Consider the following 115,343-nt stretch of genomic DNA (forward strand, 5'->3'; position numbering starts at 1 on the left):
CTGGTGTTCCCGTCGACCTCCGAGGTCTACGGCATGTGCAGCGATGACGAGTTCGACCCGGAAGCCTCGCCGCTGGTCTATGGCCCGATCAACAAGCCGCGCTGGATCTATGCCTGCTCCAAGCAGCTGATGGACCGCGTCATCCACGCCTACGGCATGGAGCAAGGGCTGAACTACACGCTGTTCCGCCCCTTCAACTGGATCGGCGCGGGCCTGGACTCGATCTTCGAATCGAAGGAAGGTTCGTCACGCGTGGTGACGCAGTTCCTCGGCCATATCGTGCGCGGCGAGCCGATCAAGCTGGTCGATGGCGGCGCGCAGAAGCGCGCCTTCGCCGATATCTCGGACGGCATCAGCGCGCTGATGCGCGTCATCGAGAACCCCGGCGGCATCGCCAGCGGCAAGATCTTCAATATCGGCAACCCGGCCAATATCCATTCGGTGCGCGAACTGGCCGAGATGATGCTGAAGATGGCGGGGGACTATCCCGAGTACGCCGACGAAGCGCGCAAGACCCGGATCGTCGAGACCTCGTCGGGCGACTTCTACGGCAAGGGCTACCAGGACGTGCAGCACCGCGTGCCGAAGATCGACAACACCATCGAAGAGCTGGGCTGGAAGCCCGAGGTCACGATGGAGCAGTCGCTGCGCCGCATCTTCGAGGCCTATCGCGGCAAGGTGGTCGAAGCCCGCACGCTGGTCGACTCGGCCAACTGAGCGCGCACCGCAGATGGCACGCATTGCCCTGAAGGTCGACGTCGACACGCTGCGCGGCACGCGCGAAGGCGTGCCGAAGCTACTGTCGATGCTGGACGCCGCACAGGCGCAGGCCACGTTCCTGTTCAGCCTCGGGCCAGACCATACCGGCTGGGCGCTGCGGCGCGTATTCCGGCCCGGCTTCCTGAAGAAGGTGTCGCGCACCTCGGTGGTATCCAACTACGGCTTGCGCACGCTGATGTACGGCGTACTGCTGCCGGGGCCGGACATCGGGCGCAAGGCCGCGGCGGAAATGCGCGCGGCCCGCGCCGCAGGCCACGAGTGCGGCATCCACACCTGGGACCACGTCTACTGGCAGGACAACGTGCGCGAGCGCGATGCCGCCTGGACCCGCCGCCAGATGCAGCAGGCGTTTGCGCGCTACACCGAGATCTTCGGCGAAGCGCCGCCGACGCATGGTGCGGCAGGCTGGCAGATGAACGAAGATGCGTTCCGCCAGATCGACGACTGGGGCATGGCCTATGCATCGGACGGGCGCGGCACGGCGCCTTATATCCCCACCATCGACGGCGTGCCATGCCGGCACGTGCAGATGCCGACCACGCTGCCGACGCTGGACGAACTGATCGGCACCGACGGGCTGACCGAAGACAACGTCCATACTGCGCTGCTGCAGCTGACCGCAGGCCCGGGCGACCATGTCTTTACGCTGCATACCGAGCTGGAAGGCGGCAAGCTGGCGCCGGTGTTCGAGCGGCTGCTGGCGGGGTGGCGAGCGCAGGGGCACGAACTGGTGTCGATGGCGGCGTGGTATCGCGGGCTGGATCGAAGCGGGTTGCCGGAGCTGCCGGTGACCTGGGGGGAGATTCCGGGGCGGAGTGGGGAATTGATCGTGCAGCCCGGAGTGGTATCACGCTGAGCCCCAGCCAACACCGTTTGAACCAGGCACCCCTCTCCCGCAAGCGGGAGAGGGGTGCAAACCCGTGGCGACATCTAGTCCCGGCGGCTGGCTGCCCCCACCCGCAGCCCATTGAACACCACCAGCAGGCTCGCCCCCATATCGGCGAACACCGCCATCCACATCGTTCCCATCCCCATCACCGTCAGCGCCAGGAATACCGCCTTGATGCCCAGCGCCAGCGTGATGTTCTGCGCCAGGATGCGCGAGGTGCGGCGCGACAGGCGGACGAACTCCGGGATCTTGCGCAGGTCGTCGTCCATCAGCGCCACGTCGGCTGTCTCGATGGCGGTGTCGGTGCCGGCCGCGCCCATGGCGAAGCCGATATCGGCGCGCGCCAGCGCCGGTGCGTCGTTGATGCCATCACCAACCATGCCGATGCGGCCGCCGCGCGCGTGCGCGGCGTCGGTGAGTGCGGCGATGCCGTCGGCCTTGTCCTGCGGCAACTGGTTGCCGCGCGCCTCGTCGATGCCGACCTCGGCCGCGATGGCCTGCGCGGTATGCGGATTGTCGCCCGACAGCATCAGCGTCTTCACGCCCAGCGCATGCAATTCGGCAAGCGCCTGCCGGCTGGTCTGGCGCACCGTGTCGGCCACCGCAAAGAGCGCCAGCGCGGTGGCGGCGCCGTTGTCTTCGACGCGCGCCAGCAGCACCACGGTCTTGCCTTCGCGCTCGATCGCTTCCAGGCGCGCCTCCAGCGCCGGCGAGCATGCGCCCAGGTCATGCACAAGCCGGTGGTTGCCCAGTTGGTATTCAACGCCCTGCACCTTGCCGCGCGTGCCGCGTCCGGCGAGCGCCTCGAAATCGTCCACCGGCAGCGTGGCGATGCCCTCGCCCGCCGCCGCGGCGGCCACCGCGCGCGACACGGGGTGGTCCGAGCGCGCCGCCAGGCTGGCGGCAATGGCGCGCGCCTGCGGCGGCGCGTCGGCCAGCAGCGCATGGCCGGTCTGCACCGGCTTGCCGTGCGTGATCGTGCCGGTCTTGTCCAGCGCCACCCAGGCCAGGTGCCGGCCCTGCTCCAGGTAGACCCCGCCCTTGACCAGGATGCCCCGGCGCGCGGCCGCGGCCAGGCCGCTGACGATGGTCACCGGCGTGGAGATCACCAGCGCGCACGGGCACGCGATCACCAGCAGCACCAGCGCCTTGTAGATCCAGTCGGCCCAGCCGCCGCCGGCCAGCAGCGGCGGCACCACCGCCACCGCCACGGCAATCGCGAACACGGTCGGGGTATAGATGCGCGAGAACTGGTCGACGAAGCGCTGCGTCGGCGCGCGGCTGCCCTGCGCGGCTTCCACCGCGTGGATGATGCGCGCCAGCGTGGAGTCGCTGGCCGGCGCGGTCACGGTGTATTCCAGCTCGCCCGACTGGTTGATCGAGCCGGCGAAGAGCGGATCGCCCTCGGCCTTGTCGACCGGCACGCTTTCGCCGGTGATGGGCGCCTGGTTTAGCGCCGACTGGCCGCGCACGACCGTGCCGTCCAGCGCCACGCGCTCGCCGGGGCGCAGCCGCACCAGCGCGCCGACGGCGACGCTGGCCGCAGACACGGCTTCCCAGCTGCCGTCGTCGCGGCGCACCGTCGCCTGCTCCGGCGCCATCGCCATCAGCCCGCGGATCGCATTGCGCGCGCGGTCCAGCGAGGCGGCCTCAATGCGCTCGGCCAGCGCGAACAGCACCATCACCATCGCCGCTTCAGGCCACTGGCGCAGCAGCAGCGCGCCGGTAACCGCGATGCTCATCAATGCATTGATATTGAGATTGCCGTTGCGCAGCGCGATCCAGCCCTTGCGGTAAGTGGTCAGGCCGCCCAGCGCCACCGCCGCCAGCGCCAGCGCGGCCGGCAGCCACGGCAGGCCGAGCGCCAGCCATTCGGCCGCTTCCGCGCCGACCGCGGCCACGCCGGCCAGCGCCAGCGGCCACCAGGGCTTGTGCGCGGTGGATGATTCGGGCAGCACCTGCTGCGCGGCTTCGGCATCCAGCGGCACCGCCTGCATGCCGAGGCTGCGGATAGCAGCGACCACCGGCTCCGGCGACGGCAGCGTATGGTGGACCGTCAGCACCCGCTGGATCAGGTTGAACTCCAGCGCCGCCACGCCGGCCATACTGCCCAGCTTGTTGCGGATCAGCGTTTCCTCGGTGGGGCAGTCCATCGCGTCGATGCGATAGGCGGCCATGCGGGCGCCGGCCGGCACCTCGACAGGCGCGGCTGCCACGGCCGGCGTCAGGACAATCGTCGACGAGCAGCCACCTCCGCAGCAGGCGGGCGCCGCGGCGGCCGGGGCGGCCTGCGAAGGTCCGTGATCGTGGGCGTGGGCGTGGGCGTGGGCGTGATTGTCGCCATGATCGTGATCATGGGAGTGATCGCGCCCGTGATCATGGGCGTGATCGTGGCCATGCTCATGGCAGTGTTTGGAGTGATCGTGCCCCGGGCCTGCATGATCCCGGGGCAGTGCGTCTTCAGGTGACGTGCGAGCCATCTCTTGTTGTTCGCGTGGTTTGACCTGATGACATTGAAGACCCTGTAGCGGCTACAGAGTCAAGCGGGCCAGAGGCCGCAAGAGGCCCCTCAGTGCTCGCAATTGACCATCCACGACATGCCGAAGCGGTCAACCAGCATGCCGAAGCCTTCGGCCCAGAACGTCTTCTGGTACGGCACCACCACCTGCCCGCCGTCGGCGAGCCCGTTGAAGATGCGCTCGCCCTCTTCCTTGCTGACCGCGCCGACCGACAGGCTGAAGCCGCTGAAGGCCGGGCGCTCGCCCGGGCGGCCATCGGACGCCATCAGCTGGGTCTCGCCGAACTGGATATTGGCGTGCATCACCTTGTCCTTCCAGTCTTCCGGGATCTGCATGCCCTGGTCCGGCGGCGCCTCCTTGTAGCGCATCGCAAATGTCACCTGCGCCCCCAGCACCTTGCCGTAGAACGCCACGGCTTCGTCGAAGCGGCCGCCAAAATCCAGATAGGGTTGCACCTGCATTGTCACTCTCCTTGTGGGTTGTGATCCTGGTTGCGTAGGGATGCGCCGGCCGGAGTTGCCGTTGCCGGCACGCGCGCCATTATGCGCGCGCGCCGGGCACATGCAAGTGCAGCGGGCGTTTCACGCCACCGGGGCAGGCGCCTGCGCCGTCGCGGCCGCGCCCTCGGCGGGGAATTGCAGCGAGAACACCGTTTCCCCATCCAGGCTGCGCACGGTCACGCTGCCGCCATGCAGCCGCATGATGGTGTCGACAATCGCCAGGCCGAGGCCGGTCGACGTGGCGGAATTGCGGCGCGACGGATCCGCGCGGTAGAAGCGTCCGAAGATATGCGGCAGCGTTTCCGGCGGGATCGCCGGTCCCGCATTGCTGACGCGGATGCTGGTAGTGGCGCCGCCCGGCGCAGGCACGCGCGTGGCATCCAGCCGCACCGTGGTGCCCGCGGGCGCGTGGCGCAGCGCGTTGTCGAGCAGGTTGGTGACCGCACGCCGCAGCAGCGTCTGGTCGGCCTGCACCAGCGCGTGTCCGCCAACCGCCAGCGTGACATCGCGGTCGGCCGCGACCGCCTCGAAATACTCGGCCATCTTGTCGAGCTCTTCACGCGCGTCCAGCGTGCGCACGCCCAGCGCCACCTGCGCATGGTCGGCGCGCGCGAGGAACAGCATGTTCTCGATCATGCGCGCCAGCCGCTCGTACTCTTCCAGGTTCGATTCGAGCAGCGCCTCGTATTCCGCCGCGCCGCGGCTCTGCGCCAGCGTCACCTGGGTCTGGCCGATCAGGTTGCTGATCGGCGTGCGGAAATCGTGCGCCAGGTCGGCCGAGAACTCGGACAGCCGCGAGAAGCTGTCCTGCAGCCGCGCCAGCATGTCGTTGAGCGCGGCCGCCAGCTCGCGCAGCTCGGCGGGCGCACTGCCCACATCGAGCCGCGTGGCGAGCCGGCTGGTAGTCACCGCGGCAGCATCGGTTGCCATGCGCCGCAGCGGGCGCAGCCCGCGCCGCGCCAGCACGAAACCGAGCCCGGCCGCCACGGCCGCGCCGCACAGCGTCGCCCACAGCAGGCGGTAGCGGTATTCGCGGATCAGCGCCACGCGGTAGCCGGCATCGCGCAGCACCACGATCTCGACCGCCTTGTCGGAATCGCCGAGCTGGCCGAGCGCCGCAATGCCGCGCGAGGGCACGCCGTTGCGCGGACGCCAGGTCTGCAGCATGTCCTTTTCAGGCTGTGTGCCGGCCGGCAGCACGCGCAGCGGCGGCACGGTCTCGTTGCGCGGATTGAGGGTGACCAGCGGCTCGCCCTGGCGCGTGCGCACCACCAGGATCAGCCCTTCATGACCCATGGCGATATCGGCGAACCGGTGCGTATCGGCGCGGATTTCCGCCTCGCTGCGCACTTCGCGCAGCAGGTGGCGCACCAGCAGCACTTCGCCGACCAGCTCGCTCTCATCGCGGCCCTCCAGCTGCGCTGACAGCGCGCTGGACAGGTAGGCGGCCACGCTGACCAGGATCGCGGCCGTGGCCAGCCCGTACGCCAGCGCCAGCCGCGTGGTAAGGGACGACGGCAGCCGCATCATGCCGCGGCGGGGCCGCAGCCATCGCTGTCTTCGCCATCGTCCAGGACGTAGCCCATGCCGCGCCGGGTATGGATCAGCTTGCGCGGGAACGGGTCGTCGACCTTGGCGCGCAGGCGCCGGATCGACACGTCGACCACATTGGTGTTGCTGTCGAAGTTGACGTCCCACACCTGGGACGCGATCAGCGAGCGCGACAGGACCTCGCCGCGGCGGCGCGCCAGCAGGTACAGCAGCGCAAACTCCTTGGAGGTCAGGTCGATCTTCTGGCCGGCGCGCACCACGCGACGCCGGATGGCGTCGATCTGCAGGTCGGCCACTTCGATGAATTCGCTTTCGCGCATCGGTCCGCGGCGCAGGATGGTGCGGATGCGCAGCACCAGCTCCGCGAACGCGAACGGCTTGACCATGTAGTCGTCGGCGCCCAGCTCCAGGCCCTTGAGGCGGTCGGACAGCTCGTCGCGCGCGGTCAGGAACAGCACCGGCGTGTCGCGCTCGCGGCGCAGTTCGCGCAGCACCTGCCAGCCGTCCAGGTTCGGCAGCATCACGTCCAGCACGATCAGGTCGTAGGGGTGCTCGCGCGCGTGGGCCAGGCCGTCGACGCCGTCGCGCGCCAGGTCCACCACGAAGCCGGATTCGGTGAGGCCCTTGAGCAGGTAGTCGCCCGCCTTGGGTTCGTCCTCGACAATCAGGATACGCATGTGTCAGTCACTTTCCGGCGGCGCCAGTGCCGCCAATGCGTAACGCTAGCCGAGGACAGCCGGAAATGGGCAAAGATTTCAGAAATGTCATCGCAAAGACGGCTTTTTGCGGGTAAATGCCAGTAAAATGCGCGCTGACCGCCGGCTTCGCCGATGGTTCCCCGCGCGCCGCGCGCTTTCCTGTCCGCTTAGCCTTCGCCCGCCTGATGAAACGCCTGCCGCGCCTGTCGAATTCCCTGCTGCTGTCGCTTGCCCTGATCGCGCTGCCCGTGTCCGCCGCCGACGCGGCCGTGACGACCGTGTGCAGCGCGGTGCAGGCCGCGGGACTATCGCTGCCGGAACGGCATGCCGCGGCCAAGATGGTAGCCGAAGCCGCACTGGGCGGCGGTAGCGAAGGCAGCTGCCGCGGCGCCGCCGTGCAGGTCATGGCGGAACCCGGCGGACAAGGCGTGCCGCTGCAACTGCAGGACGATGGATCGCCGCAGCCGTCGGACGACGACACCGCTACGCTGCCGGCGCAGCCCGCCGCCGCCGCGGGCGAACTGCCGGAACTGCCGCCCGAGGTGATGGCCCACTGGGCGCATGTGGCGCCGATGGCGACACCGGCGGTATTCAACGGCCTGCTGCCTTTCGCCACGCGCTGCTGAAGCGCCACGCCGCGCCTGGCGGCTTTTCCGACTGTTTCAGACTGTTTTCAGACGGTTTCCGGCTGCTACCCGTCGACCGCCACACAGCCACTGGCGCTGCGCATGCGGCTTATCCGACGCGGAAGAACTCGATCGATTGCCCCGCATTGACTGCGCGCTGCAGCCAGTCGGGGTATTCGCCCTCGCCGTCCCAGCTTTGCCCCAGGGCATTGCGGTAGAGCGGACGCGGTGCGCCGTTGGCTTTGGCGGCTTTGGCGCTGACAACATCGGCGCCAGCCTCGGGCGCGGCTGCCTTGCGTGAAGATTCCACAGCGGGCGCCGGGACCTTGTCAAAGCATCCCGCGGCGACCAGGTCGTCAAGCGTCAGCGCATGACGATCCATTTGCTCGTGGATCCAGGCCACCGCAGCGAGTTTGGCTGAATCAGACTCGGACATGACTATCGTGAGAGGCCCGCTGCATTCCCGCGGGCAATGAAGACCGGCGATGGAACCGCAGGCCGGTCGGATAGCCATGATTCTACAGCCTTTGCCTGCGCTGCCGGCGTTTGCGCGTGACCGCGCAGCGCATTTCCTTGCATTTGCCATGTGCTTGCCCTGCGCTTGCCCTGCGCTTGCCCTGGGCTTTCCCTGCGTTGCCATGCACTGGCCGCGCTGGCCGCGTTGGCCAATGCTGCATGACGGCAATGTCATGCGGGCGTCATGCTGGCGTGGAGGGCGAGTGCCTAGACTTCTCTCTACCGCCGCCCGTCCCGGGCTGCACTCTTACGGAGAAGCATCCATGCAAGCACTCAGGCAAATCCTTGTCGCCACCGCGCTGACTGCGGCCGTGGCCGGCACCGCGCAAGCCGCACCGCGCAGCGTCGATCCGTTCAGCGATGGCGCGCGCAGCGTCACTGGTACGCGCAGCCCGTTCACCGACGGCGCACATACGGCCACCGGCACCCGCAGCAGCTTTACCGATGGCGCACACACCGCCACCGGCACGCGCAGCACGTTCACCGACGGCGCGCACAACCCGAACGGCCCGCGCGACAGCTTTAGCGACGGCGCCTGACCTCCCCAGCCCATGCGCCCGCCACGCAGCCGCCATGCCGCGCACGCGGGACCGCATCAGCGCACCGCGCCGTAGATCCGGCGCGCATCCGCGGCGCCGGCGATGGGCCGGCCCAGCGTGAGCCCGCCTTGCACGGCCTGCGCCACCAGCGCGGCGTTGCCGGGCGCGCGGCTGCCGTCGCGCAGCAGCAGGTTGTTCTCGAACCCTACCCGCACATGGCCGCCGAACGCGGCGGCCGCGGTCACGCAGGCATTCTCTTCGCGGCCAAAGGCGCAGATCGCCCACGGCAGCGTATCGTCGCTTTCCGCGGCCACCTGCAGGAACGGCAGCAGGTCGTGTGGCGACGAGACCTGCCCCGCCGAATAGCGTCCCAGCACATAAAGCAGCGACCACGCGCCAGCCGGCACCAGCCCGCGCGCGCGCAGCCCATGCCAGCGGCGCACGTCGGCCGCGTCGTACAGGATCACCTGCGTCATCACGCGTTCGCGCGCCAGCCAGGCGAAGAACGCGGCCAGCTCGTCTTCCGGGATCTCCGGCACCGCCACTTCGCGCAGCCCCACAGACACGGCTTCTGGCCGCAGCTCGCGCACCATCGCCATCTGCGCGGGGGCCTTGTACACGCCGGCGGCTTCGCTGGTCACCTGCACCAGCAACGAGTCGCCGACCGCCTGCCTTACCGCGGCCAGCGCGTCGCGGTAAGCCTGCACGTCGAGCGAATGGCGGCCCTGCGCGTCGCGCACGTGCATATGCATCATGGCGGCGCCGGCATCGACGCAGGCACGCGCTTCCTGGGCCAGCGCCGCGGCGGTCAGCGGCACCGCGGGATGGTCGGCAGACTGCTTGTACGCGCCGTTGGGCGCCACCGTGACGATCAGCGGCGAATCGGCCAGCGCTGCGCGGGGGGCCGCGGATTGTGCCGAGGCGGACGGATTGGCTTGGGTCATGGCTGGATCCCGGGCAATTCAGGGGCGATCAGGTCGAGGCCGGCACGCAGCAGGCGGTCGTAGCGCGCGCGCTCGGCGTCAATGGCTTCGGGGCTCCAGACATAGAAGCCCTCGCCGCGCTTCATGCCGTGGCGGCCGTCGGCGGCGCGCTCGGCCAGGCAACGGGCGGGATGGTCGTCATTGCAGAAGCTCGGGTACATGGTGGCGCCGGCGGCGGCATGCACGTCGATGCCGGCATGGTCGCGCTGCAGCACCGGGCCCGCCGCCAGGAAACGGAAGCCGAAGCCGAAGCGCACCGCCGCATCCACGTCCTCGGGCGAGGCAATGCCGCGGTCGATCAGGCTGAAGGCCTCGCGCGACAGCGCGTGCTGCAGCCGGTTGGCGAGGAAGCCCGGCAAGTCCTTGCGCACCTTCACCGGCACCATCGCGCAGCGGCGCATGAACGCGATCAGGGCGTCGGCGCCGCGCTCGTCGCTGTCCTCGCCCATCACCACTTCGACCAGCGGCACCAGGTGCGCCGGCATGAAGAAATGCAGGCCCAGCATGCGCGCGCGCGTCTCCAGCCCGGCTCCGATCGCGCTGATCGGGAAGCTCGAGCTGTTGCTGGCGAGCACCGTGTCGGGCCGCGCGCGCCGGACCAGGTCGGCGAACAGCTGCTGCTTGAGTTCGAGCCGCTCGGGGATGCACTCGATCACCAGGTCGACCGTGGCCCAGTCGACTTCATCAAGCGAGGCTGCCACGGACAGGCAGGCGTCGCCCTCGGCGCGGCCGATGGCGGCCAGGTTGTCGCGCACCCGCCCGGGCAGCGCGGCACCGCGCGTGGCGTCGGGCTCGATCACGGTGGTGCGGCACAGGGCGCGGGTCAGCACCACGGCGACGTCGGCGCCCATGGTGCCGCCGCCCACCACCACCGCATGGGCGGCGCGAGGGGGGCCCAGCGGGCTGGTGGTGACCGATTCGGTCAGGTTCGGCATAGGTTCTCCGGGGAAATCCTGCGGGATTGGTGGGCTGCCCCGGCGGCCACCAGGGCGCGCCGGACAACGGATTCCCGGCAGTGTAGAGAACTCGCTTTGATTGATGAAGTCGATTCTGTGGATAAAATGATCCACAAATCAGATCAATCGCACGATCAGGCCTGTCGTGCCTCTCATGTTTTCCGCGGCGCACACCGCGCCCGCCACTGCCCGACCATGAAACTCAACCTGTCGATGCGGGACATCGAAACCACACTGGTACTCGGCCGCACACTCAACTACCGCCAGGCCGCCAGCCAGTTGCACCTGTCGCAGTCCGCCCTGTCCACGCAGATCCTGCGCATCGAGGAATCGCTCGGCGTGCGGCTGTTCGACCGCACCACCCGCAGCGTGCGCCTGACCGCCGCGGGCCAGGTCTTCATGCAGCAGGCCGCGCTGCTGCAGGCCGCCTTCCGCGGCGCCATCGACGCCGTCACCGGGATTGCCAGCGCCGAGCGTGGCCAGGTGGCCGTGGCGGCGCTGCCGTCGCTGGCGGCCCGCATGCTGCCGCGCGTGCTGATGGCCTACCACCGGGCGCGCCCGGAAGTGGCGCTGAAGGTGATCGACACGCTGTCCGGCCCGGCCTTCGACCTGGTGCGCGCGGGCGAGGTGGACTTTGCGCTGACCGCGGCCGATCCGCAGCAGGCCGACCTGCACTACGAGCCGCTGCTGTCAGACCGCTTCGTGCTGCTGATCCCGTCGGCGCACCCGCTGGCGCGCAGCAGCGGCCCGTTGCGCTGGGCCGATACCGCCGCCGCGCCCCATGTATCGATGACGCACCCCAGCAGCGTGCGCCAGTACGCCGAATGGGCCTTCCTGCAGAACAAGATCCGTTTCCAGCCGGTGTTCGAGGCCGAGCACCTTGCCACCATCGCCGCCATGGTCGAGTGCGGCTTCGGCGTGGCGGCGCTGCCCGAGATCGCGGCCGGCACCGTGCGCCAGCCGGGCATCGTCGAGCGGCTGCTGACCGCGCCCGTGACCGAGCGCTCGATCGGGCTGGTGACTTCGCGCAACCGCACGCTGTCCCCCGCTGCCGCCGAACTTGCCGCGGCGGTGCGCGCGCAGCTGGCGCATCCCGACGCCGCCGGCGCCGGAACGGCGCTGAACTGACGCGATAATGCGCGATACCTCGCCGATGTTCGCCTGTTTGCGCCGCGCAAGGACAAGCTGACGCTGGAAACGACGCGCGAGGGAAGTGGTTATTTTCAAGCAGCGTTCAACCAGATCGCCCCGGTGATACAGCGGGCGTGGCTCGCCAGCCTGTTGCGTCGCTGAGCGGCGTGCAGCAGCGCCAGGACAGGCCCGGCGCGCAGCCGGGCCTGCCAGCTTCAGGAAGGGTCTTTGGTACGCGTGCGCGAGACGGCCATCATGATGCCGATGCCGAGCACGATCAGGCAGGCAATGCCGATATAGACGGTCGCGAGGCCGGCCGTTGACATCGCCCAGGCGATGCCGCCGACCAGGACCAGCAAGCCAATGATGTATAGCGCGAATGACATGAACCGGCTCCTTGCGGTGGTGACGCTGCTTCCAATGTAGGTAGCACCACGCGCGCAAGGGATAGGACGATGGCGGACGGCGGCGTAGGCGGGTTCTGACTTCGCTGTGATGCCGCTGTCACGCGGCAGTCGCGGCGACGCTCGACCGGATCCGTCAGGCAGCGCCCCGGGCCTGCTCCGCGGCGAGATAGGCATCGCGCGACGGCAGCAGGTGGCGCCGGCACAGGTCGACCAGTGCCTCGCGCTCGCCCTGCTGCAATGCCTCGATCATGGCCCAGTGCTCCTGCCGCGCGCGCTCGCGGTAGGCCGCGGCCGCCAGCGTGCCGAAGCGGATCGGGTGGGTACGGCGCGCATAGTCGCCGATGGCCTGCTGCAGCACGGCGTTGCCGGTCAGCGCGAACAGCTCGCGGTGGAAGGCCTGGTTGATGCGGAACACCGCGCGCGCATTGCCGGTGGCCACGGCCGCGTCGTGCTGCTTCTGCACGGCGACCAGCGGCGCCAGCCGCGCTGGCGGCACCGGCAGGTCGATCTGCGCGGCCGCATGGCATTCCAGCACTTCGCGCAGCGCGTACAGTTCCAGCACCTCGCGCGCGGAGAACGCTCGCACCACCGCGCCGACATTGCGCTTGCGCTCGACCACGCCGATCGCCTCCAGGCCCGCCAGCACCTGCCGCACCACATGCCGCTTGAGGCCGAAGCGCGCCATCAGGTCGTCCTCGGTCAGCCGCTCACGCGGGTGCAGCCGGCCGAAGACGATGTCCTCCTCCAGCGTATCGACCGCCTGCTGCATGGTTTCGGCCCGCAGGGTGATGTCGTGCATGGCTCAGCGCTGATGCGGCACGGTATCCACCGTCTGCGTCGCACGCAGGAAGTCGAAGTCGACACCCTGGTCGGCCTGCGTCACGGTTTCCAGAAACAGCTTGCGGTAGCCGCGCCCGGCGCGCGGCCGCTCCACCGGCTGCGCCGCGGCGCGGCGGGCCAGTTCTGCGTCATCGACCAGCAGCGTCACTTCGCGCTCGCGCACCGACAGGCGGATGCGGTCGCCGCTCTGCACCAGCGCCAGCGGCCCGCCGATCGCCGCTTCGGGCGTCACGTGCAGCACGATGGTGCCAGCTGCGGTGCCGCTCATGCGGCCGTCCGAGATGCGCACCATGTCCTTGACCCCGGCACGCGCCAGCTTGCGCGGGATCGGCATGTAGCCGGCTTCCGGCATGCCGGGCGCGCCGGTGGGCCCGATGCGCTTGAGCACGAGAATATCGTCGGCCCTGACGTCGAGCGCTTCGTCGTCGATGCGCAGCGCCATGTCTTCGGCGTTCTCGAATACCACGGCGCGGCCCTCGTGCTCCATCAGCACCGGATCGGCGGCGGACTGCTTGATGATGGCGCCGCCCGGCGCGAGGTTGCCGCGCAGCACGGCCAGGCCGCCGGCCGGATAGATCGGCGCGGCGGCGCTGCGGATCACGTCCTGCGCGAACGGCGGCGGCGCGGCGTCAAGCTCTTCGCCGAGCGTGCGCCCGGACACGGTCAGCGTGTCCAGGTGCAGCAGCGGACGCAGCTCGCGCAGCAGCGTCGCCATGCCGCCAGCCTTGTGGAAGTCCTCCATGTAATGCTGCCCCGAGGGCTTGAGGTCGACCAGCACCGGTGTCTCGCGGCTCATGCGGTCCAGGCCCGCCAGGTCGATATCGATGCCGAGGCGGCCGGCGATCGCGGTCAGGTGCACGATGCCGTTGGTCGAGCCGCCGATCGCCAGCAGCACGCGCAGCGCGTTCTCGAAAGCCTTGCCGGTCAGGATGCGGTCCGGCGTCAGGCGCGCCTTGGCCATTGCCACGGCCGTGGTGCCGGTGCGCTCGGCCACGCGGATGCGATCGGCCGTCACCGCCGGCGCCGACGCACCGCCGGCCACCATCATCCCGAGCGCCTCGGTTACGCACGCCATGGTGCTGGCGGTGCCCATCACCGAGCAGGTGCCGACGCTGGCCACCAGCTGATTGTTGACGTCGGCGATCTCGGCGGCATCGATCTCTTCCGCACGATAGCGGCCCCAGTAACGGCGGCAGTCCGTGCAGGCGCCCACGCGCTCGCCGCGATGGGCGCCGGTGAGCATCGAGCCGGTCACCAGCTGGATCGCCGGCACCCCGGCCGAGGCCGCGCCCATCAGCTGCGCCGGCACGGTCTTGTCGCAGCCGCCGATCAGGACCACGGCATCCATGGGCTGCGCGCGGATCATCTCCTCGGTGTCCATCGACATCAGGTTGCGCAGGTACATGCTGGTCGGCGCGGAAAAGCTCTCATGCACCGAGATGGTCGGGAAGTCGACAGGCAGGCCACCGGCGAGCATCACGCCGCGCCGCACCGCCTCGATCAGCTGCGGCGCGTTGCCGTGGCAAGGGTTGTAGCTGCTGCCGGTGTTGACGATGCCGATCACCGGCCGCGAAAGCGCGTCGTCGGTATAGCCCGCGCCCTTGATGAAGGCCTTGCGCAGGAACAGCGAGAAGCCCGTGTCGCCGTAGTTGGTCAGGCCCTTGGCCAGGCCTTGCGGTTGGGCGTCGTCGGGCTTGCCGGGGTCGTTGGCGGACATGAGGGCTATCTCCAATGAAATTATTGATAATCGATGGCCAGAAGCTTAGCGGCCAATGCAGGCGTGGCGCAAGTCCGGCATCGCAATGCATTTATTAATTTCATTTTGAGATCAGTCGATAGAAAAATACGGATTCATCAATCAAACGGTGCGACCTACACTTGGCCCCGATAACGAGCCGGGCGTCATCCGCCGGCGGCCAGCCGCCGCCCGCCGATCCATTCCCATTCCAACGATTTCCCCGGCACAGGAGACCCACATGCCTGGCATTTCGCCCACGGCCGTCCGCGCCGCCACTGCGTCGCGCCGCACCCCTCGCCGCTCCATCCTGGTCGCTTCTCTCGCATTTGCCGGCATGCTTCTCGCCCCGGTATCGGGCATGGCCGCGGACGCCTACCCCGCCAAGCCCGTCCGGCTCGTCGTGCCCTACCCGCCCGGCGGCGCCACCGACGTGATCGGCCGCACGCTGGCCCAGCGCCTGTCCACCACGCTCGGCCAGCAGGTCGTGGTCGACAACCGCGCCGGCGCCGCGGGCAACATCGGCGCCGAGCTGGTCGCCAAGTCGCCCGCCGATGGCTATACCCTGCTGATGGGCGCGCTTACCAGCCACGCCATCAATGCCGCGCTGTACAAGAGCCGCGTGCCTTACGACCTGGAAAAGAGCTTTGCGCCGGTTTCGATCGTCGGCACCGTGCCGCTGGTGTTCGTGGTCAATCCTTCGGTCAGCGCCAGCAGCCTGCCGCAACTGGTCTCGCTGGCGAAATCCAAGCCCGGCGCCATCACTTTCGCCTCGGCAGGCAACGGTTCTCCGCAACACCTGGCCGGCGAGATGTTCAAGCGCATGGCCGGTGTGGAGATGCTGCACGTACCGTACAAAGGCAGCGGCCCGGCCATGACCGACCTGATCGGCGGGCAGGTGCTGAGCATGGTCGAGACCGTTCCCGCAGCCCAGGCCTACGTCAAGACCGGCAAGATCCGCGCCCTGGCGGTTGCCTCGCCCGAGCGCGTCAACGCGCTGCCCGACGTTCCCACCGCCACCGAGGCCGGGCTCAAGGACTTCGAAGTCAGCTCGATGTTCGGCATCGTTGCACCGGCCGGCACGCCGGGGCCGGTGATCGACCGGCTCAGCAGCGACCTGAAGAAGATCCTGGCTGAGCCGGAGGTCCAGGCCACGCTGCTCAAGCAAGGGGCGATTGCCACGTGGACGACGCCGGCGCAGGCGGGCGCCCGGATCAAGGCGGAGGTCGGCAAGTGGAATACCGTGATCCGGGATGCGGGGGTGAAGCCGGAGTAGGCGTTTCGGCCGTTTGGGCCATTGAGCGGCAAACGCATCGAATTGCCATGCTTGATGCTTGATGATGACGGCTGCGTCACCTGTTGCGCAGCCGTTTCCCCGTCGCTGTATCTGTCGCTGCCTCGAACCCGCCCGTATACTTTGTGGGGGCCTCCAGCCTGCGCCCTCACCGATTCCACAACAAATCAAGCAACGGAGCAGCAGCATGCGTGTCGCATTTCTCGGCCTGGGCGTCATGGGTTTCCACATGGCCGGCCACCTCGCCGCCAAGGGGCACGAGGTCACCGTCTACAACCGCACCGCCGCCAAGGCGCAGGCCTGGGTCGGGCAGTTCGGCGGCAAGTCTGCAGCAACCCCGGCACTGGCGGTGCGCGACGCACAGGTGGTGTGTTCCTGCGTCGGCAACGACGACGACCTGCGCGCGGTGCTGACCGGCCCTGACGGCGCCTTCTTCGGCGCGCCGAGCGGCTGCATTTTCGTCGACCACACCACGGCCAGCGCCAATGTCGCGCGCGAGCTCTACGCCGCGGCCGGCGAGCGCGGCCTGCATTTTGTCGACGGCCCGGTCTCGGGCGGCGAGGTCGGCGCGGAAAAAGGCATCCTGACCATCATGTGCGGCGGCGATGCCGACGTCTACGCGCGCGCCGAGCCGGTCATCGCCGCCTATGCCCGCGCCGTCACCCGCATCGGCGAGGCCGGCGCCGGGCAACTGGCCAAGATGGTCAACCAGATCAGCATTGCCGGCCTGATCCAGGGCCTGTCCGAGGCCATTGCCTTCGGCGAGCGCGCCGGGCTGGACATGCCGCTGGTGCTGGATGTCATCAGCAAGGGCGCCGCCGGCTCCTGGCAGCTGGAAAACCGCGGCCCCACCATGATCGACAACAAGTTCGATTTCGGCTTCGCGGTGGACTGGATGCGCAAGGACCTGGGCCTGTGCCTGGACGAATCGCGCCGCAACGGCGCCGCGCTGCCGGTGACGGCACTGGTTGACCAGTTCTATGCCGACCTGCAGCAGATGGGATGCGGCCGCGCCGACACCTCGTCGCTGATCAAGCGCCTGCGCGTGCACGTGAAGAAGGCGTGATGTGGCGGCTGCGGCGCATGCCGTCGTCCGATTCCTACAACGATTTCGGCGCATGCCGGAAAGGCTGCCGGCCGGCACGGGCCTAAGCTGGACGCATGGGCCCATCCCCCGGGACCGGCCCGGCAACGATGCAGGAGACCATCATGTGGAAACTCGCAGGCGCGCTCCTGATAGGCGCGAGCATGGCGCTGGCTGGCTGTACCGCGGCGGGCGCAGTCGCCGGCGGTGTGGCCGGCCATGAACTGACCGACGGCAGCACGGCCGGTACCATCGGCGGTGCCGTGGTCGGCGGCGTGATCGGGCACGAGCTGGGCAAGTAGCTGGGCAAGTAACAGCTGACAGCTTCGCGCTTCGGCACGGGCAGCTTCGGAAAGGCAGGAAGGCCGCATTGCGCGGCCTTCTTTGCTTTGCCGGACGGCCCGTGCTCAGCTCGGGTGCCGGGGCGCAGCCTTTCCGGCAAGCCGCAAGCGCCGCCACAGCAGCGCCGGCAGCCGCACCACGCATCCGGCCAGCAGCCGCAGGTGCATCCCGGTCAGCAGCAGGTTGTCACGCAGGTAGCGGAAGTGCGAGACGCCGCCTTCGCCCCGTGCAAAGTAGCGGACCGGCGCGGCCACATTGATGGGGCGGACACCACGCCAGCACAGGCGGACCGCTGCCTCGGGATCGAAATCGAAGCGCCGCATCCAGCGCGTTTCGCGCATCACCGCGCGCAGGGGCGCGATCGGGTAGACGCGGAAGCCGTAGAGAGAATCGCCGATCCCGGCCCATAGCGTCTCGACATCGGCCCAGAAATTGGACATGCGCCGCCAGTAGACCCGTTCGCGGGGCGCGCTGGCGTCAAATACCGGCCGGCCCAGCACCATCGCGTCCGGCTCGCGCTGCGAGATCGCCATGAACTCGCCGATCAGGTGGGCAGGGTGCTGGCCGTCCGCATCCATGACCAGCACATGGGTGAAACCCTCCGCCGCGGCGGCTTCGATGCCATGCAGCACGGCCGCGCCCTTGCCCTGGTTGCTGGGCAGCGTCAGCACGCGCAGCGCCGGGGCGGCACCCTCGGCCTCGGCTTGCAGCCAGCGATCGCTGCCGTCGGTGCTGCCGTCGACCACTACCCATACCGGCGTCCAGGCTGCGCGCGCGGCCTGCAGCGTGCCGTGCAGGCGCATGCCGGTGTTGTAGCTGGGGATCAGCACCAGGTGGGACCGCTGCGCCGCGTCGGCGCCCGCCGCCGGCACCAGGCGTGGCGTGGCATGCTCGGGCATGTCGCGCTCCGGATCCCGGGTGGCAGGCTCAGCTGGCGCGCTGCGCCGCGACGTAGGCAGCGAGGCTGCCGAGCGACGCGAAGATGGTCTTGTTGTCGGGATTGTCCGAACGCAGTTCGACCCCGTACTTGCGCGACACCAGCAGGGCGATCTCCAGGATGTCGATGGAGTCCAGCCCGAAGCCTTCGCCGTAAAGCGGCGTGTCGGCGGTGACGTCTTCCAGTCGCAGCTCTGCGATGTCGAGTTCGTCGATGATCAGGCGGGCGAGTTCGGTTTCGAGTTCGGTCATGTTGCAACAGAGGGGCCGCCGCGGCACGCAGCCGGTCCGGATCGTCCCGGCGCGCCGTGGGGGCCAGCCGATGCTACCAAAGGCCCCGATGGCGGGCTACCCGAGAGAAGTTTGGTAACAACATCAACAGGGCTTTGGGGAATCCTGGCACCGCGTAGGAGGTCTTTTAAGGTATAAAGCGTTCGCTTCGGTAGCCTGGCACACTCGTGCGGCTTTTGAGTTTTGCCAATCTTGGGCCACCGATTGAAGTGCCGTTTGCCATACATGATAACGACTAACGATGTCCTCGAGCCAATCTTCCTTCCCCCACGGCCGGTCCGCGCCGGACCAGCCGATCGCCAGGGCCGCTACGCCGCAGGCAACCCCTTTGGTGGCCGGCCGGGGATGGATGTTCGGGGTCGCCGGGTTCGTCGCCTATGAATGCGCGCTGCATTATGCCGCCCATCGGGCAGGAGCCGAAGTCGCCGCATTGTTTCTTGGCGCCCTTCCGTTCGTTGCGATCGGTTTCCTGACGGCATTGCGCACAGCCGGCCGCAAACCAGCGCTGTTCGCACTGTTTGCGGCATGCGCAGCGCTCTGGCTCTGGCGTACGCCGCTGTCGCACCATTTCGGCTGGACTTATCTGATGCAGCATGCCGGCGTCAACGTTGCCCTCGGCCTGATGTTCGGCCTGACGCTGCGTGCCGGCCGCACGCCGCTGTGCGCGCAGATCGCCGCCGCGCTGCACGGCGAACTGACGCCGTCGCACGCCCGCTATGCCAGGCGCGTAACGCAGGCCTGGACCCTGTTCTTCGCGGCCATGGCGGGCGTCTCGACGCTGCTGTTCGTGCTGGCACCGGTGGCGACATGGTCGAACTTCGCCAACCTTGGCACGCCCGTGCTGATCGCCGCGATGTTCGCTGCCGAAGCGGCATGCCGCCGCATCGCCTTCCCCGGCATGCGCCACGGCGGCCTGCTCGATGCGGTGCACGGCTATCGCGCCGTGATGGCGGCGAGGGCGGCCCGGGCGGCCCGGGCCGCCAAGGCGACCGGGGCCGTGGCACCGGCGCGCGCCGGGATGCCGCGCTGAGGCGCGCCGCGGTTCTGCCATGACTGAGATTCCGCTCATCGCGCGCACCTCCCCTGGCGCCATCCTGGCCTGGGTACAGGGCCGGCCCGTCACCGTGCGCGAGTTCCTGGCCGACGTGAAGCTGCTGGCCGCCGCGATGCCGGCGGGGGGGCACGTCTTCAACGCCTGCGCCGACCGCTACCACTTCACCGTAGGCCTGTGTGCCGCGCTGCTGCGCCGCAAGGCCACGCTGCTGCCGTCGTCGCAAACCCCCGAGACGGTGCGCCAGCTCAGTGCATTCGCCCCGGACGTGTTTTGCCTGCGGGACCAGCCGGCTCCGGCAATGGCAATGCCGGTGTTCGACTATCACCAGGGCGTCGTCGCCGCCGCGGATGCGAACGCATGCTCCGATGTGCCTTCGATTCCCGCCGACCGCGTCCTGGCCTACGTCTTCACCTCCGGCTCGACCGGCACCCCGGTGCCGCACCGCAAGACCTGGGGGGCGATGGCCCGCGGCGCGCGTGCCGCGGCGCAACGGCTGGGCCTGTGCGACGGGCGCGCATGGACCCTGGTCGGCACGGTGCCGCCGCAGCATATGTTCGGTCTGGAGGCCACCGTCATGCTGGCGCTGCAGGGCGGCGCCGCGCTGGCGTCGGCGCCGGCGTTCTACCCGGCCGACGTCCGCGACGCACTGGCCACGGTGCCAGCACCGCGCGCGCTGGTCAGCTCGCCGGTACACCTGCGCACGCTGGTGCAGGCGGACATGGCCATGCCGGCCGCCGACCTGCTGTTGTGCGCCACGGCACCGCTCGGCCGCGAGCTCGCCGCCGCGGCGGAAGCCCTGTTCCACGGCCCGCTGCGTGAAATCTACGGCAGCACCGAGACCGGCCAGCTTGCCACCCGCCGCACCGCGCAGGAAGACCTCTGGACGCTGGTGCCCGGCGTCCGGCTGCAGCCGCGTACGGCGGACGGCGAAGCTGACTCCATGACCTGGGCCGAGGGCGGGCATATCGAGCAGCCGGTGGCGCTCGGCGATGCCATCGAACCGCTGGATGCCGGACACTTCCTGCTGCACGGCCGCAAGGGCGACCTGCTCAATATCGCCGGCAAGCGCACCTCGCTGGCCTACCTTGACCACCAGCTCAATGCCATCGACGGCGTGCAGGACGGCGCCTTCTTCATGCCCGGCGACAGCCACGAAGGCGATGCACAGGGTCACGTGGTACGGCTGGTGGCAGTCGTCGTCGCGCCGGGCGTGACCTCGGCGGCGATCCTGCAGGCGCTGCGCGAACGCATCGACCCCGCCTTCCTGCCGCGCCCGCTGCTGTTCGCCGAACGCCTGCCGCGCAATGCCGCCGGCAAGCTGCCGCGCGACGCGCTGGCGGCGCTGGTGGCGCAGTTGTCTGGCTCCCGCGACGGCGCCCCCGCGCTGCCCGCCTTTGTCATCGACGCCGGCCACCCCGCCATGGCCGGCCATTTCCCCGGCAATCCGATCGTGCCCGGCGTGGTGCTGCTCGACCACGCCCTGCTGGCGCTCGGATCCGCGCTGGGGCGGCCGCTGGTGCCCGCGCAGGCCGGGACGATCAAGTTCCTGAGCCCGGTGCGCCCAGGCGAGCGGGTGGAGATCGAGCACGCCGCCGAGCCGGCGACGGATGGCAGCGAACGCTTGCGCATCACGCTGCGCAGCGGGGGACGCGAAGTGGCCAGCGGCACGCTGCAGCTGCGCGCCTCTGCAGCGGAGGGCGCGCCATGCTGACCTGGCTGTGGAAACGGCAGGCGCCGGTGCAGGCCACGGACTGGTCCCGGCGCAAGGAGCGCAGCAACATCCCGCTGCTGCGCGTCATGACGTGGATCTCGCTGGCGCTGGGACGTCCGGCCGGGCGCGTGGTGCTGCGCCTGATCGCGGCCTATTTCACGCTGTTCTCGCCGGCGGCGCGCCATGCCTCGCGCGCCTACTTGGACCGCGCGCTGGGCCGCGAGGCGAACTGGATCGACGGCTACCGGCATGTATTCACCTTTGCCTCGACCATCCACGACCGCATCTACCTGCTCAACGGCCGCTTCGACCTGTTCGACATCCGCCTCCATGGCGAAGGCCTGCTCGAAGCCGCCATGGCGCGCGGCCGCGGTGCGATCCTGCTGGGCGCGCACCTTGGCAGCTTCGAGGTCGTGCGCGCGCTCGGCCGGCAGCATCCGGACATGGAGGTCGCCATCACCATGTACGAGGAAAACGCGCACAAGCTCAACGACGTGCTGCAGTCGATCAACCCCGCCATGCGCCAGGACGTGATCGCGCTGGGCCGCTTCGACACCATGCTGCGCGTGCGCGACTACCTCGACCGAGGCTACATGATCGGCATGCTGGCCGACCGCACCTTGTCGCAGCGCGCCACCGATCCGGTGCAGCAATGCGACTTCCTCGGCGCGCCCACCGGCTTCCCGACCGGGCCACTGCGCATGGCCGCCATGCTGCGCCGGCCGGTGTTCTTCATCACCGGGCTGTATCGCGGCGGCAACCGCTACGATGTCCATTTCGTGCCGCTGGCGGATTTCTCGCAAACCGCGCGCGGCCAGCGCGAAGCCGCGGTGCAGTCGGCACTCGACGGTTATGTGCGCCTGCTGGAGAAATTCAGCCGCAAGGCGCCATACAACTGGTTTAATTTCTATGACTTCTGGCACGCCGGCCCGCCGCTGTCGGAGCAGCCGCCGCCGGGCAACGAGCCATGAGCCCATTGAGCGTCTTGAGCGTTTTGAAAGCCTTCGATCCTGACCCGATCTTTTCCGCCAGGCGCGCCGGGCCCGCCCAGCTCATTCTCCGCGCGCTGCTGCCGTGGCTGCTGGCAGGCGCCGCGTTCGGCATCGCGATAGCGGGCAACGCCGCCGCCCAGTCCGTGCCTGCCACGCGCCAGGCCGCGCCCGCCTTCGGCGTCGACCAACTGATGTCCACGCTGGCGCAGCGCAAATCTGGCCGGGTCCGCTTCACCGAGACCAAGTACCTGGCGATGCTGGCCAGGCCGGTGCAGTCTTCCGGCGAACTGGTCTTTACCGCGCCCGACCACCTGGAGAAGCGCACCGTATCGCCCAAGGCCGAGAGCATGGTGCTCGACGGCGACATGATGACGGTGGAGCGCGACGGCAAGCGCTTCACCATGCCGCTGCAGAACTACCCCGAGCTGGCGGCCTTTATCGAGAGCATCCGCGGCACGCTTGCCGGCAACCGCCATACGCTCGAGCGCTACTACAAGCTCGGCCTCGAAGGCCGCGCCAGCCGCTGGACGCTGACGCTGACGCCGGCGGACTCGCGCATGGCGGCGGTGGTCAGCCAGGTGCGCATCGATGGCCGCCAGGATGCGCTGGACCGCGTCGAGATCCGCCAGGCCGACGGCGACCGCTCCGTCATGACGATCCGCCCCGCCGGCCACCCATGAGCGCAGCCCCCCGTACGCCGCCCCCCTCGCCCCCCTTGCCCCCCTCGCCCCCCTCGCCCCCGCGGCGCTTTACCCTGCCCGGCGCGCGCCTGGCGCTTGCGCTGTGGCTGGTCGCGCTGCTGGCGTGTGCGGCGGTGATCAGCCGCACCAGCTTCACCGCCGACCTGTCCGCCTTCCTGCCGCGGCTGCCCAGTGCCGAACAGCAGTTGCTGGTCAGCCAGCTGCGCGACGGGCTGGTATCGCGGCTGATCCTGGTCGGCATCGAAGGCGGCGACGCCGATGGCCGCGCCGCGGTCTCGCGCGCGATGGCGGCGCAGTTGCGGCGCGATCCGCGCTTCACCGCGATCCAGAACGGCGAGCCGCTGAACCAGGACGCCGACCGGAAGTACGTCTACGGACACCGCTACCTGCTCAGCCCCACCGTCACGCCGGAGCGCTTCAGCGAGCACGGACTGGCGCGCGCCGTGAACGACTCGTTCGAGCTGCTGGCCTCGTCGGCCGGCCTCTTCACCAAGGCACTGCTGCCACGCGACCCCACCGGCGAAGTCGCGGCGATGCTGACGCAGCTCGACGCCGGCCAGCGCCCCCCGCTGCATGCCGGCGCCTGGGCCTCGCGCGACGGCAAGCGCGCGGTGCTGCTGGCGCAGAGCGCGGCCGCGGGTTCGGATACCGACGCGCAGGCGCAGGCCATCGGCGCAATCCGCGATGCCTTTGCCAGTGCCGCGGCGAACGGCCCCTACCAGCTCGCCATGACCGGGCCCGGCGTCTTCTCCGTCAAGTCGCGCGACACCATCCGGCACGACGTCGAGCGCTTGTCGACCATCGGCGTGGCCATCATCGTCACGCTGCTGCTGGTGGTCTACCGCTCGGTGCCGCTGCTGGTGCTGGGACTGGTGCCGGTAATTAGCGGCGCGCTGGCCGGCATCGCGGCGGTGAGCCTGGGTTTCGGCGGCACCGTGCACGGGCTGACGCTGGGTTTCGGCACCACGCTGATTGGCGAGGCGGTCGACTATTCGATCTACCTGTTCGTGCAGTCGGCGCAATACACGCGCAACGGACAGCGCGACAACCGCGCCTGGCTGGGTGGGTTCTGGCCCACGGTGCGGCTGGGCGTGCTGACCTCGGTCTGCGGTTTTGCCTCGCTGCTGCTGTCGGGCTTTCCCGGGCTCGCGCAACTCGGCTTGTACTCGATCGCCGGGCTCGCAACGGCGGCGCTGGTGACGCGCTTCGTGCTGCCGCAACTGGTGCCTGCCACGCTGCACCTGCGCGACGTAACGCCGCTGGGACGCCGCCTGGCGTGGCTGGCCGACCGCGCGCGCCGGCTGCGCTGGCTGGTGCTGTTGCTGGTGGTCGCCGCAAGCGCCGTGCTGGCGACGCATCGCGGCACGCTGTGGGGCCGCGAGCTGGCCGCGCTGAGCCCGGTGCCCGCGAGCGAGCAGGACCTCGACGCCTCGCTGCGCGCGGACCTTGGCGCGCCCGACGTGCGCTTCCTGGTAGTGCTGTCCGGCCCCGATCAGGAGAGCGTGCTGCAGGGCGCCGAGCGCGTGGCCCACGAACTCGACCCGCTGGTGGCGCAGAACTTCATCGGTGGCTATGAAAGCCCCGCGCGCTACCTGCCCAGCGACGCCACCCAGCGCGCGCGCCAGGCCAGCCTGCCGCCGCCCGCCGAGCTGGCGCAGCGGCTGCGCGCGGCCGTCGCCAGCCAGCCGGTGCGGGCCGACCTGTTCGCACCGTTCCTGGCCGAAGCCGAGCAGGCTCGCACCGGCCCGCTGCTGCGGCGCGAAGACCTGCGCGGGACCTCGATGGCACTGGCGGTCGATGCGCTGCTGACGCAGCGCGACGGGCGCTGGAGCGCGACGCTGCCGCTGCGGGCTCCTGCCACAGCGAACGCCGCGCATGCCGGCGACGGCGTCGACAGCGCCGCGGTGCGCGCCGCGGTCGCCCGCGCCGATGTGCCCGATACGCTTTTCGTCGACCTCAAGGGCGAGTCCGACCGCCTCTATGCCGGCTACCTGCGCGAAGCGCTGCTGTTGTCGCTGGCTGGCCTGCTGGCCATCGTGGCGCTCCTGGCGATCACGCTGCGCTCGCCGCGCCGCGTGGCGGCCACGGTACTGCCGCTGGCCGCCGCCGCGGTGGTCGTGCTGGGCGGACTGGCCGCCCTGGGACAGCCGCTGACGCTGCTGCACCTGGTGGGCCTGTTGCTGCTGGTGGCAGTAGGCTCGAACTACGCGTTATTCTTCAATGGCGCGGCAGCGGGCCAGCCCGGCGCGGCCAATTCCCCGCACACGCTGGTCTCCCTGCTGCTCGCCAACCTGACAACGGTGGCCGCCTTCGGGCTGCTGGCGCTGTCGAGCCTGCCATTGCTGCGGGCGTTCGGCCTGACGGTCGGCCCCGGCGCCATCCTGGCGCTGTGGTTCTCTGCGATCCTGGCGCGGCCCGCGGCCGCCCCGAATGCCGGGAATGCCGCGACCGGACCGGACCGGAGTACGACATGAACCGCTTTTCCGCATCCGGCGGCGCCTGGCACGACACACCGCCAAGCCGCCGGTGGCGCCCCAGCCCGCTGCTGTACGGCGCGGCCGCGGTCCACGTGGCCGGCATCGGCGCCATGTTCACGCATCCCGGCAGCATGGTCCCGGCACTGGCAGGCATTGCCGCCACCCATGCGGCCATGTGCGCCGGCGGCTTGTGGCCGCGCAGCACGTGGCTGGGGCCCAACCTGCTGCGGCTGCCGCCGTCCGCGCTGGATTGCGTAGCGCTGACCTTCGACGATGGCCCCAATCCGGCGCTGACGCCGCGCGTGCTCGACCTGCTCGACCAGCACGGCGCGCGCGCCACCTTCTTCTGCGTCGGCGAGCGCGCCGCGGCGCATCCGGCGCTGGTGCGCGAGATCGTGCGCCGCGGCCATGCGGTGGAAAACCACAGCATGCATCACCGGCTGCATTTCTCCCTTTTCGGACCGGGCCGGATGCTGCGCGACATCAGCGCGGCGCAGCAGGTGCTGAGCGACATCACCGGGCAGGCGCCGCGCTTCTTCCGCGCGCCGGCCGGGCTGCGCAACCCGTTCCTGGAACCGGTGCTGTGCCGCCTAGGGCTCCACCTGGCGGCGTGGACGCGGCGCGGCTTCGATACCCGCTCCGGCGACATCGCGGCGCGCGTGGCGCAGCGCCTGACCGGCAAGCTCGCGGGCCGCGACATCCTGCTGCTGCATGACGGCAATCCCGGCGTCGATCCGGCCGGCAATCCGCACTGCACGACGGTGCTGCCGGACCTGCTTGCCGCCATCAACCGGGCCGGGCTGCGATGCGTGACGTTGCGCGCGGCGGTGGAATCAGGGCATGCCGACAGCCGTACAGGACAGTCGCCGACAAACTGACCGGCCCCGGCTTGTTACAATTGGCCCATCCCCAGGAATCGCGCAAAGCCTTGTCTCCGCTACTGTTTTCCCACTTCACGGCCACCAGCTGCATCGGTACCGGCGCAGACGCCACCTTGTCGGCACTGCGCGAGCGGCATGGCGGCCTGGCGCCCTGCCGGTTTGGCGACGTGCGCCTGGACACCTATGTCGGTGAAGTGCCGGGACTGGATGCGGTGACGTTGCCAGCGCACCTGTCGCGCTTCGACTGCCGCAACAACAGGCTGGCATGGCTTGGACTGGAAGCGGACAACTTCGCCGAGCGCGTACGCGAAGCCGCGGCGCGCCATGGGGCGGACCGCATCGGTGTCTTTCTCGGCACCAGCACCGCCGGCGTGCTGCAGACGGAACTTGGCTATCGCCATCGCGATCCCGATACCGGTGCGCTGCCGGCGGGCTTCCACTATGGCGGCACGCACAACCCCTATTCCCTGCCCGGCTTCGTGCGCGAGTACCTCGGCCTTGGCGGCCCGGCCGTAGCGATATCGTCGGCGTGCTCGTCCGGCGCCAAGGTCTTCAGCTCGGCCCGGCGCATGATCGAAGCAGGATGGATCGACGCAGCCATCGTGGGCGGCGTTGATTCGCTGTGCCACACCACGCTGTATGGCTTCAATTCGCTGGAGCTGCTGTCGACGCAGCCATGCCGCCCGTACGATGTGGCGCGCGACGGCATCTCGATCGGCGAAGGCGCGGCGTTCGGGCTGCTCGAACGCGTGCCGGACGCGCCGGATGCCGATGCCATCCTGCTGGCCGGCATCGGCGAGTCGAGCGACGCGCACCATATGTCGACCCCGCACCCGGAAGGACTCGGGGCCCGCCTGGCCATGGAACAGGCGCTGGCCAGCGCCGGCATCGCCGCGGCGCAGGTAGGCTACGTCAACCTGCACGGCACCGCCACGCGCAGCAACGACGCCGCGGAGGCGCTGGCCATGGCCGCGGTGCTGCCGGGTACGCCGTGCAGCTCGACCAAGGGCGCCACCGGCCACGCGCTCGGCGCGGCCGGCGCACTGGAGGCCGTGATCTGCGCGCTGGCATTGCGCCATGGCCTGCTGCCGGCCGGCATCAACACCACGCAGCCGGACCCGGCGCTGGGCGTGAACTACCTGCTCGTTAACCGTGACGTTAAGCGCGGCGCGCCGCTGCGCTATGCCATGAGCAATGCGTTCGGCTTCGGCGGCTCCAACTGCAGCCTGCTGTTCGCGCGCGCGGACGCGGCGTCCCACTGAGCCAGCGCCATGCCGCAACCCGCTTTGCAACCCGCTTTGCAACCCGTCTATATCGAAAGCATCGGCCTGCTCGGCCCCGGCATGAACGGCTGGGACGCGGCCCGCGAGATGCTCGCGGGCCGCGCGCCCTACACGCACGCGCCGACCGAACTGCCGCCACCCGCTGGCCTGCCGCCCGCTGAGCGCCGGCGCAGCGGCCCGACCGTGCGCCTGGCGCTGGGCGTGGGCCAGCAGGCCGTCGCCGCAAGCCGCCGCGATGCCGCGCAGCTGCCGACGATCTTTACCTCGTCGAGCGCCGACGGCCAGAACTTCCACGCGATCTGCGAAGCGCTGGCCGAGCCGGACCCGCTGATGTCGCCGACGCGCTTCCACAACTCCGTCCACAACGCCACCGCCGGCTACTGGGCGATCGCGGCTGGCGCGATGCGCACCTCCAACGTGCTGTGCGCGATGGACGGCAGCTTCGGCGCCGGCCTGCTCGAATGCGCGCTGCAGGTGGCGGGCGATGCCGAGCCCTGCCTGCTGATTGCCTACGACACCGGCTACCCCGAGCCGCTGCACAGCCATCGGCCCATCCCCGACCCGTTCGGCGTGGCGCTGCTGATGACGCCGCAGCCGACACCGCTGGCGCTGGCGCAGCTCGAGGTCTCGCTGACGCAGGCCGGCGCCGACACGATGCCGGATGCCGCGCTGGAGGCGCTGCGCAAGTCGGCACCGGCCGCGCGCGCGCTGCCGCTGCTGGCCGCCATCGCGCGCGGAGACACCGGCGCGGTGGTGCTCGATTACCTTGACCGGCTGCAGATCCGGGCCAATGTGGCCAGCCTCGGCACCGCCACCAAGGCCTGACACCGTGAAGCTGCCCGCACCCGTGCGCGACCACGACTGGATCGCGGCGCGCATTCCGCACCAGGGCACGATGTGCCTGCTCGACGGCGTGCTGGACTGGGACGAGGACGTGGTGCGCTGCGTGTCCGGCACGCATGCGCGGGCGGACAACCCGCTGCGCGCGCAGGGGCGGCTGGCGGCGGTCTGCGGCATCGAATACGCGGCACAGGCGATGGCCGTGCACGGCGCGCTGCTGGCCGCGCAGGACGACAGCCCTTCGCCCCCGCGCTCCGGCTACCTGGCGTCGGTACGCAAGCTCGAACTGCTGGTGGAAAGGCTGGACGATATCGACGCGCCGCTGCTGATTGAAGCGCGGCGCGTCAGCGGCGAAGGCGCCAGCGTCCTGTACGCCTTCACCGTCAGCGCTGAGGGCCGGACGCTGCTGTCAGGCCGGGCAGCGGTGATCCTCGATGCCGCCCGGCATGGCACGCACGCTGGCTGAAAAGCCGGCTGAAGCGCCGGCCGACGCACCTTAGCGCGCGGGCAGGATCTTGCCCGCGACCGTGCCGAAGCCGACGCGGTAGCCCTCGCCCTGGCAGTAGCCGGTCATGATCACGCTGTCGCCATCCTGCAGGAAGCCGCGCTGGCTGCCGTCGGCAAGCGTCACCGGCTCGGCGCCGTTGCGGGTCAGCTCCAGCATGCTGCCGTAGGAGTCCGGCGTGGTGCCCGAGATCGTGCCCGAGCCCATCAGGTCGCCCACGCGCACGTTGCAGCCCGACACCGTGTGGTGCGCCAGCTGCTGTGCCATGGTCCAGTACATCGCCTTGAAGTTGGTGCGGCAGATCGTGCTCGGCGCGGGCGCGCCTTCCGGCTGCAGCGACACTTCCAGCGCGATGTCATAGGCGTTCTTGTCCTGCTGCTGCAGGTACGGCAGCGGCTGCGGCGACTGCTCGGGATTGTCGCGGCGGAACGGTTCCAGCGCGTCCATCGTCACCACCCACGGCGAGATCGAAGTGCCGAAGCCCTTGCTGTTGAACGGCCCCAGCGGCACGTATTCCCACTGCTGGATATCGCGCGCGCTCCAGTCGTTGAGCAGCACCATGCCGAACATATGGGCCGGCGCGTCGGCGGTGCTGACGGGCTCGCCCAGCGCGGATTCCTTGCCGACGATAAAGCCCATCTCCAGTTCGAAATCCAGCTTGCGGCAAGCGCTGAACACCGGGCGCGCTTCATTCGGCAGCTTGATCTGGCCGTTCGGGCGATGCAGCGGCGTGCCGCTCACCACCACCGAGCTGGCGCGGCCGTTATAGCCGATGGGGATTTCCAGCCAGTTCGGCAGCAGCGCGTTGTCCGGATCGCGGAACATGCGGCCGACATTGGTGGCGTGTTCCTTCGACGAATAGAAGTCGGTGTAGCCCGGGATGTCGACCGGCAGGTGCAGCGCCGCGGCGGACATCGGCACCAGCGCCTTGTCGCGCAACGCTGCGTTGTCGCGCAGCGCTGCATCCTCGCCGGACAGCAGCGCGGTCAGGCGCTTGCGGGTCTCGCCCCAGGTGGACTTGCCAAGGGCGATGAAGCGGTTCAACGTCGCCGCGGCGAACGTGCCCTTGGCAGCGGCGGGCAGCAGGCCGGCGTCATCGAGCGCGGCCAGGTCAAGGATCTGGTCGCCGATGGCAACGCCGACGCGCGGCGACTGGCCTTTGACGGAGAACACGCCGTAAGGCAGGTTCTGCAGCGGGAAATGGGTCTGGCCGTCGTTGGCGCTGTCGATCCAGCTGGTTTGGGGGGCGGTCATTGGTTCACTCCAGAATTTGTCGGGTTCAGCGGACGTTCGGGTTGAAATGCTTCTTCAGGCCTTGCCAGCAGGTGTAGTACTCCTGCTGCAGCGAGGCCGACTGCGCTGCGTAAGGCGTCGGGCGGATCACGCCCGGGGTCTCGAACATGAAAGCCATGGTGTTCTCGATGTGGTGCGGCGTCGAGGTATCGGCGGCGCTGGCCTTCTCGAAGGTCTCGGCGTCGGGACCGTGCCCGCTCATGCAGTTATGCAGGCTGGCCCCGCCCGGTGCGAAGCCCTCGGCCTTGGCGTCGTAGACGCCGGTGATCAGGCCCATGAATTCGCTGGCGATATTGCGGTGGAACCAGGGCGGGCGGAACGAGTCCTGCATCGCCAGCCAGCGCGGCCCGAAGATGACAAAGTCGATGGTGTCCACGCCCGGGGTATCCGACGGCGACTGCAGCACCAGGAAGATCGACGGGTCCGGGTGGTCGAAGCTGATCGAGCCGATGGTGTTGAAGCGGCGCAGGTCGTACTTGTACGGCGCGTAGTTGCCGTGCCAGGCCACCACGTCCAGCGGCGAATGGCCGATCCCGGCGCGCCACAGGTTGCCCTGGAACTTGGCCACCAGCTCGAAATCGCCTTCGCGGTCTTCATAGCTGGCCACCGGCGACAGGAAGTCGCGCGGGTTGGCCAGGCCGTTGGAGCCGATCACCCCCAGGTCGGGCAGCTTGAACAGCGCGCCGTAGTTCTCGCAGATATAGCCACGCGCCTCGCCATCCGGCAGCTCGACGCGGAAACGCACGCCGCGCGGGATCACAACGATTTCCTGCGGTTCCACTTCCAGGCGGCCCAGCTCGGTCACCATCAGCAGGCGCCCTTGCTGCGGCACGATCAGCATCTCGCCGTCGGCATTGTAGAAGAAGCGGTCGTGCATCGACTGGTTGGCCAGGTACAGGTGGATGCCGCAGCCGCTCATCGCTTCCGGGCCGCCATTGCCGGCCATGGTGACGATGCCGTCGATGAAATCGGTCGGCACCGACGGCATTGCCGGCGGGCTCCAGCGCATCTGGTTGGGCGACGGCGGCACCTGGTCGAAGCGGCTCAGGAAGCGCGACTGCTCGACCTGCGTGAACGGCTGGTGCATCGACGCCGGGCGGATGCGGTACAGCCACGAGCGGCGGTTATACGCGCGCGGCGCGGTGAAGGCGCTGCCGGACAGCTGCTCGGCATAGAGGCCGTAAGGCGCGCGCTGCGGCGAATTCTGGCCCACGGGCAACGCACCGGGCAGCGCCTCGGTGGCGAATTCGTTGGCGAAGCCGGACATGTAGCCGTGCTCGGCGAGCTGGGTGTGCGTGAGGTTCATGGTGTCGTCAGCGTTGCGGTGTCGGTCGGGGGGTTCAGGGTTCTCTAGTGAATCTGGCCGTTGGCTGGCAGGCACAGCGCGCGCAACAGCGCGGCCAGCACGGCTTCGGCATCAAAGTCTCGCCAGCGGGCACAGACGTGCTGGTCGGGACGGATCAGGTAGCAGGTGCCCGGACGGCCGTCGTAGCGGCCTGCAGCAAGGCCTTCGGCATCGCTCACATGGCGCGGGCCTTCAGGCGGTGCAGCTGGCGGTGCGGCGGGCGCGCCCGGCGGCACCACGAACAGCAGGCGCACCGGCACCGCGGCGGTTGCCAGCCGGCGGCGCGCTTCGGCCGGAATAGCGCCGCCGTCGCCAAAGACAAGCAGCGTGAAGTCGTTGCCCAGTTCGCCGAGCAGCCAGCCCGGCCGCGCGTCGCCGTGGCGCTGCAGCGGCGCATCCACGCACGGCGCACCCGGCACCATCGCGCCCGCGAACACATCGCGGTCCGGCGTATTGAGCGGCGAATCACGCAGCACCGTGGGCAGCGACAGCCGGCCGCTGTTGACCAGGTGGCGCGCGAACGCATGGCGGCGCGCCAGGCGCAGCACGGCATCGCGGAAGGTGCGGCTCACGGCGCTCTTGGGCGTGATGAAATCGGTGGAACGCGTCGAGTGGCGGATGTTCTCGTCGGCGGCGGCCTCGCGCTCGCTGGCATAACTATCGAGCAAGGCATCGCCAGCGCGTCCGGCCAGCACCAGTGCCAGCTTCCACGCCAGGTTCTCCGCATCCTGCACGCCGCTGTTGGCGCCGCGCGCGCCGAACGGCGAGACGCGGTGCGCGGCATCACCGGCGAACAGCACGCGGCCGTGGCGGAAGGCATCCATGCGCTGGCAGCAGAAGGTATAGACGCTGACCCACTCCAGCGTGAAGGCCACGTCATCGCCCAGCATGGCGCGGATGCGCGGGATCACGCGCCCGGGTTGCTTCTCGGTTTCGGGATCGGCATCCCAGCCCAGCTGGAAATCAAGGCGCCAGACATCGTCGGGCTGCCGGTGCAGCAGTGCGGAGCGGCCCGGGTTGAACGGCGGGTCGAACCAGAACCAGCGCTCGGCCGGAAATGGCGCGGCCATCTTCACATCGGCGATCAGGAAACGGTCGTGGAACACGCGGCCCTTGCTTTCCAGGCCAAGGCCCTGGCGCACCCCGCTGTGGGCGCCATCGGCGGCCACCACGTAGCGCGCGTGCAGCACGTAGTCCCCTTCAGGCGTCGAGACCGTCAGCGCGACTTTGTCCTGGCCTGGCGCAACGCCGGTGACGCGATGCCGCCAGCGCAGTTCGATGCCGGGCAACCCGGCGGCGTGTTCGATGAGGAAGCTTTCCAGGTAGTACTGCTGCAGGTTGATGAAGGCCGGCCGGCGATGGCCCGCCTCTGGCAGCAGGTCAAAGCGGTACACCTGCTCGTCGCCGAAGAACACCTTGCCGACATGCCAGCTGACGCCCTTGGCCGCGATCCGTTCGCCGCAGCCGAGACGGTCCAGGATATCCAGCGTGCGCTTGGCGAAGCAGATGGCGCGCGAGCCGGCGGCGAGGGTGTCGTCCTCATCCAGCACGACCACGGGTATGCCGCGTTGCGCCAGGTCGATCGCTGCGGTCAGTCCGACCGGCCCCGCGCCCACCACCGCCACCGGGTGGACCGCATGCGCAGCCGCCAGCAGCGAGCGTTGCTCGGCGCCGGGCTGGTACGCGAAGGGGCGTTGCGGGTTGATGGTGTCCAAGGCGTCTCCATGCGGCGCTACGCTGGCGCCCCGGGGAACCCTTTGCTGGGCCCTGCCGGTCTGGGTGAGTTCGCTACGGAATTACGTATTCCGTAATTGATTTACCATATCGTAATCCTGGTAAACGGGCGTGTCAAACCGAGCCGGCGTATGCGCAAGGCAGCGCACCCACTGGAGTTGTAGGCCGGAACCGGAAAAAGGGGAAAAGTGTGAACTTCAGCGCGCGTCAGGCATGGGACGCGGCGGTTTCAAGAAGTCGGGCAGAAGACGCAGGCAGTCACCGGCGCAGGGACCGCGGCGGCGTGATGGAGGCACCGGGCGGCGCAGACAGCGCCCGGGTCGATGACAACCGGCGCGGTGCGAAGGCCGCGCCGCGCCGGTTATTGGTGGTCTGGAACGCCGTCCGCCTGCACCGGCCCGTGGAGACGCGGCCGGCCAGGCAGCGGCCGGATCAGACCGGCTTGTGGCCCTCGCCGGTACCGGAGCCGAAGCCGCCGCCCTGCGCCGGTGCCGTGGCCGGTGCCTGCGCACCAGCCGCGGCCGGCTGGCCGGCCATCGAGGCTGCCGTCACGCCGCCGTTGCGGCTTGCGATAAAGGCGTTGACGTCTGCTGCGAGATGCTGCGGGGCCAGCACCACTTCCAGGCCCAGCGCCTCGCAGGCAGCGAGGAATGTCGACATGCGGGGATCGGCTTGCCCCGATTCTGCCCGCAGGTAGGCCTCCCGCGAGATGCCCGCTTTGCGGGCGACGTCCTCTTGCTTGAGCTTGCGCGCGCGGCGCAGCGCCCGCAGTTGCCGGAACGGTTCGCTAGCGCCTCTTGGCACGGCTGTACTGTTCATGTCGGTCTCCAGTCACCAGTGAAAAAAAGTGCGCGGACGTGCATTCGAGTATAGAGCACGCAAAGCGTTCCGTATGTAACCGCCGAAACACTTTGTGCAGATTTCTTCCAAGTCCGCAATTCGCCTCTTGCCCCGGCCGGCAAACGGAAGGCAAAAGGCCGCATCCTGCACAACATCGCCGCATCGCAAAGAGACTAACGACCCTTGGCGGTTCGCGTTGACGCACACGCCCTGCGTATGACGTTATGGCCTTCGCTGCACAACTTCGCAAGTCGGGGCAACTACCATGCATCCGGTTTCGTTGACAAACCGACCGGTCGTGCTATTCTTCATCGCATGCAAAAGGGACAACTCACCCGCCACGCCATCATCCAGCAGGCGTTCGATACCGCGACCAAGGTCGGCTTCGAGCAGCTGTCGCTGGCCACGCTCGCCGCGGACACCAATATGTCCAAGAGCGGCCTGTATGCGCACTTCAAGTCCAAGGAGGCGTTGCAGCAGGCGGTGCTGGATCTCGCCATCGAACGCTTCGGCGAAATCGTGGTGCGGCCGGCAATGCGTCAGCCACGCGGCATGCCGCGGCTGGAGGCGCTGTTCGAGGGCTACCTGGAGTGGCTGGGCGGGACGGTGACGCAGGGCCGGTGCCTCTTCATGGCGCTGGGGCAGGAATACCGCGACCGGCCGGGCACGATCCGGGACCTGGTGGTGCAGTCGCTGAAGGACTGGCACAGCACCGTGGCGCGCGTGGTTGGCGATGCGATCGACGAAGGCCAGTTCGGCACGGGCGTGGAGCCGCGGCAGTTTGCCTTCGAACTGTCCGGCATCGGCATGGCGTTCCAGCAGTCGTTCAAGCTGCTGGGCCGGGCCGATGCCGAGGCCATGGCGCGGCGCGCGTTTGGCGCGCTCGTGGCACGCGCCGCCGAGGGCGCGACGCAGGGCTGACAGAAGAACCAGCAAACGAGATTGGCGCGGGCGCTATCCCGCCGGCGGGCAGCAACCTTCCGGCGGCTTTTTTTTGCTCTAAAAAAGCACGACTGGTCGGTCTTAAAAATGCGCGCGGAAAGCGGCCGGCTGGCGCCGGTTCCGATGATGCCGCGCCAATCCAGCAATCGATTGGAGGTGCAGGTCGTGACGCAAGCAGTCTCTTCCACTTCCCCGGCGAACTCCGCCGGCCCGGCGCCGGTCGCCAAGGCACCGGGTAACCAACCCGCCGCCCTGCCGTCCTGGCAACGGCTGCGCTGGCAGGCGGGCAGCCTGGTATCGCCATCCGCGACCGCGCGTGCGCTCGAGCGCCTGTGGTTCACGCCGCCGCGCGCCGCCCCGACGTCGGCGGCCCGCCGCTTCCTGGACACCGCCCGCAGCGACTGGGCGCTGGTAACCGGCCACGGGCCCAGCCGCCGGGTGCGTGTCTACCGCTGGGGCGATTCCGGCCCGGTGGTATTGCTCGCCCACGGTTGGGGCGGCCATGCCGGCCAATGGCATGCGGTGGCCGGCAGCCTGGTGGCGGCCGGCATGCGCGTGGTGGCCTTCGATGCGCTATCGCATGGCGCTTCCGATGCAGGCACGCGCGGCGCGGCACAGACCTCGGTGCTGGAAATGTCGCGCTCGCTGCTGGCCGCCGCCTGGCATGCCGGCCCGGTCCACGCCGTGGTGGCGCACTCGCTCGGCGGCGCGGCCACCGCGCTGGCGCTGCGCGAGGGCCTGCCGGCGCGCGCCGCGGTGCTGGTCGGCTCGCCGGCCGATATGCACGCCGCGTGCGCGGCACTGGCCTGGCAACTCGGCATCGCGCCGGCGGTGCTGGCACGCATGCAGCGGCAGAGCGAGCGCTGGCTCGGCATGCCGTGGTCGGCGTTCAACGTACCGGAGATAGGGCGCACGCGTCCGGTGCCGCCCACGCTGGTGATCCACGACCGCGGCGACAAGGAGGTGCGATGGGAGGACGGCGCCGCGATCGCCGGCGCCTGGCCCGGCGCGGAGCTGGTCACCACCGACGGGCTGGGCCATCGCCGCATCCTGCAGGACTCCGCCGTGATCGGCCGGATCGCCGGCTTTGTCCGGCCGAAGGCCGCGGACACGGTGACGGCCACGGCGGCCACCCTGGCCGTGAACTGAACCCCGGAGGCCATCATGTTCCCGGTAAGCAACGATATGACCGCCACCCTGCCCGCACGCAGTTCGCTGCGGCTGGTGGCCGATACGGGCGAGCACGTCGCGGTGCGCTGTACCGAGGGCGAGTTGTGGCTGATCCGTGATGGGGATCCGAAAGACACGTCCCTCGCCGCCAGCGAATCGTTCACGGTGCCAGAGGCTGGCACCGTGGAGCTCTATGCCGTCACCCGGGCCAGCGTGCGTGTCACGCGCTGCAGGACGGGCGCGGCAGGGGCGCGCGGCTGGCGGCACTGGCTTGCACGTTTCCTCCCGAGGCAACGTGCCGGCTACGCGGGTACCCACCGCTGAGTCCCCACACCGCTCGTCTGCAGGCGCCTGCGCGCTCGCGCGTTGGGGGAGGGTTGTGATTTCAGGCGGTTAATTGCATTATCGCGGACGAGCGGAGTACCGCCCGTCTCCTGCTCCGGCTCAGATCCGCAGCGCCGCCAGCATCCGGAGCGCGATCGGCCGCAGCCAGCCGCGCCGCCATGTCAGCGTGAAGGCGACCGCCATCGCGCCGGCCATCATCGTCAGCGCCCACAACAGCACGCCAAAGCCGGCGCCGTTGCCCGGCAGTGCGGCCGCGGCGCCCAGGGCCACCAGCGCCCAGGCCACGCCGCGCAGGCGCCGGCGCGACCGGTCCGGCAAATCGCCGCCCTGCCCCGATAGCTCGTTCCAGTGCCGCTCGCTGGCGCAGGCAAACAGCACAAAGGCGCCATACGCGCACAGCGCCAGCGCGATCAGCAACAGGTGGTCAAGCGCGTTCGGCATGATCTGCCTCCTCCAGGTCTCGAGCAGCCGCCACGCGGGCCGCTTCCACTTGCCTGACGCGGCGCGCCGTCGTCAGGGCCAGCGCGCCGGTCAGCAGCAGCGCGATATCGACACCCGCCACGGCAAACTGCCCGCGCGCCAGCGCCAGCGGCAACCAGTCGCCGGTGGTGAGGCCGTTGCACACCGGCGCTGCCACCGCCAGCGCTGCGATCGCCAGGCATTGCTGCCGCCACGGCACCAGCGTGCGGCTGCCTGGCCGCATCGCCACGCGCGCGTGGATGGCCGTGGCCAGCCAGACGAGAAAGAACAGCCCGGCCTCGATGAACTCGCGCGACGGCAGCGTCATCGGCAGCAGGCGATTGGCCACCATCATCGCCAGCGTCGCGATCACCAGCCCGGTCGTCATGGCCGCGGTAACGGCGGCGGCCAGGCGCACGCCGCGCTCGCCATGGCGCGCATGGCGCTTGTCGAGCCAGTACAGCTGCCCCGTGCCGATCAGCACGCAACCGGCCAGGCCGCCAAGGAAATACAGCCAGCGCAGCGGCCAGTGGTCGAAGGCGATGAAGTGCATGCCGGTCAGGAAACGCTGCGTGGTCGCCGCGGGCTGCAACGGCGCGTGGTGCAGCAGCGCCCCGGTGGCGCCGTCGAAGTAGGCGGCGTCGTCCGCCAGGCTGATGCGGTCGCCCACCGAGCGGCTGACCTTGACCACCGCGTTGGTGTCGCCCGGGTTCCAGACGCGGATCGCGGCAGGCGCCGCCCCGCCCCAGCGCGCGCGCGCCGCCTCGACCATCGGCCCGAGCGGCGCCATCGGCGCGGCCACGCCCGCAGCCTGCCGCGAATAGCCCGACAAGGCCTGGTCGTAGAAGACATTGGGCTGCTGGTACAGCGCGTTGATGCCGGCCGGGATCAGGATCATGTAGACGATGCAGATGCCGGAGAAGGAAATCACCGCATGGAACGGCAGCGCCAGCACGCCGGTCAGGTTATGCAGGTCGAGCAGGCTGCGCTGCAACTGCTTGCGCGGCCGGAAGGTGAAGAAATCGCGGAAGATGCGCACGTGCACGATCACGCCGGAGACGATCGCCGCCAGCATCGCCATCGCAGCCAGCCCCACCAGCCAGTAGCCGATGTTCCACACGCGCAGGTGCAGGTTGTAGTGCAGCGGGTAGAAGAAGGACGATGCCCCGAGCGTGCCGACTTCCGGCAGCAGAGCGCCGGTGCGCGGATCGGCCAGCCGGATCTGTCCGCCGGCCGCGGCATAGCGCACGCGGGCGATCATCACCGGCGTGCGCGCCTCGGGCAGCGTCACGGCCCATTCGCGCAGCGGCTTGCCGGCGGCCAGCGCCTCCACCGCACGCGGCACCACGGTGTCGATATCGATGCCGGGCGGCGCGGCCTCGATGCGCGTCGCCGGCATCATCCAGCGGTCGATCTCGCGGTCGAACACCGCGACCGACCCCATGAAAAAGGCCACCATCAGCACGCCGCCGAGCAGCACGCCGATCCAGGTATGCGCCCAGGTCATGGCCTGGCGCAGCCCGCCTTCCTGTGCCGCAGTCTTGTTCGCCGCGGCACGGTTATTGTTCTTGCGCACGGTCTTGCTCACGCCAGCCGCTCCCCGAGCCATTGCGCCACGCCGGCGCCGATGGCGGCGCCGGCCAACAGCACCAGCCATACGCGCCACAGCCGCCGCGTCACCAGCGCCCACAGTGACATCAGGGGAAACAGCAGGAAGGCCAGCATCGAAAACCAGAGCACCGCTTCGCTGCGCGGCAAACCGAGGCGCCAGCCGAGCACGGCACCGCCGGCAGTGATGCCCCAGGTGAAAGCGTAGCTGCCGGCCAGCGCGGCCAACGCGCGCACCGTCGTCGCCAGCGCCGGACCGATGGCGCCGCGAGACGGCAAGGATGAGGGACTATCGTTCATTGGAATATCCTGCAGAACGCGGCCGGCGTGGCGGTGCGATTCGCGGCACCGCCATGCCGGCATCGCGCTTACATCTTCATGCGTACGGTGAACATCGCCGCGCGCGGCTGGCCATAGATGTTGCCTTCGCGCGGGTTGTTGATCCGCGCATAGTAGCTGCGGTCGAACAGGTTGGTCAGGTTCAGGTCGGCCGAGACATGCTTGTTGAAGTCATAACCGATCGCCGCATCGAAGGTCGCATAGCCGCCGCGGCGCAGCGTGACCGCGCCGATCGGCGCCGGGAACAGCGCGGTGTTCTGCACGTGGCTGACCGCGGTCATGCCGCCGCCGATGCGCCAGCGCTTGAAGTCGCCGGGCAGGCGGTACTGCGTCCACAGCTTGAACAAATGCTTGGGCGCGATCGCCGAGAACGCCGTGTTGAGCTGGCCGGTGCGGTCCTGCAGGTCGGTGGTGACGTTGAAGGTATAGCCGGCGTAAACGGTCCAGTTCGGCGTGATGCGGCCGCTGGCCTCCAGCTCGAAGCCCTCGCTCTTGGTCTCGCCCTGCGACACGTAGAACGGGTTGCTCGGGTTGGTGGTGTTGACGTAATCGACCGTGGCGCGGCCGGTCTCGCGCACCTGGAACAGCGCCACCGAGGTGTTCAGCGCGCCTTCGAAGAACTCGCCCTTCACGCCCACTTCATACTGCTTGCCCTTGATCGGATCGACCAGGTTGCCGCTGGCAGTGAAATACTCGTCCTGCGGCTGGAAGATCTCGGCGTAGCTCGCGTAGGCCGACCAGTGCTCGGTGAAGTCGTAGATCAGCCCGGCGAACGGGGTGAACTTGGCATTGATGTTGTCTTGCCTGGTCACGCTGGCGGTCGGCGTGTACTGGCGCGCATTGATGTCCCACCAGCTCAGGCGGCCGCCCAGCACCAGCGTCACCGGGTCCAGCAGCGAAAAGCGTGCGTCGCCGTAGACGCCATACTGCCGGGTCGCGGTGGTGGTGCCCGAGCCGTTGGGGGTAAAGACCGGCTTGGCGAAGTCGCTACGCGGGTTGAAGATGTTCACGACCTGCGTGAACGGCGTCGACGAGTACCGCGGATCGCGCCGCTCAGAATCGGAGAAATTGAAGCCGACCAGCGCCTTGTGCCGGCGCCCGAACAGCGAGAACGGGCCGTTGGCATAGACATCGAAGCTGGTCTGCTCCTGCGTGTAAGTCTGCTTGGCAGCGAACAGCGTGGTGGTATTCACGCCCGGGATGACCGGCGAGTAGGCGTACGCCTGTTCGCGGTGCATCTGGTTGTTCAGGTAGCGCAGCGCGCCCTTGACCTGCCAGCCGCTGTCGAACTTGTGCTCCAGCTCGGCAAAGGCCGAGGTGGTATAGAAGTGGTCGCTGTTCCAGTCGGCACCGAGGTAGGTCGAGCGCGGCACGTCGAGCAGGCTCGCCTGGCGCGTGACCGGGTTGTAGTAGGCCGGCAGCGTCCACGGCTGGCGGCCCTCCGAATCCTGGTAGCTCGCGCCCACCGTCACCATGGTGCTGGGCGTGATGTCGTACTCGACCACGCCATAGAGAGCGCCGGTGCGCATATTGGCCTTGTCGATGAACGAGTCCTTGTCCTGGAAGGCGCCGGTCAGGCGCGCGCGCAGCGTGCCGTCGGCATTCAGCGCGCCGCCCGCGTCGATCTCGGCGCGGTAGTTGTTCCACGACCCGACCGACAGCGCGCCCTGCACCTGCGTCTCGCGCGTGGGCTTCTTGCGCACCAGGTTGATCGCGCCGCCGGTCTTGCCGGCGCCGGACAGCAGCCCGGACGGGCCCTTCAGCACCTCGACGCGGTCGATCATCGACAGATCGGGCTGCACGGTGTTGCGCCAGTCATACTTGGTCGGCACGCCGTCCAGCAGGAAGGTGTCGATCTCCAGGCCGCGCGAATAGTAGATGGTGCGTTCCTGGTCGCGCTTTTCCACGAACACGCCGGTGGCCTGCGCCAGCGCGTCTTCCAGCGTCACCAGGTTCTGTTCCCTGATGCGCTCGCTGTTGACCACGGTCACCGATTGCGGGACTTCGCGCGCGGTCAGCGGCACTTTGCTGCCGGCCGTCGTCGGCGGGTTGACCGGATTCTCGCGCACGCCGTTGACCGTCACCGCCGGCAGCGCATGCTCCGACGGCTTGGCAGCACTGCCGGTAGCGGCAGCGGCCGTTGCCGGCGTCGTTCCCGTGGTGGCTTCCTGTCCAAAGGCCGATGCGCTGAAGACCAGGCCGACCGCGGCCGGGATCCAGCGCATGGCGGTGCGGCACGACGTTGCGGCCCCGTTCCGTGCTGCCCGCGCGCGTGCGTTCGCGCGTCTGTTGCTGTGTTTCATGCCCTTCTTGCTCCCCTGCTCTGTTGTTGAAAATGTTGGCCACAGGAACCGGCTCGCGGCCATGCGGTCGCCAGCCGGTCCTCGCATTGGTTTTCTTGTGTTCAGTGCGTGCCGGCGTGCGCCATCCGAGACGGACGGCTGCGCGCAGGCTCCGGCGCAGCGGCGCGCACGTTAGCCAGGCCCTGGCTTTCGCCGTTGCCCAGCACCGCCGCCGCGATCTCCTGCGCACGCACCGCCAGCACTGACAGCAAAGTGTCCGACAAGCCGTGCGTCGCTTCGCAGCAGCCCTGCAGGAACACGCCCGCCTGGCAGCCCGGCGCCATCTGCAGCCGGTAGTCGCGGTCGGCCTGGAAGCCCTTGGCATCGTCCAGGTAAGCCGCCAGCGGCGCCAGCAGCGACTGGTGCAGCTCGCGCCGGTAGCCGGTGGCGAGGATCACCGCGTCATAGCGCTGCAGCTGGTGCGCGCCGTCGTCGCGGCGCGCGATGTCGAGCCGCACGCCGTCGGCGTCGGCCTCGGCATGGCGCGCTTCGTAGCCCGCCAGCAGGCGATGGCGCACCTTGCCGGTGACCTTCTGCTGGTACAGCACTTCATAGATGGCTTCGATCAGGTCGGTATCGACCACCGCGTAGTTGGTGTTGCCGAATTCGCTCAGCAGCTGCTCGCGCTCGTTGGGCGCGCGCGAGAACAGGTAGTCGATATAGCGCGGGTTGAAGATCTCGTTGACGAACGGGCTGTCGTCGGCCGGCTTGAGCGCCGGCGCCCGGCTAACCAGGTCGACCTCGATATTGCCTTCGCGGCCGTGCAGGTCGAGGAAGATCTCGGCGGCGCTCTGCCCCGAGCCGATCACCGCGACGCGGCGCACCGGGCCCGACTGCCCGAGCCGCTCCAGCGACTCCAGGTAGTTCGACGAATGGAACACGCGCGCATGTCCGCGCAGCGGCACGAAGGTGTCGGGAATGCTGGGCGCGCCGCCCACGCTGACCACCACGTTGCGCGCGCGGCGCACCGTCAGCGCGCCATCGGCCGCGCGCGAGGTCACGCGCAGGCACGCCAGGGCGCCATTGCCGCCATTGCCTCTATTCGCGCCGGCGGTCTCGGGCTCGACGGCGACCACTTCCTCGCCGTAGTGGCAGGTGTCGGCAAAGTCCGCCGCCACCCACGACAGGTAGTCGTTGAATTCGTAGCGGCTCGGGTAGAAGGTGCGGGTATTGATGAAATCCAGCAGCCGCTCGCGCTCGTGCAGGTAGTTGATGAAGGTATAGCGGCTGGCCGGGTTGCGCATCGTGACCAGGTCCTTCAGGAACGAGATCTGCATGCGGCTGTTGTCGAGCAGCATGTTGCCGTGCCAGACGAAGCCGGGCTTCTTCTCGATAAAGCCGAAGCGGAACGGCGCCTGCCGCGGCAGCATCTCGCGCAGCGCCACGGCCAGCGCGAGGTTGGACGGACCGAAGCCGATGCCGAGCAGGTCGAGCACGGGCGGTACGCCGGTATCCACGGCACCCGGGCGGGCACCGTTCGCGGCGACGGTCGAAGCTGAGTAAAGCATTGGGGTCTCCTTTCGCGGCGGGTTCAGGCGGCAAGCGCGGCAAGTTCTGCGGGGGCTTCCGCCGGCGCGTCTTCCTTCGGCACCCACAGGCGCTCGCCGAAGAAGCGTTCGCGCAGCAGCATCACCAGCATGGCGCGCTTGTGCGGGAAGTCGAAGGCCTTGACCTTGGCGAACCCGGAACGGTCGAGGTTGCGGATCTGCTGCACGTGGTCGATGCGGGGTTCGCCGACGATGCGCTGCGTGCGCGGATCGTCGAGGAAGATGTAGTGCATCAGTGACGGCAGCCAGGCGGTGATATACGCCTTGCCGCGGATCTCGCCATCGCCGATCAGCACATGCCAGCCGCGGTCGAAGTCGTCGGCGTCGTAGTACGGGCCGATGCGGTTTTCCCTGGCCCAGTACACCTCGAAATAGGCGAAGGGCTTGCCGTCCAGGCAGCCGATCAGCGGAATGGTGTGCGGGTCATCCAGCTGCGCCCACAGGTAGCCGCGATGCTTGGCGAGATCGCCTTCTTCCTGCCAGAACACCGCCACGCGCGGGTCGTTCATCCAGCCGTGGAAGCACTGCAGATCGGCATCGGGATCCGCCACGCGCATCGAGAACACCTGGTCCAGCCAGGGGATATGGCGCGCGTAGACCTGGCCCGTCGGCTTGGGCGCGCGCAGCGGATGGCGCTTGCCAGCGCTCATGGCGTACTGCAGCGGGAAATCGCGGCCCGAGGTGCCGGTGTGCCACAGCGCCGGCAGCTGCCACATCTGCTCGACGCGCGAGACCAGCTGGCCGCTGGCATCGCGTACGGCGCTGCCTTCGCGCAGCATGGCGGCGGCGAGGGCCTCGGGTACGTCCAGTGCAATCGCTTCGGCGGCGGGCGTGCGCGCCAGCGCCGCTTCGCAGGCGGCGAACGTGGCGGCGCGTGCCAGCGGGAGGTCCTGCGTGGAGCCGGCAAGCGCGAGGCGGGGCTGCACGTCCGGCGTGAACTGCCACGCCTGCAGCGGCGCGTCGTCCAGGCTGAGCTGCAGCGTGGCGCCTTCCCAGCGGCTTTGCAAGGTGGCGGAGCATGCGTATGACCAGGGCTGGCCGGCGACGGCATGGGTCATCGAAGACGCGGTGCTTTGCATTTGAGCTGACTCCCTCTGAATGTTGGCGCGCGTCATGCGGCGGCCTGTTGTTCGTTGTGTTCGTTGTTGCCGGCGCCGGAGCCGGCGTTGGCGCTGTCGGCGCTGTCGGTGCGGATGACGCCGCTGTCGCAGCGGATCACGCGGTCGGCCACGTGGAAATAGCGGTCGTCGTGGCTGACCGCGACGATGGTCTTGCCGCTGCGCTTGAGTTCCGGCAGCAGCGATTCATAGAAGTAGGCGCGGAATACCGGGTCCTGGTCGGCGGCCCATTCGTCAAGCAGCAGCACCGGCCGTGCCTCGACATAGGCCGCCAGCAGCGCCAGCCGCTTGCGCTGGCCCTGCGACAGCTGCGTGGTCGACAGCAGGTCGTCGCGGATCGAGACCTTGTGGTCCATGTGCAGCCGCTTGAGGAAAGCACTGGCAACCGCGGCGTCGAACTTGCCGTCCGGGCCAACGAGCCGCGCAAACAGATGCGCGTTGGAGAACACGGTGGCGAAATGGCTGCGGTACCAGGGCAGTTGCGCCGCGCCTACCGTGGTGCCGCCCAGCGACACACTGCCGTCCGTGGGCTGGTACAGGCCCGCCAGCAGCTTCATCAGCGTCGATTTGCCGCTGCCGTTGCCGCCGACGATGAACACGGTCTCGCCGGCGGCCAGCGTCAGCGACACCGGGCCAAGCCGGAAGCCACGCTCGTCGCCCTGCCCCGGGTAGTCGTAGCGCACGTCCCGCAGCGCAAGCAGCGGCGTCCCAGGCGCCGGCGCCATGGCGGTGGCGTTGTCGCTGGCATGCAGCGCAAAGTCCTCGGTGTACGGCGCCAGCCGCAGCGTGTCGATCTTGCGCAGCGCGACGTTGCCGGTCATCAGGATCGGCAGCGTGCCGACCAGGTCGTTCAGCGGCATGCGCAGGAACATCAGCACCAGCACGAAGGCGGTGATGCGCTCGCGGGCAATGCCCAGCGCATCGCCGGCGATAAAGATCGCGCAGGCGAGCCCCAGGATCAGCGCCGCGGTGAACGACAGGCTCAGCACCCAGTAGCGGTCGGCACGAACTTCATGCGCGCGCGCAAACTCGGCGGCGGGCTCGAAGTCGCGCTGGTAGAAACTCTGCTTGCGCCAGGCGTTCAGCGCCAGCTCGTAGCGGCCATCGATGGCGCCCTGGTAGCCGGCGTAGAGGCGGTCGTCGGTGTCGCGCACGGCCTTCATCAGGCCGCGCATGCGCAGCACCCAGCGCTGCGCCAGCAGCACGCCGCCGCCCAGCACCACGGCGCCGAGCACGAACAGCTGCCACGACAGCCAGCCCAGGTACAACAGGCCGCCCACCACCAGCACGCCGTTGTAGAACACGAACGGCACGCGGTTGAAGGCCATGCCGATCGAGGCGATGTCCTTGGTCAGCGTGGCATAGACGGTCGGGCCGCCGATCGCTTCCAGGCGCTCGACGTCGGTATCGAGCACGCGCTTGAGCATGCGCATGCGCATGTCGTAGACCACGCGGTGGCCCAGCGCGGTCAGCAGCGCCTGCGAGCCGAAGCCGCAGCCGAACAAGACGGCCAGCAGGCCCAGCAGGATGCCGATGCGGCCAGCTTCAAGCGCAGCCGGCGCGGCAATCATGCGGTTGATCTCGGCGATCAGCGCGATGCCCGCGAGCGCGCTGCAGGTACCCGCGGCCAGCGCCAGCAACAGCAGGCCGCCAAAGCGGCGGCGCAATGACAGGAACAGGTTCACAGGGTCTCCAGCAGGTCGTTCATGAAGGCCAGGTCGGCGTCGGCATCGCGCCGCCCGGTCCGGTCGATCGCCGCGGCCATGTCGCGCAGCAGCGGCGCCGCGAACAGCGCCGGCAGCGCCAGTTCGCATGCCATCTGCTCACGGATGCGGGTCTGCAGCCGCACCAGCAGCAGCGAATGGCCGCCCAGCAGGAAGAAGTCGTCGTCGGCGCCGGCCTCGGCCACGCCCAGCACCGCGCACCACAGCGCGGCGAGCGCGTGCTCGGTCGGCGTCGACGGCGCTGCCGCGGCGCGCGGCGCGGCCGGTTCCGGCAGCGCCTGGCGGTCGACCTTGCCGTTGGCGTTAAGCGGCAGCGCGTCGAGGCGCGTCAGGCTGGACGGCACCATGTAGCCGGGCAGCTGCTCGCGCAGGCGTGCCAGGATGGCGTCGTCGGACGCTTCGGCATCGGCCGCGTAGTAGGCACAAAGCCGCGCCATGCCGTCCGGGCCGGGGCGTGCCACGCACACGGCGTGCCGCACGCCTCGGCAGGCGGCCAGCACCGCCTCGACCTCGCCCGGCTCGACGCGGAAGCCGCGCACCTTGACCTGGTGGTCGCGCCGGCCGAGGAACTCGACGATGCCGTCTGCACGCTTGCGTGCCAGGTCGCCGGTCCGGTAGAGCCGGTCACCCGCCATGGCGCCGGGCGTGCCTTGGGGGAACGGGTTGGGCACGAAGGCCGCGGCGGTGCGCGACGGGTCGGCGGCATAGCCGCGCGCCAGGCCGGCACCACCGACATAGAGCTCGCCGCCCACGCCCGCGGGCACCGGCTCCATGCGCGCGTCCAGCACGTACAGCTGGTTGTTGGCGATGGGATGTCCGACCGGCGCCAGCGCCCACGCGGGCATGCCTTTGCCCTCGCCCGCCAGCGCATGCGCGGCGGACCAGACCGTGGTCTCGGTCGGGCCATAGACGTTGCAGACTTCGGCGCCACGCGCCAGCAGCGCCGTCGCCAGCTCGCGCCCCAGCGCTTCGCCGCCGCACAGCACGCGCAGGCCCTGCCATGCCGGCGTGGCCTGCGTGACCAGCATCTGCCAGGTGGCCGGGGTGGCCTGCATCACGGTGATGCCGTGGGTAGACATCAGCGCCGCCAGCCGCGCCGGATCGCGCGCATCGTCGCGCGTGGCGATCACCACGCGCGCGCCGCCGGCCAGCGGCAGGAACAGTTCCAGCCCGGCGATATCGAAGCCCAGCGTGGTCACCGCCAGCAGGCGGTCGTTGCCGTCCATCGATACCACCGGCGTCATCGCGCGCAGGAAGTTGGCGAAGGCCGCGCGCGAGATCTGCACGCCCTTGGGCGTGCCGGTCGAGCCGGAGGTGTAGAGCGTGTAGGCGAGCTGCGCCGGATGGCAGTCCACCGCGGGGACGGTCGCGGGCGCGGCATGCCACGGCGGCAACGGCGACGCCTGGCCGTCGACCAGCACCACGCCGCCGCTGTCGCCCAGCGCGGCACGCGTGATTGACGCCGCGAGGATCAGGCGCGGCCTGGCGTGGCGCAGGATGTGGGCGTTGCGCGCGGGCGGGTGGTGCGCGTCGATCGGCAGGTAGGCGGCGCCTGCCTTGAGGATGCCCAGCAGCACCGCCACCAATTCCGGCGTGCGTGGCAGGCAGACGCCTACCAGCGTGTCGGTAGCCACCTGCTGCCCGGCCAGCCAGTGCGCGATGCGGCTGGCACTGGCTTCCAATTCCGCGTACGTCAGGCTGGCACTGCCGTCGGTGATGGCAATGGCGTCCGGCGTAGCCGCGGCGGCGCATGCGATGCGGGCCACCACGTCGTCTTCGGCGTCGAGGGCCAGGCCGGTGTCGTTGGCACTGGCCAGCGTCGTGGCGCGCTCGCTTGCGTCCATCAGCGGCAGCGCGTCGAGCGGCACGTCGGGCGATGCCAGCATCGCGCCGAGCAGTTGCTCATAGTGCCGGGCCATGCGTTGCGCAGTCGCTTCGGCAAACAGCGCGGCATCGTATTCGAGCGTGGCCGCCACGCGCTCCGCGCTGGCCTGCAGGTCGAGCGTGACGTCGAACTTGGCGCTGTCGTCGGGCACCTGCAGTGCGCTCGCCTGCAGGCCGGGCAGCGCAAACGACGCGGCTTCGCCCATCTGCAGGTTGAACATCGCCTGGAATACCGGCGTGCGGCTGGGGTCGCGCGCCGGCGCGAGCTTGTCGACCAGCAGTTCGAACGGCAGGTCGGCATGGTCGAGCGCGGCGCGGGCGTCGTCGCGCACCTGCTGGCACAGCGCGCGGCCGGTCAGGCCCGGCGCCAGCCGTGCGCGATAGACCTGGGTGTTGATGAAGCAGCCAACCAGGTCGTCGAGTTCTTCATGGGTGCGCGCGGCGTTGGGCACGCCGACCGCGAAATCGGACTGGCCGCTGTAGCGCGCCAGCAGCGCCTGCCAGGCCGCCAGCAGCACGGCGAACGGCGTGGTGCGGCCGCCGCCGGCGTCGCTGCAGTAGTCGCGCAGCGCGGCCACGACGCCGTCGGACAACGTCCAGCGGATGCGCCCGCCCTGGCCCGCCGGGCGCGCCGGACGCGGCGCGTCGAGCGGCAGTTCCAGCGCGGGAATTCCGGTGCCAAGGCGCTGCGCGAAACGCGCCAGCGCGCTGTCGAGGGCAGGTCCCGCCAGCCGTTCGCGCTGCCATGCGGCGTAGTCGGCGTACTGCACCGGCAGCGGTGTCCAGTCCGGGTTGGTGCCATCCAGCGCGGCGCCATAAGCGCGTGCCAGGTCGCGCGCCAGGATCGGGTTGGACCAGCCATCGGAAACTATGTGGTGCATGGCCAGCACCAGCACGTGGGCACCGTCGTCCAGCCGGGCCACGGTGACCTGGAATGGCGCGGCGGCGTGCAGGTCAAACACGCGCGCGGCTTCGCGGCGAAGCAGCGCATCGACCTCGCCGGCCGGCAGGTCGACCCATAGCACGGGAGGCGCTGCCTCGCCGACCAGCTGGCAGGGCTCGTCGTCGCCGGCCGAGAAACGGGTACGCAGCACTGCGTGGCGCGACGTCACCAGCGCCAGCGCCCGCTCCAGCGCCGGTGCCGACAGCGGCCCCTGCAGGCGCCACGCGCGCACCAGGTTGTAGGCGGTGCTGTCCGGCGCGTAACGCTGCAGGAACCACAGCCGCTGCTGGGCGAAGGAGAGCGGCGCCGGGCCGTGCGCGGCGCGCGCGCGGATCGTCAAATCGGGCTGCGTCATCGGGTCTTCTCCGGAGCGGCGATGCGGGCGTTGCTGGCCTGCCTGCCTCGGCCCACGCGGGCCCGCCTTGGACCAGGCATGGCCGCAAGCGCTTCGCCGCCGCGCAGATGCCTCCGCCGGCTTTGAGGAAAGCGCCCGGGTTCGGGATTGTCTTTACATATGCAATTGCGAATATACCTGATAATCATTCTCATCTTCAACTATAAAGATGGCGTTGAATACACAAAAACAACGCCGTTCAGGGTTGTCTCTCTTGTCTGCTCTGCTACCGCTACCGTTGTTGCTTGGACTGTTTCCAGGCCCTCTGCGCCAATACGCCGAAGCCGTGGTGGCCGGTCCTTCCGCGCCCGCGGACATCGCCGTCGCCATGCTCGGCCCGACGCCGGCAAACCCCTTGTCCTGGGCGCTGCAGGCCAGCGCCGCGCACCACGGCAGCGACGATGCGCGCGTGACCGGTTCGGTCTGGGCGCGGCATGGTTTCTCGTCGCTGCTGCCCGGCGTGGTGGCCGCCGCCGCGCTGGCGCACCACGTGCTGCCGCTGCGCGACGCCGCGATCCGGCCCGATGGGCACGGCCGCGCAGTGACGCTGTTGTTGCCGCATGGCGGCGAGGCACTGCACGGCGCCCCGCCGCAGCAGCGCTACGGCGCGCTGCTGGATGACCTGCTGGTGCCGCTGGTGCAGGCGCTGGCTTCGGCCAGCGGCGCGTCGCCGCGGCTGCTGTGGGCCAATGCCGGTGCCGTTGTCGCCGAGGTGTTCCGCCATGCGCCCGCCCTGCTCCGGCCGGGCCTGCCTGCCACCGGGGCCACGCTGGCGCAGGATGCCGCGTGGCTGATGGACACCCGCACCCGCCCCGACGGCCGCGACAACCCGCTGCATGCGCCGATGCGCGCGCACCGCGTGACCCGCGACGGCACCACCACCACGCTGTGGCTGCGCCGGCTGTGCTGCCTGCGCTACCGGGTGCACGGCTTCCCGTTGTGCGGCGACTGCCCGCGCCAGTTGCTGCGCTGAGGCCATCGCCCCCTGCCACGCCACCTGCACCACCTGCACCACCTGCACCACCTGCGCCACCTGCGCCACCTACGCCGCCAGCGCACTGGCGCGGCCCTCGCTGCCGCCGGCGATGCGTGCCGGCAGCTCGGCCAGCGTGGCATCGGCCAGTGCCGGCAGGGCCAGCAACAGCGCCATGCATTGCCCTGCGAGGTCCTGCGCGGCGGGGTGGCCGAGCGCAGCCGTGTCGTATTCCACGCGCAGCGTCAGCGTTTCGCGCGGGATCACGATGGCGGTCACGGGGTAGCTCATCTGGCCCCGGTTGTCGACGTCGCTGAAGCGCAGCGCGCCGCGCTCGGTTTCGCGCAGCGTGCTGTCGACCGGGTAGTTCTCGTAGATCAGCATGGTGTCGAACGGCGCCTGCGCCGTGTCGTCACTGCCTGCGGCCCAGGATTGCAGCCACGCCGGCGGCGCGTGCTCGGTCTCGCGCAAGGCCAGGTTGTCGGCCTGCAGCGCCGGCAGCCAGTCGGCGACGCGCAGCGTGTCGGGCAAGTCCTGCACCAGCGGCAGCGTGCTGGCCAGCAGGCCCATGATGGCTTCGATGCCGGACAGTTCCGCCGAGCGTCCCGAACCCACCACTGCCATGCCGACAGTGCGGGCGCCGGTTGCCTGGCGCAGCGCCAGCAGCCAGGCGGCCTGCACCAGCGTGTTGACGGTGACGAGCTGGCGGCTGGCGAAGGCGGCCAGCGTGCGCAGCGCGTCGGCCGGCACCACGTGCTCGACGGCACCCATGCACTGGCCCCGCTGGCCGCGCTGCGCGGGCGCGATATCGCGGGTGATCCGCACCGGCTGCCGTTGCAGCGGCGCCAGCCGCGTTTCCCAGTGCTCCTCCGCGCCGGGCTGCGCCTGCTGCCACGCCACGTAGCGGCGCAGCGACGAAGCCGCCTGCGCAGGCTGTTCACCGTCGTAGCCGCGCAGCACTTCACCAAGCAGCCGCGACATGCTCCAGCCATCCAGCAGCAGGTGGTGCCAGGTCCAGAGGAAGCGCCACGCGTCGTCGGCAATGCGCACCAGCGTCAGCCGCATCAGCGGTGCGCGCCCAGGGTCGAAGGGTCGGCGGAATTCCGCCTCGCACAGCCCCTGCCATTCCGTATCCTCGGCGGCGGACCGGGGCCGGCTGCCGCGCGCGCGCCAGTCGTGGCGGGTGACCGGAAGTTGCGCCTGGACGGGCACCACCAGCAGAGGCTCGGCTCCGTCGGGCGCTTGCAGCCAGGCCACGCGCGCGCGCAGAACCGGATGGCGCTGCATCGCCGCCTGCCATGCCGCGACCATGCGCTCGACATCGAGCCCATCCATGGTCGCCTGCACCTGCACCATGTATGCCGGGGAGCCCGGATGGCGGGCGCCATGGCACACCATACCGCGCTGCATCGGCGTCGGCCGCCAGATGTCCTCGATCTCCTCCGCGGGCAGCGCCAGCGCGTCCAGCTGCGCTTGCGACAAGCCGCTGGCCGGCACATCCGACGGCGTCAGCCGCGTGGCGGTTTGCGCCACGCAATGCGACACCACCTCGCGCAAGGCCTGGGCGATGCGCGCCAGCAGCGCGTCGATGGTGGCCTCGCGGAACTGGCCGCCGCGATACGTGCAGCGGAATTGCAGGCAGCCATGCTGGACCCGGCCATCGAAGGCCAGCGGTGCCGGCAACGGGATTTCGGCGGACACGCCGCTGCCGGTGTCCTCCGCCACCGCCTGCCAGTCGCCCGCCCCGGCACGCAAGCTGCCGTCGAACTGGCCCAGGTAGTTGAACAGCACCTGTGGCGCGGCTACGGCGGACCCGAGCACGCCGTAGCCCAGTCCTTGCCGCGGCACCGCGCGCAGGGCTTCCTTGACGCCCGCGATAGTGTCGCCAAGGTCATCGACGCTGGCCAGGCGCACCGGCCAGATGCTGGTGAACCACCCGACCGTGCGGCTGAGATCGAGCGCGGTGCCCGCCGCTTCGGCTTCGCGCCCGTGGCCCTCGACATGGATGCGGATCTCGTCGCGGCCGGTGAAGGCGCACAGCGCGCGCGCGAAACCCGCCAGCAACAGGTCGTTGACGCCAGTGCGGTAGGCAGCGTGGGCGCGCCGCAGCAAGGCGCCGGTGGTGGCCGCGTCGAGCGCGAAGCTGGCCGTGCGGGCGCCATCGGTGCGAGGCTGCGACGCCTCGGGTGCATCGGCCGGCAGGGCGAGATCGCCCTCTGCCACCGTGTGCCAGTAAGCGCCTTCGCCGGCAAACACCGCGCGCGCCGGGCCGGCCAGCGTGCGGCTCCATGCGGCATAGCTGGCGGCGACCGCAGCCAGCGCCGGCACCTGCCCGGCCAGCCGCGCCGCGTATGCCGCCTGCAGGTCTTCCAGCACGATGCGCCACGACACGCCGTCCACCACAAGGTGATGGCAGACCAGCAACAATCGCTCGCTGCCGTCGGCAATGCGCAGTTGCAATGCGCGCAGCAGCGGGCCGTGCTCGATATCCAGCTTTCCCTGCTCGGCGTCGCAGGCAGCGGTGATCGCCGCCGCGTCGGGCGCGTCGGCCGTCGTCAGCACGAACGCATCGGCAGCCTCCGCAACGGCCTGCTGGCGCCAGCCATCTTCGCCATCGCTGAAGCGCAAGCGCAGCGCCGCGTGATGGCCGGCCACGTCTGCCAGCGCGGCGCGCAACGCCGCCGTATCGATGGCCGACTGCGACTGCAGCAGTACCGACTGGTTGAAGCGGTTGCGCGCGGCCGCGGCCAGCGGCTGGGCGAGGAACGCGCGCTGCACCGGCGTCAGCGGCGCCGCGCCGTGTTCCGCGGCGTCATTGGCGGCCTCCCCCTCCGCCACATCCACGCGCTGCGCCACCCGCGCCAGCGCCGCCACGGTCTGGTGCTCGAACACCTGGCGCGGGGTCAGCCGCCAGCCCTGCAGCCGGGCGCGCGCGACGATCTGGAGGCTCAGGATCGAGTCGCCGCCGAGCGCGAAGAAGTTGTCGTGCAAGCCAACCTGCGCGATGCCGAGCACGTCCGCCCAGACCGCCGCCAGCATCCGCTCGGGCGCCGACACCGGCGCTGCGTAGGCGGCCTCGGCCTGCCACTGCGGCTCGGGCAGCGCGCGCCGGTCGAGCTTGCCGTTGGGGGTGACCGGCAGGCTGTCGAGGCGCAGCACCGCGGCCGGCACCATGTAGTCGGGCAAGGCCGCGGCAAGCGCGCTGCGCAGCGCTTCGGCCTGCACCGTGGCCGGCGCGGCCACGTAGCCGACCAGCCGGGTGCCGGCCGGCGTCTCGTGCGGCAGCACCACCGCCTGGCGCACGTCGGGCTGGGCCAGCAGGTGTGCCTCGATCTCGCCCAGCTCGATGCGGAAGCCGCGGATCTTGACCTGGTGGTCCTGCCGGCCGAGATACTCGATGCAGCCATCGGGGCGCCAGCGCACCAGGTCGCCGGTGCGGTACAGGCGCGCCCCGGGCGTGCCGAAGGGATCCGGAATGAAGCGGTCGGCGGTCATGCCGGCGCGGCCGAGGTAGCCGCGCGCCAGCCCTTCGCCGCCGAGGTAGAGCTCGCCGGGCACGCCAACGGGCACCGGCTCGAGCCGGCTGTCCAGCACGTGCGCGCTGCGCGTGCCGACCGGCCGGCCAATCGGTGCATAGGCCCCGGTCACCTGCGCGGCGGCTTCGTCCGCCGCGGCCTTCCACACCAGCGGCGTCACCACGGTCTCGGTCGGGCCATAGCCGTTGATGATGTGCTGCGGCCGCAGCGCCTGCGTCAGCCGCTCCACGCCGGCGCGCGGCATGGCCTCGCCGCCGAAGGAATAGAGCCACAGCGGCGGCGGGTTGCCCTGCGACTCGGCCCATGCGGCCAGCTGGTGCAGGTAGCGCGGCGGAAACCCCGCATGCGTGACCGCGTGGCGACCCAGCGCCGCGTAGGTCTGCTCGACGCTCCACAGTGTGTCGTCGCGCAGCACGATGCTGGCCCCGCTGGCGAGGGGCACCATCCAGCGCTCATGCGCGCCATCGAAGCTGAACGACAGGAAATGGAGCTCGCGGCTGGCCGCCGTAATGTCGTAGCACGCCGCGGTGGCGACCACATGCATTGCCAGTGGACCGTGAGCCACGGCCACGCCCTTGGGCTGGCCGGTCGAGCCGGAGGTGTAGATCACGTAGGCCAGCTGCCCGGGATGGATGGGAACGCCGGGGTCATGAGCAGGCCAGTTGGCGTCGTTGCCATCATCCGCCACCAGGACCGGCAGGCCGGGCATCACCGGGAAGGCGTCGCGCAGCGCGCGCTCGGTCAGCAGCAGTTGCGGCGCAGCATCTTCCTGCATGTCGAGCAGGCGCCGTGCCGGATAGGCGGGATCGAACGGCACGAAGCAGGCGCCGGCCTTGAGCACCGCCATCAGCGCCACCAGCATGCGCGGCGAACGGTTCAGCGCCACGCCGACGCGGCACTCGGCGCCGATGCCTTGCGCGACCAGCCGGTGCGCCAGCCGGTTGGCCTGGCGTTCAAGCTCGCCATGGGTCAGGATGTCGTCGCCATACAGCACCGCCGGTGCAGCCGGCGCGCGGCGCGCGTGCGCGGCCACCTGCGCATGTACGGCCACGAACGGCGTTGCCGGACAGTCGGGCTGGCTCCATCGTGCCAGTGCGGCGCGCTCGGCGTCGGCGAGCAGCACCGCGGTGCCGGGCGTGGTCGCCGGATCGGCCGCGAAGGCCTGCAGCAAGCGCACATAATGCCCCGCCATGCGCGCCACGGTAGCGGCATCGAACAGGTCGGCCGCGTAGGCAATGCGGCCGCACAGGCTGCCATCGGCCAGTTCGGCCGTGGCCAGGCTCAGCTCGAAGCGCGCGGTGGTGACCGGCAGCTCCAGCGACGTGGCGCGCAGCCCCGCCAGTTGCGGCAGTGCCGCGGCGCTGGCGGTGCGATGGTCGAAGGTGACGTTGAACAGCGCCGGCTGGCCAAGGCTGCGGTCGGGCTGCAGCGCCTCGACCAGCAGGTCGAACGGCAGCGACTGGTGCTCCTGGTCCGCGGCGGCCTGCGTGGCGAGCCGCGCCAGCAGGTCGGCGAACGGCTGCTCCGGATCGATCTCTGCCCGCATCACCTGCATGTTGACGAAGCAGCCGATCAGCGCCTCGGTCTCGCTGCGCTGGCGGTTGGCCACCGGCACGCCGATGCGCAGGTCGGACTGGCCGGTATGGCGGCCCAGCAGCACCGCCCAGGCGGCCAGCAGCGCCATGTTCAGCGTTGCATGGCGCGTGGCGGCAAGCGCGCGCAACGCTTCCGCCAAACCGGCGGGGATGGCGAACACATGCTCCGCGCCCTCGCCGCTGCGCGCGGCGCGGCGCGGGCGGTCGGCTGGCAGGTCGAGCGCGGCGCCCGCGTCGTCTCCCAGCCGCGCGCGCCAGTAGCCGAGCTGGCGCTGGGCCTCGCCGGCTTCCATCCAGTGGCGCTGCCAGACGGCATAGTCGGCGTACTGGACCGGCAACGGCGCAAGCTGCGCCCGCGTGCCGCTGGATTCAGCCGCGTAGCAGGCGGCCAGTTCGGCAACAAGGCGGACTATCGATGCACCGTCTGCGACGATGTGGTGCAGCACTACCACGAGCACGTGCGACTGCGCGCTCTCGCGGATCAGCGCGACGCGCCACAGCGGCCCGGCGGCGAGATCGAACGGTTCATGGACCGCGCGCGCGATGGCCGCGTCGACGCCGTCCGAGTCGGCGTCCATGACGGCAAAGGCCGGCGGCAGGTCGTCATGCATGTGCTGGCAGGCGACGCCGGCAGCATCGGTCGGATAGGTGGTGCGCAGCACTTCATGGCGCGCGCCGATCTGCGCGAACGCGCGGCGCAGCGCCGCGGTGTCGAGCGAACCCTCGAGCCGGTACACGCCCGGCATGTGATAGGCGGTGCTGGCAGGCTCCAGCTGCTGCAGGAACCACAGGCGCTGCTGCGCATACGACAGCGGCAGCGCGCCAGCGCGCGGCGCTGGCACGATGGGCAACGTGGCAAACGCCACGCCTTTGCCGTGCAGCGCGGCCAGGAAGGCGGCGCGTTGCGCCGGCTCCAGCCGGGCAAAACGCGCGGCGACTTGTGCGTGCGCGGTACTGAATGCGTCTGACATGGGGGCGGGATCGGTCAATGGATTTCAGGGAGCGCTTATGCCACCATCGCGGCCTGCGAATGCGGTACGGCAGCGGCCAGTGCCGTGTGCGCCAGCGTGTCGAGGTCATTGTCCGCAGCTTCCTGCCTGACGGCAGCAGCCAGCGCATGCGCGGTCGGATGGTCGAACACCACGCCAGGCGCGATCTCCACCCGCAGCCGGCGGCGCAGCCGCGCAACCAGCTTGATCACCAGCAGCGAATGGCCGCCGAGGGCGAAGAAGTCGGCATGCGGGTCGACATCGCTCTGTTCCAGCAGCTCGGCCATCAACGCGCACACCAGGGCTTCCACTGCGTCGGCCGCGGGCACCGCGGCCACGGCTGGCGCCTTGTCGGCGGGAGCCAGTTCGCGCAGCGCGACGCGGTCCGTCTTGCCGTTGGGCAGGCGCGGCAGCACCGCCAGTGGAACGAAGCGCGCCGGCACCATCGCGTCGGGCAGCATCGCGGCCAGCGTGTGGCGCAGCGCGGCGGCGTCGATGGCACTGCCGGCTGCAGGCACGAGGAAGGCACACAGCACAGCCTCGCCGCCGGGTCCCGCCACCGCGCACACCGCTGCCTGCGCGACCGCTGGCTGGGCCAGCAGCGCGGCTTCGACTTCCGCGGGCTCGACGCGGATGCCGCGGACCTTGACCTGCTGGTCGGCGCGGCCCAGCAGCTGCAAACCGGCGGGCGTGGCGCGCGCGAGATCGCCGGTGCGGTACAAGCGCTCGCCGGCGGCGAAGGGATCGTCGACGAACGCCGCCGCATCGAGGTCCGCCCGGCCGAGGTAGCCGCGCGCGAGTTGCGGGCCGCCGACGTAAAGCTGCCCGGCCACGCCGGCCGGCACCGGCCGCAGCGCGTCGTCCAGCAGGCGCACGCGGGTCGCACCCAGCGCGCGGCTCAGCGGCGCCGTGCCGGCGGGCCACGCCGGCATGTCCGCGCCTAGCGCGTGCACCATCACGCCGATGGTGGTTTCGGTGGGGCCATAGTGGTTGAAGATGCGGCACGCGGGCGCATGGCGGCGCAACGTATCGACCAGGCTGGCCGGCAATGGCTCGCCGCCCAGGATGACGGTGGCCGGTACCGCGGGCGCTTCCGTTTCCAGCAGCGCCGCCAGGTGCGACGGCACGATCTTGATGGCATCGACCGCGCGGCCGCGCAGGTAGCGCGCGAAGGCCGCGGGGTGGGCCATGTCGTCATCGCCGGCCACGACCAGGCAGCCGCCCTGCCACAGGGCGGCAAACAGCGTGGTGTTGCCGAGGTCGGCGGCCACCGATGAGGTCAGCCCGAAGCGTTGGCACGACGACAGCGACAGTGCGTCGCAAACCGCCGCGGTGTAGTGGCTGACCTGCGCGTGGCCGATCACCACGCCCTTGGGTTCGCCGGTGGAGCCGGAGGTGAACAGGACGTAGGCGGCGGCGTCGGGCGCGACGGTTGCCGCATCCTCCGCTGCTGACGCGACGGAAGCGAGCAAGGCATCGGCAGCGACCACGGTGCCGTCGCCAGGCGATGCCTGCTGCGCGATCGTCAGCACCGGCGCGGCCTGCGCCAGCACGCTGCGGCGCCGCGCCTGCGGCCAGGCCGGGTCGAGCGGCACGTAGGCACCCCCTGCGGCCCATACCGCGAGCAGGCAGGCCACCAGCGCGCCGCTGCGCGGCAATGCCAGGGCCACGCGCGTGCCGGGGCCGACTCCAAGCCCGCGCAGCCGTTGCGCCGCCGCATGCACCGTGCGCTGCAGGCCGGCATAGTCGAGTACGAGATCGGCGGCATCCAGCGCAGGCGCCGCCGGCGTATTGCGTGCATGCGTTGCGATGCGGTTCAACAGCGAGTCGTCCGCCGCGACCGGTTTGTCGCCGGCCCAGCATTGCGGCACGCGCAAGGTATCGTCCGCCGGCCACCACAGCGACGACAGCGGCGCATCCAGTGCGGCCGGCAGCGCGCCGATCAGCGCAGCGAGATGAGACAGCAGCCACGGCCCCACGCGCGGATGCAGCGTGCCGGCCGACGCGTGCAGCGCCAGCGCGGCCATGCCCCGCCCGTCGTCCAGTGCCTCGCACACCAGGTCGAAACCGGGCCACGCGGGGCTCGCCAGCGCAATCCCGCCGGCGGGCAACGGCGATACCGAAAACCCGATGCGCGGGCCGGCATCGCCAGGCAGCCACGCTTCCTGCCACGCGGCGTGGCCGTCCAGCGCCGGCAGCCACGCCTGCCAGTGGTGGCGCAGGCTGGCTTCGTCATCCCATTGCACGCCAAGCGGCAGCGCCTTGACGAATACGCCGGCGGCGCCGGCCATCACGTCGTAGTCGCGGCGGCAGTCGTGCAGCCACGTGGCGCTGAATGCCGGCTGCGCGCACAGGCGCGCCAGCAGGGTCCACCACGCGGCCTGCAGCACGCGCTCGGGCGTGGTGCCGAGCTGGCGCGCGGTGACGTCCAGCGCCTGGCGATGCGCGGCATGCAGCGTGTGGCGCCAGCTGTCGGCGGTGGTGGCGGAAGCTGCAGCGAGCGCGTCGGGCAGGCGCAGCGGCGCGGGCAGGCTGGCCGCATGGGCCTGCCAGTAGCCGCGGCCGGCGTTGCCGGTGCCGTCCTCGCCCAGGCGCGCGCCTTCCTGCCAGTCGGCATATCGGGCGTATTGCAGCGGCGGCTCGGCGTCGTCCGCGGCCGGGGCCGGGGTGTCCAGCGCGGCGCGTACAGCTTCGGCGAAGCGCAGCGCGCTGTTGCGGTCTGCCGCCAGCGGGCTGGCCAGCAGCCACAGTGTGGCACCGCCGCTGGCCAGCGGGCACAGGCAGGCGCGCAGCACATCGCCCTGCGCCGGATCGAGCGCAGGCAGCGCCGGCGCATCGCCGTCCGCGACGATGGTTGTGGCCGCGACGTTGCCGTTTTGCGTCACACATGCCACCAGCTGGCTGCCATCATCGATGTAAGCCATGCGCAGCACGTCGTGGCGTTCGCGCAGCACGGCCAGCGCGGCGTCTACGGCGGCAGGCTCGGGCTGGCAACGCAACAGGATGCGCACCACCTGCGCGTGCGGCGCCGGCGCGCTGCGCCATTGCTGCCAGGCGGCCTGTTGTTCGGGGGTCGGGCTCCAGGTGTCGTGCATCTCAGGCATCGGCGTTCTCCTGCGGAAGGACGGGAGCGAGCCGGGCGTCCAGCTGCTTGCGGTCGAACATGTCGCCCATCGCCACCACGATCTTGCGCGGGCCTTCATACGGATCGCGCGCATGCGCGGCCAGCATGTTGTCGAGCATCACCACGTCGCCGCGCTCCCAGTCGAAGCGCACGGCGCAGGCCTCATACAGCTCGCCGATCAGCGCCATGGCCTCGTCGGGAATCGGCGTGCCGTCGCCGAACATCACGTGGCGCGGCATGCGTTCCAGGCCGGCCATCTCGAGCAGGTCTTCGCGCACGTCGGCCTCCAGGCACGAGACGTGGTGCAGCTGCACCTGGTTGAAGAAGCTGCGCTCGCCGGTCACCGGGTGGCTGACGATGGCCGGGCATACGGTGCGGGTCTGCAGCACGTCGCCGTCCAGCCAGCGGCAGTCGATGCCGGCGGCGCGGCAGCGCGCCTCGACTTCGGCGCGGTCGTCGGTCTTGTAGAAATCGCGCCAGTCCACATCCAGCCGCGGCGTGAAGGTGCGCACGTACATCAGCTGCTTGCGGGCGAATTCCTCGGCCAGCGCGGGCGGCAGGCGGCGCAGCAGCTCGCGGCAGTCGACGATCGGCGTGGCGCCGCCCACGGCCGAGGGCAGCTCGCAGAAGAACCACTGCTTGCGCGGCCAGCGCTCCAGGTGCGCGCTTTCGTTGTGGTACAGGATCATCTGGCGCTCGGGGTAAGGCGTTGAGCGGTAGGTGTTGCGCCCGCCCTCCTTCTTGGGCAGGTCGCCGTAGCTGCCGTACAGGCCGGGATGCATGGCCTCGGCAAAGGCTTCAAAGGCCTGCGGGTTGGGCAGGTCGAAGCCGCGGAAGACGATGCCGGCGTGCCGGTGCAGCGTCGCGGCGACCAGCTCGCGCGAGCGCGCGGCCCAAGCCACCGGGTCCAGGCCTGGCACCGCCGGCTCGATCACGATGGGGAAGACTTCGCCGGCGCGCAGCGGGCGCAGCCGCACCTGCCTGGCCGGGTCGGCTGCGGCAGCCTGCGGCGCCACGGCGGCCGCGGGAGCAGCGGCGGCCGTGCGTGGCCTCGCCAGCGACTTGAGCTGGTCGAGCTTGGCCGCCATGCGTTGGCTGGTTTCCATGGTTCGGGACTCCTCGGGTTTCGGTTGGGGCGGGCGCGTGGCGCCCGTGACGGGTGCGGCGGCGCGGTCGGCGGGCTGGTCCGGCGCACGCAGCAGCGCTGCCAGCGTGGCCTGCCATTCGGCGGCGAAGCGCGCCACGGTGGCGGATTCGAACAGCGCGCTGGCAAAGACCCAGTCGCCGCGCAGCGGCGCCGCTTCCTGTCCACTCTCGGGTTCCAGGAACAGCGCCATGTCGAACTTGGACGTACGTTCGACCGGCGGCAGCATCTCGGCCTCCACGCCGGGCATGCCGAACTGCCCTGCCGGGGTGTTCTGCAGCACGAACAGCGCCTGCACCAGGGGGTTTCGGCTACGGTCGCGCGGCACGCCGGCCGCCTCGACGATGCGGTCGAACGGCAGGCCGTCATGCTCGAAGGCGGCCAGCACGTCGCGCCGGCACGCTGCCAGCACGTCGCGGAAGCTGGCGCCGGCGATGCGGCGCGAGCGCAGCGGCAGCACGTTGACAAAGAAGCCGATCAGCGGCTCCAGCGCGGCTTCGTGCCGTCCGGCGACGTCGGTGCCGAGCACCAGGTCGTCCATGCCGGTCGCGCGGTGCAGCCAGCACTGGAAGCTGGCCAACAGCACGATGAATGGCGTGACCTGCTCGGCCCGCGCCAGCGCATGCACCTGTCCCATGCGTTCGCCGTCGATCCGCAGCGCCACGGCGTCGCCTTCCATGCGCGCCACCGGCGGGCGCGCACGGTCGGCCGGCAACGCCAGCGCCGCCGGTGCGCCGGCAAGCGCGCCGCGCCAGTAGTTTGCGAGCCGCTCCAGCGTGGCGCCGCGCAGCCAGTCCCGCTGCCACGCGGCATAGTCGGCGTATTGCAGCGCCAGCGGCGGCAGCGGCGCGACCTGCTGCGGCGCCAGCGCGTGCCGGTAGCCGTGGGTGATCTCGTTGACCAGCAGGCCGACCGACCAGCCATCCGACACCAGGTGGTGCATGGCGACCAGCAGCACGTGCTCATGCGGCGCGCAGCGCAGCAGCGTGGTGCGCCACAGCGGCGCGTGACCGAGGTCGAACGGGCGCGATGCGTGTTCCTGCATGGCTTCGCGCAGCGCCGCCTTTCGCGCTTCGGGCGCTTCGGGCGCTTCGGGCGCTTCGGGCGCCAGCGCCTGCAAATCGATCACGGGCAGGCCGATGCCGGCGGCGGCATCGATGCGTGCGTAGGGCTCGCCATCGTCGTCGGGATAGGCGGTGCGCAGGATCTCGTGGCGTGCCGCCACGGCTGCCAGCGCCTGGCGCAGCGCGGCGAGTTCCAGCGGCCCGCGCAGGCGCAGCGCGCCGGCCATGTTGTAGGCCGCTCCGGCATTGCCCTGCAGGCGTTCGACCAGCCACAGCCGCTGTTGCGCCAGCGATACCGGCATGCGCGCGGCGCGCGGTACCGGAACCAGCGCCGGCATCGCCGCCGCAGGCGTGGCGCAATCCAGCCGTGCGGCGAAGTCCCGCAGCACTGGCGCCTCAAAGACATCGCGCAGCGTGGCCTGCGCATCGCCCGCGGCGCGCAGCCGTGCCACCACCCGCGTGGCGACCAGCGAATGGCCGCCCAGACGGAAGAAATGGCTGTCGCGGCCGATGCGCACGCCCGGCAGCAGCGCTTCCCAGATGCCGGCGACAGCCTGCTCGGTGGGCGTGGCGGGCGGTGCGCCCTCCTGCGCCACGACCTGCGGCGCGGGCAGCGCCTTGCGGTCGATCTTGCCGTTGGCATTGAGCGGCCACGACGGCATGCACACCCATGCAGACGGCACCATGTACGCAGGCAGCCGCGCCGCGACGCTGGCAGACAGCTTGGCTTGCAGTGCGTCATCCGCGGGCTGCGCGTGGCCGGCTGGCGGCTGCCAGTACGCGGTCAGCCATTCGGTGCCGGCGGCGCGGTGCACCGTCACCAGCGCCTGGCGCACCGCCGGATGCGCGGCGAGCACGGCTTCGATCTCGCCCAGCTCGATGCGGTAGCCGCGCAGCTTGACCTGGAAGTCCTTGCGGCCGATGTATTCGAGTACGCCATCTTCGCGCCAGCGGCCGAGGTCGCCGGTCAGGTAGCGGCGGCTGCCGGGCGCGCCGGTCGGGTCGGGCACGAAGGCCGCCGCGGTGCGGCGCGGGTCGGCGAGGTAGCCGCGGCCGACGCCGGCACCGGCCACCGCGATCTCGCCCACCACGCCGGGCGCGGCGAGATTGCCGTCGGCATCGAGCACCTGCAGCACGGCATTGGCGGTCGGGCGGCCGATCGGCACGGTGTCTGCGGCTTGCGCCGCCTGCGCCAGCATGTCGGCGCGCAAGGGGTGGAACGCCACGTCGTCCGAGCATTCCGCCGGCCCGTAGGCGTTCATCAGCGGCACGCGCGGATAGCGCGCCAGCCAGGCATGCGCGGTGGCGGGCGGCAGCGACTCGCCGGTCGGCAGCACCCAGCGCAGGGCCGCCAGCGGCGCGGCGCGCCCTTCCGTCTCCTGGCAATCGAGCATGGCCTGCAGCAGCGACGGCACCGGCTCGAACAGCGTCACGCCGCGCTGCGCCAGCAGCGCGGCGAGTGCGGCGGGATCGCGCACCACGTCGTCGCCGATGATCTCCACGCGCGCGCCGAACACCGGCGCGGCCAGCGCCTGCCAGACGGAGATATCGAAGCACGGCGGCGCGGTCTGTGCGATCACGTCGCCCTCGCCCAGTCCCAGCGGCGCGACCTTGGCCAGCATGTTGTTGAGCATGCCGGTGCGCGTGACCATCGCGCCCTTCGGCACGCCGGTCGAGCCGGAGGTGAACAGCACGTAGGCGAGCTGGGCGGGATGCGTGGGCTCGTCCGCTGCGCGCGCCATCCCGGCTTCCAATGCAGCCAGCGTCGTGACACCGGCAACGCCGGCAGCATCCAGCGCGGCCACGCCGGAGGCATCCGTCAGTAGCTGCGCTGGCCTGGCCTGCGCCAGCACCTGCCGCCAGCGTGCCGTGGGATGGCTGACGTCGAGCGGCACCCACGCCGCGCCGGCGCGCAGGATGCCGGCCAGCGCGACCAGCCAGTCCAGCCCGCGCGGCAGCAGCACGGCGACGAGATCGTCCGGCCGCACGCCCGCAGCGCGCAAGCCGCCGGCGACGCGGCCGGCGCGTTGCCACCAGTCGCCATAGGTCAGCGCTGCGGCGCCGCAGCGCGCCAGCACCCGCTGCGGATGCGCGGCCACCTGACGCGCGACGCGCTGCACGTAGTCGTCCCGCAGCGCTGCGGGCGCCACGCTGGTGTCGTCGCTCGCGCTCCATGCCTGCAGCCTGGCACGCGTGGCGCCATCGAGCATGTCGACGGCGCCCACGTGCGCGGTGCGGGCGGCCAGCGACGCCAGCACGGCGGCGTAGGCGTCCATCCATTGCGCCAGCCGGTGCGCCTGCACGCGCGCGGCATCGCAGCTGAAGCGGATGGTGAAGCGGCTGTCGGGCATGACCTCCAGCGTCAGGCCGTAGTGGGTCTGCTCGATGTTGTCATGCTGGCGCAGGCGCAGCCCGGCCACCTCGCGCGCACGGTCGCCCAGGTCGGGCAGGTTCTGGAACACCATCAGCGTATCGAACAGTGCGCCGCCGATGCCTGACTGGGCCTGGATCTCGGCGAGCGGTGCGTGCTCGAACTCGCGCATCGCCACGGCGGCGTGCTGGGTCGCCTGCAGGTAGTCCGCCACCGCCAGCGCGCCTTGCGGTCGCAGCCGCAACGGCAGCGTATTGATGAACACCCCCAGCATGCGCTCGGCGCCTTCGAGCCCCGCGGGGCGGCCGGCCGAGGTCACGCCGAAGACGATGTCGTCGCTGCCGGCGTGGCGCGACAGCACGATGCCCCACGCGGCCTGCATCACGGTGTTGAGCGTGACGCGGTGCGCGGCGGCCAGCGCGCGCAGGCTGGCGTCGAGGCCGGCTGGCAGGACCAGGTCGCGGCACAGCGGCTCGGCTTGCCCATGCGCGCTGGCGGATGCAATGCCCGGCAGCACGGTCGGGCCGGCCAAACCGGCGAATGCCTCGCGCCAGAAGGCCTGCCGCGCGGATGCGGGCTGCGCCGCGAGCCAGGCGATGTAGTCGCGGTACGGCCGGCGCGGCGCCGGGGCGTGCGCCGGATCGGCATAGCGCGCCAGCGCCTCGTCAAGCAGTTGCACCGAGCCCCAGCCGTCGACGATCAGGTGGTGCCGGCTCCAGACCAGCCACCAGCCCGCGTCGCCGTTGCGCAGCAGTGCCAGCCGCATCAGCGGCAGTTCGGCGGGGTCGAAGCCCCGCGCGCGGTCGGCCCGGCACCAGTCCGCCAGTTGCGCGGCCTGCGCGTCGGCGTCGGCGCCGCACCAGTCTTCCACTGTCACCGGCAACGTGGCGCGCGCATGCACGCATTGCAGCGCGCGGTCACCGCCCGCTTCGCCTGCCGCGGCAAAGGTAGTGCGAAGGATCGGGTGGTCGTCCAGCAGCGCCTGCCAGGCGGCGGCCATGCGTCCGGTGTCGAGCGGCCCGTCGACCTGCAGCACCAGCTGGTTGACATAGGCACCGTTGCCGCCGTCGCGCAGGTGGTGGAACAGCAGGCCTTCCTGCAGCGGCGACAGCGGATAGGCATCTTCAATATTGGCCGCTTCGCCACGCAGCCGCTCCAGCGCCTGCGCATCGCAGCCGCTCAGCGCAAAGGGCTGCGGCGCCGCGGGCGTGGCAGCCGCGCTGGCTGGCCTTGCGCGCTCGGCAAGATGGGCCGCCAGGCGTGCCAGCGTCGGGTGCGCGAACAGGTCCTTCGGCGCGAGCATCAGTTGCTGCGCGCGCGCCCTGGCGACGATCTGCAGCGCCAGGATGGAATCGCCGCCGAGCGCGAAGAAGTCGGCATCGCGGTCGATCTGCCCGCGTTGCAGGATTTCGCGCCACAGTCCTGCCAGCACCTGTTCTATGGCAGCCGCCTGCGTGTCGGCCGGCGCCGCGTCCGCACGCAGCACGGCAGCCAGCGCCGCCGGCGTGGGATGCGCGAACAGCAGTTTGGGCGTCAGCGGCAGGCCCGCCTTGCGCGCCTGCGCGACCAGCTGCAGTCCAAGGATGGAGTCGCCGCCGAGCGCGAAGAAATTGTCGTCGGCACCCGCCGCTTCGCGTCCGAGCACGCCGGCCCACAGGCGCGCCAGCGTGGCCCCGGTCTCGTCGCGTGGTGCCGACCGCGACGGTGCCGCGGTTTCACCCGGCACGGCAGGCAACGCCTTGCGGTCGACCTTGCCGTTGCGCAGCCGCGCGAAGGCCTCGCACGGCACGAACACCGCGGGCAGCATCGGCGCCGGCATCGCGGTGGCCATGGTGGTGCGCAGCGTATCGAGGTCCAGGCCGGCGTCGGACACCAGGTAGGCGACCAGCCGCAGCCCTTCACCTGCCGGCGACGGCTGCGCCAGCACCACGGCATCGCGCACGCCCGGCGCCTGGCGCAGCCAGGCTTCGACTTCGCCGGGCTCGACGCGGAAGCCGCGGATCTTGACCTGCGCGTCGGCACGGCCGAGGAAGACGATGGCGCCGGCTTCGTCCATGCGCACGCGGTCGCCGGTGCGGTACAGGCGGCCGCCCGGCTGGAACGGGTCCGGCACGAAGCGCTCGGCGGTCAGCGCGGGGCGGCGCAGGTAGCCGCTGGCGACGCCGGCGCCGCCGATATAGAGCTCGCCCACCGCGCCGCGCGGCACGCGGTTCAGGTGGCGGTCGAGCACATAGGCGCTGACGCCGGCCAGCGGCTGGCCAACGGGAATTGCCGCCGTCGCTGCGGTGGCGAGCACTGCATGCGTCAGGCATCCGACCGTGGTTTCTGTCGGGCCATAGTGGTTGACCACGCGGCATGCCGGGCGCAGCGCCTGCACGCGCGCCACCAGCGCCGCATCGAGCGCCTCGCCGCCGAACACCAGACACCGGCGCGGCACCAGCCGCGCCGGATCGGCGACGGCCAGCAGCGCGCGCAAGTGCGACGGGACAATCTTCAGGCAATCGACTGGCCGCGCTGCCAGGGCTGCGGCGAGCGCTTCGGGATCCTCGCCCAGCGCGTCGTCCAGCACGCGCAGCGTGTGGCCGCCGAGCAGCGCGCCGAACCACGCGGTGTGGCCGAGGTCGGCGGTGACCGAGGACAGCGACGCCAGCGACGACCCTGCCGGCAGCGCCAGCGCGTGCAGCACACCAGCGGCGTAATGCGCGAGGTTGCCTTGCGTGACCACCACGGCCTTGGGCGTGCCGGTCGAGCCGGAGGTGTAGATCAGGTAGGCGGGCTGTGCCGGAGCGGCGGCAGGCCATGCGGCAGCGCTGGCTGCGTCATCGTTCGCGAGCGAGGCGACATGCCAGGCGGCGCCCGGCATGGCTTGCGCCAGCCACTGCGGCCGCGCGCCCTCGCCCACCACGGCGGTGAGGCCCGCATCGGCGGCCAGTTGCGCCAGCCGCGCCGCGGGCATGCCGGCATCGAGGCACAGGAAGGCGGCGCCGGCCTTCCATGCGCCGAGCATGGCCGCAGCCATGCGTGCGCCGCGCGGCAGCAGCAGACCGACCACCTCGCCGGGTTGGACACCACCGCCGCGCAGGCTTGCGGCGAGCGCGCCCGCGGCGCGATCGAGCGCGGCGTAGTTGCATTGCGCATCGGCGGCATCGACGGCGAGCCGCTCCGGATGCGCGCGCGCGCCTGCCTCGAAGGCCGCCAGTGCGGTGGCGTGCCGCTCGATGCTGCCTGCACGCATGTCGGAGAGCTGCGCCGACTCATACAGCGGGAGGTCTCCGACACGCGCGTCGGCGTTGTCGAGCACCGCATCCACCGCTGCGCGCAGCGTAGCGATCAGGCGCTGGACGGCGTTCGCGTCGAACCGGTCGGCGTCATAGCGCCATTGCCCGCGCAGGCGATCCCCTTCATCCTGCCAGCGCAGGTTCATGTCGTTGGCCGCGCCGCGCTGCGTGGCGAGGTACTCGCGCACGAGGTAGCGGCCCAGCACGTTGCGCGGCCCCACCGGCACGAAGGTGGTCATATGCCGGAACAGCGGCCCCTCCCCGCCCATGCGCGCCAGCGGATACTGCTGGTGGCGCAGCGCGCCGCGCATCTGCCGGGCGCAGTCGCGCACCACCGCGGCAAAGGGCGGATTGGCGGAGAAGTTGGCGCGCAACGGCACCGTGTTCAGCGTAAAGCCGATCAGGCCGGCGGACTGCGCGCCGGAGCGGCCTGCGGTCGGCGTGCCGACCAGGAAATCGTCCTCGCCACTGGCACGGTGTACGACGGTCTTGAACAGCGCCAGCATGACCACGAAGACGCTCGCCTCCAGCCGCGTTGCCAGGTCGCGCAGGCCCGCCGTCTGCTGCGGCGTGAGGTGGAATTCAAGTTCGGCGCCGCGGTGGCGCGGTTCCGCGTTCAGCGTGCCGGGCAACGCCGGCGCCGCGGGCGCGTCTTCCAGCACGCCCTCCCAGTGCGCGCGCAGCGAGGCACCGCGCTGTCCCGCCAGCAGCTGGCGCTGGCGCACCAGCCAGTCGCGGTAGCGCCCTGCCTGCGAGGCCATCGGCGACTGGTTGGCGCACAGCGCTTCGTAGGTGGCGAAGATCTGGTCGCAGACCAGTTCGAAACCGAGGTAGTCACCGGCGATATGGTGCATGCCCGCACACATCCACAAGCGGTCGTTGCCATCGGCCTGGCGTGATAAGAGGAAGCGGAAGCGGCAAACCTGCCCGGCGTCAGGATCGAACGGCTCGTCAGCCTCGCGCTCGAACCAGGCGTGCAGGCGGGCTTCATCGAGGCCATCGGCGCGCGTCAGCGACACCTCCGCGGCAAAGCCCGCGGGGCGCGCCATCACGATCTCGCCGTCTTCCTCGATAAAGCCGCTGTGCAGCGCCTCATGGCAGTCCACCACGTGGCGCACCGCCTGTTCGAGCAGTTCGAAGCGCAGGGCAGCCGGGATCTCGATGGCGAACACCATGTTGTAGGCGGCACTGTCCGGATTGCGTCGATGGAACGCCAGCAGCGCGAGCTGCCCGGGGCCCGCGGGATAGCGTTCGAAGTAGCCGGGATGCGCGGCCAGCCAGGCATCGGCCTCGGCGGCGCGGGTGGCCAGCAGTTCGGCCGCGGCCTGTCGCGCATCGGTGCCGGCCGCGCTGTCGCCGGCCACGCGCCAGCGCCCGTCCTGCAGGCTTAGGCGCACGCCTTCGGCGCGCAAGGTTCGCATCAGGGCGCCAGTTTCGGCCGGCAAGGGAGCTTCGGAAGACGACATGGCGAAAACGTTGGAAATGGCAGGATCCGCCGGGCAGGCGCAACCTGCCAGGCAAGGAGTGATCAGACGGGAAAGCGCGCCTCAGCCCAGTCCGGGCGGCGCGGGTTCGGCCATGGCGACGATCACGCGGCGCGCGCCGGTGAAGGTGCCGCGCCCGTGGGCGGCAAGCATGTTGTCGAGCATCAGCACGTCGCCCTGCTGCCAGGGGAAGCGCACCGTGCATTGGTCCAGGGTGGCGCGGATCGACGCTAGGGCATCGTCTTCCAGCGGCGCGCCGTCGCCGTAGACGACATTGCGCGGCAGTTCGTCGACGCTGCCGACCACGGCCAGCAAGGCCTCGCGCACATGCGGCGCCAGGTTCGACACATGGAACAGGTGGGCCTGGTTGAACCACACCATCTCGCCCGTCACCGGATGGCGCGCGACCGCCTGGCACAGCTGGCGCGTGCGCAGCTCGCCGTCGGGCTTCCATTCGAACTCGATCTGCTGCGCGCGGCAGAAGCGCTCCACCTGCGCGCGGTCTTCGGTGTTGAAGGCGCGCTGCCAGCTCAGGTCGAGGCCGTTGCCGTAGTTGCGCACGTACATCAGCCGGCGCTGCGCAAAGCGCTCGCGGATAGCGGGGTCGAGGCGCTGGTAGACCAGGCGGCTGTCGGCGATCGGCGTCTCGCCGCCGGTTTCGCTCGGCTGCACGCAGTGGAACCAGATCTTCATCGGCCACTGCAGCGTGTACGACTGCTCGTTATGCAGCGGGATCACCTGGTGCGCCGGGTATTCGGTCGAGGTGTAGACGCCCTCCTTGACCTGCGAGCGCGGCGTGGAGCCGAACTCGTAGCTCAGCAGCGGATGGCCGAAGGCGCTGGCGAAGGCGCGGAACGCGGCGTCGTCATCGAAACGGAAGTTGCGGAACAGCACGCCGCCGACGCGAGGCAGCTGCTCGGCGGCAATCGCCGCCATGGCACTGAACTGGCTGCGCCAGTCGGAGTCCCCATCCGGGGTGACCACCAGCGGCAGCGCGCCGTGCGCAAACAGCGGAGCGGTGCGCAGCGCGCCTGCCGTGGCGAGGCTCGTTGAAGTGGCTGAGGTTGCGGCGGTAGCCACGCCGGCCGCGGCGCGATGGTCCGGCTGGAGGTCGGCGATGGTACTGGTCGTGTCCATATCCCTGTTGCCTCTACGGGTGCGTTCGCGAAGCCAGTGGCGGCCTGAGAGTCAATGAGGCCAACGGGGGCAGCCGCGCGAACAATGTCTGCACATGGAAAGTGTGAAGCGAGTGTAGCGGAATTATTTACGAATGGAAATACAAATCATTATCATTTACGATGCTGTTCTACGAGTTGGCTCGACCATTCGCGACGCCATCGCGGCGGACTGATGCCTGCACCGCGATAGCGTTTCCACACCACCTGAAGGAGCTATGCCATGAGCTGGGACCATCCCGACACGCGTTTCCATGTCGTCCGCAATGAAGAGGGCCAGTACTCCATCTGGCCCGACTACAAACCCGTACCGGCCGGATGGGAAAGCACCGGCTTCCAGGGCAGCCACGATGCGTGCCTGGCCCATATCGACACGGTCTGGACCGACATGCGCCCGCTCAGCCTGCAGCGCGCGCTGGCCGGCGCATGAGCGCGCCGCAGCCGGTGCGCGAGCGCTGGTTTGCCGTGATGCCAGGGCGCGCAGGCACTGCGGCTAATGCCGAGGCCGCGCGCGTGCGCCTGTACTGCCTGCCCTATGCCGGCGCCGGCCATACCGCGTATCACGGCTGGCGCGACGCGTTGCCGGCGCAGGTAGAGCTGGCGCCGGTATGCCTGCCCGGACGCGGCATGCGCACGGCCGAGGCGCATGCGGCTTCGATCGAAGAACTGGCCACGGCCCTGGCAGCGGCGATCGCGCGCGCGGCGCGCACCGAGGCGCCGCGCTTTGCGCTGTTCGGGCACAGTATGGGCGCCCTGCTCGCCTTCGAAACCGCACGCGTGCTCGAGGCCGTGCACGGCCTTTGCCCCACGGCGCTGGTGGTGTCCGGGCGCGGCGCGCCGGCGCTGCCGTCGGCGCGGCCGCCGTTCAGCACGCTGCCTGACGGGGCCTTCGCCGACGTCATCGCGGCGATGGGCGGCATGCCGGCGGAGATTCGCGAAACCCCGGAAGCGCTGGCGTTTTTCCTGCCGGTGCTGCGGGCCGACATCGCGCTGTGCGAGCGCTGGCGCTATGCCCGCGGCCCGCGGCTGGGCTGCCCGATCACCGTCCTGGGCGGCCAGGACGATGTTCACGCGCCGCCGGCGCTGCTGGCGGCCTGGCGCGACGAGACCCTGCACGATTGCCGCCAGCAAGTCTTCGCGGGCGGGCACTTCTTCCTGCACGACGCGGCGCCCGCGGTGCTGGACGCCATTGCGCAGGCCGTGCTTGGCACCGCGGCGCTCAGCGGAGAAGCCGGCCATGCGCTTGCCTGACCTCGCCGCCCCAGCGCACGGCGACATCCACGTGTGGCACGTAGCGGCCGACGCGCCGGTGGAGCCCGCCGTGCTGTCGGCCGTGCTGTCGACCGACGAGCACGCCCGCGCCGCAGCCTTTCGCCAGGCCGCCGACCGCAACCGCTTTAGCGCGGCGCGCGCGGCATTGCGCACGCTGCTGGGCGGCTGCCTGGGCCTGCCTCCCGCTGCCGTCCCGCTGGCCGCCAACGCCTTCGGCAAGCCCGTGCTGGCCACGGCCCCGGTGGGCGCGCCCCTGCACTTCAACGTCAGCCACAGCGGCGCGCGCGCGGTGATCGCGCTGTCGCGCGTGCCGGTCGGCATCGACATCGAAGCCTGGCCTGCCGGCATGGCCTGGACGGACTGGCGCGACAGCGCCGCCGTCGCCTGCGCGCCCGATGAAATGCACTGGCTCGCCGGGCTGGCGCAGCGGCAGCCCGAGCACGCCATGCTGGGCTTCCTGCGGCTATGGACCGCCAAGGAAGCGTGCAGCAAGGCGGTCGGCACCGGCCTGTCGGCGTCGCCGCAAGCGGTGCGCGTGGCGCTGCCCGGCAGCGCCGAATGCGTGCCGCCGCTGGCGCGCGCCGGCACCGGTGTCTGGTATCTGCACGATGCCGGCGGCGGTCCGCGCTATGTGGCATGCGTGGCCACGCCGCTGGCGGCCGCGCGCGTCGTGCACCGGCAATACCCGCTGCGCTCCGCCGGCGCCAACCCTTGATCCAGTCCTTGCAGTCAACGCCCCCGTACAACGCCCTCCGCTAGGAACGACACCATGACGCCTCCCTCGCTCGCCACGCTCGCCCACGGCCAACCCGCGCCGTTCTCGGCCGGCGCCTTTGCCCGGCAAGCACCGATCCGGCTCGACGACAATGCCTACCTGCAGCGCCAGTGCGCCCGCGAATCCAACGCCCGCTCCTATCCGCGCCGCATCCCGCTGGCGCTGGAACAGGGCTACGGCGTGTACCTGCGCGATACCAGCGGCCAGCTCTTCATCGACTGCCTGGCCGGCGCCGGCACGCTCGCGCTGGGCCACAACCACCCGGCGGTAGTGCGCGCGCTGCGCGACACGCTCGACAGCGGCCTGCCGCTGCATACGCTGGACCTGGCCACGCCGGTCAAGGACCGCTTTATCGACGACCTGTTCGGCCTGCTGCCGGCCGAGTTCGCCGCGCGCGCGCGCATCCAGTTCTGCGGCCCGACCGGTGCCGACGGCATCGAAGCCGCGCTCAAGCTGGCCAAGACCGCGACCGGCCGGCACACCGTGCTGAGCTTCGCCGGCGGCTACCATGGCATGACCCACGGCACGCTGGCGCTGATGGGCAACCTGGGGCCCAAGGCGCCGCTGGGCGCGCTCGGCGCGAGCGTGCAGTTCCTGCCGTACCCGTATGACTATCGCTGCCCGTTCGGCCTGCGCGGCGAGGCCGGCATCGATGCCGGGCTGCGCTATATCGGGCAGATGCTGTCCGATCCCGAGTCCGGCGTGCTGCCGCCGGCGGCGGTTGTGGTGGAAGCGGTGCAAGGCGAAGGCGGCGTGATTCCCGCGCCGGCACGCTGGCTGCGTGAGCTGCGCCGCATCACGCGCGAGCATGGCATCGCGCTGGTGCTGGACGAAGTGCAGACCGGGCTGGGCCGCACCGGCCGCACCTTCGCGTTCGAGCATGCCGGCATCGTGCCCGACGTGCTGGTGCTGTCCAAGGCGATCGGCGGCGGGCTGCCGATGTCGGTGGTGATCTACGACGGCGCGCTCGACGCGTGGCAGCCTGGCGCGCATGCCGGGACCTTCCGCGGCAACCAGCTGGCGATGGCGGCGGGCTCGGCCACGATCCGCACCATTGCCGCACAGGGGCTGGTGGCGCATGCCGAGGGCATGGGCCAGCGGCTGGCGACCCGGTTGCGCCAGCTGCAGTCGGACTTCGCCGCAATCGGCGAGGTGCGTGGGCGTGGGCTGATGCTTGGGGTAGAACTGGTGGATGAACGTGCCGAGCCTGACGTGGTCGGCGCCTACCCTGCCGATGGCGACTTCGCGCGTGCCGTGCAGCGCGAATGCCTGCAGCGCGGCCTGATCGTCGAGCTTGGCGGGCGCCATGGGGCGACGGTGCGGTTCCTGCCGCCGCTGGTGATTGACGAGGACGAGGTGGATCTGGTGGGTGAGTTGTTTGGCGAGGCGCTTGGGGCGGCAACGCGGGTGCTACGGTAAGCGTGCTTGACACGCGCCGGCCCTCTCCCCCTGCCCCTCTCCCGCAAGTGGGAGAGGGGAGCAAACCGGCGGCTATAGCACCCCTTTTACAGCGCTTCCCGCAACAGATCGCGCAGCCTGAACTTCTGGATCTTTCCCGCCGGCGTCGCCGGCAAGGCGTCGCGCACGACGAGCCTTTCCGGGATGTATTGCAGCGCCATCTTCTGCCCCTTGAGCCAGTCCACCATCGCCGCGTGGTCGAAGTCATGCCCGGCGCGCGGCACCACGAAGGCGCAGGCACGCTCGCCCAGCCGTTCGTCGGGATACGCGACGATCGCCACTTGCGCCACCGCGGGATGGCGATACAGCAGGGTCTCGACCTCCAGCACGGGAATGTTCTCGCCGCCGCGGATGATCACGTCCTTGCTGCGGCCGGCGATGCGCAAATATCCCTCGGCATCGAGCCGGGCGAGGTCGCCGGTGTCGAACCAGCCGTCGGCATCGGTGGCGTTCAGTTGCGGGCGCTTCAGGTAGCCGCCGAAGTTGGAGCAGGCGCGCACCAGGAGCCGGCCGGTCTCGCCGGTCGGCACGTCCGCGTCGGTGCCGTCGACCACGCGGATCGCTACACCGGGCAACGGGCGGCCATCGGTTGTCGACGCGCGTTCGTCGCTGTCTTCCGGCAGCGTCGTGGTGACCGCGCCGTTCTCGGTCATGCCCCATGCCGATACTATCCTTGCGCCCAGCGCCTGCCGTGCCTGCTCGACCAGCGCGCCCGGAATCGGCGCGCCCGCGCACAGGAAGATGCGCAGGCTTGCCACCGGAACGCCGGACTCCGCCACCACGCGCGCAAGGTCGGTCAGGAACGGCGTGGAACCCATGGTGAAGGTCACGCCCTCATCGCGGATCAGCGCGGCGGCGCGCGCGGGATCCCAGATATCCTGCAGCACCGCATGCGCACCCAGTACCACCGGCATCATCAGGCCATACATGAAGCCGGTCTGGTGCGCCATCGGCGACGCCATCAGCACCACGTCGTCGCCGCCCAGGTGGAGCCGGGCGGCATAGGCGATGATGTTGGAGAAGAGCGTGTTCGCGGTATGCATCACGCCCTTGGGCTCGCCGGTGGTGCCGGACGTGTAGATCAGCTGCGTGACGTCATCCGGACCAGGGCGGCTGCGCTGCAGAATGGCGGCGGCATCGGGTGCCTCTTCCCACGTCGGTCCGCTGAGCAGCGCCTCGAAACTGTCCTCGCCCTCGCCATCCGCCACGGCGATATGCCGCAGCGCGGGCAGCGCATCGCGCAAACCCCGCAGCATCTGGGCATGGCCGAAGCCGCGGAACACCTTCGGCACCACCACCACCTTGCTTTGGGCGTGCGCCAGCATGAACGACAGCTCGCGCTCGCGGAAGATCGGCATGACCGGGTTGAGCACCGCGCCCAGGCGCGCGCAGGCCAGGTACAGCACGCTCAGGTGCCAGCCGTTGGGCAGCTGGCATGAGACCACGTCGCCCGCGACGATGCCAAGGCGGGAGAGACCCACCGCCACGCGGTCGGTCATGCGCGCCAGCTCCTGCCAGGTGAAGCGCGTCACGTGTTGACGGTCGATGCTGAGCGCGGTCAGCGCGGGCGCATCGGGCCGGTCACGCACGCATGCGGCAAGGTAGTCGTTGATGGTACGGTCCTGCCAGTGCCCGGCGGCAATGCTGGCGGCACGGCGCGGCGGGATCAGTACTGCGTCGAAATCCATGGCGGTCTCCTCGTTGTTGTGTGCTGCCAGCCGTTGCGCCGGCCAGCGCGTCAGGCCGGTACCGCTTCGCGCCCCGCGCGCGTGCGCGCGATGATGGTCTTCATGATCTGCGCGGTGCCGTCGCCGATCTGGAAGCCGAGCACGTCGCGCAGGCGCTGCTCCATCACGCCGCGGTCGTAGCCACCGTGGCCGAACGACAGCAGGCACTGGTGCACCACGTCATATGCCAGCTTGGGCGCCCACCACTTGCACATCGCGGCTTCGGCGGTATGCGGCAGGCCGCGGTCCTTCAGCCACAGCGTCTGCAGGCACAGCAGGCGCGCGCCCTGCGCCTGGGTCTCGAAGTCCGCCAGCGGGTGCGACACGCCCTGGAATGCCGACAGCGGCTTGCCGAAGGCCTGGCGCTCGGCCACGTAGCCCCAGGTCTCGTCCAGCGCCACCTGCGCCACGACCAGCACCTGCAGGCCGATCAGCGCGCGCGAGAAATCGAAGCCTTGCATCACCTGCACGAAGCCCTCGCCTTCCTTGCCGAGCAGGTGGCTCGCCGGCACGCGCACGTTCTCGAAGAAGATCGAGCCGCGGCCGATGGCGCGCTGGCCATGGCAGTCGAAGCGGTTGCGCGTGACGCCCGGCAGGTCCATCGGCACCAGCAGCGCCGACACGCCGCGCGCGCCCGCCTCGACCGGGCCGCTGCGCGCGAACACCACCGCGGCATCGGCCTGGTCGGCGGCGGAGATCGAAGTCTTCTCGCCGTTGAGCACGTAATAGTCGCCATCGCGCTCCATGCGCAGGCGCAGGCTGGCCGCGTCAGAGCCGCCGCGCGGCTCGGTCAGCGCGATCGCCAGCAGCGCTTCGCCGCGCGTCAGGCGCTGCAGCCACGGGCCGGCGATCTCCGGCCGTGCATGGTGCGCCAGGATCTGCCCGTTCAGCGACGCCAGCAGGTTGAGATACGACAGGCTCAGGTCGGCGCGCGCCACCGCTTCGTGGATCACGCCGGCCGCGAGCGAGCCCATGCCCTGCCCGCCATACTGTTCCGGCAGCTCGGGCGCGATAAAGCCCATCTCGCCCATCTCGCGCATCAGCGCGCGGTCGAGCACGCGGGTACGGTCGCGCTCCAGGTAGCCGGGCGCGACGCGCGCATCGGCAAAGCGGCGGGCATGTTCGGCCAGCGCCGACAGGTCTTCGTCAAGGTAGGGATTCATGGTCGTCTCCGCGCGGTCCGGTCGGCTTACTTCGCGTACTTGCGAAAGTCCGGCTTGCGCTTTTCCTGGAAGGCGCGCACGCCTTCGCGCGATTCCTCGGTGTCGTAGTAGAGCTTGAGCGCATACATGCCCATGCCGGCGATGCCGCCCTGGTGCGCCGTGTCCATGTTGAACGAGCGCTTGGCGATGGCGACCGCGGTCGGGCTCTTCTCCATGATCTCGTCGCACCACTTCTGCACTTCGGCGTCGAGCTGATCGTGCGGCACCACGGCGTTGACCAGCCCCATCGCCAGCGCCTCGGCGGCGGGATAGCGGCGGCACAGGTACCAGATCTCGCGCGCCTTCTTCTCGCCGACCACGCGCGCGAGGAAGGCCGTGCCATAGCCCGGGTCGACCGAGCCGACACGCGGCCCAACCTGCCCGAACACGGCCTTGTCCGAAGCGATGGTGAAATCGCAGATCGTGCACAGCACGTTGCCGCCGCCGATGGCATAGCCCTGCACGCGCGCGATCACCGGCTTGGGCACGTCGCGGATGGCGTTGTGCAGTTCTTCCATCGGCAGGCCGATGGTGCCGCGGCCGTCGTACTGCCCTTCGTGCGCGGACTGGTCGCCCCCGGTGCAGAAGGCTTTCTCGCCGGCGCCAGCCAGCACGATGGCGCCGATCTCGCGGTCATAGCCGGCGCGGTTGATGGCATGGATCAGTTCGTCGCAGGTGCGGCCGCGGAAGGCGTTCATCTTTTCCGGGCGGTTGATGATGATCCAGGCCGCGCCGTTGCGCACTTCATAGAGGATGTCGTCGTATTGCATGGTGGTCTCCGTTGTTCGCTTGAGTTGGTGTGGCCGCGTTCAGCCGTTCATGGTCAGGCCGCCCGATACGCTCAGCACCTGGCCGGTGATGAACGCCGCATCGTCGCCGGCGAAGAACAGCACCGCGCCGGGGAGGTCGTCAGGCTGGCCGATGCGGCCCAGCGGGATCGAGCGGGTGAAGGCTTCCACCAGCTTCTCGGGGTTGCCCGCGCCCTGCTTGTAGTCCTCGAACAGCGCAGTCTCGGTCGGCCCCGGGCACACCACGTTCACGGTGATGCCATGGCGCGCATGCTCGCGCGCAATGGTCTTGGAGAACGACACCAGCCCGCCCTTGCACGCGGCATACACCGCTTCGCCGGAAGACCCCACGCGCGCGGCATCGGAGGCGATATTGACGATGCGCCCGCGCTTGCGCGCCACCATGCCGGGCAGCACCGCGTGGTGCATGTGCAGGGCGCCGGTCAGGTTGATGGCGATCAGCCGCTCCCACTGCGCCGGCTCGGTCTTGACGAACGGACGGAACACATCCCAGCCGGCGTTGTTGACGAGCACGTCGATGGGGCCCAGCTCCTGCTCCACCGCCGCCACCGCCGCGTCGACGCTGGCGCGATCGGTAATGTCGCAGCGCACGGACAGCGCGCGGCCGCCGGCATCGCGGATCTGCGCCGCCACGCGTTCGCCTGCCTCCGGGTTCAGGTCGAGCACGCCGACCGCCGCGCCCGCACGCGCAAAACGCAAACAGGTTGCGCCACCGATACCGCCACCACCGCCGGTCACGATGACCGTCTTGCCTTCGAGTCCTTGCACAGCCGTTCTCCTTTCAGGGTTCCGGTGCTATCGTGCCGGCGGTGCCGCCGCCACTTGCCCCGTCATTTACGTAAATATATTGACGTATAATAGGTGCGGACGGCCCTATGCGCAAGGCATCAAATCTTTGGAAATGACTATGGTTAACCCCGAACAGGGAGGCGAGCTCCCCACTACCGCCCGCATGGAACTGGCCAACCGGCTGTTCTTCCGCCTCTACCAATGCGCAAACATGTTGCATAAAACGGGGTCACGAGCCGTCGAAGCGGAGGGCCTGACGACGCAGCAGTGGGCAGTGCTGGGCGCGCTGTCGCGGCCGGAGGCCGCCGATGGCATGAGCGTCGGGGATCTGGCGCGCTACCTGATGGTGAGCCGCCAGAACCTGTCCGGGCTGGTCAGCCGGATGGAACGCGACGGTCACGTGACGCTGGCGCCTGACGGGCGCGACCGCCGCTCGCGGCTGGTGCGGATGAGCACGCCGGGCCGGGAAGTGTGGCTGCACCAGGCGCAGCCGAAGATCCGGCAGTACTACGAGCAGGCGCTGGATGGATTTTCGACCAACGACCTGACGCATACCCTGCACTATCTGCTGAAGCTGCTGGACAACATGCGCGCGCTGGATGCACCGGAGGGCGGCGACAGCGGCCCGATGCAGGACTGAGGCGGGCCGCTGTATCAGGGCTGATACACAGCGGGCCGCACCGCGGTGGCCGCCACCGCGGCATCTCCCGCTACGCGGCTCGCCATGGCGGCTGGCGCGCGATATGCATCGGCATGGGGTTGCTCAGGCACCCCGGTGCTGCGCCGGGAAGTCCTGAACCACTGCCCCGGCTTGCTGCCATCGGTCGCTTGCGCGCAGCCGGGACGGCGTTCGATCGATCCTTACCGGAGATCCCGCCATGACCCGCTATATCGTGCTAGCCAGCTTCACCGACCAGGGCATCCGCGCCGTCAAGGACACCACCAAGCGCGCCGCCGCGGTGCGCGAGATGGGCGCGCGCTTCGGGGTGGAGATGAAAGACATCTACTGGACACTGGGCAAATACGACGTCGTGCTGACCGTCGAGGCCCAGGATGATGCCAGCATGACCGCCTTCGGCCTGGCGGTCGGCGCGCTGGGCAACGTGCGCACGCAAACGCTGCGGGCCTTCAACGTCGACGAGATGCAGGCGATCCTCGGCAAGATGGGTTGAGCCGCACTGGCACTGTTTTCGTCATGAAGAACGCCCGCCATGGTGCGTGGCGGGCGTTGTCGCTTCTGCCTTGTGTCGTTCTTCCTGATATCCGACGATCTTGTCAGACGACGCCCGATAGCCGGGCGGCGACGCAGAGCGGACACTCATACTGCCAACTTCCGGGGACGCCATGCCAGGCAAGAATATCCACGTCGTGCCTACCCATAACGGCTGGGCGGTCGAAGCAGAAGGACGCTCCGGCAACCAGCAGCGATTCACTTCGATGGATCATGCGATCGCTACCGGCATGGAGAAAGCCAGGCGAGCAAAGGTCGAGTTGCTGATCCACGGCAGAGATCACCAGATCATGGAGAGGAGCTCATTTGAAACCGCTCCTGTTGACCTCGACGGGTAGCGGACGCGCACCATCGGAAGCGTTCTTCGGCGAACCTGAATCCGAGCGCTGCCTGCCGTGGGTGGTCGAAGCCTTGCACGGATCTGCTCCGGATAGCGACCGGGATAGCATGCCCCACGTCAGGTCGCACACGTACATCAATGCGCTTCGATTGCCGCACTGAACGTACGCCGGACTCATGGACAATCCGATGCGCAATTTGAAAGGCTTTTACATCCTTCTGGTCGCGGTCACCATTGCGTTCATCTGGATACTGCGGCCCTTCTTCAGCGCGATCCTGTGGGGCACCATACTCGCTATCCTGTTTCATCCAATGCACCGCAAGCTGACGGTGAGATTTGGCAACCGGGAAAATCTCGCGGCGCTGACGACGCTGCTCGTTTGCGTGCTGCTGGCCATTGTTCCGGTCTTCCTGATGATTGCCACACTCGCACAGGAAGTGGCACTTGCCTACAACCAGATCAAGACTGGCACATGGGATTTCGGGCAGTACTTCCGAACTGCCGTACAGGCCCTGCCGGCTTTCGTTGAGAACTGGCTAAACGAAATGGGGTTGGCGGACGTAGCGGGGTTGCAGGCGAAACTGACCGAGGGTGCCGCCCGGATCAGCCAGTTCATGGCGGCCCAGGCTATCACCATTGGCCAGAACACGCTGCAGTTCGCCGTCGGCATCGGCATCATGCTGTATCTGGTGTTCTTCCTGCTGCGTGATGGTACGGTCATTTCCCATCGCATCCGCGAGGCCGTACCGCTGAATGACGCGCACACCCGCCGCCTGGTCAGCCGCTTTACCACCGTAGTCCGCGCCACGGTCAAGGGTAACGTCGTGGTGGCCGCGGTTCAGGGAATCCTCGGGGGCCTGGCTTTTCTGCTGCTGGGCATCAACGGGGTGTTGCTGTGGGGAACGCTGATGGCGTTTCTATCCCTGCTGCCGGCCATTGGCGCTGCGCTGGTCTGGGGTCCGGCCGCGGTTTATTTCTTGCTGGCAGGCCCTGCCTGGAAAGGAGTCGCGCTCATTGCCATCGGTACCCTTGTGATTGGCGCCGTGGACAACTTGCTTCGTCCTGTCCTCGTCGGCAAGGACACCAAGTTGCCGGACTGGGTCGTTCTGATATCGACATTGGGCGGCATGTCTGTTTTTGGCATCAATGGCTTCGTGATAGGTCCCCTGATTGCTGCGCTGTTTATTTCCTGCTGGGATATTTCCGTGATCGAGGATCGCGACGACATGATGTGACCGGCCGTGGCCGCCATGTCGACATCCTGATGCTGCAGATGGCGCAGGCGGCGCAGGCGGCGAACTGGCCGCCTGCCATGGGCAACACCACCATCTTCCGCTCAGACGACAGCGGGCTCCAGTATCTGCCCGCCGCCATAGCTCGACTGGACCGGCACCTGCCCGCCCACCGTCATCCTGATCGCGCAGTACTTGAACTCCGGGATCTTGCCGAACGGGTCCAGCGCTGCGTTGGTCAGCTTGTTGATCGCCGCTTCGTAGTAGCAGAACGGCACGAACACGGCGCCGCGCGGCGTGCCGGCATCGCCGCGCGCATACAGCGTGACTTCGCCGCGTCGCGACGACAGCGTGACCACATCCCCGGGCTTGCCGCCCAGTGCATCGAGATCCAGCGGATGCACCAGCGCCACCGGATCCGGCTCGATCGCATCGAGCACGCCGGCGCGACGCGTCATGCTGCCGGTATGCCAGTGCTCCAGCTGGCGCCCGGTGATCAGCACCATCGGGTAGTCCGCATCAGGCCGCTCCGCAGCCGGAATGATGTCGGCGGGCACGAAGCGGCCACGGCCGGTGGCGGTCGGGAAGCTGTCCGTGAAAATCACCGGCTCGCCCGGATCGCCCTCTTCCATGCATGGATAGGTCACGGCGTGCTCGCGCTCCAGGCGCTCCCAGGTCATGCCGCCGATGCTAGGCATTGCCTGCCGCATTTCGTTGAACACATCCACGACGCTGTCGTAGTGCCATTCCAGGCCGAGCTGCGACGCCATCTGCCGGATGATCCACAGGTCCTGCCGCGCCTGCCCGGGCGGTTCGAGCGCCTGCCGGCCGAGCTGCACGGTGCGGTCGGTGTTGGTGAAGGTGCCGGTCTTCTCCGGGAACGCCGATGCCGGCAGCACCACGTCCGCCAGGTACGCCGTCTCGGTCAGGAAGATGTCCTGCACCACCAGGTGATCGAGCGACGCCAGCGCCTCGCGGGCATGCTCGGCGTCGGGGTCGGACATCGCCGGGTTCTCGCCCATGATGTACATGCCGCGCACTTCGCCGCGCTCGATCGCCTGCATGACCTCCACCACGGTCAGGCCCGGCTGGCGGTCCAGCGGCATGCCCCAAAGCGCTTCGAAACTGGCGATCGCCACCGGATCGTCGACGCGCCGGTAGTCCGGATACATCATGGGGATCAGCCCCGCATCGGAAGCGCCCTGCACGTTGTTCTGCCCGCGCAGCGGATGCAGCCCGGTGCCGGGCCGGCCGATCTGGCCGGTCATCAGCGCCAGCGCGATCAGGCAGCGCGCGTTGTCGGTGCCATGCACGTGCTGCGACACGCCCATGCCCCACAGGATCATCGAGCCCTTCGAGGTCGCATAGGCGCGGGCGACCTCGCGGATGGTTTCGGCGTCGATGCCGCAGATCGGCGCCATCAGCTCGGGACTGTACGCGGCGACGTTGCGCTGCAGTTCGTCGAAGCCGATGGTGCGGCTGTCGATGAAGTCGCGGTCCACCAGGCCCTCGCCGACGATCACATGCATCATCGCGTTGAGCAGCGCCACGTCGGCATCGGGCTTGAACTGCAGGAAGCGCCAGGCGAAGCGCGCCAGGTCGGAGCGGCGCGGATCGGCCACGATCAGTTTGGTGCCGTTCTTCACGGCGTTCTTGATCCAGCTTGCCGCGACCGGGTGGTTCACGGTCGGGTTGGCGCCGATCACGATCACGACCTCGGCCTTGTCGACATCCATTACCGGGTTCGACACCGCGCCCGAGCCGATGCCTTCCAGCAGCGCCGCCACCGACGAGGCATGGCACAGCCGCGTGCAATGGTCGACGTTGTTGCTGCCAAAGCCGGTGCGCACCAGCTTCTGGAACAGGTAGGCCTCTTCGTTGCTGCCCTTGGCCGAGCCAAAGCCCGCCAGCGCGCGCTTGCCATGCGTGTCGCGGATCTGCGCGAGCTTGCCGCCGGCGAGCGCCAGCGCCTCTTCCCAGGAGGCTTCGCGGAACACGTCCATGACGTGGTCCGGGTCCATGACGAAATCGCCGCGCTTGGGCACGCCTTCGCGGCGCACCAGCGGCACGGTCAGCCGCTGCGGGTGCTGCACGTAATCGAAGCCGTAGCGGCCCTTCACGCACAGCCGCTGGTGGTTGGCGGGACCGTCGCGGCCTTCCACGAACAGGATGCGGTTGTCCTTGACGTTGTAGGTCAGCTGGCAGCCCACGCCGCAATACGCGCACACCGATTCGACCTGCTTGTCGGGAACGGCCAGGGCCACGTCGCGCGCGGGCATCAGTGCGCCGGTCGGACAGGCCTGCACGCATTCGCCGCAGGCGACGCAGGTGGAGGCGCCCATGGGATCGTCCATGTCGAACACGATGCGGGCCTGATCGCCGCGCAGTGCCAGGCCGATGACGTCGTTGACCTGCTCGTCGCGGCAGGCGCGCAGGCAGCGGGTGCACTGGATGCAGGCATCGAGGTTGACAGCGATGGCCGGGTGCGACAGGTCCGCCCCCACGCGCTCGCGCGGGGCAAAGCGCGGCTTGCCGACTTCCAGCTTCGCCGCCCACTGGTCGAGTTCGTTGTGGCGCGTGTATTCCGCTTCCGGCATGTCCGACTGCAGCAGCTCCAGCACGGTGCGCTGGGCGCGGCGGGCGCGTTCGGATTCGGTCTGCACCTGCATCCCTGCGGCGGGATAGCGGCAGCAGGACGGGGCCAGCACGCGCTCGCCCTGGATCTCCACCATGCAGGCGCGGCAGTTGCCGGCGGGCTCGAGGCCGTCCTTGTAGCACAGGTGCGGGACGTCGAAGCCCTCGCGCTGCGCCACCTTGAGCAGGCTTTCGCCGGGCTGCGCGGTGACTTCACGGCCGTTGAGCGTGAAGCTGACGGCTGGCTCGGCGGATTCGACAAGCGCGCGTTCGGCGCGGGTCAGTGCATTCATGTCAGTCTCTCACGCGAGTTCGTGCGGGAAGTACTTGATCACGCAGTCGACGGGATTGGGCGCGGCCTGCCCCAGCCCGCAGATCGATGCATCGCGCATCACCGCGGACAGGTCGTCCAGCGCCGCGAGGTCCCACTTCTGCTGATGGATCAGGTCCAGCGCCTTGGCCGTGCCGGTGCGGCACGGCGTGCATTGCCCGCACGACTCATGCTTGAAGAAGTGCATCAGGTTGCGCGCCGCCTGCGTGGCGCTGTCGTGGTCCGACAGGATCACCACCGCGGCCGAGCCGATAAAGCAGCCGTAGGGCTGCAGCGTGTCGAAATCGAGCGGGATGTTGCCCATCGACGCGGGCAGGATGCCGCCTGACGCGCCGCCGGGCAGATAGGCGTAGAACGCGTGGCCGTCGAGCATGCCGCCGCAGTATTCGTCGATCAGCTCGCGCACGGTGATGCCCGCTGGCGCCAGGTGTACGCCCGGCTTCTTCACGCGTCCGGAGACCGAGAACGAGCGCAAACCCTTGCGGCCATTGCGCCCCTGCGAAGCGAACCACTCCGCGCCCTTCTCGATGATGTCGCGCACCCAGTACAGGGTCTCGAAATTGTGCTCGAGCGTGGGCCGGCCGAACAGGCCCACCTGCGCCACATAAGGCGGGCGCAGCCGCGGCATGCCGCGCTTGCCTTCGATCGATTCGATCATCGCCGACTCTTCGCCGCAGATATACGCGCCCGCGCCGCGGCGCAGCTCGATCGTCGGCAGGCCGGAAACGGGCGGGTTGTCGCGCAACTGCCGCAGTGCCTCGGCCAGCAGCGCGCGGCAGCCGGCATATTCGTCGCGCAGGTAGATGTAGATCGCCGATACATTGACCACCGCCGCCGCGATCAGCATGCCTTCCAGGAAGCGGTGCGGATCGCGCTCCAGGTAGACGCGGTCCTTGAAGGTGCCAGGCTCGCCTTCGTCGATATTCACGGCCATCAGGCGCGGTGCGGGTTCCTTGCGCACGATGCGCCATTTGCGGCCGGTGGGGAAGCCCGCGCCACCCAGGCCGCGCAGGCCGGAATCTTCCATCGTGCACAGCACGGCGTCGGCATCGAGGGTGCCGTCGGCAAGGGACTTCAGGAGGCCGTAGCCGCCCGCTGCACGGTATGCGTCGTAATCGATATAGGGCTCAGGTTCGTGACGCACGGCCCTGGCCTGCACCGCGGCGGCAACCGTATCGGCGGTCGCACCGTCCACGGGGTTCTGCCCGACCAGCGCCGCGGGCGCCTTCTCGCAACGGCCGATGCACGGCGCCGCGATCACGCGCACGTCGGTGCCGAGCAAGGCAGGCAGCTTGTCGATCAGCGCGCGGGCACCAGCCAGTTCGCAGGCAATGCCCTCGCATACGCGCACCGTCAGCGCGGGCGGCGCGGCGATCTGTCCGTCCGCGTCCTCGCGGACCACGTCGAAATGGTGGTAGAAGCTGGCGACCTCGTACACCTCGGTCATCGACAGCCTCAGCTCGCTCGCGAGCGCCACCAGGTGCGGCATCGCAAGCTGGCCGTAGCGGTCGTTGATGCAGTGCAGGTGTTCGATCAGCAGGTCGCGGCGGCGCGGCATGTCGCCCAGCGCCACGCGCACTTCGGCCAGCGCGGCCGCGTCGACCTGACGGCCCTTGGGCTGGCGGCGCTTGCGCTGCCGGCCGAGCCCTGTCGCCTCAAGAGGGATGACAACCTGGTTCATGGCGGTGCCTGGATGCGGTTTGTGAGTGTTCGAAGTGCGATCAGGAAGGCGCCCGGGGGGCCGCCCTCCTGTCGTGCTTTGTTCTTATCGTATTGTGCTACCGGGCGTGGCGCCTGTGCAGGCATCGCAGCCGCCACACCCTGTCCTGCCAGCGCCGGGGCGCCGTACTGCTTTCTTCATCAGGTCAGGTCTTCCGGCACGGTACGGTAGCCCATCGGGGCCGAGGTATTGGCGTGGACATACTTGCGGGCATGGGCTTCGCGCATCGGCTTGAGCACGAACAGCGCCATGATCGCAGTCAATGCCGCCATGCCCGAGGCCACCATGAAGACCGCATGCCAGCTGCCCGTGGCGGCGGTGATCACGCTGGAGAACGGCACCAGCAGCGCGGCCGTGCCCTTGGCGGTGTACAGCAAGCCCGCGTTGGTCGCGGCAAACTTCGGCCCGAAGGTGTCGCCGCAGGTGGCCGGAAACAGGCTGTAGATCTCGCCCCAGGCGAAGAACACAACGCCTGTCAGTATCACGAAGGCAACCGGATGGTGGCCGTACTTCGACAGCAGCAGGATACCGATGGCCTCCACCCCGAAGGCAAAGAACATGGTGCGTTCACGGCCGATATGATCGGAGATCCAGCCGAAGAACGGGCGGGTCAAACCGTTGAGCACGCGGTCGATGGTCAGCGCGAAGGTCAGCGCGGGCAAGGTCAGGCCAAGGATCGAGATCGGCGCCTCGTGCAGGCCGAAGTCCTTGGCGATCGGACCGAGCTGGGCGGTGGCCATCAGGCCGCCGGCGGCCATCATCACGAACATGGCGTACATGACCCAGAAGATCGGCGACTTCAGCACTTCGCGCGGCGAAGCGTTGTAGGTGGCGGCAGCCTTCAGCGTGGACTTGACCTCGCTCAGGACCTTGGCGGACGGCGGGAACAGGGCCATGCCCAGGATGAACACGACCAGGCCCTGGCCAAGACCGAACCACAGGAACGCGGCTTCATAGCCCGACGTCTTGATCATGTTGGCGATGGGCACCACGGTCAGCGCGGAGCCCGCGCCGAAGCCGGCCGCTGTGATCCCTGCCGCCAGACCTCGGCGATTCGGGAACCACTTCAACGCGTTGCCGACACAAGTGCCATACACCGCGCCCGCGCCCAGGCCGCCGATTGCCGCGGCGACGTACAGCATCGGCAACGAAGACGCCACCGAGTTCAGCGCCCACGCGACGGCGCAAAGCAGGCCGCCACCCACCACTACCGGGCGCGGGCCGTACTTGTCGACGAGGTAGCCCTCGATTGGTACCAGCCAGGTTTCCGTCACGACGAAGATGGTGAATGCCACCTGGATCGCGGTGCGGCCCCAGTGGTATTTGTCGTCGATCGGGTTGACGAACAGCGTCCAGCCGTACTGCATGTTGGCGATCATCGCCATGCAGATCACGCCGAAGACCAATTGCACCCACGGCGACGCAAAACGCGACGTGGACTCCCTTTGCTGCAGTTCCATGATGTCTCCTTATAGCGGCAAGCCGCCAAGGTGGAAGATTGGGCGCCTGAAGACGCCTCTGCGTGACTCTCGGTCTCGAACAGCTTAGCCGTTCTAGTGCTATACGGTATGTGATATATCACACAAGTCAAGCGTATTCGTTGCGGCTCTGCAGCAAACACTTTCCGCAACCTGCGCCGGCATGGCCGATGCTGCGGCGCAACTATTGCGCGCGCCGCATCAACGGCTGTGCCGCTGGTACCGGGAATCCTTGGAAATCAAGCAGTTGCCTTGAGTCGGCGCATCAATCCACGCGCCGGTGGCAGCCATCAGCATGCCGGGGATTAGGGAGCGAGGAAACCGGGAAAGCGACCGGTTGGGGAAAGTCCCTAGTTTGATACATTTAAACAACGTGACTTCCGCTTGGCATGGAGGGGCCGGCATGCCACGTGCTGGCTCTGCCAAGAACAGGGAGGATGAAGGAAGGCAAGCGCCTGGGCGGAAGGCTTGGCGGAACGTGGGGCGGGACGCCAGGGGCGGATCGGCGGCAGCATAGCGCGCAAGACAGCGCACCGAGGGGGGAGAGATGGAGAGATGGCGGCCGCGGGTCTTCAAGCCAGGCTTGAGACGGACAAGCTCTACAACAACAAGGGATGCCGGCCGCTACATCCTTGCCAGACGCGCTCAAGGCGGTGCCATGCGCACACGCACGGACAGCGCCCGGCGCTGCGCCGATCAGGCGTATGCCAGTTCGCCGGCAGCGGGCACGACGCGCGCCTGGCGTGCGCGGCCCACTCCGTCGCTTTCCTGGCTCGATCCCAGTCCTGCAAAGCGGCCATGTTCCTGCGCGGTCACCAGCACGTCCATCGGCAGGCGGGTGGCCAGCATGATGGTCATGGCGGCACCGCCGGCAAGCGCGGCCAGGCCCAGGACGAAGAGCAATGCGACTTCCATTTGAAAACTCCAGTTGCGTTGTGGTCAGGAGTTTTCATTATATGCTGCGCCGCACTATGTGTAAATATCCTGTATGTAATATATCAGTAGAGGTTCGACTCCAATACAACAGTCGGCGGTTGTTAACTGTCGCGCGCCATCAGACGGTGGTGGTGTCCCGGCGCGAGGCAGCCGGGTCTTCATACTCCAGGCCGCGCAACGCGTCCCAGATAGCAGCGGCATTGGGCTTCAGCGACCGGCTCTTGCGCCGCACCAGCATGACGGTCGACGTCACCTGCGGCCGCAATGGCCGCATCACGGCGGCCGGGTTCAGGCCGCCCGCCTGCGCGCGCGACGGCACTACGCCGATGCCCAGCCCCAGCGCCACCATGCCGAACACCGCGGCGAAGTGCCCGAGCAGCTGCAGCGAACTGGTCCGTACGTGATAGCTGCTGAGCGCTTTCTCCACCGCTGGCTGCACGCCGCACTGCTGGTCCAGCGTCAGCACGCTGGCATCGCTGAGCTCGCCCCACCCTACCGTGTCGCCAGCGGCCAGCGGGTGCTGCGCCGGCAGCACGGCGTGATAGGGGTCGATGCACAGCGGCTCGCAGTACAGGTCATCGGCGGCCTGCGGATCGGTGGCGATGCCGAAGTCGACCTCGCCGCTGCGCACGCTCTGCAGCACCGATTCCTGCGAGCGGTCCTTCAGGTGGATCGCGATCGCGGGCCACGCCTGCCGGCAGCCCGCCAGCCACGACGGCAGAGACATCGAGCTGAGCACCGGGTCCGACGCGATCTGCACCAGGCCCTGGCACGGACGGCTCGCGCTCTGGCTGTCGCGCAGCGTCTGCTCCACCTCCTCGATCAGGTGGCAGATGCGCTGCGACAGGCGCAGGCCGGCTTCAGTCAGTTCCACCTGGCGCGTGGTGCGGTCGAACAGGCGCTGGTCGATTTCTTCTTCCAGCTCGCGCACGCTGCGGCTTACCGCGGACTGCGTCAGGCCGAGCTCGGCGGCCGCGCGCGTAAAGCTCTTGTGCCGCGCCACCGCGGCGAAGGCCTTCAGCTGGGGCAGCGAGATGTTCATGGCCGCCCTCCCTGACCCGCGGCGGCCTGGCACAGGCGCAACCCGTGGTCGGGCGCGGCGGGATGTCGCGGTGCGGACACCGATGCATGCGGTCCGGTCATGGCAGTCTCCTTGATGGGGGCGTGGCTGTGTGCAGCCATCGATGTGACGGGTAGGGATTTTGAGATCGGCGCCTGACATGGAAGGCATGCAAATCCGGGATTGATGCTACTTGAATCTAAGATCAGGACTGCATAAAGTTTTTTATCGTTTGTATTGATGACCGTTTATATATTGCACGGAACGATTGAATGAGGAACGCCACGCTGCGGCAACTGAAGGTCTTTGAAACCGTCGCCCGCCATATGAGCTTTTCACGGGCTGCCGAGGAGCTGCACCTGACGCAGCCGGCCGTGTCGACCCAGGTCCGGCAGCTGGAGCACCATGTCGGCCTGCCGCTGTTCGAGCAGCTCGGCAAGAAGATCTACCTGACCCCGGCCGGGCACGAGATGCTGCACTACAGCCGCAGCATCATCCAGCAGTTCCGCGAGGCCGAGGACGCCATGTCGCAACTCAAGGGCATCTCCGGCGGACGCCTGAACGTAGCGGTGATCAGCGCCGGCGACTATTTCTTTCCGCGGCTGCTGGCGGAATTCATGGAGCGCCATGAAGGCGTGACGCTGAACCTTGCAGTGCACAATCGCGAGGAATTGCTGCACCAGCTGGCCGGCAACCTGACCGACCTGGCGGTGATGGTGCGTCCGCCGGAAGGCATGGACACCATCAACGAAGCCTTCGCGCCCCACCCTTACGTCATCGTTGCGGCACCCAGCCATCCGCTGGTCGGCAAGCGCAACATCCCGCTTTCGGCATTGGCCGACGAGGCCTTCGTTTCGCGCGAAAAGGGGTCTGATACGTGGAATTCGATGCAGGAAGGCTTTGCCGGGCGGCTTTCCAACCTGCGCATCGCAATGGAGATCAAGAGCACGGAGACCATCAAGCAGGCGGTGATTGCCAACATGGGCATCGCATTCCTGTCGGCACACACGGTCGGGCTCGAATTGCAGGCGGGGAAGCTGGCCGTGCTCGATATCGAGGGCTTTCCGGTGATGCTCAACTGGTACGTCGTGCATCGCAAGAACAAACGGCTGCCGCCGGTGGCGCTGGCATTCAAGCAGTTCCTGATGGAGGAAGGCGCCGGACTGATCCAGCGGATCACGGGTGTGGAAGGACTGATTCGCCTGGAAGCCTAGCCTTGGCAATCCATAAATGATTGATTATGGTTTGACGGCGAAACTTTAATTATCGTAAATCGTTCGCCGTCCCTATGCTTGTCTCAACCCCACCGCTACAGCGCATCGAGGAGACAAGCCATGAACCAGGTCCAGACTGACAGCCGCCCCGCAGCCATCACGGTCGGCACCGACAACCAGCCCATCCCACGCGAGACGCAGCTCGCGGCCTATAACGCCGCCTTTATCGAACTGGGCCTGCGTTTCCGCTGGGACGCCGACATGTACGAATGGCTGTGCGGCATCGAGTGCGAAAAGGCCCGTGTCGCCCGCTATATCGAAGAGCACCACGCCCACCTGCTCGCCGCCTATGATGCGGCCTTCCTCAGCGGGCTGATCTTCGAGAAGAAGAACGAGTACCTGCGCGCGGTCGGCCATCTGAACTGAGCGGTCCGATCGGTTACAGGCGAGGCGCAGTGGCGGCCTCGCCTTTTTAATTCCGGCGCGTACTGCCTGTCCGACACGGCATGAAACTAGCTTGCCATGACAGTGTCGCCGCGCCTGCGGCGCTTCCGCAGCAGCCGGCGCGGGCATGCGCCGCGCCCCTGCCACCACATGGAACCCGCTCGCCACCAATGCCGCACAGACATGCCGGCCGATGAAGCCGCCCGCGCCGGGCAGTACCATCCGACGGATGCGTCGACCATCCTGCGCCGCGCCGCGATTTCCGGGACCTGCGCCAGCGTGGTCTCCACCGGCATGCTCGCCCGTGGCGGCACCATTGATTGCGGCAGCGCGTTCGCGGCGGTCAATGCGGTCAGCCACTGGATCTGGGGCGAACGCGCCATGCATGCCAACCGGCCTTCGGTCCGGCATACCATGCTGGGCTACGTCATCCATCATGCGATGTCGGTGTTCTGGGCCGTGTTCTATGAAACCGCGGTGGCACGGCATCATGCACGCGGCGCCGCGGGCACCCTGGCGCTTGGCGGCCTTGGCGTGGCAGCCCTGGCCTGCCTGGTGGACCTGAAGTGTACGCCGCACCGCCTGACGCCCGGCTTCGAGCGGCGCCTGTCGCCGCGCATGCTGGCGCTGGTCTACCTGGCTTTCGGGCTGGCCCTGCCGCTGGGGTCGCTGCTGGTGCGGCACGCGGCGCGCAAGCAGTGAACCTGCAGCGCGCGCAAGGTTCATTGCGCCATGCCCGTGCGGGGCAGCCTGCAAGGAGCCGGGCACCGATTGCAGAACTTACGCGGTGCTCGGCGTCCGAAGCCATCCTCGGCGCGGCGCACCGCTGGGCAACCAGCAGTTCCTGAAAGGCTGGAAGAAGAGAACCAGCGGCGGCCGGCAAGCCGGCCACCCGGGGCGCAGCGATATCAGGCCTGTTCCTTGACCTGGCTCTCCAGTTCGACCAGCCGCTTCTTCAGCGCACGCTCTTCCTGGAAGCGCACGGTCTCGTCGCGAATCACGGCGACGATACCGGTGATGGCGCCCGCGTCATCCTTGAGCAGCGCCACGGTAAAGGCGATCGACAGGCCCTTGCCGTCCTTGTCGACCGCGGGCACCTTGAGCAGGTCATGGCCGTAGCGCGTGATGCCGGTGGCCATGGTCTTGTCATAGCCCTCCCAATGGCGCCCGCGCAGCCGTTCCGGAATGATCAGGTCGAGCGACTGGCCCATGGCCTCGGCCTGGGTGTAGCCGAACATGCGCTCGGCGGCGGGATTCCACAGCGTGATGGCGCCCTTGGCGTCGGAGATGATGATGGCGTCGCCGATGGCGGACACCAGTTGCGCGTAGTCGATGGGTTCTGGCATGGAGATTCCCTTTCTGTCGGTCATTGCCGGTTGGGGTATGTTGCCACCAAGGTAGCGCGGCACGGGTCCACGCTGCAAGCAAAAACGCCGGGGCGGCGCAACTGGCGCGGCCCCGGCGTACGCCCCGGCACATGTGCCGGGCAGGCGGCGTCAGATCACCTGGGACTCGCGCAGGCGCTTGATGTCGTCCGCGCCGTAGCCCAGGCCGGCCAGTACTTCCTCGCTATGCTCGCCCAGCAGCGGCGAACCCGTGATTTCCGGCTTGAGGTCGGAGAACTTGATCGGGCTGCCCACCGTCAGGTAAGAACCGCGCTCCTTGTGCGGCACCTCGGTGATGCTGCCGCTGGCGCGCAGCGACGGATCGGCGGCGATCTCCTTCATCGACAGCACCGGCGAGCACGGGATGTCATGCTTGCGCAGGATGTCCACCGCTTCGTACTTGGTCTTGTCGGCAAGCCATTCCTCGATGGTGTTGAAGATATCGAAGATATGCGGCTGGCGTGCCTTGGCGGTGGCGTAGTTGGGATCGTCGATCCATTCCGGCTTGCCCAGCGCCTTGCAGATCGGCTCCCAGGCATGGCCCTGGATGGTGAAGTAGATGTAGGCGTTGGGATCGGTCTCCCAGCCCTTGCACTTCAGCACCCAGCCCGGCTGGCCGCCGCCGCCCGCGTTGCCGCCGCGCGGCACCACGTCGCTGAAGCTGCCATGCGGGTACTGCGGATACTCTTCCAGGAAGCCCAGGCGGTCCAGGCGCTGCTGGTCGCGCAGCTTGACGCGGCACAGGTTCAGCACGGCGTCCTGCATCGACACGGCCACCTTCTGGCCTTTGCCGGTCTTGTCGCGGCCGATCAGCGCGGTCAGGATGCCGATGGCGAGGTGCATGCCGGTGTTGGAGTCGCCCAGCGCCGCGGCGGACACCGTCGGCGGGCCATCCCAGAAGCCCGTGGTCGACGCCGCGCCGCCCGCGCACTGCGCCACGTTCTCATAGACCTTCAGGTCTTCGTAGTGGTGGCCGTCGCTGAAGCCCTTGACCGAAGCCACGATCATCTTCGGATTCAGCTCGTTGATGCGTTCCCACGAGAAGCCCATGCGGTCCAGCGCGCCCGGCCCGAAGTTCTCGACCAGCACGTCCGATTCGCGGATCAGCTGCTCCAGGATCTTCTTGCCTTCCGGCTTCTTGGTGTCCAGCGTGAGCGAACGCTTGTTGCTGTTGAGCATGGTGAAGTACAGCGCGTCGACATCCGGGATGTCGCGCAGCTGCGTGCGCGTCACGTCGCCGGAACCGGGGCGCTCGACCTTGATCACGTCGGCGCCGAACCATGCCAGCAGCTGCGTGCACGCGGGGCCGGCCTGGACGTGCGTGAAGTCGATGATCTTGATGCCGTTGAGTGGGAGGTTCACTTTCGTTCTCCTATTGGATCAGAGGGGTGAAGTTCGGGTGAAATTCGGGCGAATTACTTCTTGGCCGAGCTTTGCGGATTCAGGTTGGTCAGGCGGCCGCTTTCGGTGCCGGCAGCCGGGTCGATGACGGCATTGACCAGCGTGGGCTTGCCCGACCGCAGGGCTTCGTTCACCGCGGCTTCGAGTTCCGCCGGCGTGGTGACGTTGTGACCGACGCCGCCGAACGCTTCCATCATCTTGTCGTAGCGCGCTCCCGGGACGAACGTCGTGACCGCCGGATCCTTGCCGCCGGTCGGATTCACGTCGATGCCCTTGTAGACGCCGTTGTTGTTGAAAATGACGATGCAGACCGGCAGGTTGTAACGGCAGATCGTCTCGACTTCCATGCCCGAGAAACCGAATGCACTGTCACCGCACAGCGCCAGCACCGGCTTGCTGGTCTCGACCGCCGCGGCGACCGCGTAGCCCATGCCCACGCCCATCACGCCCCAGGTACCCACGTCCAGGCGCTTGCGCGGCTCGTACATGTCGATCACGGCACGGGCGTAGTCCAGCGTGTTGGCGCCTTCGTTGACAAACGAGATGCCCGGATTGGCCTTGACGACCTCCTTCAGCACGCCCAGCGCGCCGTGGAAGTTCATCGGCGACGCATCCCTGGCCTTGGCCAGGGTCTCGGCCATCTTCGCCAGGTTCGTGTCCCTGCGGTCGGCCACCGCGTTCAGCCAGTCGGCGCCCGGCTTGGCAAAGTCGTTGCCGACCTTGTCGAGGATTGCCGACACGCACGATCCGATGTCACCCACTACCGGCGCGGCGATGGCGACGTTGCTGTCCATCTCGGTCGCCGCGATGTCGATCTGGATGAATTGCTTCGGCTTGCCCCAGGTCTTGCCCTTGCCGTGCGACAGCAGCCAGTTCAGCCGTGCGCCGACCAGCAGTACCACGTCGGCTTCAGCCAGCACATACGAGCGCGCGGCCGAGGCCGATTGCGGGTGCGTATCGGGCAGCAGGCCCTTGGCCATCGACATCGGCAGGTACGGAATGCCCGTCTTCTCGACCAGCGTGCGGATATCCGCCTCGGCGCGTGCATAAGCGGCACCCTTGCCCAGCAGGATCAGCGGGCGCCTGGCGCCCTTCAGCAGCGCGACGGCACGGTCGACCGAGTCCGGTGCGGGCAGTTGGCGCGGGGCCGGATCCACCACCTTGATCAACGACTTGCGGCCCTTCTCGGCCTCCATCGACTGGCCCAGCAGCTTGGCCGGCAGGTCCAGGTACACGCCGCCCGGACGGCCCGACACGGCGGCACGAATCGCACGCGCGATACCGACACCAATGTCTTCAGCGTGCAGCACGCGGAAGGCAGCCTTGGCGTGCGGACGGGCGATGGCCAGCTGGTCCATCTCTTCGTAGTCACCCTGCTGCAAATCGACGATCTCGCGCTCGCTCGAGCCGCTGATCAGGATCATCGGGAAGCAGTTGGTGGTCGCATGCGCCAGCGCCGTCAGCCCGTTCAGGAAACCGGGCGCAGACACGGTCAGGCAAACGCCCGGCTTTTGCGTGAGAAAGCCGGCAATCGCTGCGGCGTTGCCTGCGTTCTGCTCGTGACGGAAGCTGATGACGCGCATGCCGTTGGCCTGCGCCAGACGCGCCAGATCGGTGACCGGAATGCCGGGCAGGCCGTAGATGTTTTCGATGCCGTTCAGCTTGAGCGCGTCGATGACCAGATGAAAACCATCGGTTTGTGCCTGATGCTCTTCCGCGGTGTGACGCTGCAGCTCGTTTCCGACTTCTGCCATGGTTGCTTCCTTCTATGCAAATTGACTGGGTTGGAATTCTTCTGTTTCAGGCTTCCGCGGTGGTGCTCTGGGCCCGCTTCGCTACGACTTCGGACATGCTTGGTCTCCTCGTTGGACTCGTGTTCGTGGTGCGCAGGGGCTGCCCCCTTTGCTTCAACCTCTGCCGGTTCATTCGACCGGTCTGATGACATACGGTATGTGATATATCAGAGAACGGCAAGCTATTTTCCTACTCTGCGACGAACTTTCGTCAGTGCACTGCAGCAAACTACCGTCTATCTACGGTCAAATCGGCGCAACTCCTTAATCCGTGCCTTTCATTCCCCCTTGGCACAGATGCAGGAGTCCATTCGCAACGCTAGTTGCACTTTGAATCCCGGCTCAAGATATATCACATACCAATTTTTGAGGCACTTTGATGCGATCTGAAATGCCTTGCAAGGTCCTCAACTGGTCCAAGACCTGGCGCCTGGCGTTGCGGCACATGAATCCGTGGATTGATGCTAACTGAAGCTTAAATAGCCTTGGCTTAAAGTTTTTTATCGTATCTATTCATGACCATTTATATGTCGCGGAACTGGCATGAATTGGGGTGTGGGACGCCGTAGCGCCCCCCCTGTGGCATCCCGCCCCCCATGGAAAACCCCTACGCCGGCGTTTCCTCCAGCTGCCGCAGCAATGCATCGACACTGCCCTTGGCATCGCCAAACCACATCCGCGTGTTGTCCTTGTAGAACAGCGGGTTGTCGACTCCCGCGTAGCCCGCCGCCATGCTGCGCTTGGACACCACCACGGTCCTGGCCTTCCACACCTCCAGCACCGGCATGCCGGCAATCGGACTGGCGGGGTCTTCCAGCGCACCTGGGTTGACGATGTCGTTGGCGCCGACCACCAGCACCACGTCGGCCTTCTCGAAGTCGTCGTTGATCTCCTCCATTTCCAGCACGATGTCGTACGGCACCCTCGCCTCGGCAAGCAGCACGTTCATGTGCCCCGGCAAGCGTCCAGCCACCGGGTGGATGCCGAAGCGGACATTGACCCCCTGCGCGCGCAGCCGCCGCGCGATCTCGCTGATGGTGCCCTGGGCCTGCGCCACCGCCATGCCATAGCCCGGCACGATGATGACCTCGTTGGCATCCTTGAGCAGGCTGCTGACTTCCTCGCTCGACACCGGCAGCACCTCGCCCTGCTCGGCCGCCGCACCCTGCGCCTGCACCGCGCCGAAGCCGCCCAGGATCACTGACAGGAACTTGCGGTTCATTGCCTTGCACATGATGTAGCTGAGAATGGCGCCGCTCGACCCCACCAGCGCGCCGGTGATGATCAGCAGGTCGTTGCCCAGCATGAAGCCGGTCGCCGCGGCCGCCCAGCCGGAGTAGCTGTTCAGCATCGACACCACCACCGGCATGTCGGCGCCGCCGATTGCCAGCACCAGGTGGGCGCCGACCAGCAGCGCGATCACCGTCATCGCGGCCAGCGGCACCAGCCCCAACTGCGGGTCGGGCGCGCTGAGGAAGGCATAGCCCAGCCACACGCACACCACCAGCGCGCCGGCGTTGAGCACGTGGCGCCCCGGCAGCAGCATCGGCTTGCCGCCCATGGTGCCCTGCAGCTTGAGGAAGGCGATGATCGACCCGGTGAAGGTGACCGCGCCGATCAGGATGCCAAGGTAGGTCTCGACCTCATGGATCACCTTCTCCGCGCCCGCCAGCGTGGTCGGCTCCAGATAGTTGGCGTAGCCGACCAGCACCGCGGCCAGGCCGACGAAGCTGTGCAGCACCGCCACCAGCTGCGGCATCTGCGTCATCTCCACGCGCCTGGCCAGCACCGCGCCGGCGATGCCGCCCACCAGCATCGCGCCGATGATGATGGGAACGCCGTCGGGCGTTCCGGCCAGCACGGTGGTCACCACCGCGATCACCATGCCGGCGATGCCGAACAGGTTGCCGCGCCTGGCGGTGGCGGGATGGCTCAGCCCGCTCAGGCTGAGGATGAACAGCGCGCTGGCGCCAAGGTAAGCGATATTGCTGATTCCGGAAGGCATGGCTCGGTCTCCTTAGCCCTTTTGTACTTCGGCCTTGTGTTCAGTCGCGCTGGAACATCTTCAGCATGCGCTGCGTGACCAGGAAGCCGCCGGCGATGTTGATGGTCGCAACCAGCACCGCGCAACCCGCGATCACCGCAGTCAGCAGCGACGGCTTGCCCAGCTGCACCAGCGCCCCCACCACGATGATCCCGCTGATGGCATTGGTCACGCTCATCAGCGGCGTGTGCAGCGCGGCGGTGACGTTCCACACCACCTGGTAGCCGACGAAGATCGCCAGCACGAACACGGTGAAGTGCGCCATGAACGCAGGCGGCGCCACCGCCCCGAGGGCGAGCAGGGCAATTGCCGCAAGCGCCAGCGCGGCCAGCGTCACGCCGGTGCGGTTGCGCGGCGGGGCCGCGACCGCCTCCACCGGCGCCGCGGCCGGCGCCTGCTGCTGCGGTATCGCCACCGTCAGCGGCGGCGGCGGCCAGGTCACCGCGCCCTGGTGCTGCACCGTGGCGCCGCGGATCATCTCGTCGTCCATGTTGACCACGAGCTGGCCATCCTTGCCCGGCGTCAGCTCGGTCAGCAGGTGGCGGATATTGGTGGCGTAGAGCTGGCTCGACTGCGCCGCCATGCGGCTGGGCAGGTCGGTATAGCCAATGATGGTCACGCCATCGCGGCGCACGCTTTCGCCAGGCACGGTCAGCACGCAGTTGCCGCCCTGCTCGGCGGCAAGGTCCACCACCACGCTGCCAGAGCGCATGAGCCCGACGGTCCCGGCTTCCAGCAGCTTCGGCGCCGGCTTGCCCGGGATCAGCGCGGTGGTGATGATGATGTCCACCTCGCGCGCCTGCTCGGCGAAGAGGCGCATTTCCGCCTCGATGAAGGCGGGACTCATCTCCTTGGCATAGCCGCCGCTGCCGCTGCCGTCCTCTTCGATCTCGACGGTCAGGAACTCGGCGCCCAGGCTCTCGATCTGCTGGCGCACCACCGGCCGTGTATCGAAGGCGCGCACCACCGCGCCCAGGCTGCGCGCAGCGCTGATCGCCGCCAGCCCCGCCACGCCCGCGCCGATCACCAGCACGCGCGCCGGCGGGATCTTGCCCGCGGCGGTGATCTGGCCGGCAAAGGGCCGGCCGAAGGCATGCGCGGCTTCGATCACCGCGCGGTAGCCCGCCATGTTGGCCATGGAGCTGAGCGCATCCAGCTTCTGCGCGCGCGAGATGCGCGGCACGCAGTCCATCGCCAGCACCGTCGCGCCGCGCTGCGCCAGCCGCTCCAGCATCGGCATCTGCTGCGCCGGCCAGACAAAGCCGATCAGCGTGGCATGCTTCTTCAGCAGCGCCGCCTCTTCCACGCCCAGGCTGGGGTGGACCTGCGGCGGGCGCACCTTGACCACCACGTCGACCGAAGCCCACAGGCTCGCCGCATCGACGATGGCGGCGCCGGCGGCGCGGTAGTCATCGTCGGAGAACGACGCCTCCTGGCCCGCGCCGGTCTCTACCGCGACCTGGTAGCCGAGCTTGAGCAGTTCCTTGACCGAGTCCGGGGTGGCGGCAACGCGCCGCTCGCCCGGGTGGACCTCGCGGGGCACACCGATCGTCATTGGCATGGCATTCACCGTATCGAGTTGGGTTGGGTCGGCATGAGTCGCGCTCAGCCGCGCACGTGGTTGACCAGCGAGCCGATGCCCGCGATCGACACCTCCACCACGGCGCCGTCCTTCATCGACCCCACGCCCAGCGAGGTGCCGACGGCAATCACGTCACCGGGCATCAGCGTCAGATCCTGCGAAATACGGCTGACCTGCTCTTCCGGCGAGAAGATCATGTCCGACAGCGGGTAGTTCTGCCGCTCCACGCCGTCGAGCCGTGTCACCACGCTGGCGCCGCGCCAGTCAAAGCCGGTGACGATGGCCGGGCCGATGCAGCCGAAGGTGTCGAAGCCCTTGGCACGCGTCCATTGCGGGAAATTGGGATCGGCGGTGATCAGCTCGGCCGCGGTCACGTCGTTGACGATGGTGTAGCCGAAGATATGGGCGCCAGCCTCCGCTACCGACACATTGCGTGCCTTCTTGCCGATGACGATGCCGAGCTCGCCCTCGTAGACGATCTTGCCGTCGTAGCTCTTGGGGCGCTGCACGGCGTCGTTGGGGCCGGCCAGCGACGATGCCGGCTTGATCAGGAACAGCGGGTGCGTCGGCACCGGCTTCTCCAGCTTGCGCGCGAGCGCGTGGAAGTTGTTCCACAGCGCCACCACCTTGCCGGGCTCGCAGGGCGCGACCAGCGCCAGCGCGGCGCGCTCATGCACGGCGCCCGTGGGCTCGGGATGGTTGAAGCCGTCGCGGTCGTATTCGACCACGCGATTCTGGTCAGGGCCATCGAGGCGGCCATGGCCGATGCTGCCGTCGGCGCGGCGAAAGCGTATCCAGGTTTGCACGGCAATGCTCCTTGCGCAGGCAAAGGCGGGCCTGCCTGCGTCAATGTCAGTTGCAGGATGTCAGGAAGGAAAAGCGTGGAAGGCAGTGGAACGTTGGCGCGTCGTTCCCGCCTTCGCGGGAACGACGACAGTACGCGCAGTACAGCGCCCTAGCGCATGCTAAGGCTCGCTAACGCACCGTAACGCACCACCACAACGCACCACAACGCGCCGTTGCGCGCGCCTCATACCGCCCCGGCCAGCTTCATCGCCGAGATCTGCGCTGGCGTGCGGCCCAGCCATTCGAGGATCTCGTCGGTATGCTCGCCCAGCAGCGGCGAGCGCTCCACCTGCACCGGCGATGCCGACATCGTGATCGGGCAGCCCAGCTGCACGTAGTTGCCGCGCTGCGGATGCTCCAGCTCGACCAGGTAGCCGCGCTGGTACAGCGACTGGTCCTCGATCAGGTCTTTCATCGACAGGATCGGGCCGCACGGCACATCCACCTCGTTGAGCGCGGCCATCACATCGAACTTGCTGACCTTGCTGGTCCATTTCTCGATCACGGCAAAGCAATCGGCGAGGTGCTTGAGGCGCGCTTCCGGCGTGGCGTAGTCCGGGTTGGTGATCAGGTCCTCGCGGCCGCACAGGCGCATCAGCGGCTCCCAGCCCTGGGGCTGGATGATGACGTAGACGTAGTCGTTGGGGCCGCCCGGCGCGCAGCGCAGCGCAGCGCCTGGCTGGCCGCCACCAGAGGCATTGCCTGCGCGCGGCACGTGGTCGCCGAACTCCTGGTTGGGATATTCGCGCAGCGGGCCGTTGTCCAGGCGCTGCTGGTCGCGCAGCTTGACGCGGCACAGATTCAGTACCGCATCCTGCATCGCCACCTCCACGCGCTGGCCGCGGCCGGTGTGCTCGCGGTGCAGCAGCGCGGCCAGGATGCCGACCACGCAATGGATGCCAGTGCCCGAGTCGCCGATCTGCGCGCCGGTCACGGTCGGCACGCCTTCGGCATCGCCGGTGGTCGAGGCGGAGCCGCCCATGCACTGCGCCACGTTCTCGTACGCCTTGCAGTCGGCATACGGCCCCGGGCCGAAGCCCTTGATCGAGGCATAGACCAGCCGCGGGTTCAGGTCCTGCAGGTGCTCCCAGTCGAAGCCGGCGCGCGCGAGCACGCCGGGCCCGAAGTTCTCGATCAGCACGTCACAGCGCTGTACCAGGTCTTCGAGCAGCGCCTTGCCTTCAGGCGTCTTCATGTTCAGCGTCAGGCTGCGCTTGTTGGAGTTGAGCATGGTGAAGTACAGGCTGTCGGCGTTGGGCACGTCGCGCAGCTGGCTGCGGGTAATGTCGCCGCGGCCGGGCATCTCCACCTTGATCACGTCCGCACCCAGCCACGCCATCAACTGCGTGGCCGAGGGGCCTGCCTGGACGTGGGTCATGTCCAGGATGCGAACACCTTGCAGTGCCTTGGTTTCCATTGCGAAAGTCTCCTTTTAACCGCTGATTTTGTCGCTCCTGATGACATACGGTATGTGATATATCAGAAGAGAGCAAGTGGAGTTTGGCAAGTGCAACAGAAATATCGACGATGCGGCGCAGCATATGCGGAGAAAGAGACACTTGATACAGAGGATGTCGCAGTCACCAGCGCTTGATTCTCACATTGATATATCACATACCATCTGGCGAAATGCATCGACGCCGGCACGTAACAAAAACGGCGGACCGAAGTCCGCCGTTTTGCCCTGCAATGCTCACCTCAGTCGAGGAAATCGCAGTGCTTCTCCACGTAGTCCGCCAGGTCCAGCGAGTGCTGACGCACCAGCCGCTCGGCCAGTTCGGTATCGCGCTTCTCCAGCGCTTCGATGATGCGCAGGTGATCCACGATCGACCTTGCCGCGCGGTCGCTCTGCGAGATCGTCATCTTCCGGATCGCGCGCACATGGATAAAGATATTGCGGATCGTGTCCATGATGATCTGCGACCTGGACAACTGCACGATCGCCTGGTGGAACGCGATATTGGCGTCGGAATACTCCTCGATATGTTCCGCCGGCGTGGAATCGCGGAAGCTGTCGAACATGCGGCGCAGCTGGGCGATTTCCTGGTCGGTGGCATTCTGCGTGGCAAGGCGCGCCGCCATGCTCTCCAGCGCCGCCCACATCTGGATCATCTCTACGATCTCGCGCTTGGTCTTGCGCATGATGTAGATGCCGCGGCGCGGCACGGTGCGCAGGAAGCCTTCCTGCTCCAGCAGCGTCATGGCTTCGCGGATCGGCGTGCGGCTGACGCCCATGGCTTCGCTCAGCACCCTTTCGTCGAGTCGGATTTCGTCGTGCGACTGGTAGATATCGGCGTCGGCGATGGCCTGCCGCAGCATGGCATAGGCCTGGTCGCGCAGGCTGGCGCCCGCGTTGATCGGTTGCACGGACAAGGTCAGCCCGTTGGGCTGGACAATGGATTGTGGTTGCGCAGACATGGAATAGGCTCGTGTGAGACCGGTGGCGCGGCGGCCGGAATGGCTGCCCGCCACATTTCCGCACAGCTTAGCAAAACGCTCGACTCATTACGAAAATGCATCAAGCAATACGTCGCGGTCATGCATCGGCACCGTCAGCGTGCGCGGTCTATCGTATATGGTATATCACAATCGTCTTGCCATTTCTTGCCCAAAAGCGGGGCAGGCGCAACATTGAGGCGGCCCTCTCGCGGCGGGAGGGCCAAAACCCTTGCCCTCTCCCGCCCGCCATCCACTCCCGCCGGCGGCTACGCGGCGAGCTTGGCCATCGAGTCACGCTGCTTGATCAAACCCAGCACGGCGTCACACATCGGCGTCGGTTGCCCGACCAACCGGCCCATTTCCTGCACCACCGTGAGCAGCGGGTCGATTTCCATGGCGCGCCCCGCCTCCAGGTCCTGCAACATTGAAGTCTTGTGCGCTCCCACCGCTCCCGCGCCGTCGATGCGCCGCTCGACGTCGACGCGGAACTTGACCCCGAAGCGCTCGGCAATGCCCTGCGCCTCCACCATCATCTGGCGCGATAGTGCGCGCGTGGCAGGATCCGAGGTAATGACGTCGAGCGTGGCATGGGTCAGCGCGCTGATCGGGTTAAAGCAAAGGTTGCCCCACAGCTTCAGCCAGATTTCGTCGCGGATGTTGTCGCGCACCGGCGCCTCCAGGTCAGCCGCCATCATCAGCTCGCTGAGCCGGGTCACGCGGGTTGAACGGCTGCCATCCGGCTCGCCCAGCGGAAATTTCTTGCCATACACATGCTTGATCACGCCGGGCGCGACGATTTCGGCAGCAGGATAGACCACGCAGCCGATTGCGCGCTCCGGCCCGAAGCCACGCCATTGCCGGCCGCCCGGGTCGACGCTTTCCAGCGTCGACCCCGCCAGCTCGCCGCCGTGCTTGTGGAAATACCAGTAAGGAATGCCATTGACGCCGGTCACGATCGCGGTCTCCGGACCCAGCAGCGGCTGGATCAGGTCTACCACGCCCGGCACCGAATGCGCCTTCAGCGTAATGAAGACGTAGTCCTGCGGCCCCAGCTCGCGCGGATCGCTGGTGCAACGCACCCGCGCCGCACGCTCCTCGCCGTCGATCAGCAGCCGGACCCCGTGTTCCTGCATCGCCGCCAGGTGCGGGCCGCGCGCGACGAAGCTGACATCGGCTCCCGCGCGTGCCAGCTGCGCCCCGACATAGCCGCCGATGGCACCTGCGCCGTAGATACACACTTTCATTTGCTGTCTCCTTGATGGCTCGATTGGATCTTTTGATATATCACATACTATATTCCACTAAGACGCAAAACAACCTTTATCTTTGCGGACACATTCAGGCAAGCGGCGCTGCGCTAACATGAAGCTTCGTGCGCCTGGAACGATGCCCGGGCGCCGGTTGCTTACTGACACCGGAGCCCACTGATGGAATCGTCGCTGGCATTGCTGCAGGACCCCGCCGCCTGGGCGGCGCTCGCCACGCTGGTGGCCATGGAAATCGTGCTGGGGATCGATAACCTCATCTTCATTTCGATCCTGACCAACAAGCTGCCCGCAGAGATGCGCGAGAAGGCGCGCAAGGTCGGCATCACCCTGGCGCTGCTGATGCGTCTCGGCCTGCTGGCCACCATCGCCATCATCGTCAAGCTGACCGAGCCGGTCTTCACAATCCTTGGCCAGGGGCTGTCGTGGCGCGACATGATCCTCATCGCCGGCGGCGCCTTCCTGGTGTGGAAGGCGACCCGCGAGATCCATCACCACGTCACCGCGGGCGAGGAAGGCGAAGACAATGGCACCGGCAAGGTGGCGCACAGCTTTGCCGCCGCGATCGGCCAGATCCTGGTGCTCGACCTGGTGTTTTCGATCGACAGCATCATCACGGCGGTCGGCATGACCGAGCATGTCCAGATCATGTTCGTCGCGGTGATCGCCGCGGTGATGGCGATGCTGTTCGCCGCCACGCCGCTGGCCAACTTCATCAACCGCAACCCGACCATCGTGATGCTGGCGCTGGCCTTCCTGATGATGATCGGCATGACGCTGATCGCCGAAGGGCTCGGCACTCATGTGCCGAAGGGCTATATCTATACGGCGATGGCGTTCTCGGCCGCGGTGGAAGGGCTGAACATGCTGGCGCGGCAGCGGCGCCACGCGCGTCGCACGCGCGGCGAGGCGCATTGAGCGCAGCGGCGGCAGAATGTGACACATGTGCCGCCGCGGGCTGTAACAGACGGTGTCCGAACTTTTCCCGGGAAACGCCGTCTCTTAGAGTTCTGCTCAACCCATGGACAAGGAAAGGACGCTTTCGCCACATGATGAACCGCCGAACCCTGCTGGTCTCCGCCACCGCCTCCGCCGCCCTGGCCGCGCTGGGCATTACCCCATCGGTGCTGGCAGCCAGCCGGATCAAGCTTGGCGAAGCCCGGCCCTTCGGCTTCGACGCCCTGATCGAGCGCGCGCGCGCGCTCGCTGCCAAGCCCTATGTGCCCCCGCCCTCGCCGCCTGCCGACGTGCTGTCGCGCATCGACTACGATGCCCATGGCAAGATCCGGTTCCGCACCGACGATGCACTGTTTGCCAAGGGTCCGGGCCAGTTCCCGGTCACCTTCTTCCACCTCGGGACCTACTTCCGCACCCCGGTGCGCATGCATGTGATCGAGCGCGGCAAGGACGGCGCCGGCCGCGCCCGCGAGATCGTCTATGACGATGCCTATTTCGACATGCCCGCCGACAGCCCCGCGCATAAGTTGCCGCCGGGCAGCGGCTTCGCCGGCTTCCGTTTCCAGGAAAGCCGCCTCGGCGACCAGAAGACGCGCGACTGGCGCAAGAACGACTGGGTCGCCTTCCTGGGCGCCTCCTACTTCCGCGCCATCGGCGACCTGTACCAGTACGGGCTGTCGGCGCGCGGCATCGCCATCGACGTGGCCGAAGCCGGAAAGCCCGAGGAATTCCCGGCGTTCACCCATTTCTGGTTCGAGACCCCGGAAGGCAACGGCGATACCGTCACGGTCTACGCCCTGCTAGACGGCCCCAGCATCTCTGGCGCCTACCGCTTCGTGATGCAGCGCGCCAAGGCCGTGATCATGGATGTGGAATGCGCGCTGTTCCTGCGCAAGGACGTGGCGCGGCTGGGACTGGCACCGCTGACCTCGATGTACTGGTTCTCGGAAAGCATCAAGGGAATCGCCGACTGGCGTCCGGAAGTCCATGACTCCGACGGCCTGGCCATCTGGAACGGCGCCGGCGAGCATATCTGGCGCCCGCTCAACAACCCGCCCCAGACCACGGCATCGGCATTCTCCGACGACAACCCCAAGGGGTTCGGCCTGCTGCAGCGCGACCGCCTGTTCGACCACTACCAGGACGGCGTCAACTACGAACGGCGCCCGAGCCTGTGGGTCGAGCCGCGCGACGGCTGGGGCGCCGGTGCCGTGCAACTGGTCGAGCTGCGCACCGACGACGAGATCCACGACAACATCGTCGCCATGTGGGTCCCCAAGGCTCCCGCCAAGGCCGGCGCCACCTACCGCCTGCGCTATCGCCTGCACTGGCAGGCCGACGAACCGAACCCGTCGCCGCTGGCGCGCTGCGTGGCCACGCGCCTGGGCAACGGCGGCCAGCCCGGGCAGCCGCGGCCCAAGGGAGTGCGCAAGTTCATGGTCGAGTTCAAGGGCGCGCCGCTGGAAAAACTGCCGTTCGGCGTCAAGCCCGAAGCGGTGCTGACCGCTTCGCGCGGCACCTTCTCCTATGTCTTCACCGAAGCCGTGCCCAACAACGTGCCCGGCCACTGGCGCGCCCAGTTCGACCTGGCCACCGACGGCAAGGGGCCGGTCGACATCCGCCTGTTCCTGCGCCTGGACGGCAAGCCGCTGTCCGAGACGTGGCTGTACCAGTACCACCCTCCGCAGGCATAACCCTGCCCCGGGCGCAGCCGGCAGCCGGCGCCGCTTTGCAGGATATTGCGACGCCGTGATGTCAGGCGCGCTTGAGCGGGTATGATGGCTGGCTACGACAGTCAAACCGCACCAGTCAGCCTCACATGATTTCTCAAGAGTTTGCCGGTGCCGCCGACGGCGGCCAGGCTGCATCGCTCCCGCGCTCGGAGCGCGCCTACCAGCAACTGCGCGCCGCCATCCAGGCGGGTCAGCTATCTCCCGGCACCCGGCTGCGCGAAGTGGAACTGGCGGAATCGCTGGGGTTGTCGCGCACGCCGGTGCGCGAAGCGCTGTCGCGGCTGGAGTCGGAAGGCCTGGTGGTCAACGAGCCCAACCGGGGCATGATGGTGACCCAGCTCGACGCCAGCATGGTCAGCGAGCTGTATGTGATGCGCGAGGTGCTGGAAGGCACCGCCGCGGCCCTGGCCGCGCGCCATGCCACCGATGTGGAGATTTCGCTGCTGCGCGATATCGTCGAGCGCGACCTGGCGTTCGCCGACGATCCCGACCGCCTGGCGCAGAACAACCGGCTGTTCCACGAAACCCTCCACCGCTGCGCCCACAACCGCTACCTGCTGAAAAACCTGCGGTCGCTGCACGAATCAATGGCGTTGCTGGGACGCACCACGCTGGCGGTGCCCGGACGCGCGCGCAGCTCCTATGAAGAGCACACCGCCCTGGTCGAAGCGCTGGAAAAACGTGATCCGGCGCAGGCCGAGCAGATCGCGCGGCGCCATATCCAGCAGGCCTACAAGGTGAGGCTGTCGCTATGGATCCAGGAGCAGTCCGGCAGCTAAGCCTCCGGGCCAGGGCGCTCAGGCAGCCGCCTGCGCCCGCGCCGTACGCAGCGTGCCGACGCTCAGCACAGCCAGGGCAAGCAGGATCAACACCACCGCGTATAGCGTCTGCGGTGCGATCTGCTCCCCGCCCAGCCACGCACCCATCGCCAGCGCCACCGGCGGATTGACGTAGACATAGCTCGTCGACAGCGTCTGGCTGACCGTCGCCACCAGGTACATATAGGCGGAGAACGCCACCAGCGAACCCGCCACCACCAGGTAGACCCAGGCCCAGCCGGCCTGCTCGCTGATCGACGACAGCGACGCCGGCCACGGCTCCTGCCGCAGCGCCGACAGCACCATCAGCACCACCCCGCCGATCAGCATCTCCATGGCGAAGGCCGCCCCGCCCTGTGGCAGCTCGAGGCGCCGCACCAGCTGCGAGCCGAACGACCAGCTCGCCACCGCCAGCATCAGCGCCACCACGCCACCCGTGCTGACGCGGAATTCGGCCCCGGCGGTCAGCACCAGGATGCCCGCGCTGCCGATTGTAATCGCCACATATTCATACCACTTTGGCCGCTGGCCGAAGCAGGCTGCCCAGATCAGCGCAAAGATCGGCATCGAGCCGATCATGACCGTGGTCGCGCCCGACGAGATGGTCTGCTCGGCAATCGCGGTCAATCCCATGCCGCCTACCAGCAGGAACAGCGCCGGCACCGCACAGTTGCGCAGCAGCCGCCACTGCGGCATGGGCGTGCCGCGCCACGCCAGCCAGGCGGTCAACAGCAGGCCCGCGCAGAGAAAGCGCGTACCTGTCATGAACAGCGGCGGAAAGCTCTCCAGCGTAAAGCGGATCGCCAGATAGGTCGTGCCCCAGACCACGTAAGTGATCAGCAGGCAAATGAGGACAAGCGGCGGCATGGTCGCGGAAGGTTCTGCGAAGGCATCCAAGATAGCCTCCGGCGTCGCCGCGACAAAACGAAAAGGTCTGGCAAGCCTTGTCAAAGTTGCTCACAAGGCATATCGACCTGCACGTGACCCGCCGATGGGGCAAACGAGCAGGCAAAACAAAACCGGCCGCGTCTTGCCCGTGGCGGGCGCGCGTCTGGCCGGTTCTACAACGCAGCCACCAAGGGCCGCAGGTACTGCAATACCGCTGGTAACTGCTTAGCCGTTGGCGTAGACCACCTTGGCCTTGCGGGCTTGCGACTGCAGGCGGGCGATGACTTCCTGCACTGCGGCGATGGCGCGCTTGGCGTCTTGCACGAAGCCCAGGCTTTGCTTGCCCAGCTCATGCTCGATGAGGTCACGTTCCAGTTGATCGGTCAGCTTGATATCGGATTGGGTGTTCATGGCTTCCTTCCTTTCAGGGGTTACCCTTATGGGGTTTTCCCGAATTGTAGCAAAGGAATTGTCGCGTTGCAGCATTAGGTGATAGTACGTATGCGGGAAAGCAACGGTACAAATGGGAAGTTAGGCAATTCATGGCTGAAATGCCGCGTTATGATTTCAGGAAAGAAATGCCGCATTACGCTTATCGGTCACTTTCTCTATAAGATGTTATGAACCAGTCTCAAATGTGCACGATTCGCTTGCAAGGTCCGTGGAGACATCGCCCCCAAAAACTAGAGGGTTTCCTCTAGTTTTGCGCGGCGTACTTGGCCGCGGGACACCATCGCTGGCCAAGGCAAGTCGGGCACACGGCTTAAAGCGCTACCGCTGTCAGAGTCGGGCCGCTGATCAAATGGATGACCGAGGGTGCCCTCGCCGCTGAGGGTCAGTGAGCCGGCGCGTTCAGGCGCGCGCTGATGCGCCACTCCGTCCCGCTTGGCTTGCCACCCCGTCATACCGGCCCCTCTCGCCCAACACACACAGCAGGCTACGTAGCACTTTTCTCATTTCGAATATCTGCCAACCATCTATCCCTGCGGTCCGTAGGATCGCATTCGCTGTAAAATCCTCACGCTGGCAGCTCAGGGTCTCGATGGCGGCGAGCAGGCGCACCCTCTTCAATTCGACGGAACGTTCCAATTCAGCGGCCATGTGATTTCGGTAGGCCGTGACAATCTGGGCCCACAGTTGCGGACAACGCCGTGCAAGAAATCGGCGATTGACGCCCAACTTGCGGCACACTGCTGCGCCTGATTCGACGCAGATGTCCAGCGCGCGGTATTTTTCGGCTAGGCGCTCGAGCTTCCCCTCCAACAGGTCGTCGCTTCGCCAAGCGGGTTCAACACGATCCGGCAAGGAAAAGGAATGCAACGGGGTACTTGACGGCAACGGCTCCCCCCGAAATAGGCTCAGGAGGCTCACCTCGCAGTGGGCGGCCACCGCCAGCAGCACGGAGAGACTCGGCCGGCCGCGCGCGCCCACGACCAATGCTGCGCTCGAACAGTGCAAACGCCGCGCGAGTGCGGTCCGGGAGCGGAATCGACCGATGCAGCCGGCCAGGCCAGCCTCCAGTCGCTCGCGAGATAGCTGGCCGCCACCCGAGACATAAGCCACCAAGTCACCCACCTCGCGTGCGACCCAAATTTCTGTACGGTCCGCCTTAATGGGTATATGCGCCCCGCAAGCCATCCCGATACTGCCGCATTGGCGACAAACGCCGTATAGCTGCGGTCGCTGGCTCGGCGCGAGCCGCACCGTGGGATCGCTGCACACCTCATTCACCAGGCGCACGTCATGGAGGGGACATGCCTTGACCGCCTGGAACTCCCAGAGGGCCTGCCCATACCAACCGAGCCGGGGCTCCGCGAAGCACGTCGGGCAATAGCGTCGCTTCAATTGCGCAAGCCCGCTATGCCCAACCAATGCGGCCAGTCCTTGCAAACTCCCGTGTCGGATGGCTTCGACCCCCGTCAATTCCACCAGCGCATCCGTCAGGCAGCGCAGCACCACACTATCGGCTGACAAGCCCATGCCGTCCTGGATCTGATAGCAAACATGCGTGCCCATCCCCAAGTCTCTGAGGCGGGGAACGACGTAGGCGCGGTACAGCGTGGACGGTGCGACGCGGTGCAAGTATGCCAAGCGATAAAAATAACTGCATAGCGATTCGCTAAACAACGTGCCTGACCCAATCCATGGCACGGCGTACAGCACACTACATTTGCCGTCTTTCATGCTAGCCTCACTCACATCTATTGCGTAGGGAATTCCGCCGGCTCTCCGAGGCAGTCGAATTTCGCCATCTCGGTCTCATTTTTTTCGAACGCTGCCACCAGGCTGGCACGCTGGAGTGCAGGAAGATAGCTCCGTTTCAAGAACCCATTGTCCCACTCGCCCCCATTGTCGTTTTGCTTCACCAGACAACTGGCCATGATTTGCTTGAGCAAGCCCATGTTGCCGAGGCTATGCCACAATAACTCCGGACAATAGTGGTCCACATCCATGCAATCCGGCCACGGCCAATGGGCCTTGATCTTAGACAGTATCGACAGATACTGCGCCAGGACCATGTCTTGTCTATGCTTGCGCTCCCCTGCCAACTTCAATTCCGCCATCGCGTGATCGTAACGTGGAAAGAAAATCGTTCGCCCGCGTCGCACATATTGCTCATAGGATCTGGCGCGCTCCGTCACATTGAAGTCCCCCACCACAATCAACTTTGGGCAATCGTCTCGCGCCAAGGATTTGAGCATATCCATCATCGGTTCCATCTCGTGGAATCTCAATAGGTGCAGGACCTCGTCAATGGCGAGCGCGAGATGTTGCCGACACTGAAACATGCTCTTGATTGACTCGAACAACACCCTCGCCGTCGGGCCGCGACTATTGCGCTCGAGTAACAGCCGACCGCTCTTGACGATCATCCCAACTTTCTTGTCAATCAACGGTTCATATCCTGCACGCAGTATCAAGGTATAAAAGGCCTTGAGCATCATCCTCTGCTCACCAATGGCCGGCGCCTCGACATAAATGATTCCGCCCGGCTTACGGTAATCCTTTTGAGCCACCACGCCCGGCAGTATTTCCTCCAACAACCAGGACTTTCCCACGCCGGACACGCCCGCCAACACGATGATTGGCACGCCATTGTGCGGACATAGATAGTGAGTCATGCTGTCCATGACATTGATCAGCAGCGGATGTGACAGGCTCAGGTATTTGAATTTTTTTACTTTATCGTAATTCGATAACGTATATCGTTCATGCGGGGCCAGTTCGACCAACGGCCGGCACTCGACTTCCTGATCGGTTTCCTTAACGCCCCCCTTCCTGCCTTCCATCACGCCATCCCCTTGATTAACTTCAGGTCGACGGACCGCAGTGCCAGGTGCTCCTCGGCCTGCGCGGGCCATGCCACTATGGGCTTGCCCTTCGGCTTGGGCGCCGTTGGCCCAGTGGAGGCAGTTGGAGCACGTGCGGTTGGGGCAGCCGAGGTATCGTGCGCCCCGCAGGCATCCTGGCCGGCATCCTCCACCGCATCGGGAGCGCGCTGCGCGTCCGACAGGATGTTCGGCATTGCCACGTCCAAAGCTTCGGGGCGCTGCACGGTATGCGAAGGCCAGTCGATCCGCGCTGCCATGGCCAGTGCGCTGTATAGGCGAAGCATCTCTTGCTGTTGCCACGTGATGCAGGGATCGAAATGACGAGCCTCGAGCGACATCACATCGCGCTCTTCGTGATACTCGAATCGGGAACGTTGCGCCGCCGCTCCCGCCTCTTTTCGCATTTGCCGCAGGGCTTGTTCCACCTGGAAGCGCGTGCGGTTCGGCACGGGACTCAGGTCGCGTGCAATGGCCACGAGGATCTGATTGTTGTATTCCACATAGACCACGTCGGCATTGAACGGCTCAACCCTCACCAAAGCGGTTTCGTGTTGTTTGGCATCGGCAAACGCGTCATGCCAGTACCATCGGTAGTCGACCCACACCCCCCGACGTTGGTCAACGACATGCTTAGGATGCGATGCAAAGGGTGACGTGAGGATCAGCAAATGTTCGTCAAACTTAACCCGACGAAATGGTTGCGCCCCGCACTCACGCTCAAGGTTTTGCTCGAAGGCTTTCGGAGTCATCCCGAGTACCGGATGTACGTCTTTGGCGTCCTTGATCGTAAAAAAATACGCTTCGTATCGACGATAAAGACTCCATAGCGTTTCCTCCGCCACCTCTTTCGGTGAGGGATACCCGTTGTAGGCGCGCGCCTCTTTCAGATGAGACGTGCATCCGGCCAAAAGCCGATCCACCTCCCACTCGCGCGATCGATTGCGCGTCTCAATCGGCGCGCCTTGACGCGGGTTTTGCTTGGCGCGCTTGCAGATCGTGATGCCATGCAACTTGGCGAACCGCTTGACTGCAGCAGCTCGCAAGTTGATTCCACCGTCCACAATGACTCTTTGCGGTACCTGCCCCCAGCGCCGGACGTAGTCACGCAGTACCATCAATACACATTCTGCAGATGCGCTGCCGTAGGATAAGTACAGCGCGCGCGCGCGTTTGGTGCAGGCATCCTGCGCCAGCGTGATTAGGGGTCGTCCAAGTCGGACGCCAGTCGTCGGTGCGACAGTTTCCGCATCTGCCGGTGTGTGATCAATGTGAACACACTGGTGCGGCAAGAGTCCGTGGGGCGACAGACCAGGATCTAGACTTGTCGCAATTGGTTTCATGGCCAGCGCCGCCCGCGCCCCATGTTTCCGCGTGAGATCCCGATGATCGTGCACGCGGCACAGGAAGGTGGGATAGCTCATCGGCACCCGGTGCAGCCGCAACGCTACCCCCTTGTATCGCACGTAACAACCACGCGCTGTGACATTGGGCGACCGGTGATAGACGCGGCGGATCATTTTCATGGCGAGAAGTTCGGCCTCTTCAGGCAAGCGAGGGGATCGATTCCCACGCTTTCGGACGTCCCCTGCCAGCCGGATGGCAGCTTCCATGTCCGTATCGCTCGACGCGACGATGGCACGGTATCGTGCCATCTGTCGTTTGGAACGGATCTCGCGACCCTCACGGACGGCGCTCAGCCTTTCGATCCCTTGGTCCAGCAACGTCGGCGGCAGCAACGCCAGTTGCTCGCGAAGGGCCGGTTGAATCGAGCCATCCGCCGCGGCGATCGCGGGCGGCAAACAAGCATGTGCGACCACTTCAAGTGGCAACACCCTCACCGTGTCACCCGGCCCCCGCAGCCGAACCGACTCGCCATCAATACAGTCGACCCAATGGCTTTCGCCATTAAACTGGATGAGCGCGCCAGGAATGACGTTGCCGCGCCGCGGAAGCGGCAAGCTATCCCGAACGGTGTCGGCAACACTGCAAATTGCCATCGCCACAGGATCTCGAAAAACCCGGAAAGTGTCGTCACCATCCAGGCGGCAATGCACGAGGTCGCACCAGAGAATGCGCTGTGCAATGGCTAGCCGAATCGTATCGGCATCGAATTGATAGAGTTCTCGCAGTTGCCTCAGCGTCAGCACGACCTCCCGTTCTATCACGCCGCGAATCTGGCGCTTGAGATCCCCCTCCATCGCCGCCAGGCCAGCGTATCGCTGCAAATCCCGCATGTTGCCGACCAGAACGAGCGGAATCTCAACGAGACTGTGCATCTCATATCTGAACCCCAGCGCCTCATATTTTGATTCACCGGGCCGCCAGTGCCAGTGATACGGGGACTCACTGTCCTTGTAGTAGTTCGTTGAATTCTGGCTTTGCCGAAACAGGAATCCTTCGTCCTTCCAGTCCTGCACCACAATGCCGTCCTTCTTTACGAGCAAGAGCTGGGGACGATGGAGCAAGCGCATCGCTCCGTTGGGGCGAGCATCCGATCGCACAGCAATCTCGATTTCCCAGGGCTGGAAATAAAACTCCCGCACAGTCACGTCCAGTTCGAGCAGCTCGGCCAACGGAGCGCCTACTTTGCGGCCCGGAACCGCCACGGTCCCCTGCATCTTCTCGCTGTTCACGTACTCGATGCACCCGGTGATCGACCGCGCCAGCCCCGAAGCATCGCGCTCCCGAACAGCCGCGAGCAATGTACGCCCTGGTGCAGGGATCGCCCGATTGGACAGCAACAGGCTTAGCGCATCCGCATCCAGCATGGCTTGCTCCTGCATCTGGTGAGGCGTACCCGTCCGCCCAGGCAGCGATCACCGGTGGCCGCCCTGTCATGCCCGACATTGCATGACGAGTACGTCTGCCGTTGCTGCGTGGAAAGCTTGTAACTGTTGTAGTTCTAGACGCTGGAAGCGTGGCCGTAAACATCCGCGTGCGTCTCCGACGCGCCGCTCACTGACCCGTCGCACACGGGCGTGCTGCCTCTCCCACAGAACTGCTGGATGACCCAGAAAAAATAAAAATTCAATGAACAAATCCGATGATTTTCTGAATAAACGTCAATCCGCACGTTGAAATTTAATATTTATTTTTTATGCGATGCAGATCCGTCTGTTCCGTGAATCCTTATCGCCCCACGCCGTATCTCGCTACCAATCTAGAAGATGCCGGGTCGCTCGAGTTCCTGCGCGCGTCGCTCGGCCTCCGCCCGCACGTAGACCGAGGTGGTGGCTAGCGAAGCATGTCCAAGTTGACTCTGCACGACATCCAAGGCCACGCCGTGCGCGATGGCGTGATTGCCGAAAGAATGCCTGAGCCAGTGCGCAGAGGCCGATGCGACACGCGAAGCACCTGTAGGATCTTCTCCCTCGAGCATGGCGGCCGCGCGCCGGAAGAACCGCTTCAAGATCGCGTGGATCTGCTGCACCGACAGCGCGCCCATCCTGCCGTCAGCCTTGACCCGGCCAATCAGGGGCGTGGCAGGAAGCAAGCGGTTGAAGTCTGTAGTGAGCCCGCGCGCGAACAGGTAGCGACGCAGCGCCCCGATCACCGCATGCGAGACGTGCACCTCGCGCTCAAGCGTACCTTTGCCCGTAAACACCAGTTCCCAGGAGCCGCGCGGGTCGTCTGGCAAGTCGCGATGCCGCAAGTCCCCTACCGTAGCCCGCGACAGCTCGGCAATGCGCAAGCCCGTCGCATACGCAAAGCGCAACAGGAAGAGCAGCCGCGCATCGCGTAGATCGTCCGCCGGCAATTCGGCGGCGCAGCGCTGGAGAAAGGCCCACTGGGTCTTCGTGAAACTGCGTGAGACCTGGATGCGCGAGCGGGGCACCTTGGGTTTCGCCACCAGGGCCCACGGGTTGTAGCGCAGGTACTGGGCGTCGACCAGCCACGCACACAGGCCGCTCACCACGGTAAAACTCTGGCGCAGGCTGGCCGGCGATAGCGGCCCGGCAAAGGGACGCCATTCATAGGAATACCTTGGCACGCCACGGTGACCAATCCACTGCGCGGCCGGCTGCGGATCGGCCAGGAAGGCTAGATAGGCCGTGCAATCCTCCACGGTCAGGTCAGACAGCGCCTTGCCACGCACGAATACGGCCCACAACAGCAGCCGCTCCGCATGACACCGGTAGGTCCGCCACGTTGGTCCGTGCTCCGCCCCCCGTGTCGCGAGCCATGCCTGAATGGCCGCCAAGTCTTGCTGCGCCGCGATGCGCGCGTGCGCCTCGGGCCCCGACCGATTGTGACCGGTGCGCCCGTCGCGGTCGGCCGGCACAAGCAACGCCTCAAGCGGCGCGATCATGACCGCCGCGGGCCGCAGGGCCGCGCGGGCCGCCGTCGTGAGGGCGCGCCGCGGCGCCAGGGCCGCCGGGGCGAGCGC

General features: G+C 68.3%; 87 protein-coding genes (1 of these 87 running past the window's edge). 35 read left to right on the forward strand and 52 right to left on the reverse strand.

Translation table 11 applies throughout. The features are described from left to right. Both K309_RS0113565 and K309_RS0113570 read left to right on the forward strand, forming a co-directional pair. A partial coding sequence (locus K309_RS0113565; protein ID WP_029046935.1) for a bifunctional UDP-4-keto-pentose/UDP-xylose synthase occupies positions 1 to 717 on the forward strand: 717 nt, incomplete at its 5' end. A gap of 13 nt (positions 718 to 730) precedes the next feature. Then, on the forward strand, positions 731 to 1,636 hold the full coding sequence (locus K309_RS0113570) for a polysaccharide deacetylase family protein (protein ID WP_029046936.1): 906 nt from the start codon (positions 731 to 733) through the stop codon (positions 1,634 to 1,636). Positions 1,637 to 1,710: 74 nt separating this feature from the next. Here the strand turns inward: K309_RS0113570 and K309_RS0113575 are convergent, their stop codons facing one another. The 4 genes from K309_RS0113575 to K309_RS0113590 all read right to left on the reverse strand — a co-directional run bounded on the left by K309_RS0113575 (position 1,711) and on the right by K309_RS0113590 (position 6,916). Further along, positions 1,711 to 4,149: a heavy metal translocating P-type ATPase gene (locus K309_RS0113575; RefSeq protein WP_029046937.1), complete on the reverse strand. Its 2,439-nt coding sequence runs from the start codon at positions 4,147 to 4,149 to the stop codon at positions 1,711 to 1,713. Between the two features lie 89 nt (positions 4,150 to 4,238). Continuing rightward, entirely contained in the window at positions 4,239 to 4,649 is a 411-nt protein-coding gene (locus K309_RS0113580) for a VOC family protein (protein ID WP_029046938.1), read from the reverse strand. A gap of 120 nt (positions 4,650 to 4,769) precedes the next feature. Next, positions 4,770 to 6,218: a heavy metal sensor histidine kinase gene (locus tag K309_RS0113585; protein WP_029046939.1), complete on the reverse strand. Its 1,449-nt coding sequence runs from the start codon at positions 6,216 to 6,218 to the stop codon at positions 4,770 to 4,772. Further along, complete coding sequence (locus K309_RS0113590) at positions 6,215 to 6,916, reverse strand: heavy metal response regulator transcription factor (protein ID WP_029046940.1); 702 nt, start codon at positions 6,914 to 6,916, stop codon at positions 6,215 to 6,217. Before K309_RS0113590 ends, K309_RS0113585 begins: the two co-directional genes overlap by 4 nt. A gap of 116 nt (positions 6,917 to 7,032) precedes the next feature. Here K309_RS0113590 and K309_RS0113595 point away from each other — a divergent pair, with 116 nt between their 5' ends. Then, on the forward strand, positions 7,033 to 7,563 hold the full coding sequence (locus K309_RS0113595) for a hypothetical protein (RefSeq protein ID WP_232232376.1): 531 nt from the start codon (positions 7,033 to 7,035) through the stop codon (positions 7,561 to 7,563). A 109-nt stretch (positions 7,564 to 7,672) separates the two neighbouring features. Here K309_RS0113595 and K309_RS0113600 read toward each other — a convergent pair whose 3' ends face one another. Further along, a complete protein-coding gene (locus K309_RS0113600; RefSeq protein ID WP_029046942.1) occupies positions 7,673 to 7,999 on the reverse strand; it encodes an H-NS family nucleoid-associated regulatory protein in 327 nt (108 codons plus the stop codon). 343 nt (positions 8,000 to 8,342) lie between these two features. On the opposite strand from K309_RS0113600, the gene K309_RS0113605 reads away from it, so the two are divergent. After that, positions 8,343 to 8,618: a hypothetical protein gene (locus tag K309_RS0113605; RefSeq protein ID WP_029046943.1), complete on the forward strand. Its 276-nt coding sequence runs from the start codon at positions 8,343 to 8,345 to the stop codon at positions 8,616 to 8,618. Between the two features lie 56 nt (positions 8,619 to 8,674). Here the strand turns inward: K309_RS0113605 and K309_RS0113610 are convergent, their stop codons facing one another. Next, positions 8,675 to 9,562, reverse strand: a complete 888-nt coding sequence (locus tag K309_RS0113610) for a beta-keto acid cleavage family enzyme (RefSeq protein ID WP_029046944.1) — start codon at positions 9,560 to 9,562, stop codon at positions 8,675 to 8,677. After that, positions 9,559 to 10,536 (reverse strand): 3-hydroxyacyl-CoA dehydrogenase family protein, encoded by a 978-nt coding sequence (locus K309_RS0113615; protein ID WP_051320432.1) that lies wholly within the window; start codon positions 10,534 to 10,536, stop codon positions 9,559 to 9,561. The genes K309_RS0113610 and K309_RS0113615 overlap by 4 nt, the downstream gene beginning before the upstream one ends. Positions 10,537 to 10,752: 216 nt before the next feature. Here K309_RS0113615 and K309_RS0113620 point away from each other — a divergent pair, with 216 nt between their 5' ends. Continuing rightward, positions 10,753 to 11,685 carry a LysR family transcriptional regulator gene (locus K309_RS0113620; protein ID WP_029046946.1) on the forward strand — a complete coding sequence of 311 codons (933 nt, stop codon included), beginning with the start codon at positions 10,753 to 10,755 and terminating at the stop codon, positions 11,683 to 11,685. Positions 11,686 to 11,903: 218 nt separating this feature from the next. Here K309_RS0113620 and K309_RS42430 read toward each other — a convergent pair whose 3' ends face one another. The 3 genes from K309_RS42430 to K309_RS0113635 form a co-directional block, all read right to left on the reverse strand. Then, entirely contained in the window at positions 11,904 to 12,074 is a 171-nt protein-coding gene (locus tag K309_RS42430; RefSeq protein ID WP_029046947.1) for a hypothetical protein, read from the reverse strand. 154 nt (positions 12,075 to 12,228) lie between these two features. After that, positions 12,229 to 12,894: a GntR family transcriptional regulator gene (locus K309_RS0113630; protein ID WP_029046948.1), complete on the reverse strand. Its 666-nt coding sequence runs from the start codon at positions 12,892 to 12,894 to the stop codon at positions 12,229 to 12,231. Between the two features lie 3 nt (positions 12,895 to 12,897). Continuing rightward, entirely contained in the window at positions 12,898 to 14,652 is a 1,755-nt protein-coding gene (locus K309_RS0113635) for an IlvD/Edd family dehydratase (protein WP_029046949.1), read from the reverse strand. A gap of 259 nt (positions 14,653 to 14,911) precedes the next feature. On the opposite strand from K309_RS0113635, the gene K309_RS0113640 reads away from it, so the two are divergent. The 3 genes from K309_RS0113640 to K309_RS0113650 all read left to right on the forward strand — a co-directional run bounded on the left by K309_RS0113640 (position 14,912) and on the right by K309_RS0113650 (position 17,350). Beyond that, positions 14,912 to 15,946, forward strand: coding sequence for a Bug family tripartite tricarboxylate transporter substrate binding protein (locus K309_RS0113640; protein WP_051320433.1), 1,035 nt, complete (start codon positions 14,912 to 14,914; stop codon positions 15,944 to 15,946). A gap of 184 nt (positions 15,947 to 16,130) precedes the next feature. Further along, entirely contained in the window at positions 16,131 to 17,030 is a 900-nt protein-coding gene (locus K309_RS0113645; protein ID WP_369796422.1) for an NAD(P)-dependent oxidoreductase, read from the forward strand. A 143-nt stretch (positions 17,031 to 17,173) separates the two neighbouring features. Then, on the forward strand, positions 17,174 to 17,350 hold the full coding sequence (locus K309_RS0113650) for a glycine zipper 2TM domain-containing protein (protein ID WP_029046952.1): 177 nt from the start codon (positions 17,174 to 17,176) through the stop codon (positions 17,348 to 17,350). 105 nt (positions 17,351 to 17,455) lie between these two features. On the opposite strand, the gene K309_RS0113655 is transcribed toward K309_RS0113650, so the two are convergent. Then, positions 17,456 to 18,289, reverse strand: coding sequence for a glycosyltransferase family 2 protein (locus K309_RS0113655; protein WP_029046953.1), 834 nt, complete (start codon positions 18,287 to 18,289; stop codon positions 17,456 to 17,458). Between the two features lie 28 nt (positions 18,290 to 18,317). After that, entirely contained in the window at positions 18,318 to 18,578 is a 261-nt protein-coding gene (locus tag K309_RS0113660; protein ID WP_029046954.1) for a phosphopantetheine-binding protein, read from the reverse strand. 280 nt (positions 18,579 to 18,858) lie between these two features. Here K309_RS0113660 and K309_RS36470 point away from each other — a divergent pair, with 280 nt between their 5' ends. From K309_RS36470 to K309_RS0113705, 9 genes are all read left to right on the forward strand, one after another. Next, positions 18,859 to 19,647, forward strand: a complete 789-nt coding sequence (locus K309_RS36470) for a COG4648 family protein (protein WP_232232377.1) — start codon at positions 18,859 to 18,861, stop codon at positions 19,645 to 19,647. A 19-nt stretch (positions 19,648 to 19,666) separates the two neighbouring features. Further along, positions 19,667 to 21,382: an AMP-binding protein gene (locus K309_RS0113670; protein ID WP_029046955.1), complete on the forward strand. Its 1,716-nt coding sequence runs from the start codon at positions 19,667 to 19,669 to the stop codon at positions 21,380 to 21,382. Further along, positions 21,376 to 22,353: a lysophospholipid acyltransferase family protein gene (locus K309_RS0113675; protein ID WP_029046956.1), complete on the forward strand. Its 978-nt coding sequence runs from the start codon at positions 21,376 to 21,378 to the stop codon at positions 22,351 to 22,353. Before K309_RS0113670 ends, K309_RS0113675 begins: the two co-directional genes overlap by 7 nt. A gap of 83 nt (positions 22,354 to 22,436) precedes the next feature. Next, positions 22,437 to 23,054 carry a LolA-related protein gene (locus K309_RS0113680; protein WP_156914360.1) on the forward strand — a complete coding sequence of 206 codons (618 nt, stop codon included), beginning with the start codon at positions 22,437 to 22,439 and terminating at the stop codon, positions 23,052 to 23,054. Further along, on the forward strand, positions 23,051 to 25,549 hold the full coding sequence (locus tag K309_RS0113685) for an MMPL family transporter (RefSeq protein WP_084402417.1): 2,499 nt from the start codon (positions 23,051 to 23,053) through the stop codon (positions 25,547 to 25,549). The genes K309_RS0113680 and K309_RS0113685 overlap by 4 nt, the downstream gene beginning before the upstream one ends. Next, positions 25,546 to 26,430: a polysaccharide deacetylase family protein gene (locus tag K309_RS36475; protein WP_051320435.1), complete on the forward strand. Its 885-nt coding sequence runs from the start codon at positions 25,546 to 25,548 to the stop codon at positions 26,428 to 26,430. Before K309_RS0113685 ends, K309_RS36475 begins: the two co-directional genes overlap by 4 nt. A gap of 50 nt (positions 26,431 to 26,480) precedes the next feature. Beyond that, complete coding sequence (locus K309_RS0113695) at positions 26,481 to 27,695, forward strand: beta-ketoacyl-[acyl-carrier-protein] synthase family protein (RefSeq protein WP_029046959.1); 1,215 nt, start codon at positions 26,481 to 26,483, stop codon at positions 27,693 to 27,695. Positions 27,696 to 27,704: 9 nt separating this feature from the next. Next, a complete protein-coding gene (locus tag K309_RS0113700) occupies positions 27,705 to 28,541 on the forward strand; it encodes a beta-ketoacyl synthase chain length factor (RefSeq protein ID WP_051320436.1) in 837 nt (278 codons plus the stop codon). Continuing rightward, positions 28,507 to 29,022: a hotdog family protein gene (locus K309_RS0113705; protein WP_051320437.1), complete on the forward strand. Its 516-nt coding sequence runs from the start codon at positions 28,507 to 28,509 to the stop codon at positions 29,020 to 29,022. The genes K309_RS0113700 and K309_RS0113705 overlap by 35 nt, the downstream gene beginning before the upstream one ends. Before the next feature lie 30 nt (positions 29,023 to 29,052). On the opposite strand, the gene fahA is transcribed toward K309_RS0113705, so the two are convergent. The 4 genes from fahA to K309_RS39915 all read right to left on the reverse strand — a co-directional run bounded on the left by fahA (position 29,053) and on the right by K309_RS39915 (position 34,252). Beyond that, on the reverse strand, positions 29,053 to 30,315 hold the full coding sequence (gene fahA, locus K309_RS0113710) for a fumarylacetoacetase (protein ID WP_029046962.1): 1,263 nt from the start codon (positions 30,313 to 30,315) through the stop codon (positions 29,053 to 29,055). A 25-nt stretch (positions 30,316 to 30,340) separates the two neighbouring features. Next, complete coding sequence (gene hmgA, locus K309_RS0113715; RefSeq protein WP_029046963.1) at positions 30,341 to 31,660, reverse strand: homogentisate 1,2-dioxygenase; 1,320 nt, start codon at positions 31,658 to 31,660, stop codon at positions 30,341 to 30,343. Between the two features lie 44 nt (positions 31,661 to 31,704). Further along, complete coding sequence (locus K309_RS0113720; protein WP_029046964.1) at positions 31,705 to 33,414, reverse strand: FAD-dependent oxidoreductase; 1,710 nt, start codon at positions 33,412 to 33,414, stop codon at positions 31,705 to 31,707. Positions 33,415 to 33,865: 451 nt separating this feature from the next. Then, a complete protein-coding gene (locus tag K309_RS39915) occupies positions 33,866 to 34,252 on the reverse strand; it encodes a helix-turn-helix domain-containing protein (protein ID WP_029046965.1) in 387 nt (128 codons plus the stop codon). 336 nt (positions 34,253 to 34,588) lie between these two features. Between K309_RS39915 and K309_RS0113730 the strand changes: the two genes are divergently transcribed. The 3 genes from K309_RS0113730 to K309_RS0113740 all read left to right on the forward strand — a co-directional run bounded on the left by K309_RS0113730 (position 34,589) and on the right by K309_RS0113740 (position 36,709). Next, positions 34,589 to 35,194: a TetR/AcrR family transcriptional regulator gene (locus K309_RS0113730; protein WP_035877405.1), complete on the forward strand. Its 606-nt coding sequence runs from the start codon at positions 34,589 to 34,591 to the stop codon at positions 35,192 to 35,194. A gap of 186 nt (positions 35,195 to 35,380) precedes the next feature. After that, entirely contained in the window at positions 35,381 to 36,364 is a 984-nt protein-coding gene (locus tag K309_RS0113735; RefSeq protein ID WP_051320450.1) for an alpha/beta fold hydrolase, read from the forward strand. A gap of 15 nt (positions 36,365 to 36,379) precedes the next feature. Then, positions 36,380 to 36,709: a DUF2917 domain-containing protein gene (locus K309_RS0113740; protein ID WP_029046968.1), complete on the forward strand. Its 330-nt coding sequence runs from the start codon at positions 36,380 to 36,382 to the stop codon at positions 36,707 to 36,709. A 120-nt stretch (positions 36,710 to 36,829) separates the two neighbouring features. Here the strand turns inward: K309_RS0113740 and K309_RS0113745 are convergent, their stop codons facing one another. The 8 genes from K309_RS0113745 to K309_RS36495 all read right to left on the reverse strand — a co-directional run bounded on the left by K309_RS0113745 (position 36,830) and on the right by K309_RS36495 (position 49,049). Continuing rightward, positions 36,830 to 37,171, reverse strand: a complete 342-nt coding sequence (locus tag K309_RS0113745) for a DUF3325 domain-containing protein (protein WP_051320438.1) — start codon at positions 37,169 to 37,171, stop codon at positions 36,830 to 36,832. Next, positions 37,155 to 38,777, reverse strand: coding sequence for a PepSY-associated TM helix domain-containing protein (locus K309_RS0113750; RefSeq protein ID WP_051320439.1), 1,623 nt, complete (start codon positions 38,775 to 38,777; stop codon positions 37,155 to 37,157). Before K309_RS0113750 ends, K309_RS0113745 begins: the two co-directional genes overlap by 17 nt. After that, positions 38,774 to 39,097 carry a hypothetical protein gene (locus K309_RS0113755; RefSeq protein ID WP_156914354.1) on the reverse strand — a complete coding sequence of 108 codons (324 nt, stop codon included), beginning with the start codon at positions 39,095 to 39,097 and terminating at the stop codon, positions 38,774 to 38,776. Before K309_RS0113755 ends, K309_RS0113750 begins: the two co-directional genes overlap by 4 nt. Positions 39,098 to 39,165: 68 nt before the next feature. Then, on the reverse strand, positions 39,166 to 41,361 hold the full coding sequence (locus K309_RS36490; protein ID WP_051320441.1) for a TonB-dependent siderophore receptor: 2,196 nt from the start codon (positions 41,359 to 41,361) through the stop codon (positions 39,166 to 39,168). 179 nt (positions 41,362 to 41,540) lie between these two features. Next, positions 41,541 to 42,986, reverse strand: a complete 1,446-nt coding sequence (locus K309_RS0113765) for a lysine N(6)-hydroxylase/L-ornithine N(5)-oxygenase family protein (RefSeq protein ID WP_029046972.1) — start codon at positions 42,984 to 42,986, stop codon at positions 41,541 to 41,543. A gap of 23 nt (positions 42,987 to 43,009) precedes the next feature. Further along, a complete protein-coding gene (locus K309_RS0113770) occupies positions 43,010 to 44,104 on the reverse strand; it encodes a GNAT family N-acetyltransferase (protein ID WP_051320442.1) in 1,095 nt (364 codons plus the stop codon). Positions 44,105 to 44,136: 32 nt separating this feature from the next. Continuing rightward, positions 44,137 to 45,828: a cyclic peptide export ABC transporter gene (locus K309_RS0113775; protein ID WP_029046974.1), complete on the reverse strand. Its 1,692-nt coding sequence runs from the start codon at positions 45,826 to 45,828 to the stop codon at positions 44,137 to 44,139. Further along, entirely contained in the window at positions 45,825 to 49,049 is a 3,225-nt protein-coding gene (locus tag K309_RS36495; RefSeq protein ID WP_051320443.1) for a non-ribosomal peptide synthetase, read from the reverse strand. The genes K309_RS0113775 and K309_RS36495 overlap by 4 nt, the downstream gene beginning before the upstream one ends. A 328-nt stretch (positions 49,050 to 49,377) precedes the next feature. Between K309_RS36495 and fhuF the strand changes: the two genes are divergently transcribed. Next, the gene (gene fhuF, locus K309_RS0113785; RefSeq protein ID WP_198030814.1) at positions 49,378 to 50,061 is read left to right on the forward strand and encodes a siderophore-iron reductase FhuF; all 684 of its coding nucleotides are present in this window, start codon (positions 49,378 to 49,380) and stop codon (positions 50,059 to 50,061) included. A gap of 69 nt (positions 50,062 to 50,130) precedes the next feature. On the opposite strand, the gene K309_RS0113790 is transcribed toward fhuF, so the two are convergent. From K309_RS0113790 to K309_RS0113805, 4 genes are all read right to left on the reverse strand, one after another. Beyond that, positions 50,131 to 56,163, reverse strand: a complete 6,033-nt coding sequence (locus K309_RS0113790) for a non-ribosomal peptide synthetase (protein WP_029046976.1) — start codon at positions 56,161 to 56,163, stop codon at positions 50,131 to 50,133. Between the two features lie 35 nt (positions 56,164 to 56,198). Further along, positions 56,199 to 59,285, reverse strand: a complete 3,087-nt coding sequence (locus K309_RS36500; RefSeq protein ID WP_051320444.1) for a non-ribosomal peptide synthetase — start codon at positions 59,283 to 59,285, stop codon at positions 56,199 to 56,201. Continuing rightward, complete coding sequence (locus tag K309_RS36505; RefSeq protein WP_084402421.1) at positions 59,278 to 68,583, reverse strand: non-ribosomal peptide synthetase; 9,306 nt, start codon at positions 68,581 to 68,583, stop codon at positions 59,278 to 59,280. Before K309_RS36505 ends, K309_RS36500 begins: the two co-directional genes overlap by 8 nt. Positions 68,584 to 68,709: 126 nt before the next feature. After that, positions 68,710 to 69,783, reverse strand: a complete 1,074-nt coding sequence (locus tag K309_RS0113805; protein ID WP_198030815.1) for a TauD/TfdA family dioxygenase — start codon at positions 69,781 to 69,783, stop codon at positions 68,710 to 68,712. 261 nt (positions 69,784 to 70,044) lie between these two features. On the opposite strand from K309_RS0113805, the gene K309_RS0113815 reads away from it, so the two are divergent. From K309_RS0113815 to K309_RS0113830, 4 genes are read left to right on the forward strand one after another with little or no spacing between them, the layout of a single operon-like run. Next, on the forward strand, positions 70,045 to 70,251 hold the full coding sequence (locus tag K309_RS0113815; RefSeq protein WP_029046978.1) for an MbtH family protein: 207 nt from the start codon (positions 70,045 to 70,047) through the stop codon (positions 70,249 to 70,251). Then, positions 70,248 to 71,072: a thioesterase II family protein gene (locus tag K309_RS36510; RefSeq protein ID WP_051320445.1), complete on the forward strand. Its 825-nt coding sequence runs from the start codon at positions 70,248 to 70,250 to the stop codon at positions 71,070 to 71,072. The genes K309_RS0113815 and K309_RS36510 overlap by 4 nt, the downstream gene beginning before the upstream one ends. Next, entirely contained in the window at positions 71,059 to 71,808 is a 750-nt protein-coding gene (locus tag K309_RS36515; RefSeq protein ID WP_051320446.1) for a 4'-phosphopantetheinyl transferase family protein, read from the forward strand. The genes K309_RS36510 and K309_RS36515 overlap by 14 nt, the downstream gene beginning before the upstream one ends. A 54-nt stretch (positions 71,809 to 71,862) precedes the next feature. Next, complete coding sequence (locus K309_RS0113830) at positions 71,863 to 73,287, forward strand: diaminobutyrate--2-oxoglutarate transaminase (RefSeq protein ID WP_029046979.1); 1,425 nt, start codon at positions 71,863 to 71,865, stop codon at positions 73,285 to 73,287. An 86-nt stretch (positions 73,288 to 73,373) separates the two neighbouring features. On the opposite strand, the gene aliA is transcribed toward K309_RS0113830, so the two are convergent. From aliA to badH, 4 genes are read right to left on the reverse strand one after another with little or no spacing between them, the layout of a single operon-like run. Continuing rightward, positions 73,374 to 75,014, reverse strand: coding sequence for a cyclohexanecarboxylate-CoA ligase (aliA, locus tag K309_RS0113835; RefSeq protein WP_029046980.1), 1,641 nt, complete (start codon positions 75,012 to 75,014; stop codon positions 73,374 to 73,376). Between the two features lie 50 nt (positions 75,015 to 75,064). After that, entirely contained in the window at positions 75,065 to 76,216 is a 1,152-nt protein-coding gene (gene aliB / locus K309_RS0113840) for a cyclohexanecarboxyl-CoA dehydrogenase (RefSeq protein ID WP_029046981.1), read from the reverse strand. Between the two features lie 26 nt (positions 76,217 to 76,242). Next, entirely contained in the window at positions 76,243 to 77,025 is a 783-nt protein-coding gene (gene badI / locus K309_RS0113845) for a 2-ketocyclohexanecarboxyl-CoA hydrolase (RefSeq protein WP_029046982.1), read from the reverse strand. Between the two features lie 39 nt (positions 77,026 to 77,064). Continuing rightward, positions 77,065 to 77,832, reverse strand: coding sequence for a 2-hydroxycyclohexanecarboxyl-CoA dehydrogenase (gene badH, locus K309_RS0113850; protein WP_029046983.1), 768 nt, complete (start codon positions 77,830 to 77,832; stop codon positions 77,065 to 77,067). A 139-nt stretch (positions 77,833 to 77,971) separates the two neighbouring features. Between badH and K309_RS0113855 the strand changes: the two genes are divergently transcribed. The 4 genes from K309_RS0113855 (at position 77,972) to K309_RS0113870 (ending at position 80,659) form a co-directional block, all read left to right on the forward strand. Further along, the gene (locus K309_RS0113855) at positions 77,972 to 78,493 is read left to right on the forward strand and encodes a MarR family winged helix-turn-helix transcriptional regulator (RefSeq protein ID WP_029046984.1); all 522 of its coding nucleotides are present in this window, start codon (positions 77,972 to 77,974) and stop codon (positions 78,491 to 78,493) included. 238 nt (positions 78,494 to 78,731) lie between these two features. Beyond that, entirely contained in the window at positions 78,732 to 79,025 is a 294-nt protein-coding gene (locus tag K309_RS0113860; RefSeq protein WP_029046985.1) for a GYD domain-containing protein, read from the forward strand. Positions 79,026 to 79,197: 172 nt separating this feature from the next. Beyond that, positions 79,198 to 79,422 (forward strand): DUF2188 domain-containing protein, encoded by a 225-nt coding sequence (locus K309_RS0113865; protein ID WP_029046986.1) that lies wholly within the window; start codon positions 79,198 to 79,200, stop codon positions 79,420 to 79,422. Between the two features lie 178 nt (positions 79,423 to 79,600). Continuing rightward, positions 79,601 to 80,659: an AI-2E family transporter gene (locus K309_RS0113870; RefSeq protein ID WP_029046987.1), complete on the forward strand. Its 1,059-nt coding sequence runs from the start codon at positions 79,601 to 79,603 to the stop codon at positions 80,657 to 80,659. Positions 80,660 to 80,760: 101 nt separating this feature from the next. Here the strand turns inward: K309_RS0113870 and fdhF are convergent, their stop codons facing one another. The 5 genes from fdhF to K309_RS0113895 form a co-directional block, all read right to left on the reverse strand. Further along, complete coding sequence (gene fdhF / locus K309_RS0113875) at positions 80,761 to 83,583, reverse strand: formate dehydrogenase subunit alpha (protein WP_029046988.1); 2,823 nt, start codon at positions 83,581 to 83,583, stop codon at positions 80,761 to 80,763. 9 nt (positions 83,584 to 83,592) lie between these two features. Further along, positions 83,593 to 85,302 carry an NADH-ubiquinone oxidoreductase-F iron-sulfur binding region domain-containing protein gene (locus K309_RS0113880; RefSeq protein ID WP_029046989.1) on the reverse strand — a complete coding sequence of 570 codons (1,710 nt, stop codon included), beginning with the start codon at positions 85,300 to 85,302 and terminating at the stop codon, positions 83,593 to 83,595. Positions 85,303 to 85,481: 179 nt separating this feature from the next. Continuing rightward, a complete protein-coding gene (gene oxlT / locus K309_RS0113885) occupies positions 85,482 to 86,801 on the reverse strand; it encodes an oxalate/formate MFS antiporter (protein ID WP_029046990.1) in 1,320 nt (439 codons plus the stop codon). A gap of 714 nt (positions 86,802 to 87,515) precedes the next feature. Continuing rightward, complete coding sequence (locus K309_RS0113890) at positions 87,516 to 87,734, reverse strand: hypothetical protein (RefSeq protein ID WP_029046991.1); 219 nt, start codon at positions 87,732 to 87,734, stop codon at positions 87,516 to 87,518. Between the two features lie 139 nt (positions 87,735 to 87,873). Beyond that, positions 87,874 to 88,797 carry a LysR family transcriptional regulator gene (locus tag K309_RS0113895; RefSeq protein WP_029046992.1) on the reverse strand — a complete coding sequence of 308 codons (924 nt, stop codon included), beginning with the start codon at positions 88,795 to 88,797 and terminating at the stop codon, positions 87,874 to 87,876. A 290-nt stretch (positions 88,798 to 89,087) separates the two neighbouring features. On the opposite strand from K309_RS0113895, the gene K309_RS0113900 reads away from it, so the two are divergent. The 3 genes from K309_RS0113900 (at position 89,088) to K309_RS0113910 (ending at position 91,175) form a co-directional block, all read left to right on the forward strand. Continuing rightward, positions 89,088 to 90,029 carry a LysR family transcriptional regulator gene (locus tag K309_RS0113900; RefSeq protein WP_029046993.1) on the forward strand — a complete coding sequence of 314 codons (942 nt, stop codon included), beginning with the start codon at positions 89,088 to 89,090 and terminating at the stop codon, positions 90,027 to 90,029. A gap of 120 nt (positions 90,030 to 90,149) precedes the next feature. After that, positions 90,150 to 90,455: an HAD family hydrolase gene (locus tag K309_RS0113905; RefSeq protein ID WP_029046994.1), complete on the forward strand. Its 306-nt coding sequence runs from the start codon at positions 90,150 to 90,152 to the stop codon at positions 90,453 to 90,455. A 96-nt stretch (positions 90,456 to 90,551) separates the two neighbouring features. Next, positions 90,552 to 91,175 carry a hypothetical protein gene (locus K309_RS0113910; protein WP_232232378.1) on the forward strand — a complete coding sequence of 208 codons (624 nt, stop codon included), beginning with the start codon at positions 90,552 to 90,554 and terminating at the stop codon, positions 91,173 to 91,175. Positions 91,176 to 91,381: 206 nt separating this feature from the next. Here K309_RS0113910 and K309_RS0113915 read toward each other — a convergent pair whose 3' ends face one another. The 9 genes from K309_RS0113915 to K309_RS0113960 form a co-directional block, all read right to left on the reverse strand. Next, positions 91,382 to 91,819 carry a PAS domain-containing protein gene (locus K309_RS0113915; RefSeq protein WP_029046996.1) on the reverse strand — a complete coding sequence of 146 codons (438 nt, stop codon included), beginning with the start codon at positions 91,817 to 91,819 and terminating at the stop codon, positions 91,382 to 91,384. A gap of 150 nt (positions 91,820 to 91,969) precedes the next feature. Further along, the gene (frc, locus tag K309_RS0113920) at positions 91,970 to 93,220 is read right to left on the reverse strand and encodes a formyl-CoA transferase (RefSeq protein WP_029046997.1); all 1,251 of its coding nucleotides are present in this window, start codon (positions 93,218 to 93,220) and stop codon (positions 91,970 to 91,972) included. 53 nt (positions 93,221 to 93,273) lie between these two features. Next, on the reverse strand, positions 93,274 to 95,013 hold the full coding sequence (gene oxc, locus K309_RS0113925) for an oxalyl-CoA decarboxylase (RefSeq protein WP_029046998.1): 1,740 nt from the start codon (positions 95,011 to 95,013) through the stop codon (positions 93,274 to 93,276). 646 nt (positions 95,014 to 95,659) lie between these two features. Then, positions 95,660 to 97,057: a Re/Si-specific NAD(P)(+) transhydrogenase subunit beta gene (gene pntB, locus K309_RS0113935; RefSeq protein WP_029046999.1), complete on the reverse strand. Its 1,398-nt coding sequence runs from the start codon at positions 97,055 to 97,057 to the stop codon at positions 95,660 to 95,662. A gap of 40 nt (positions 97,058 to 97,097) precedes the next feature. Next, positions 97,098 to 98,657 carry a Re/Si-specific NAD(P)(+) transhydrogenase subunit alpha gene (locus tag K309_RS0113940; RefSeq protein WP_029047000.1) on the reverse strand — a complete coding sequence of 520 codons (1,560 nt, stop codon included), beginning with the start codon at positions 98,655 to 98,657 and terminating at the stop codon, positions 97,098 to 97,100. 44 nt (positions 98,658 to 98,701) lie between these two features. Continuing rightward, positions 98,702 to 99,484, reverse strand: a complete 783-nt coding sequence (locus K309_RS0113945) for a fumarylacetoacetate hydrolase family protein (protein ID WP_029047001.1) — start codon at positions 99,482 to 99,484, stop codon at positions 98,702 to 98,704. 224 nt (positions 99,485 to 99,708) lie between these two features. Then, the gene (frc, locus tag K309_RS0113950) at positions 99,709 to 100,941 is read right to left on the reverse strand and encodes a formyl-CoA transferase (RefSeq protein ID WP_029047002.1); all 1,233 of its coding nucleotides are present in this window, start codon (positions 100,939 to 100,941) and stop codon (positions 99,709 to 99,711) included. Positions 100,942 to 101,222: 281 nt separating this feature from the next. Beyond that, positions 101,223 to 101,942, reverse strand: a complete 720-nt coding sequence (locus tag K309_RS0113955) for a GntR family transcriptional regulator (protein WP_029047003.1) — start codon at positions 101,940 to 101,942, stop codon at positions 101,223 to 101,225. A 287-nt stretch (positions 101,943 to 102,229) separates the two neighbouring features. Then, on the reverse strand, positions 102,230 to 103,207 hold the full coding sequence (locus K309_RS0113960; RefSeq protein ID WP_029047004.1) for a 2-dehydropantoate 2-reductase: 978 nt from the start codon (positions 103,205 to 103,207) through the stop codon (positions 102,230 to 102,232). Between the two features lie 183 nt (positions 103,208 to 103,390). Between K309_RS0113960 and K309_RS0113965 the strand changes: the two genes are divergently transcribed. The 3 genes from K309_RS0113965 to K309_RS0113975 all read left to right on the forward strand — a co-directional run bounded on the left by K309_RS0113965 (position 103,391) and on the right by K309_RS0113975 (position 106,697). After that, positions 103,391 to 104,146 carry a TerC family protein gene (locus tag K309_RS0113965; protein WP_029047005.1) on the forward strand — a complete coding sequence of 252 codons (756 nt, stop codon included), beginning with the start codon at positions 103,391 to 103,393 and terminating at the stop codon, positions 104,144 to 104,146. Positions 104,147 to 104,277: 131 nt separating this feature from the next. After that, positions 104,278 to 105,879: an OpgD/OpgG family glucan biosynthesis protein gene (locus tag K309_RS0113970; protein ID WP_029047006.1), complete on the forward strand. Its 1,602-nt coding sequence runs from the start codon at positions 104,278 to 104,280 to the stop codon at positions 105,877 to 105,879. A gap of 125 nt (positions 105,880 to 106,004) precedes the next feature. Beyond that, on the forward strand, positions 106,005 to 106,697 hold the full coding sequence (locus K309_RS0113975) for a GntR family transcriptional regulator (RefSeq protein WP_029047007.1): 693 nt from the start codon (positions 106,005 to 106,007) through the stop codon (positions 106,695 to 106,697). Between the two features lie 18 nt (positions 106,698 to 106,715). Here the strand turns inward: K309_RS0113975 and K309_RS0113980 are convergent, their stop codons facing one another. The 6 genes from K309_RS0113980 to K309_RS36520 form a co-directional block, all read right to left on the reverse strand. Continuing rightward, complete coding sequence (locus tag K309_RS0113980) at positions 106,716 to 107,603, reverse strand: EamA family transporter (protein ID WP_029047008.1); 888 nt, start codon at positions 107,601 to 107,603, stop codon at positions 106,716 to 106,718. Between the two features lie 246 nt (positions 107,604 to 107,849). Next, positions 107,850 to 108,035 (reverse strand): hypothetical protein, encoded by a 186-nt coding sequence (locus K309_RS0113985; RefSeq protein ID WP_029047009.1) that lies wholly within the window; start codon positions 108,033 to 108,035, stop codon positions 107,850 to 107,852. 441 nt (positions 108,036 to 108,476) lie between these two features. Beyond that, a complete protein-coding gene (locus K309_RS0113990; RefSeq protein WP_029047010.1) occupies positions 108,477 to 109,808 on the reverse strand; it encodes a TniQ family protein in 1,332 nt (443 codons plus the stop codon). Between the two features lie 17 nt (positions 109,809 to 109,825). Next, positions 109,826 to 110,914 carry a P-loop NTPase family protein gene (locus tag K309_RS0113995; RefSeq protein ID WP_029047011.1) on the reverse strand — a complete coding sequence of 363 codons (1,089 nt, stop codon included), beginning with the start codon at positions 110,912 to 110,914 and terminating at the stop codon, positions 109,826 to 109,828. After that, positions 110,914 to 113,724: a TnsB C-terminal domain-containing protein gene (locus tag K309_RS0114000; RefSeq protein ID WP_029047012.1), complete on the reverse strand. Its 2,811-nt coding sequence runs from the start codon at positions 113,722 to 113,724 to the stop codon at positions 110,914 to 110,916. The genes K309_RS0113995 and K309_RS0114000 overlap by 1 nt, the downstream gene beginning before the upstream one ends. 392 nt (positions 113,725 to 114,116) lie before the next feature. Then, a protein-coding gene (locus tag K309_RS36520; protein WP_051320447.1) for a site-specific integrase crosses the window boundary here: on the reverse strand, positions 114,117 to 115,343 show its 3' portion. Its footprint extends 672 nt past the window's final position; only the last 1,227 of its 1,899 coding nucleotides appear in the window; its start codon lies off the right edge, out of view; its stop codon occupies positions 114,117 to 114,119.

The organism is Cupriavidus phytohabitans (genome assembly GCF_000426345.1).
In the GTDB taxonomy this organism is placed as follows: Bacteria; Pseudomonadota; Gammaproteobacteria; order Burkholderiales; family Burkholderiaceae; genus Cupriavidus.

Excerpts from the sequence above, each read along its gene's own strand:
- K309_RS0113570 (WP_029046936.1), top strand. The coding sequence starts at position 731 with ATGGCACGCATTGCCCTGAAGGTCGACGTCGACACGCTGCGCGGCACG.
- K309_RS0113575 (WP_029046937.1), bottom strand. The coding sequence starts at position 4,149 with ATGGCTCGCACGTCACCTGAAGACGCACTGCCCCGGGATCATGCAGGC.
- K309_RS0113580 (WP_029046938.1), bottom strand. The coding sequence starts at position 4,649 with ATGCAGGTGCAACCCTATCTGGATTTTGGCGGCCGCTTCGACGAAGCC.
- K309_RS0113585 (WP_029046939.1), bottom strand. The coding sequence starts at position 6,218 with ATGATGCGGCTGCCGTCGTCCCTTACCACGCGGCTGGCGCTGGCGTAC.
- K309_RS0113590 (WP_029046940.1), bottom strand. The coding sequence starts at position 6,916 with ATGCGTATCCTGATTGTCGAGGACGAACCCAAGGCGGGCGACTACCTG.
- K309_RS0113595 (WP_232232376.1), top strand. The coding sequence starts at position 7,033 with ATGCCAGTAAAATGCGCGCTGACCGCCGGCTTCGCCGATGGTTCCCCG.
- K309_RS0113600 (WP_029046942.1), bottom strand. The coding sequence starts at position 7,999 with ATGTCCGAGTCTGATTCAGCCAAACTCGCTGCGGTGGCCTGGATCCAC.
- K309_RS0113605 (WP_029046943.1), top strand. The coding sequence starts at position 8,343 with ATGCAAGCACTCAGGCAAATCCTTGTCGCCACCGCGCTGACTGCGGCC.
- K309_RS0113610 (WP_029046944.1), bottom strand. The coding sequence starts at position 9,562 with ATGACCCAAGCCAATCCGTCCGCCTCGGCACAATCCGCGGCCCCCCGC.
- K309_RS0113615 (WP_051320432.1), bottom strand. The coding sequence starts at position 10,536 with ATGCCGAACCTGACCGAATCGGTCACCACCAGCCCGCTGGGCCCCCCT.
- K309_RS0113620 (WP_029046946.1), top strand. The coding sequence starts at position 10,753 with ATGAAACTCAACCTGTCGATGCGGGACATCGAAACCACACTGGTACTC.
- K309_RS42430 (WP_029046947.1), bottom strand. The coding sequence starts at position 12,074 with ATGTCATTCGCGCTATACATCATTGGCTTGCTGGTCCTGGTCGGCGGC.
- K309_RS0113630 (WP_029046948.1), bottom strand. The coding sequence starts at position 12,894 with ATGCACGACATCACCCTGCGGGCCGAAACCATGCAGCAGGCGGTCGAT.
- K309_RS0113635 (WP_029046949.1), bottom strand. The coding sequence starts at position 14,652 with ATGTCCGCCAACGACCCCGGCAAGCCCGACGACGCCCAACCGCAAGGC.
- K309_RS0113640 (WP_051320433.1), top strand. The coding sequence starts at position 14,912 with ATGCCTGGCATTTCGCCCACGGCCGTCCGCGCCGCCACTGCGTCGCGC.
- K309_RS0113650 (WP_029046952.1), top strand. The coding sequence starts at position 17,174 with ATGTGGAAACTCGCAGGCGCGCTCCTGATAGGCGCGAGCATGGCGCTG.
- K309_RS0113655 (WP_029046953.1), bottom strand. The coding sequence starts at position 18,289 with ATGCCCGAGCATGCCACGCCACGCCTGGTGCCGGCGGCGGGCGCCGAC.
- K309_RS0113660 (WP_029046954.1), bottom strand. The coding sequence starts at position 18,578 with ATGACCGAACTCGAAACCGAACTCGCCCGCCTGATCATCGACGAACTC.
- K309_RS36470 (WP_232232377.1), top strand. The coding sequence starts at position 18,859 with ATGTCCTCGAGCCAATCTTCCTTCCCCCACGGCCGGTCCGCGCCGGAC.
- K309_RS0113670 (WP_029046955.1), top strand. The coding sequence starts at position 19,667 with ATGACTGAGATTCCGCTCATCGCGCGCACCTCCCCTGGCGCCATCCTG.
- K309_RS0113675 (WP_029046956.1), top strand. The coding sequence starts at position 21,376 with ATGCTGACCTGGCTGTGGAAACGGCAGGCGCCGGTGCAGGCCACGGAC.
- K309_RS0113685 (WP_084402417.1), top strand. The coding sequence starts at position 23,051 with ATGAGCGCAGCCCCCCGTACGCCGCCCCCCTCGCCCCCCTTGCCCCCC.
- K309_RS36475 (WP_051320435.1), top strand. The coding sequence starts at position 25,546 with ATGAACCGCTTTTCCGCATCCGGCGGCGCCTGGCACGACACACCGCCA.
- K309_RS0113700 (WP_051320436.1), top strand. The coding sequence starts at position 27,705 with ATGCCGCAACCCGCTTTGCAACCCGCTTTGCAACCCGTCTATATCGAA.
- K309_RS0113705 (WP_051320437.1), top strand. The coding sequence starts at position 28,507 with ATGTGGCCAGCCTCGGCACCGCCACCAAGGCCTGACACCGTGAAGCTG.
- fahA (WP_029046962.1), bottom strand. The coding sequence starts at position 30,315 with ATGACCGCCCCCCAAACCAGCTGGATCGACAGCGCCAACGACGGCCAG.
- hmgA (WP_029046963.1), bottom strand. The coding sequence starts at position 31,660 with ATGAACCTCACGCACACCCAGCTCGCCGAGCACGGCTACATGTCCGGC.
- K309_RS39915 (WP_029046965.1), bottom strand. The coding sequence starts at position 34,252 with ATGAACAGTACAGCCGTGCCAAGAGGCGCTAGCGAACCGTTCCGGCAA.
- K309_RS0113730 (WP_035877405.1), top strand. The coding sequence starts at position 34,589 with ATGCAAAAGGGACAACTCACCCGCCACGCCATCATCCAGCAGGCGTTC.
- K309_RS0113740 (WP_029046968.1), top strand. The coding sequence starts at position 36,380 with ATGTTCCCGGTAAGCAACGATATGACCGCCACCCTGCCCGCACGCAGT.
- K309_RS0113745 (WP_051320438.1), bottom strand. The coding sequence starts at position 37,171 with ATGCCGAACGCGCTTGACCACCTGTTGCTGATCGCGCTGGCGCTGTGC.
- K309_RS0113755 (WP_156914354.1), bottom strand. The coding sequence starts at position 39,097 with ATGAACGATAGTCCCTCATCCTTGCCGTCTCGCGGCGCCATCGGTCCG.
- K309_RS36490 (WP_051320441.1), bottom strand. The coding sequence starts at position 41,361 with ATGCGCTGGATCCCGGCCGCGGTCGGCCTGGTCTTCAGCGCATCGGCC.
- K309_RS0113765 (WP_029046972.1), bottom strand. The coding sequence starts at position 42,986 with ATGCTTTACTCAGCTTCGACCGTCGCCGCGAACGGTGCCCGCCCGGGT.
- K309_RS0113770 (WP_051320442.1), bottom strand. The coding sequence starts at position 44,104 with ATGCAAAGCACCGCGTCTTCGATGACCCATGCCGTCGCCGGCCAGCCC.
- K309_RS36495 (WP_051320443.1), bottom strand. The coding sequence starts at position 49,049 with ATGACGCAGCCCGATTTGACGATCCGCGCGCGCGCCGCGCACGGCCCG.
- K309_RS0113790 (WP_029046976.1), bottom strand. The coding sequence starts at position 56,163 with ATGTCAGACGCATTCAGTACCGCGCACGCACAAGTCGCCGCGCGTTTT.
- K309_RS36500 (WP_051320444.1), bottom strand. The coding sequence starts at position 59,285 with ATGCCTGAGATGCACGACACCTGGAGCCCGACCCCCGAACAACAGGCC.
- K309_RS36505 (WP_084402421.1), bottom strand. The coding sequence starts at position 68,583 with ATGCGAACCTTGCGCGCCGAAGGCGTGCGCCTAAGCCTGCAGGACGGG.
- K309_RS0113805 (WP_198030815.1), bottom strand. The coding sequence starts at position 69,783 with ATGGACACGACCAGTACCATCGCCGACCTCCAGCCGGACCATCGCGCC.
- K309_RS0113815 (WP_029046978.1), top strand. The coding sequence starts at position 70,045 with ATGAGCTGGGACCATCCCGACACGCGTTTCCATGTCGTCCGCAATGAA.
- K309_RS36510 (WP_051320445.1), top strand. The coding sequence starts at position 70,248 with ATGAGCGCGCCGCAGCCGGTGCGCGAGCGCTGGTTTGCCGTGATGCCA.
- K309_RS36515 (WP_051320446.1), top strand. The coding sequence starts at position 71,059 with ATGCGCTTGCCTGACCTCGCCGCCCCAGCGCACGGCGACATCCACGTG.
- K309_RS0113830 (WP_029046979.1), top strand. The coding sequence starts at position 71,863 with ATGACGCCTCCCTCGCTCGCCACGCTCGCCCACGGCCAACCCGCGCCG.
- aliA (WP_029046980.1), bottom strand. The coding sequence starts at position 75,014 with ATGGATTTCGACGCAGTACTGATCCCGCCGCGCCGTGCCGCCAGCATT.
- aliB (WP_029046981.1), bottom strand. The coding sequence starts at position 76,216 with ATGAATCCCTACCTTGACGAAGACCTGTCGGCGCTGGCCGAACATGCC.
- badI (WP_029046982.1), bottom strand. The coding sequence starts at position 77,025 with ATGCAATACGACGACATCCTCTATGAAGTGCGCAACGGCGCGGCCTGG.
- K309_RS0113855 (WP_029046984.1), top strand. The coding sequence starts at position 77,972 with ATGGTTAACCCCGAACAGGGAGGCGAGCTCCCCACTACCGCCCGCATG.
- K309_RS0113860 (WP_029046985.1), top strand. The coding sequence starts at position 78,732 with ATGACCCGCTATATCGTGCTAGCCAGCTTCACCGACCAGGGCATCCGC.
- K309_RS0113865 (WP_029046986.1), top strand. The coding sequence starts at position 79,198 with ATGCCAGGCAAGAATATCCACGTCGTGCCTACCCATAACGGCTGGGCG.
- K309_RS0113870 (WP_029046987.1), top strand. The coding sequence starts at position 79,601 with ATGGACAATCCGATGCGCAATTTGAAAGGCTTTTACATCCTTCTGGTC.
- fdhF (WP_029046988.1), bottom strand. The coding sequence starts at position 83,583 with ATGAATGCACTGACCCGCGCCGAACGCGCGCTTGTCGAATCCGCCGAG.
- K309_RS0113880 (WP_029046989.1), bottom strand. The coding sequence starts at position 85,302 with ATGAACCAGGTTGTCATCCCTCTTGAGGCGACAGGGCTCGGCCGGCAG.
- oxlT (WP_029046990.1), bottom strand. The coding sequence starts at position 86,801 with ATGGAACTGCAGCAAAGGGAGTCCACGTCGCGTTTTGCGTCGCCGTGG.
- K309_RS0113890 (WP_029046991.1), bottom strand. The coding sequence starts at position 87,734 with ATGGAAGTCGCATTGCTCTTCGTCCTGGGCCTGGCCGCGCTTGCCGGC.
- K309_RS0113895 (WP_029046992.1), bottom strand. The coding sequence starts at position 88,797 with ATGAACATCTCGCTGCCCCAGCTGAAGGCCTTCGCCGCGGTGGCGCGG.
- K309_RS0113900 (WP_029046993.1), top strand. The coding sequence starts at position 89,088 with ATGAGGAACGCCACGCTGCGGCAACTGAAGGTCTTTGAAACCGTCGCC.
- K309_RS0113905 (WP_029046994.1), top strand. The coding sequence starts at position 90,150 with ATGAACCAGGTCCAGACTGACAGCCGCCCCGCAGCCATCACGGTCGGC.
- K309_RS0113910 (WP_232232378.1), top strand. The coding sequence starts at position 90,552 with ATGACAGTGTCGCCGCGCCTGCGGCGCTTCCGCAGCAGCCGGCGCGGG.
- K309_RS0113915 (WP_029046996.1), bottom strand. The coding sequence starts at position 91,819 with ATGCCAGAACCCATCGACTACGCGCAACTGGTGTCCGCCATCGGCGAC.
- oxc (WP_029046998.1), bottom strand. The coding sequence starts at position 95,013 with ATGGCAGAAGTCGGAAACGAGCTGCAGCGTCACACCGCGGAAGAGCAT.
- pntB (WP_029046999.1), bottom strand. The coding sequence starts at position 97,057 with ATGCCTTCCGGAATCAGCAATATCGCTTACCTTGGCGCCAGCGCGCTG.
- K309_RS0113940 (WP_029047000.1), bottom strand. The coding sequence starts at position 98,657 with ATGCCAATGACGATCGGTGTGCCCCGCGAGGTCCACCCGGGCGAGCGG.
- frc (WP_029047002.1), bottom strand. The coding sequence starts at position 100,941 with ATGGAAACCAAGGCACTGCAAGGTGTTCGCATCCTGGACATGACCCAC.
- K309_RS0113955 (WP_029047003.1), bottom strand. The coding sequence starts at position 101,942 with ATGTCTGCGCAACCACAATCCATTGTCCAGCCCAACGGGCTGACCTTG.
- K309_RS0113960 (WP_029047004.1), bottom strand. The coding sequence starts at position 103,207 with ATGAAAGTGTGTATCTACGGCGCAGGTGCCATCGGCGGCTATGTCGGG.
- K309_RS0113965 (WP_029047005.1), top strand. The coding sequence starts at position 103,391 with ATGGAATCGTCGCTGGCATTGCTGCAGGACCCCGCCGCCTGGGCGGCG.
- K309_RS0113970 (WP_029047006.1), top strand. The coding sequence starts at position 104,278 with ATGATGAACCGCCGAACCCTGCTGGTCTCCGCCACCGCCTCCGCCGCC.
- K309_RS0113975 (WP_029047007.1), top strand. The coding sequence starts at position 106,005 with ATGATTTCTCAAGAGTTTGCCGGTGCCGCCGACGGCGGCCAGGCTGCA.
- K309_RS0113980 (WP_029047008.1), bottom strand. The coding sequence starts at position 107,603 with ATGCCGCCGCTTGTCCTCATTTGCCTGCTGATCACTTACGTGGTCTGG.
- K309_RS0113985 (WP_029047009.1), bottom strand. The coding sequence starts at position 108,035 with ATGAACACCCAATCCGATATCAAGCTGACCGATCAACTGGAACGTGAC.
- K309_RS0113990 (WP_029047010.1), bottom strand. The coding sequence starts at position 109,808 with ATGAAAGACGGCAAATGTAGTGTGCTGTACGCCGTGCCATGGATTGGG.
- K309_RS0113995 (WP_029047011.1), bottom strand. The coding sequence starts at position 110,914 with ATGGAAGGCAGGAAGGGGGGCGTTAAGGAAACCGATCAGGAAGTCGAG.
- K309_RS0114000 (WP_029047012.1), bottom strand. The coding sequence starts at position 113,724 with ATGCTGGATGCGGATGCGCTAAGCCTGTTGCTGTCCAATCGGGCGATC.